Genomic DNA, 103,728 nt, shown 5'->3' with positions numbered 1-103,728 from the left:
ATTCATCTATTACGCGTCAGCCCGCACCGTTACTGATAGTACCGGTGGTAATAATAATGGTGGTGGTAACCAGGCTGATGTAATGCATTGCGTAACGTTCTCGTAAACCGAAAAATTATCTGCCCTATTAGTTAGGGCAATCGCCTTGCTAAGTCAACGGATTTCTTCATTTCACTGCTCGCGCCGCACCAATCGCGCCGGACAAAATCTCTACATAAAAAACAAAAAACCGGACAATAATTCAGAAAACTCAGCACACCAAAATGTTTCGCCGCATTGGCTTCATTCTTCCTTATCTTCTGCCGACAACGTTTTTTCCACATCATGCAATAGCCTATGCAGCATGGCGTTATCCCGCTGCTCCAGCAAACCAAGACGCTGCTGTAACCAGTCGCGCAGTTTTTCATCCTGCTGCGCACCGACCCGAACCAGCAAACGCGCAAACCGATCGCGCAATGCAGACAGTTGCCCAGACTCAGCCGGTGTCGGCTCGGCCGCGGCAACCTGCATCAACGACGCTAGTTGATAGCAATACACCATCACCGCCTGACCCAGATTCAATGAAGGATAATCCGCCGCCATCGGCACGCCGGTCAGAATGTCCGCCAGCGCCAACTCCTCGTTGGTCAACCCAGAGTCTTCACGGCCAAACACTAGCGCAGCAGACTTCACCCATTGCCGTTTTTCCTCCAGCACCCCCAACAGTTGCGCCGGCGAGCAATAGTAATGAAAACGCGCCCGGCTACGGGCGGTAGTCGCCACGGTGAACTCAACATCCGCCAGAGCGTCGGCCAGCGTCGGGAAAACCGCTGCACCGTCAAGAATATCGCCGGAGCCATGCGCCACCCAACGCGCCGCAGGTTCAAGATGCGCGGTGCTATCCACAATCCGCAACCGGCCAAATCCCATGGTTTTCATAGCTCGCGCCGCCGCACCCACGTTCTCGGCCCGGGCAGGCGCCACCAAAATGATATAAAACTGCACACAACCTCCCAGCCGGCACCTGGCAGGTGCGCTGACGATTCAAAATGTAGCGATGATTTACGCTGGAACATAAGTCCATACCGGGATTTGACGCCTCCGGCCGATGACCTGAAACGCCGTCCTGGCACACGGCTGCCGTCGAATGACACAGCGAAAATGGAAACGCTTCAGCTATCAGCATTTATTATGCCGTAGTGAATATAAAAATGTTAAATTGTGATAGATAGCGGCATTCGCAGCGCGTTTTCCACAAATTACTAACGTGCTACAATGAAGTTTGATATATGTCAATGGAACCGTAGATTTGCCAGTCGGTGAAATCAGTGCTCACTGTTATGTTGCTGTTAATAAGGTTAAACTGTGCGCCACAATAGGCTCTGTTGAAAAGCTTCATCGCCACCTGTTATCAGGCCGCGCGTCAGGTGGAAACAAGTGCATCAAAACGTATTTACGTACTTGAGTCAGTCGGCGAAAAAACGGTGAACATGATTTCCCAAAGCGCCCGAGAGAACCAGGACTTCTGTACTTTCGAATCTCTATATTAGTTGGCAATTTTAGGTAGCAAACATGCAGACCCCCCACATTCTTATTGTCGAAGACGAGTTGGTAACTCGTAACACTCTCAAAAGCATTTTTGAGGCTGAGGGATATGTTGTTCACGAGGCCACCGACGGCGCCGAGATGCATAACATCTTATCCGAGCATGATATCAATCTGGTCATTATGGATATCAACCTGCCGGGCAAGAATGGCTTGTTGCTGGCACGTGAACTGCGCGAGCAGGCAAGCGTCGCGCTGATGTTCCTAACCGGGCGCGATAACGAAGTCGACAAGATTCTGGGCCTGGAAATCGGCGCAGATGACTATATCACCAAGCCGTTCAACCCGCGTGAACTGACCATCCGCGCGCGCAATTTGCTGTCCCGCACCATGAATCTGGGCGGTGGCACGGAAGAGCGCCGTCTGGTAGAAAGCTACCGCTTCAACGGCTGGGAACTGGATATCAACAGCCGCTCGCTGGTCAGCCCGAACGGCGAACAGTACAAGCTGCCGCGTAGCGAGTTCCGCGCCATGCTGCACTTCTGCGAAAATCCGGGGAAAATTCAGTCGCGTGCCGAGCTGCTGAAGAAAATGACCGGTCGTGAGCTGAAACCGCACGATCGTACGGTAGACGTGACCATCCGTCGTATCCGTAAACATTTCGAGTCTACCGCCGATACGCCGGAAATCATCGCCACCATTCATGGTGAAGGTTATCGCTTCTGCGGCGATCTGGAAGACTGATTACTCGCACCTTACAGCACATGTCATAGCCGGGATACCCTCCCGGCTTTTTTATGCACGTTAAGAGCGCCTGTTACTTGCTCCAGGGCAGAATCGGCACCGCGCTGAGCGCGTTTTTTGGCGAGCCCTCTACCAAGCGATCGGAATAAGTCAGATAAACCAGCGCGTTGCGTTTAGCATCGTAAAAACGTACTACCTGCAATTTTTTGAAAATCAGCGAGGTACGCTGCTGAAACACCACGTTGCCTTTTCCCTTACTGCCGGTGATCTTATCGCTCAGGGTAATGGGCCCCACCTGCTGACAGGAAATCGCCGCATCCGATGTATCCTCCGCCAGACCAAGCCCCCCTTTGATTCCCCCCGTTTTCGCCCTGCTCAGATAGCAGGTCACGTTCGCCACATCGGGATCGTCAAACGCTTCTACGATAATTTTATGGTCCGGCCCTAGCAATTTGAAAGCCGTATCCACTGAGCCTATCTCCTCAGCCCAGGCTGACGTCACGCCGCAGAGCAAGGCCGCAAACGTCAACACAACTCGCTTTTTCATCATTATTGCCTTTCCCTCACTTTGTTGCCCATGGTGTAGTTTCTGTGGTCCAAAGACCGTTTGTCGGATAGAGTTCTTTAGCGGCCTATGTTAATCAAATTCTTTATGCATAAGGCACAAAAACTTGGTAAGTGCCACAGGAAAAAAGTTGCTATCATGCCGGGCTTATACGCTTAGCTCTCGGTGTGTTCTATGAGGACGATCTATGGATCAAGCCAGTATCATACGTGACCTGCTCAACTGGCTGGAGGGTCATCTGGACCAGCCTTTATCGCTGGATAATGTCGCAGCCAAGGCTGGCTATTCCAAATGGCATTTGCAGAGAATGTTCAAGGACGTAACGGGTCATGCCATCGGCTCCTATATTCGTGCCCGTCGGCTCACCAAAGCGGCTGTTGCGCTATGTCTGACCAGCCGCCCTATTCTTGATATCGCCTTACAGTACCGTTTTGACTCGCAACAGACGTTTACCCGGGCGTTCAAAAAACAATTTGCACAGACACCAGCCTCCTACCGCCGCGCGGATGACTGGAATACCTTTGGTATCCACCCACCGATTCGGCTGGGGGCGTTTACCATGCCGCAACCGCAATTCATCACCATGCCAGAAACACAGTTAGTTGGCCTGACGCAGAGCTATACCTGTAATCTGGAGGAAATTACCTGTTTTCGCACTGAAATACGTATTCATTTCTGGCGCCAGTATTTGGGAGAAGTGAAACAGGTGCCGCCAGTACTGTACGGGTTGCATCATTCTCGCCCAAGTAATGAGAAGGATGATGAACATGAAGTGCTGTATACCACCGCGCTGGAGCCTCATCATGTACCGGAAGGCGTACACCCCGGCGAGCCAGTAACATTTCCTGGCGGCGATTACGCGTTGTTTATCTACGAAGGCCCGACAGACGATTTGCAGGATTTCATCATCACGCTGTACGACACCTGCCTGCCGACCTATAAACTGACCCGGCGCAAAGGGTTCGATGCCGAACGTTTTTATCCCAAAGGGGACGCCGACGCCGAGCCCCCTAAAATCATACGCTGTGAATATCTGATTCCCATCCAACGTTAACGTTGCAGTTCATCCAACGCCGGAGCATCAAGATGAGAAACATCTCCGGCCGTTTCCACTATCCATCCCGGCGCCAGCCAGGGGCTTTGCTGATAATCAACGCGAGACAGCGAACAGTTGCGTAGCCGCAGACGACGCTCCGCCCAGGCAGGCAATCCCAGCAACGTACTTAACAGACAGCCCAGCGCAATACCATGGCTCACTAACAGTGGTCGACTACCTTCCGGCAAAGCCAGACATCTTTCCAGCACAAGATGCATACGACGGGCCAGCTCCGACATCGACTCTCCACCCGGAATACGGCCATCTTGCGTACCGTCCACCAATTGCTTACGCCAGCATTCCTCTTCCGGGCTCAGCGAATCAATCAGCCGTTCTTCCAGCACCCCCATGTTAAGCTCTCTCAGACCGGGCTCCAGAATGACCGAACAACCGACGCAAGCCTGCGAGATAATGTCGGCTGTATGTCTGGTACGTCCGAGATCGCTGGTAAAAATATGGGTAATGCCCAATCTTTTAACCCGGTCTGCCACCAACCGAGCCTGATGTTCACCACCGGGGGTTAACGGACTGTCCGATTGCCCCTGAATGCGTCGCGCCGCATTCCACTCAGTTTCACCGTGGCGAACAAGATATACCTGTAACATGATCTTTTTCCGTTATACTGCGTCAAACTAACTACAAGGTAGGGAAACACTATGTACCATGTTGTCGCATCTACGACCAACCCGGCCAAGATTAGTGCTATCACTTTAGCATTTGCCGACGTCTTTGGTGCAGATAATTGCCGTATAGAAGGGGTTGATGTAGACAGTGGCGTCCCCAGTCAACCACTCGGATCGGTTGAAACCCGAACAGGTGCAAGGAATCGCGTAATGAGAGCTCGCCAGGTTCGCCCGGAAGCCGACTTCTGGGTTGGAGTGGAAGCCGGTATCGAGGAGAGCATGACGTTCGCCTGGATGGTGATTGAAAACGCCACTATTCGCGGTGAATCACGCTCAGCCAGTTTGGTATTACCTGAAAGTATTCTGCGGGGTATTGGCGAAGGCCGTGAATTAGGTGATGAAATGGCACGCATCACCGGCATTCAGGATATCAAGCGTCAGGGAGGGGCGATCGGGGTATTCACAGATGGCAAGCTCTCCAGAACCAGCGTGTATTATCAGGCGCTGTTACTGGCTCTGGTACCTTTTCATAACCCGGTTTATCAACACCCCATTCACACGGCATCCGTGTGATAGCGCCCCAAACGCTACGCCTTATTCTCTGGCAACAATTGTTCCTCCAGCCATATTTTTAGTCTGGCTGGAGCAGATTTGAGGCTATTGGAGCCTCGGGTGATGGTGGCGATACCCGCGCCCAGCTCATTTTTCAATTCACGCTGACTCATTTCACCTCGCATCAGTTCCTGAATAATGCGTACCCGCGTTCCCAGAGAGGCTCGCTCATCCGGTGTTAACAATAACAGCAGCAGTGGCTGCTCCAACCCTTCTGCTATCGCCTGCTGCAACAGGCTGACAAAAGCTTGCCAGTGCGCATCATCTTGTTCGGAAAAGCCGGGGTCATGCGATGAAGGTAATGTCATAAAGCCACCATACTATTAAACTAGTACAAGCAGCATAACATACTCTTCGTGAAGAAAAAAAGCATATAAAACAGGATAACCTCCGCCTCGGTCAGGCGGGGGCTCAGAGAATCACGCTCGGTACGACGACTCTCATCGCCATTAAAACGTTTCTGGTCGCTGCTGTCGATCAATAACCGCTCAGTAACGCCGCCGCCACTCGTTATCCATCAACAGGGCTGTCTGACGCTGCTGCATCAAACTACGATAAAAAACATCATACGCCAGCACGTTTTTAACATATCCGCGCGTCTCGGAAAACGGAATACTTTCCACAAACGCGATGGCATCAATCCGGCCGTTGCTGTCTTTCAGCCAACTACTCACTCGTGACGGCCCGGCGTTATAAGCGGCCGACGCCAGAATGCGGTTTTGACCAAATGCATTATAAACGTAGTCCAGATAACTGGTGCCAATCTGGATATTCATCTGCGGGTCCAGCAGTTGGCTGCTGTTGGTATAACTGGCGATGTTGAACATCTCAGCGGTATGCTGCGCGGTAGCCGGCATGAGTTGCATCAACCCTGACGCGCCCACAGTAGAACGCGCCTGTGGATTCCAGGCACTTTCCTGACGCGCAATCGCCATCGCATAACTTTGGCTGATTCCTTTACCTTGCGTTGCCTGACGGAAATCGTCATTCCATGCCAGTGGGAAACGCTCTTCGAGATTATCCCACAACTTCGCCACAATGGTGGCCTGCACACTCAAATCATACCAACGCTGTTCGAAGGCAAAACGCGCCAGTGCTTCCTGTTGCGGCCGTTCCCGGCTGGCGACCAAGCCAGACCATTCAGAGCGAGCCAAACTTTCCAAGCCCCAGAACATCAGTTCGCGTACCCGCGCCACCTCAGGTAACTGCCCAATCGTTCGCTCTGGTTTAGCGGCAATAACAACCGTCAATGGATAATTGACATTCAGCTTCTGCGCCGCCGCCATCGGATAAAAACCGCGGATTTTCATCAGCTCGCGCAATTGGTTTTCACCTTCTTGCTGTTGCCCCTGATCGAGCAACAAGCTGGCTCGCCAGTAGCGCCACTCATCCTTTTGTTGCACATCGGCCGGCAGTCGGGCCATCCATTGCGCCAGGCCGACTTTATCTCCTTGCCCCAACGTCATACGAACACGCCGCTCCAGCAGTGGGGCGGAAGTACTACGCAAAATCACCGCATCGCGCCAGCGGGCCTGCTCATCGGTGACATCGCTCCCCATCATGCGCCAGGCGACATCCTCCTCCATACTCTGGCGCTCCTGCGGGCGCATTTTCTGCAGACGAACCAACTGCGGCAACAGCGCACGAGCCTCATCCGGATCCTGACGCGCAATACGGCCAAACGCCGACAATACCGCCCTGCGGGTAAAATCCGTCGGGCCGACCGACCGGGCAAAGCGCTCAATGGTTTTAGGGTTGCTTTGTAATTTCAGCAACGCATCGGTGATGGTTTTGTACTCTGCCGGCAGTTGTCTGGCGAGATGATTGACCAGACCTGCGCTGCCGGCATCCATCGCCAGCCTCATCCGCTCAAGCACCATAATTGATGTCTGCCCACCTTGTTGCTGCCAGCTGGAAAACAGCTTGTCGCAGGTAGGCGGCAAAGAGCGACCGGTCAACCAGATATCACGCGTCTGCTCCCAGACGCCTTGCGACTGTTCGACCATAACTTTGGCGTACAAGTAATTACAGAGTGAAGCGACCGGTTTTGGCTGGTTCGGACTGAAGGCCAGCAAGCCATTCCAATCCTGACGGCGGGCCAGCTCATTGATAAAGCTGTTATTGAGCGTACGCACAGCAGGCAGCGTCGGGTGTGCGGCGATAAACTGCCTGACCTGAGCGGCGCTGAGCGTCGACAGATCCTGCGTCAACGCACGGTATTCCAGATAAGGATAAAGCGGGTAATCACGGAGTGTCGGCATCAATTGCGAAACCACGTCCATCTGATTGTTATCCCAGGCGGACTTGATTTGCTGGTAACGTTGCCGCTGCTCATCCAGCGAATCTGCCAACACCTGGCAGGAGGCCCCAACGAGACACAGCACGGCGGCCACATATCGCCAATACCCTATTTTGAACATACTGCCCAGACCTCACTCGTTATCGTTTCTGTTTTTCTGCCAAATCTGATGCCGTCATCAATGCTCTCAACCATCCATCTGGTCACTACGACCGCCGTACACCGACTACTTCAGGCTTTTTTCAATTAAATCAGTGTGGCATATCCGGCACGGCAACGATACGCCGAAAGCGCCTTAAAACAGAGCGAAATTCACCGTGTTTTTTCTTTTTATCAACAGAGCTCGACGTTTCTGTTGATACTCGTCGCGATTGTGCCAATAAAGGTGAAAGCCGCTTCGCAGAGTCGGCAACACAATAACCGGATAGCTGGGATCATGAGGCGAAAACAGCTAAACTCCGTCGACAATAATTTCCTTTTGTCGGTGGAGCATCAATACTCTTCCGGCATCATGCCCCTATAGGCGCCATGCTTTTAATGGCATAACGCTAAACTGGACAGAAAGAGGCTCAGAGCAACGTGGCTCAATACGTTTACACCATGCATCGCGTCGGTAAAGTTGTTCCGCCGAAGCGCCATATCCTGAAAAACATCTCCCTTAGTTTCTTCCCGGGGGCCAAAATCGGCGTACTGGGTTTAAACGGGGCGGGTAAATCCACTCTGCTGCGCATCATGGCGGGCATTGATAAAGACATCGAAGGCGAAGCGCGTCCGCAACCGGGGATTAAGATCGGCTATCTCCCCCAGGAACCCCAGTTAAATCTGGAACATACCGTCCGTGAAGCGATTGAAGAAGCCGTCAGCGAAGTAAAACGTGCTCTGACCCGTCTGGACGAAGTTTATGCGGCTTACGCCGATCCGGATGCCGACTTCGATAAGCTGGCGAAAGAGCAAGGCGAGCTGGAAGCCATTATTCAGGCGCACGACGGCCATAACCTTGATAACCAGTTGGAACGCGCTGCCGATGCGCTGCGCCTGCCGCCGTGGGATGCTAAAATCGCCAACCTCTCCGGTGGTGAACGCCGTCGTGTCGCTATCTGCCGCTTGCTGTTGGAAAAACCCGACATGCTGCTGCTCGACGAACCGACCAACCATCTGGATGCGGAATCCGTCGCCTGGCTGGAACGTTTCCTGCACGACTACGAAGGCACCGTCGTTGCTATCACCCATGACCGTTACTTCCTTGATAACGTCGCCGGCTGGATTCTGGAACTGGACCGTGGTGAAGGGATTCCATGGGAAGGTAACTATTCATCCTGGCTGGAACAGAAAGACCAGCGCCTGGCGCAAGAAGCCTCGACCGAAGCCGCCCGACGCAAGTCGATTGAAAAAGAGCTGGAGTGGGTACGCCAGAATCCGAAAGGGCGTCAGGCCAAAGGCAAAGCACGTCTGGCCCGCTTTGACGAGCTCAACAGCGTGGAATATCAGAAACGTAATGAAACCAGCGAGCTGTTTATTCCGCCGGGTCCGCGTCTTGGCGACAAGGTGCTGGATGTAGAGAACCTCACTAAATCCTACGGTGACCGGGTACTGATCGATAACCTGTCGTTCTCGATTCCGAAAGGCGCCATCGTCGGGATTATCGGCCCCAACGGCGCAGGTAAATCGACGCTGTTCCGCATGCTGTCTTCCCAAGAGCAGCCGGATTCCGGTGCTATCTCGCTGGGTGAAACCGTTCAACTGGCGTCAGTAGACCAGTTCCGTGACAAAATGGACAACAGCAAGACCGTATGGGAAGAAATCTCTGGCGGTCAGGACATTATGCGTATCGGCAATTTCGAGCTCCCAAGCCGCGCCTATGTCGGCCGCTTTAACTTCAAAGGCGTCGATCAGGGTAAGCGGATCGGGGAACTCTCCGGCGGTGAGCGCGGCCGCGTACATCTGGCCAAACTGCTGCAAGTCGGCGGCAACATGCTGCTGCTCGACGAACCGACCAACGATTTAGATATCGAAACCCTGCGTGCACTGGAAAACGCCCTGCTGGAGTTCCCCGGCTGCGCGATGGTGATTTCCCATGACCGCTGGTTCCTGGACCGTATCGCTACCCACATCATCGATTACCAGGATGAAGGTAAAGTGGAGTTCTTTGAAGGCAACTTCACGGAATACGAAGAATACAAAAAACGCACGCTGGGTGCCGAAGCGCTGGAACCGCATCGCATCAAGTATAAGAAAATGGCGTGACATGACGCCCTTGCTATTCTGTCACGACATTTCCACGTGATAGCAAAAACCCGCCAAATTTGGCGGGTTTTTCATTTGAAGATGTTCACGTCATCATCATGCGCGACGAATTGAGCCACACATGATAACCGTCAGAACGTTTCCCAATTCTGATCACTACGGCCGACCTTACCCACACCAATAGCCGCAACGGCAGGAATAGCCTGTACGACTGGTCGTGATGGCAACGAAGCGCGAACCGATTCATTTTCACGGCGATGACTCAGTTTGAATACGGCGACCGCCTGAGTCAGACGTTCCGCCTGAGATTCCAGTGAGGCCGCCGCTGCCGAAGCCTCTTGTACCAACGCCGCATTCTGCTGGGTCGTCCCTTCCATTTCCAGCACGGCTTGATTCACCTGACCAATACCCCGGCTTTGTTCATCAGATGCAGAGGCAATCTCACCCATGATATCCGTCACACTGACGACGGCTTTCACAATCTCATCCATCGTATCACCGGCTTTGGCTACCAGGACCGACCCGTTTTCCACCAATTTGCCGGACTCGCCAATCAGTGACTCGATTTCCTTCGCCGCCTGCGCACTGCGTTGCGCCAGGTTGCGCACTTCGCCGGCAACCACCGCAAAGCCACGCCCTTGCTCGCCGGCGCGGGCCGCTTCCACCGCGGCATTGAGCGCCAGGATATTGGTCTGGAAGGCGATGCTATTGATAACACTTGTTATCTCCGAAATCTTCTTCGAACTGGAAGAGATATCCCCCATGGTTTTCACCACGTCCTGAACGATAGATCCACCCTGTTCCGCTTTGCTGGAAGCATTACGCGCCAGTTGGCTGGCATGGTTGGCGTTATCCGAGTTCTGCTTCACGGTGGAGGTCAGCTCTTCCATGCTGGCTGCCGTCTGCTCCAACGCCGCTGCCTGCTGCTCAGTACGAGAAGACAGATCGACGTTACCCGCACTAATTTCAGACGCCCCCTGGTAAATCGAGTCGGCGCCCTCACGAACAACCGTTACCGTATTTGTCAGAGACGCCTGCATATGGTGTAGATTTTGCCCCAGAATACCGATCTCGTTACGCCCCAGATCCTCTGCCGGCTGCGTCAAATCGCCCTGCGCAATCCGTTGAATGCGAGCAATCAGGACATGGATCGGCACCAGAATCGCCCGGCGAATGATCAGATAGGTCAGTGCAGCCAGTATGATCGCCAAAATGAACGATACCCCCATCAGGATATTCCCCAGGCGTGCATTCCCGGCAGCTTGCGCATTGATGTTGTTTGCATGATCCGTCAGGTATTTCACTTCCTTACGCACCTGAACGGCGTAATTGGTATCTAACTGGCGCGCCAGCGTCGTCTCCAGCTCAATGGTGTTTTCGAATTCGCCATTACGCACAAAATCCACCATCGGCACCATCACTTTGTCCCGATAAGCGATATAGTGCGTGGTCAAATCAGAATCCAGCGATTTCTCTTCGCTCGATTTATCGGTACGCGCCATATAGTCGTCAAAACGCTTCTGCGAGCTTTTGATGCGCTCCGTCCCTTCAGCAAAGGCCTGCTTAAAGGAATCAGTATCACCGATACGCGACGACGCTACCGCCTGAATGAGTAACTGACGGGAAACACGAAAGTTATCCATACTGCTGCTGATCCCAGACCGGATCTCAGACACCAGATTAGCTCGCTCCAGAGAAGCATTACTCTGTTTGAGAAAATAGCTGGCAGTACCAATTGAGAGCGCAAACAGCGCCAGAATAATGGTTAACAGGGTGATAAACAGCGTCACAAGACGAATATTATTTATGGAGGAAATATTTCCTTTTTGTTCTGCCATTCCGATTTCTCACTTTCACTACAAGATGCCGATCACTTCCACGGTATAAACCGTAGAAGCACGTATAGCTTTGCGCCATTCACGATTCCCTGACAAACCACCGGCCACCATCACATCAATGCCCGGTAAAGCAGCGAACGTCACACAGGGCCAGTAAAAACAAAACAACATTTTATTTTAATTATATTGTTGTTTCTTTAAAAAAGAAAAACCGTGACGACTGTAGCATGCTCTACGGATAAGTGGTCAACAGAAACGATCAAGTTCCTTTTTATGGTGGGTTCGTCGATGTATTTGGCAGGGATATAAGCCGAAAAGATACGTTTATGCTCAAAACGCAGATCATGATAATTGATGAAAGAGTTATTGTTCTCAGCTAAAGAATCAGCATTGGAAACCACTGCATCCAACACTATAGGAAACGGTGTAGCGCCTAACGTGATGAATAATCGCACAGTGCATCAAACCCCACGGCAAAATCAATAAAGCAGTTGAGAGCGGGTGAGTTCAATTTTCGACCTGGGTAAATCAAATAGAGATCATTGGTATCCGCCTGCCATTCGGGCAACAGGCAAACCAACTCGCCCCGGTCCATCGGCTCGCGACACAAAAATGTCGGCAACAACGTAATACCGCCGTCAGCCAGCGCACAGGCTCGCGCATACAGCAGATTGTCGGTGATGTGTGATTGCGGCAACCGCCAGAGAAAATACTCCGTTTCATGATGAAATCCCCATTCCGGCCAGGCCCGGTGTGTAATACACCGATGCGACTGCAGGTCTTGCGGATGCATAATCGGCGCGAACCCGGCCAAATACGCTGCCGAAGCAACCAGATAATGCGGTACTTGTCCCAGAGAACGACCAATGAGGGAAGAATCTTGCGGCTTACCGGTACGCAGCGCAACGTCAAACCCCTCTTCCACTAAATCGATCACCCGATCGGCAACAACGATATCCAGCGAGACGGCCGGGAAACGTAGCTGAAACTCCGCAGTTAACCGGGCCAACAGTGTGGCGCCCAGGCCGGCGGGAGCGGTGATCCGCAAGCGTCCGCTAGGGTTATTGCGCAAATGCAGCATCGCCATCTCAGCACGCTCACTGGCCTGCCGCATTTCTCGGCAATGCACCAGATAACGTTCGCCGGCAAAAGTCAGATTGAGTTTGCGGGTTGTACGATTGAATAGCCTCAAGCCCAGAGCCTGCTCCAGTTGACTGATCCGCAGGCTAAGGCTCGACTTGGCCATACCGGCCTGTCTGGCCGCTTCGGTAAAACTGCCGCATTCCGCCACCAGAGCGAATAGCGCCATATCCTGTAATTGTTTGAACATAATTGTTCTTCTCAATCGAACACATCGTTAGTTATTGTCCATCTTATCAGCACTATCGACAGGTTCTACACTGTCACCCAAGCCAACCAGTAACGATGGAACAATAAATCATGACAGTAAAAGCAATCGCCGTTGACCCGAGAAAACCCGAGAACTTCGTAGAAATCACGGCAGAATTACCGCAACCCGGTGAACATGACCTGCTGGTAGCCGTAAAAGCCGTGTCGGTTAACCCGGTCGATACCAAAGTACATGCGCGCTTGTGCAAGGACGGTCTGGAACATCCACGCATTCTCGGCTGGGATGCCAGTGGGATAGTGGTAAAAACCGGCTCAGCCGTACAAGGTTTCAAAGCAGGAGACGAAGTCTGGTACGCCGGCGATATCACCCGCGCCGGCAGCAACAGTACGCATCAATTGGTTGATGCTCGCCTCGCGGCGCACAAACCGGCGTCGCTGGACTGGGCTGAAGCCGCCGCCCTGCCGTTAACTGCGCTGACGGCCTGGGAAGGACTATTCGAGCATCTGAATATTCAGACCGCGGCAAAAGGCAAAACGCTGCTGATTATCGGCGGAGCCGGCGGCGTCGGCTCGCTGGCCATTTCGCTGGCGGCTCAACGCAGTGAAGTGACGGTTATCGCAACGGCTTCTCGTCCAGACTCTGCGCAATGGTGCCGTGAACGGGGCGCGCATCGGGTCGTGGATTACCGCCATCTGGTCGATGAGTTGAAGAAACAGAATATTGAGCAGGTCGATTACATCTTCTGCCTGAATGACACCGACGGCCACTGGGACGCCATCAGCCAGTTAATCGCCCCGATGGGACACATTTGTACCATCGTCGAAAATACACAACCGCTGGACCAGAATCTGCTGAAGCTGAAAAGCGCTGCGCTTCATTGGGAGTTCATGTTTACCCGTAGTATGTTTTCTACGCCGGATATGGCACGTCAGGGAGAGATTCTGCATGAGGTGGCGCATTGGGTAGATAGCGGCACATTGCAGGGCACCCTCAGCCAGACTTTTAGCGGATTAACGACAGAGACGCTGAAGCAGGCGCACGAGGCGGTACTGGACGGCCATATGCGCGGTAAGGTGGTCATCACGCTGTAAATGAGAAAGACAGACGTAAAAAAGCCAGCCTGTCCGGGCTGGCTTCCTCATTAGACTGAATTGTCGGTTACACCCGGCAAGTCATCCGCGACTCAGTACAGCAGGCGGGCACGAATAGTGCCGGGGATGGCTTTCATCAGTTGCAACGCGGTATCAGCGCCGTCAGTTTCCACGTCGATAACCACATAACCGATGGTCGGGCTGGTCTGCAGATATTGCGCCGCAATGTTGATGCCCTGCTCGGCAAAGATGTTGTTAATCTGCGTCATGATGCCGGGACGGTTCTCATGAATGTGCAGCAGACGGCTGGCGCGATCACTGTGCGTCGGCAGCGAGACTTCCGGGAAATTAACGGCAGACAAGGTAGAACCGTTATCCGAGTATTTCACCAGTTTCCCGGCAACCTCTTCGCCAATATTCTCCTGCGCTTCTTCGGTGGAGCCGCCGATATGCGGCGTCAGAATCACGTTATCGAACTCACATAGCGGCGACAGGAACGGGTCGCTATTGGTCGCCGGCTCCTGCGGGAACACGTCGATAGCCGCACCGGAAAGATGCTTGCTGGCTAGCGCGTTGCTCAGCGCCGGAATATCGACCACCGTACCGCGTGATGCGTTGATCAAAATCGAACCCGGTTTCATCAGCGCCAGCTCGTCGGCGCCGATCATATTCTGGGTGCTGTCGGTTTCCGGCACATGCAGACTGACCACATCGCTCATGTTCAGCAGATCGGACAAATGACGCACCTGTTGGGCGTTACCCAACGGCAATTTGCTTTCGATATCGTAGAAATAGACGTGCATCCCCAGGCTTTCGGCCAAAATCCCCAGTTGGGTACCGATGTGACCATAGCCAATGATACCCAGCTTTTTGCCGCGGGCTTCAAAACAACCGACCGCCTGCTTGTGCCAGATACCGCGGTGAGCTTTAGCGTTAGCCATCGGAATGCCGCGCATCAGCAGCAGCAATTCACCGATCACCATTTCAGCCACGGAACGGGTATTGGAAAAAGGTGCGTTGAAGACCGGAATACCACGCTTGGTCGCCGCCGACAGCTCAACCTGATTAGTTCCGATGCAAAAACAACCTACCGCTACCAGTTTCTCAGCGGCGGCGAAAATCTCTTCCGTTAGGTGCGTGCGCGATCGAATCCCCACAAAGTGCGCATCACGAATCGATGCTTTCAACGCTTCCGGGTCAAGCGCCCCCTTATGGTATTCAATATTGGTGTAACCTGCAGCGCGCAGATTTTCCAGCGCGTTCGGGTGCACCCCTTCCAGCAGCAGAAACTTAATCTTGTCTTTTTCCAGTGATACCTTTGCCATTTCCCGACCTTATTTTCAGACTTCAGATATGACGGTTTGCAAACCGGTCTGTGCAAACATAACAAAAAATACGCAAGCGGCAATACAAACGATTGCCTGCCCCGTTTTTTATCATCCCCCTTCCCCGGCTGTTTCATGGCAAAAAATACTGCCAACCAGCAACTGAGCCACACAGGCATGATACGAAATAAGAAAAACTGATATTAAGTACCAAAAATGAGCCGTTAGAGGAAGCCGGATTTTTTAGATAAAAAAATCCGGCCCACCAACGTGACCGGATCCTTGAAAAAATAACGACCCCCTGTTTCAGGAACAGGTGATGTCAAGTCATCTTATTTCAGACGGACTGTTTTTTATTTCAGACGGACTGTTTTCACCCCATCGGCGGTACCCACCAGCGCGACATCCGCCCCGCGATTAGCGAACAACCCCACGGTTACCACGCCAGCCAGACCATTGATACGGTTCTCCATCGCCACGGCATCGGACAGATCCATGTTGTGTACATCCAGAATAATATTGCCGTTATCGGTGACGACACCGTCGCGATACACCGGCTGCCCGCCCAGTTTGACCAGTTCCCGGGCAACATACGCCCGCGCCATCGGGATCACCTCAACGGGCAACGGGAAACGCCCCAGCACATCCACCTGTTTGGATGCATCAACGATACACACGAACTGACGAGCGATCGCCGCGATGATTTTCTCCCGCGTCAACGCCGCACCGCCGCCTTTGATCATCTGCATGTGTGGGTTGATTTCATCCGCGCCATCGACATAAACGTCAAGCGCATCCACGTCATTACAATCAAAAACCGGGATCCCCAGACTTTTGAGTTTGGCGGTCGAGGCATCCGAGCTGGAGACGGCGCCTTCAATCTGATGTTTGATCGACCCCAATGCGTCGATAAAATGCGCGGCGGTAGAACCCGTCCCCACGCCGACAATAGTACCGGGGCGAACATAATCGAGTGCAGCCCAGCCAACGGCTTTTTTCAGTTCATCCTGTGTCATGATGTGCTTGTGCCTATAGCGACGAAAACGTGTGCGTATTATAGGGCATGGCATACTCAAAAGGAGAACTTTGCTCGCCCGGCACGGTAATATTTCAGCCTCACCGCAGCAGGTCGGGCGATTTTTTTCGGCGATACCTCACAAAAATGTGGCATATTGCCAAATATAGTTTTTACGCAAAGGAATCATCACCTTCATGAAACGCCCGGACTATCGCACGCTTCAGGCGCTGGACGCCGTGATCCGTGAGCGTGGCTTTGAACGCGCCGCACAAAAACTCTGTATTACGCAGTCCGCCGTCTCGCAACGTATTAAACAGTTGGAGAATCTGTTCGGCCAGCCGCTGCTGGTGAGAACGATTCCGCCGCGTCCGACCGAGCAGGGGCAGAAGTTGCTGGCGTTATTGCATCAGGTGGAGTTACTGGAAGAAGAGTGGCTGGGCAACGAAAACAGCAATGAAACGCCGTTGTTGCTGTCTCTGGCGGTCAACGCCGACAGTCTGGCGACCTGGCTATTGCCGGCCCTTCAACCGGTACTGGTGGATTCGCCGATCAGGTTGAATTTGCAGGTCGAAGACGAAACCCGTACCCAGGAGCGCTTACGGCGGGGGGAGGTGGTGGGTGCCGTCAGTATTCAGCCACAGCCGTTGCCGAGCTGTCTGGTGGATAAACTGGGTGCGCTGGATTATCTGTTCGTCGCTTCGCCGGGATTCGCCGACCGCTACTTTCCTAACGGTGTGACGCGCTCCGCACTGCTGCGCGCGCCGGTCGTGGCTTTCGATCACCTGGATGATATGCATCAGGCATTTTTGCAGCAGAATTTCGACCTGCCACCCGGTAGCGTGCCCTGCCACATTGTTAACTCATCAGAAGCCTTCGTACAGCTCGCCCGTCAGGGAACCACCTGCTGTATGATCCCCCACTTACAGATCGAACGTGAGCTGGCGAATGGCGAGCTGATCGATCTGACGCCGGGGCTGTTCCAGCGCCGTATGCTGTACTGGCATCGCTTCGCGCCGGAAAGCCGGATGATGCGGCAAGTCACCGACGCCCTGCTCACACACGGACGTCAGGTACTGCGTCAGTCCTGATGCAGAACAGCGCTGCGCCCGAATCAGGGCGCTCGCTGCAGTTCAAAAACCACATCCACCTGGTCGTCAAAGTGAATCGTCCGCTGTTCATAGGTTTGCGAGACCTCACTTTGCGCCACCATGTCAGCCGTTTTGAACATACGGGCAACCGGCACCGGTTGGTAATTAGCGACATGATAACGGATGCTGTAGACCGGCCCCAGCGAGGCATTAAACCCAGCAGCCAGCGACTGCGCCTGTAACGTCGCCTGCTCTATCGCCTTTTTACGTGCCTGCTCACGATAAACATCCGGATTAGCAACCCCCAGTTCCACCGACCGAATCTCATTGAGACCGGATTTGAGCGCACCATCCAGCAATTCATTGAGCTTGTCCAACTGACGCAACGTCACCTCTACCTGACGCACAGCCCGATAGCCTTTCAGGACCGAACCGCCATTTTTCAGGTAGTCGTACTCCGGTTGTGTGCGCAGGTTGGCGGCGTTAATGTCTTTCTTGTCGATACCGTTTTTATCCAGAAACGCGAAGTATTGCGCGACCCGCTCATCCACCTGTTTTTTGGCATCGGACACCTCCTTGGATGATACGTTGACTTCTATCGCCAGCCGGGCAATATCCGGCGTCGCATCAACGCTGGCGGTACCGGACGTCACAATGTGCGGGCCGCCGGGTAATTCATTACCGGCCTGGACCGTCATCGACGACAGACCGAGCAGCGCAGACAATGCCAGAACTTTCAGCTTCACGGTATCCCCTTTCTCTTTGTGAGTGAATGACAAAGCCTACTCTGAGCAGGCTGCATTCAATATAGGCGAATATCCGAATACCGGGTTAAGCATCGTATGGCCGGCTGAAAAATGGTGTCTATGTCGGCGGCGTAAACCCCAACTCGAGGGAGATGTTTCGGGCCGTCTCCCGTAATGGCGCAACCAACGTATCAATACCAATCTGCTGCAACCGCGCCTTCGACAAGGAAATGGAAACGGCATAAGGCACACGATGCTGAATATCAAACACCGGCGCGGAAATGCAGGAAACGCCCAGTTCATTCTCTTCCCTGTCCATCGCCAGCCCCTGCCGACGGATCTCCGCCAGTTCCTGTCGCATGGCCGACAACTCAACAATGGTATTGTCAGTCAGGGGACAAATACTGTTCTGATGGGTACGCCAGTATTCAGCCGGATAATCCTCCGTACCATAAGCCATGAAAATCTTGCCCATCGCCGAACTGTGCAAAGGCATGTGTTGGCCGATATAGGCGCGGGTGCGCATCATGCCGGTGGTCGGCTCCAGCTTATAAATCAAAATGGCGTGATCGTCTTCACGCGTTGAAAAATTGACGGTTTCTCCTACCGTCAGGTTCAGCGCTTCAAGGTGCGGCACCGCTACATGCAACACATTTAACGACGAAAGCGCCTTCTGGCCGATAGCGATAAACTTGGTAGTCAGGCGATAGCTGCCGGGCTGGCGGGCGGGCACGACGTAACCGCATCCGGCAAGCCCCTGCAACAACCGGTGGACGGTACTTTTATTCATCCCGGACAACTCGGCAATACGCGCCAGCGGGCACCCATTAGGATAGTCGCTGAGTATTTCGATCAACTGTAAACCACGAAACAGGCTTTGACTTCCCAACGGTTTTTCCGCTTTCACCTCGTCATCAATGCTATGTTCATTTATCACGTCTGAGCTTCCTCTCATTACGCCCGTCAGGACATCAACCTCTGCCGGGACGAAGACCATCATGAAACAGCATGTTATGCGATGCAATAGAGGAAACGGCCTACGTCCTGTTGCCGATACCGGCTGGAACGTTACAGCGTCGCCGTTTCTTGTGACCCCATCCGGTTGGCACAAGCATGGTGCAGATGCACATCCATCTGCGGGTAAGGAATACCGATACGGTGCTCATCCAACGCCCGTTTAAAGTTCTCCAGCAGATCCCAATACACTGCCGCCGCATCGCTATTACTGGTCCACACCCGCACCACAAAGTTAAGCGAAGACGGCCCCAGTTCATTGAGCCGAATGGTGACGTCTTTATCACGCAGAATGCGGTTATCCGCCGCGACGATATCGCCCAGCACGTTTTTCACCACGTCGATATCCGCGTCATATGCCACACCGACAATAATTTCGGTACGGCGATTCGGTTCACGGGAACTGTTGATAATATTCCCTGCGATAATTTTGCCATTCGGCACCACGATGACCTTGCCGTCGGCGGTCAGCAGCGTGGTGGAAAAAATTTGCACCTGAGTCACCGTGCCCGCAATGCCGCCCAAATCCACCGACTCGCCGGTACGGAACGGTCTAAACATGACCAGCAGCACGCCGGCGGCAAAGTTCGACAGTGAGCCCTGCAACGCCAGGCCAACCGCCAGGCCAGCGGCGCCCAATACGGCGATGACCGATGCCGTCTGCACGCCGACCCGGCTTAACGCCGCGATCAGCGTAAAAGCAATGATCCCGTAACGTACTAACGCCGATAGAAAATCCGCTACCGTGACGTCAATACCACGAGCAATCATCAGCCGATTCATCGTATTCGACATCATACGGGCGATAAGCATCCCGGCACACAGAATCATCAGCGATGCGACAACATTCACGCCATACTGCAACAAGATATGTTGATTATCCACCAGCCAGCTCTGCAGGCGACCTACGCTTTCGGCTACGTTGAGTTCTTCCATCTGTTCGCTCCTGTCAGCATGATTCGCGTTATCTGTGCGCAGATAAAATTAAGGCTCCCACAGGAGCCTTAGTCAAATTATCGATTAAACAATCACAACCGGTTCGATAATTACAGTACGTCGACCGCGTTCAGTTCTTTAAACGCTTGTTCCAGACGCGCCACCATGGTCACCTGACCGGCACGCAGCCAGACACGCGGGTCATAGTATTTCTTGTTCGGCTTGTCGTCGCCTTCCGGGTTACCCAGTTGGCCCTGCAGATAGCCTTCGTTTTTCTTGTAGTAATTCAGGATGCCTTCCCAGGTCGCCCACTGGGTGTCGGTGTCGATATTCATCTTCACCACACCGTAGCTGACTGCTTCGGCGATTTCTTCTGCAGAAGAACCGGAACCGCCGTGGAATACGAAGTCCAGGCTGTTGTGCGGCAGGTTGAATTTCTTGGAGACATACTCCTGAGAGTTACGCAGGATTTTCGGCGTCAGTTGCACGTTACCCGGCTTATACACGCCGTGTACGTTACCGAAAGAAGCCGCGATGGTGAAACGCGGGCTGATGGCGTTCAGTTTTTCGTAGGCATACGCCACATCTTCCGGCTGAGTATACAGCGCAGAGTTGTCCAGGTGGCTGTTGTCCACGCCGTCTTCTTCACCGCCGGTGCAACCCAGTTCGATTTCGAGAGTCATGCCCAGTTTGGCCATGCGAGCCAGATATTTGCTGCAAATCTCGATGTTTTCTTCCAGAGACTCTTCAGACAGGTCGATCATGTGGGAAGAGAACAGCGGTTTACCGGTAGCGGCATAATGCTTCTCGCCGGCATCCAGCAAGCCGTCCAACCACGGCAGCAGTTTCTTCGCGCAATGGTCGGTGTGCAAAATCACCGGAATGCCATAGTGCTCAGCCATCTGGTGTACATGATGAGCGCCAGAAATCGCACCCAAAATTGCCGCCTGCTGACCTTCAGCTTTCAGGCCTTTACCGGCAGTAAATGCAGCACCGCCGTTGGAGAACTGAACGATTACCGGCGCGCGCACTTTGGCTGCGGCTTCAAGAACGGCGTTAATAGAGTCGGTACCGACACAGTTAACGGCTGGCAGTGCAAAGTTATTTTCTTTGGCAATTGCGAATACTTTCTGAACGTCATCACCTGTGATGACACCAGGTTTTACGAAATCAAAGATTTTAGACATGTCACGTGTCCTGTTTCGTTGGCCGTGGAGGGTTAGAGATTTGTCTGTTACTACATTACCGACATAACCGCGATTGTGTCGGCATCATTCCGATTTACTGCATAACCACAATTTCCTGCATAACTACATGTCCTGCATAACTACAATATTGCGGCTATTTCTTGCTGCCGGTAACCCGGCCTTCGCCGGGCTACCAGGAGGCGAGATATACCCGCCTCCCATGACTGACCAAAACCGCTTACTGACGAGCGCGTTCTTCCAGCATGACGACCGCCGGCAGTTTTTTGCCTTCCACAAACTCCAGGAAAGCGCCGCCACCGGTAGAAATATAGGAGATCTTGTCGGCAATGCCGAACAGATCGATCGCCGCCAGCGTATCGCCGCCGCCCGCGATAGAAAACGCGTCGCTGTTAGCGATGGCATTAGCGATGATCTCCGTACCTTTACGGAAGTTCGGGAATTCGAATACGCCGACCGGGCCATTCCACAGAATGGTTTTGGCATTTTTCAGAATCTCGGCCAGACGCTCTGCGGACACATCGCCCAGGTCCAGAATCTGTTCATCATCTTTAATCGCGGCAACGGATTTCAATGTCGCGGTAGCAGTTTCGGAGAATTCCGTCGCCACGCGCACATCGCTCGGTACCGGAATATCGCAGGTTTCCAGCAGTTTTTTCGCTTCCGGAATCAGTTCCGCTTCGTACAGTGATTTGCCGACGTTATGGCCCTGAGCCGCCACGAAGGTATTGGCGATGCCGCCGCCGACGATCAACTGGTCAGCGATTTTGGACAGCGAGTCCAGCACGGTCAGTTTGGTTGAGACTTTAGAACCGCCAACGATAGCCACCATCGGACGGGCCGGGTTGCCTAATGCTTTGCCCAGCGCTTCCAGTTCGCCGGACAACAGCGGGCCGGCACAGGCGATCGGCGCGAACTTGCCCACACCGTGGGTTGAGGCCTGCGCACGGTGTGCAGTACCGAACGCATCCATAACGAATACGTCGCACAGCGCCGCGTATTTTTTGGACAGTACTTCGTCGTCTTTCTTCTCGCCTTTGTTGAAGCGGACGTTTTCCAGCACGACCAGCTCGCCTTCAGCTATGTCAACGCCGTCCAGATAATCTTTCGCCAGACGCACCGGTGAAGACAGGCGATCTTTCAGGTAGTTCACTACCGGCAGCAGGGAGAATTCTTCGTTGTACTCGCCTTCGGTCGGGCGGCCCAGATGGGATGTCACCATCACGCGGGCACCCTGCTTCAGGGCGATTTCAATGGTCGGCAGGGAAGCGCGGATGCGGGCGTCAGACGTCACTTTGCCATCTTTAACCGGCACGTTCAGATCCGCACGGATCAGCACGCGTTTGCCAGCCAGATCCAGATCGGTCATCTTAATTACAGCCATGGTGAATCCTCTCGTTGATTCTCTTTAAAGTTGCTTGAGTGAGGTGCCGTTTACCGACACCGCCTATCAGAAACCGCAGGCTGCCATCGCCCGTGTTGTGTCCAACATCCGGTTGGCAAAGCCCCATTCGTTATCGCACCAGACCAGCGTCTTGATCAGATGCCCTCCGCTGACCCGGGTTTGCGTCCCATCCACTATCGCACTATGCGGATCGTGGTTGAAATCCACTGAGACCAACGGCAAATCGGTATAGTCAACTATACCACGAAATGTATTCTGCGCTGATTGACGAAACAGCGTATTGATTTCACTTACGTTTACCGCATTTTTCACGCTGACGCTGAGATCGATGGCCGTGACATTGATGGTCGGAACCCGCACCGAAATCGCCTCGAAACGGTCTTCGAATTTCGGAAAGAAACGGGTAATGCCTACCGCCAGTTTAGTATCCACCGGGATGATCGACTGACTGGCGGCACGGGTGCGCCGCAGATCATGGTGATAAGCGTCGATCACCGGCTGGTCGTTCATCGACGCGTGGATCGTAGTCACGGTACCGCTCTCGATGCCATATGCATCATCCAGCAGTTTGATAATCGGAATAATACAGTTGGTGGTGCAGGAGGCGTTGGATACCACACGGTGCGTTGGCCGCAAATCCTGATGATTAACGCCGTACACAATGGTGGCGTCAAGATCCGGCGCACCGGGGTGAGAAAACAGCACTTTCTTCGCGCCCGCCGTCAGATGGGCTTCACCATCGGCGCGGCTGCCGTACGCACCGCTGCAATCCAGCACGATATCGATACCGAGTTCTCCCCACGGCAGGGAACGGAGATCCGACTCGTGCAGCAGGCGGATAGTATCATCCCCTACCGATAAGCGATCGCACTCCTGACGGATATCCCACGAAAAACGGCCGTGACTGCTGTCGTACTTGAGCAGGTGGGCAATCCCTTCGGCGTTGGCCAGCTCATTAATCGCCACCACCGTAATTTCGGCTCGCCTGCCGGACTCATACAACGCGCGCAAAACGCTGCGACCTATGCGCCCAAAGCCATTTATCGCAATACGGATTGTCATGAAATTCCCTGTGTAGTGATAAAAGCATTGCACATCATAGAATAATCAGTACGTCGTCAGGAATAAACCGCTTGTTGCACAAGGTACGTCGCTACTCGGAACTACGGTGTAAGCATACCGCCAAACGCCGTCACACCAACAACTGAAACGCTTCAGCTAGCATAAACGAATTGCCTGGCAAAAGAAATATGGCGGCGGGGAGGATGCCAGAAGGGTGATCTGCGTCAAAAAATTATCGCACAGTTTGTTCAGCTAATTCAGGCAGGATCAAAAAAGGCCGGGAAACGATCCCGGCCTTACAAGAACAGTTAACGACGCGATGTGCTTATTTCAGCAGCGCTTTCGCCTTCGCCACCACGTTGTCGGTGGTGAAGCCAAATACGTCGAACAGTTTTTCCGCCGGTGCGGATTCGCCAAAGCTTTCCATACCCACAATCGCACCATTCAGGCCGACGTACTTGTACCAGTAATCTGCAATACCGGCTTCTATTGCCACACGGGCAGCCACCGCAGACGGCAGCACCGCTTCACGGTAGGCTGCATCCTGTTTGTCGAACGCATCGGTAGACGGCATAGATACCACGCGCGCCTTGATCCCTTCGTCAGTCAGCTTCTGCCAGGCCGCAACCGCCAGTTCCACTTCAGAACCGGTCGCGATAAGAATCAGTTGCGGCTGGCCGCCGCTGTCTTTCAGCACATAAGCGCCTTTAGCGACATCGGCCAACTGTTGTGCAGTACGCTCCTGCTGCGCCAGGTTCTGACGAGACAGAATCAGTGCAGTCGGGCCGTCTTTACGCTCGATAGCGTATTTCCAGGCTACCGCGGTTTCTACCTGATCAGCCGGGCGCCAGGTGCTCATGTTCGGCGTAACGCGCAGGCTGGCCAATTGCTCCACCGGCTGGTGGGTCGGGCCATCTTCGCCCAGACCGATGGAGTCATGGGTGTAGACATAAATGCTGCGCACTTTCATCAGCGCCGCCATACGCACCGCGTTACGAGCATATTCGACGAACATCAGGAACGTCGCGGTGTACGGCACGAAGCCGCCGTGCAGCGCGATACCGTTGGCGATGGCGGTCATGCCGAATTCGCGCACCCCGTAGTGGATGTAGTTGCCTGCCGGGTCTTCGTTCAGCGCCTTGGAACCGGACCAAATCGTCAGGTTACTCGGTGCCAGGTCGGCGGAGCCGCCCAGGAATTCCGGCAGCAGCTTGCCATAAACTTCCAGCGCATTTTGCGAAGCTTTACGGCTGGCGATCTTGGCCGGGTTAGCCTGCAGTTGTTCGATAACCTTCGTCGACTCTGCCTGCCAGTTAGCCGGCAATTCACCGCTCACGCGACGGGTGAATTCAGCAGCCAGTTCCGGATAAGCGCTGGCGTAAGCATTGAACGCCTGTTGCCAGGCCGCTTCTTTGCTCTCACCGGCTTTGCGGGCATCCCAGGCGGCGTAGATATCGGCCGGGATTTCAAACGGACCGTATTTCCAGCCCAGTTGTTCGCGGGTAGCGGCCACTTCGGCATCGCCCAGCGGCGCGCCGTGAGAATCATGAGTACCGGCTTTGTTCGGCGAACCGAAACCAATCACGGTTTTGCACAACAGCAGCGACGGTTTGTCAGTCACGCTCTGTGCTTCGTTGATCGCGCGTTGAATAGCGTCGGCGTCATGACCGTCAATACCACGCACCACATGCCAGCCGTAGGATTCAAAACGCGCGGCGGTGTCATCGGTAAACCAGCCTTCGATGTGGCCGTCGATGGAAATGCCGTTATCGTCGTAGAACGCGATCAGTTTACCCAGCTTCAGGGTACCTGCCAGCGAGCAGGCTTCATGGGAAATCCCTTCCATCATGCAACCATCACCCAGGAAGACATAGGTGTGGTGGTCAACGATGTCATGGCCCGGACGGTTGAACTGCGCCGCCAGCGTGCGTTCGGCAATCGCCATACCCACCGCGTTGGCGATCCCCTGCCCCAACGGACCGGTGGTGGTTTCCACGCCCGGTGTATAGCCCACTTCCGGGTGGCCCGGCGTTCTGGAATGCAACTGGCGGAAGTTTTTCAGTTCTTCAATCGGCAGAGAGTAACCCGTCAGGTGCAGCAGGCTGTAGATCAGCATGGAGGCATGACCGTTGGACAGCACGAAGCGATCGCGGTTAGCCCAGTGCGGGTTGGCCGGGTTGTGGTTCAGGTGGTCGCGCCACAATACTTCAGCGATATCCGCCATACCCATGGGTGCGCCGGGATGACCAGATTTGGCCTTCTGCACGCCATCCATACTCAACGCACGGATAGCATTGGCAAGTTCTTTACGAGAGGACATGCTTTACTCCAGATCGGATTGAACAGTTACCTGTCGAACATAAAACATATTAATCAATGTGTTAGCTCAAAAAGGCAAAGAAAAGATATTCACAAATGTACATGAAAACCCGGCCGATTGCACATGGAACAGCAAGCGGAAAAAACGCACGAATCTGCTGACATACAGGTCGGATAACAGGCATTCCTTTTCATCAGGGCGGTTTTATCCGCCTCAACTCACACGATGCAGCAGCTTTACCTGTTTACACCCCTCTTTTTCCATCACGATAAAGCGACGGGAGTCATGCGGACGCGTCGTCTTCGGATAATTAAAGACGTAAAAAAGGGGCGCCCCACAGGGCACCCCTTCAAGATTATTGATGAATCGGTCTTGGATTAGTGTGCAGCCGCTTCATGCCCGTGCAGGCGATGACGGGTAACGAACCCCAGCAGTAAGCACATGACGAATACCACAAAGTACAAGCCGTTTGCCGTCACCAGCGCCGCATGCACGCCAAAATGCTCGACGATCGGCCCGGTAACGATAAAGGTCAACATGGTCCCCACCGTCCCGCACGTCAGAATGAAGTTCACCAGTTTTGGCGACGGCACTTTGGTTTGCTGAGACCCCAGGGTAATCAGCGTGGTGTAGATAGCGCTGGAAATAAAACCCAGACCGAAGATGAAGTATTTCAGTAATTGCGGTTGATCACTGCTCACAAACAGGTACATCGCCCCGGTGGCCAGAATAGCCAGTACCGCCACGACACGCTGCAAATCGAAAAACTTGAGCACAACGCTGAACACCCACATACCAATCATATATGACGTCCAGAAGCTGCTGACCAGTTCGCCGGCATCGCCGATGCTCAAACCGAAGGATTTGGTCACGTATTCCGGCACCCACTGAATAAACGCCAGTTGCCCCAAGATGTAGCACAACGCGGCGATGGACAGAAATACCACGCCCAGGCCCCATTTTTCTGTCTCTGCCGCTACATTCCGCACGCTGGCTTTATCCGCACCAATGGCGGGAAAGTCAGACAACAGCGTCAGTACCAGAATCGCCACATACAACAGCCCGATACAGGCGTAAATCCAGTACCAGCCGAAATGACGAGACAATAACGCCGCCGCCACCATCGGGAAAATCATACCGGCCATACTGAAAAAGGAATCGGTAAACAACAGCCGGGCGCCGCGCTGACGGCCGGAATAAAGTTGTGTAATCAGGAAAGTACCGATCGACATGGTAATACCGCTGACTACGCCCAGCGTAAACATACAAGCGGAAAACACCGCCAGCGATTTACCCACAAACAGCCCGATAATCGACAGGACGATCAGAATGAAACCGAAAACCAGCTGCTTTTTCAGCGGGAAGATATCCATCAACCACACATTCAAAAAGATAGACAGCAAAATACCGGCATTCAGAAACGTAAAGGTATTGCTCATATTGGCTATCGGGACATTGAAATACTGGGCGATATCGCCCATGACCATGCCGGTCACGATAACCAGCGCACCGGTCAACGCATAGGAAAAGCAGCTGGTGAAAAATAGCCGCTGACGATTGAGATCAGACATATACCCTTTCCTGTCATAAATAATGAAAAACGCAACCCCATACCGGACTCAGTATCGACACTGCGCTGCAACGTTATAATCAATGTGTTTATGGGTCGCACATAGGCAACGGCATACTAACCGGATCCCCAAATTCCGCAGAACAATTCAGGCCGGCTATTCCGCCACTGCTGGAAAAGAAAAAGGTTGAGCGCTTCATCAGCCCTCAACCTTTCCGTACGAAATATTATTCGTCTTCCAGATAAGTATAACCGTATAAGCCGGTTTCAAATTCTTCAAGGAATTGCGCTTGCAGTTCAGGCGCGAGGTCGGTTCCTTTTACCTGATCGCGGAAACGGGACATCAGCACATTCGGGTCAAGTTGCACATATTCGAGCATATCGGCCACCGTGTTGCCTTCATCCGACTCTTCCAGCTCAACGGTACCGTCCTGGAACACGAACACATCCACCGTCGAGGTATCGCCGAATAGATTGTGCATATTGCCGAGAATTTCCTGATACGCTCCCACCATGAAGAACCCGAGCAACGGCGGGTTTTCAGGGTCGTACGGCGGCATCGGCATCGTCGTGGCCACACCATCGCCATCCACATAGTGATCGATGGTGCCGTCGGAATCACAGGTGATATCCAGCAGTACCGCACGGCGCTGCGGCGGCTTATCCAACCCTTCCAGCGGCAACACCGGGAACAACTGATCGATCCCCCAGGCATCCGGCATCGACTGGAACAGCGAGAAGTTGACGTACAACTTATCCGCCATACGTTCCTGCAATTCATCGATAATCGGCCGATGGGCGCGGTTACTCGGGTCGAGCTGCTGCTGAAGACGCTGGCAGATATTCAGGTAGAGTTGTTCCGCCTGCGCGCGCTGGGTCAAATCCAACATGCCGTGGGTATATTGCGTATGGACGTCGTTCAGGTCCATCTGGCTGTCGTGTAGCCATTCACGCAGCGAACGACGGTTACCCGGCTCCTGGATTTCCTGCCAGGTGCTCCATAAGCTTTCCAGCGCACGCGGCGCGTCTTCATCCGGCGCCACCGGTTCGCTGAACTCGTTGCGTTCCACCCCGATAATATTGGACACCAGTACGGTGTGATGCGCCGTTACCGCACGCCCGGATTCGGTGATCACCATCGGATGCGGCAAACCATACTCATTACAAGCGTCGCCGATACCCCAGATGACGTTGTTGGCGTATTCGTTCAGGCCATAGTTGACCGAACAGTCGGACTGGGAACGGGTTCCTTCATAATCCACGCCGAGCCCACCACCTACGTCAAAACACTGGATATTCACGCCCAGTTTGTGCAGTTCGACGTAAAAACGCGCCGATTCACGTACGCCGGTCGCGATATCACGGATATTCGCCAACTGCGATCCCAGATGGAAATGCAGCAGTTGCAGACTATCGAGACGGTTGGCATTGCGTAGCAATTCCACCAGTTGCAGTACCTGCGTCGCCGCCAGGCCAAACTTGGATTTCTCGCCGCCGCTGGACTGCCATTTGCCGGACCCCTGCGACGCCAGACGCGCACGCACGCCCAAGCGCGGCACCACGTTCAGGCGTTCGGCTTCTTCCAACACCAGCTTGATTTCCGACATCTTTTCGATGACCAGATACACCTTGTGGCCCAGCTTTTCACCGATCAGCGCCAGGCGAATATACTCGCGATCTTTATAGCCGTTGCAGACTATCACGGTGCGGGTCATGCCCGCATGACCGAGTACCGCCATCAGCTCGGCTTTGGAACCGGCTTCCAACCCCAGCGGCTCGCCGGAATTGATCAGCGACTCAATAACACGGCGATGTTGGTTAACTTTGATGGGATAAACCAGGAAATAACCGCCTTCATAGCCGAAGGATTCGCGCGCGCGTTTGAACGCCGCATTGATGGAGCGCAAGCGGTGCTGCAAAATCTGTGGGAAGCAAAACAGCGCAGGCAGGCGCTGATTGTCCTGCTGACGGGTTTTCACCAGCTTGGCCAGGTCGACGCGGGCTTCCGGCACGTCAGGGTCCGGACACACGCTAATATGTCCTAACTCATTGACGTCGTAATAATTATTACCCCACCAGGCAATGTTATAGGTTCTCAGCATCTCGCTGGCGTCGCGGTCATTCATGGCTACCTCCTGCATGGAGCGCAGATGATCGTGTTTACCCGCCGCTGACGAGTACGGTTGAATCATATCGTCAGACATGGCGATCCCCTTCTTCCACTTCTAGATGAATAATCACATTTTTTCCCGCAACAAATACCGGCGGCACGGCAAAAGCGTGCGACGCTGGCAGTGAAAAACCCGACGGGCAGTAGTATGCCGCCGTTTTATGACTCTTATTAGTGTAAAACACGATGTCAGACTCCGAGGTTCGGGTCGGTAAAAACCAGGGAAAACATCGCCAGGAAGAACGCAAACGCATTCACTGGCGCGGAGAAAAAAGCAGGTTAGCCAGCTCGGGAGTCCTGCGTTGCGCTGCGGGACAGGCAACTTCGGGCAAATGGCAGAAAGGATTGAGTCAGTGACGCAATGGCGTCAGAAGAAAAGCGCAGCGGGCGCAACTCACTCAATAAACAACGGATCATTAATCCTATCACCTCCACGCTCGCCGCATGATGTGCGGTCAGGCTATCACGAAAAACCATCAGGAAAACGGTCAGATAATCTCGGTCAGCCCGCTGTAGCCAGTACTCGCCTATGATTAACAATACGCTGATTAACAATACGCGCTGATTAACAATACGCGATGATTAACAATACGCGAGGCGCCGACTGTTGGAACCGCCCGAATAACGGGCAAAAAAACCGCCTGCCGTTTATACCTATCCGTACCCGGAAAAGCAAAATGAAAATGGTAAAAAAACCTATCATGTCGGCAAAAACTGCCGATGAACACGTTTGACCACTTTACGCGGCATAAAAACTGCTGGTATGGGGTTACACTGTGACCTAGAATAGACGTCCAGATGTTAATCCATCTATACCCGTCATACTTCAAGTTGCAGGTGCGTTGGCTTTCCTCGCTCACCCCGGTCACTTACTTGTGTAAGCTCCCAGGGATTCGCTGCGTCGCCGCGTTACAAGGCTCAATGAGCCTTGCCCTGCCGGGCCAACGCGTTGCGTTGTTCAACACGCGAGCGTGTTGTCCCGCAACTCGAATTATTTAGGCTATATACTGATTAACTGAATTATTGATTAACGGCTTTAGCTTATAAGGTAAAGAAACTCATGGCTAAACACCTTTTTACGTCCGAGTCGGTCTCCGAAGGACATCCTGATAAAATCGCTGACCAGATTTCCGACGCCGTCCTTGACGCGATTCTGGAGCAGGACCCCAAAGCGCGAGTCGCCTGCGAAACTTACGTAAAAACCGGTATGGTGTTAGTGGGTGGCGAAATCACCACCAGCGCCTGGGTGGATATCGAAGAGATCACTCGCCGTACCGTTCGCGACATTGGCTACGTCAACTCCGAGATGGGTTTTGACGCCAACTCTTGTGCGGTGCTGAGCGCCATCGGCAAACAGTCTCCAGACATTAATCAGGGCGTCGATCGTAAAGATCCGCTGGAGCAAGGTGCGGGCGACCAGGGCCTGATGTTCGGTTACGCCACCAACGAAACCGACGTGCTGATGCCGGCACCGATCACCTACGCACACCGTCTGGTACAGCGCCAGTCCGAAGTACGCAAAAACGGCACGCTGCCGTGGCTGCGCCCGGATGCCAAGAGCCAGGTGACCTTCGCCTACGACAACGGCAAAATCGTCGGCATCGACGCCGTGGTGCTGTCTACCCAGCATTCAGAATCCATCGGCCAGAAAGACCTGCAGGAAGCGGTGATGGAAGAGATCATCAAGCCGGTTCTGCCGTCTGAATGGCTCTCTGCCAATACCAAATACTTCATCAACCCGACCGGCCGTTTTGTTATCGGCGGACCGATGGGCGACTGCGGCCTGACCGGTCGTAAAATCATTGTTGATACCTACGGCGGCGCGGCGCGTCACGGCGGTGGCGCCTTCTCCGGCAAGGACCCATCCAAAGTGGACCGTTCCGCCGCCTACGCCGCACGTTATGTGGCGAAAAACATTGTGGCCGCCGGTCTGGCGGATCGCTGTGAAATTCAGGTGTCCTACGCTATCGGCGTGGCAGAACCGACTTCCATCATGGTGGAAACCTTCGGTACTGAGAAAATCGCCAGCGACCGTCTGGTCGAACTGGTGCGCCAGTTCTTCGATCTGCGCCCGTACGGCTTGATCCAGATGTTGGATCTGCTGCACCCGATTTACCAGCAGACCGCGGCTTACGGTCACTTTGGCCGTGCCGAATTCCCGTGGGAAAAAACCGACGTGGCGGAAAAACTGCGTGATGCCGCCGGCCTGAAATAATCGGCTCGTGGTATGACCGGCTCAACGGCGAAGCTTTGGCTTCGCCGTTTTTTATTGTTGAGCGATGGTAGGCAGGATTGCATCCGGCTCGCCCAGTCCGTAAGCTGCCAGCATGAACACACCACGACTCCCTATCGCCCTGCAACAGGCAGTGATGCGTTGCCTGCGGGAAAAACTTCAGCAGGCCAATACCGCATTAGGTAGCGATTATCCTGAGCCGGTCATCAACTACCAGCAACGCGGTTCCACGGCGGGCAGCGCCTGGCTCAAAGAGTGGGAAATCCGCCTTAATCCGGTACTGCTGCAGGAAAACCAACAGCCGTTTATCGATGAAGTCGTGCCGCATGAACTGGCGCACTTGTTGGTCTATGCCCGTTTTGGTAAAACCGCACCGCATGGCCGCGAATGGCGCTGGATGATGGAAAGCGTGTTGAACGTACCTGCCCGCCGGACTCACCAGTACGCGCTGGCGTCAGTGCAAGGCAAAACCTTCCCTTACCAGTGTGCCTGCCGCCGGCACGAACTCACCTTGCGCCGCCACAACCGGGTGGTTCGCGGCGAATCGGAATACCGCTGCCGCGCTTGTGGTGAACAGTTACACCCTCTCGTAACTCACTCTGTTTAAACCATAATTTTAGCGTTTCATGCTATTTTTTTTGCGTTTGCCTGCATGGTATTCTTCAGGTACGCTGCCCACTTTTAACCCTGCTGGTGATTCTGGAATATGCTTCGCAATCTTGTCGTTTTCGCAGTGTTGGGCGCAGGCCTGACGATACCGGCCCTTTGCGCCGCTCAGGACATCAATAACTTTACACAGGCTAAAGCCGCTGCGGTGAAAATCCATCAGGATGCGCCCGGCTCCTTTTATTGTGGCTGCAAGATCAACTGGCAGGGCAAAAAAGGGACGCCGGACCTGGCCTCCTGCGGCTATCAGGTGCGCAAAGACGCCAACCGCGCCAGCCGCATTGAATGGGAACATGTGGTACCGGCATGGCAATTCGGCCACCAACGGCAGTGCTGGCAGGATGGCGGGCGCAAAAATTGCACCAAAGACGATGTCTATCGTCAGATGGAAACCGACCTGCACAATCTGCAACCCTCGATTGGCGAAGTGAACGGCGATCGCGGCAACTTTATGTACAGCCAGTGGAATGGCGGCGAGCGTCAGTACGGCCAGTGCGAGATGAAGATTGATTTTAAAAATCAACTGGCAGAGCCGCCCGAACGTGCCCGCGGCGCTATCGCCCGCACCTACCTCTACATGCGCGATCGTTACAGCCTGAACCTGTCTCGCCAGCAAACCCAATTGTTCGATGCCTGGAATAAACAGTACCCGGTCACCGCCTGGGAATGCACCCGGGAAAAACGTATCGCCGCCGTACAGGGCAACCGCAACCCGTATGTGCAACAGGCTTGCCAGCCCTGATGCCGCTCCCTACTATAACGGCTTGTCTCTTAATCACCACCGTCGCCGGCGGTGGCTGACGCCTGCCGGGCTTTCGCCCCTTCGATTAACACCACCTAACTAAGGCCAGATTATTCATGCGAATACCGCGCATTTTTCATCCCGATACGCTTGCCCTGCTGGGGGGAGAGACGGATCTAAGCGAAGACGCCGCCAACCATGTTGGCCGGGTGCGTCGAATGAGCGCCGGGCAGGCATTGCAACTGTTCGACGGCAGCAACCAGGTATTTGACGCCGAGATTATCCAGGCCGGGAAAAAAAGCGTGCGGGTCCGTTACGCTGCCGGGCAGACCGAAAACCGGGAGTCACCGTTACACCTGCACCTGGGCCAGGTGATGTCTCGTGGTGAAAAGATGGAATTCACCATCCAAAAATCCATCGAACTGGGGGTGAATATTATTACCCCACTGCTATCCGAACGCTGCGGCATCAAACTGGACGGCGAACGACTGGAAAAGAAAATTTCACAATGGCAGAAAATCGCCATCGCCGCCTGTGAACAATGCGGCAGAAATCGCGTGCCGGAAATTCGTCCCGTACAAACGCTGGAAAGCTGGTGCGCGGAATCGGACAATGAGTTAAAACTGAACCTGCATCCACGAGCAACGCAAAGCATCAACACGCTGCCGTTGCCGGTATCACGCATCCGGTTGTTGATTGGCCCGGAAGGCGGGCTGTCGGCAGATGAAATCGCCATGACCGCAACCCAGGGGTTTACTGATATCCTGCTGGGGCCTCGCGTTCTGCGCACAGAAACCACCGCGCTCACCGCCATCACCGCGTTACAGGTACGGTTCGGCGATTTGGGGTAAAGGAGATAACAATGATTAAACTCGGTATCGTGATGGACCCGATTTCGTCCATCAATATCAAGAAAGACACCAGCTTTGCGATGTTGCAGGAAGCCCAACGTCGTGGCTGGGAAGTGCATTACATGGAAATGGGCGATCTCTACCTGCATGCAGGCGAAGCACGGGCTACCACCCGTATGCTGAGCGTCCAATACGACTACGACCATTGGTACGACTTCGGCGCGACTCAGGACATCGCCCTGCATGAGCTGGATGTGGTGCTGATGCGCAAAGACCCGCCGTTCGACACCGAATTCATCTACGCCACCTATATTCTGGAGCGGGCGGAAGAGAAAGGAACGCTCATCGTTAACAAACCGCAAAGCCTGCGTGACTGCAACGAGAAACTGTTCACCGCCTGGTTCCCGCAGTTAACGCCGGATACGCTGGTCACCCGCAATGCCGATCGGCTGCGCGCATTCCATCAGCGGCACAGCGACGTGATCCTCAAGCCGCTCGACGGCATGGGCGGGGCGTCGATTTTCCGTCTGAAACCGGAAGACGCCAATGTGTCGGTCATCATCGAAACACTCACTGAGCACGGCAACCGCTACTGCATGGCGCAAAACTATCTGCCCGCCATCAAAGACGGTGATAAGCGCGTGCTGGTAGTGGATGGCGAACCGGTGCCCTATTGTCTGGCGCGTATCCCGAAAAGCGGTGAAACCCGCGGGAATCTGGCGGCCGGCGGCCGTGGCGAAGCCCGTCCGCTCAGTGAAAGCGACTGGCAGATTGCCCGCACCATCGCACCGGTGCTAAAACAGAAAGGCCTGATCTTCGTCGGTCTGGACATCATTGGCGACCGTCTGACCGAAATCAACGTCACCAGCCCGACCTGCGTGCGTGAAATTGAAGCCGCTTATCCGGACGTTTCCATTACCGGCATGCTGATGGATGCCATTGAGCGCAGGCTAGCTCAGCGTTAACGATACACGGACCGTATCCCGGTCGGTGATGTAGCTCTACCCGGCTCGCAGTCTGACTGCGAGCCGGAAACATTCACTCCGACAGAGAAGCGATAATAAAGACGATGAATTTACAGCACCATTTTCTGATTGCGATGCCCTCTCTGCAGGACTCCGTGTTCAGGCGGACGGTAATTTACCTCTGCGAACACAATGAAGACGGCGCGATGGGACTTATCATCAACAAACCGATGGAACAGTTCACCGTCGAAAATATCCTCAAAAAACTCAAAATTACGCCCACTCCACGGGATATGGCGATTCGCCTCGATAAGCCGGTTTTTTCTGGTGGCCCGTTAGCGGACGATCGCGGCTTTATCCTGCACTCGCCGTGCCCGGGTTTTGCCTCCAGCATCAGCATCTCCGACGAAACCATGATAACGACGTCAAAAGATGTGCTGGAAACGCTGGGTACGCCGGAACAGCCGCGTAATACTCTGGTTGCCTTGGGTTATTCCGCCTGGGAAAGCGGCCAGTTGGAAAATGAACTGCTGGAAAACGCCTGGCTGACCGTACCGGCCGACCATCATCTGCTGTTCAATACACCGATTGCCGACCGCTGGCGCGCTGCCGCCAGAAAATTGGGCGTAGACATCCATAATATCGCCGCCGAAGCGGGGCATGCCTGATGGGAAATCGTACGTTGCTGGCCTTTGACTTCGGCACCCGTAGTATCGGCGTCGCCATCGGACAAGAGATTACCGGCACCGCCCGCCCGTTGACGTCGCTAAAAGCGCAGGACGGCATACCCGACTGGCAGAAAGTGGAGAAACTGCTCAACGAGTGGCAGCCGGCGCTGGTGATTGTCGGTCTACCGCTGAACATGGACGGCACCGAGCAACCGCTGACTGCCCGGGCACGCAAATTTTCCCAGCGTTTGCATGGCCGCTTCGGCGTCAATGTTGAACTGCACGACGAACGCCTCAGCACGGTGGAAGCACGAGCAGGCCTGTTTGAACGCGGCGGATTCAGAGCGCTGGACAAAGGCAGCGTCGATGCGGCTTCAGCCGTGATCATCCTGGAAAGCTGGTTCGAACAACAGCTCGCCCGGCCGCAGTAAATCCAACGTTTTGATTATCAACGCCACAAAGACTCAGGCCCGCATGAGCGGGCCTGAGTATGGCTTGCCGGCATGAATTTACGCGTCTGGATAGTCGCGCAGGAACCCTTCCAGATCTTCGACCATTGACGTGTTGCCGACAAAGAACGGCGCACGCTGATGCAATTTCTGCGGCACGATGTCCAGAATACGGTTTTTGCCGTCGCTGGCTTTACCGCCCGCTTGTTCAGCCAGAAACGCCATCGGGTTACATTCGTACAGCAAACGCAGTTTCCCTTCCGGGTAGCTGGCTGTGCTCGGATAGAGGTAAATCCCACCTTTCAACAGGTTACGGTGAAAATCCGCCACCAGAGAGCCGATATAGCGGGTGGTATACGGACGCTGCGTCGCTTCATCCTGTTCCTGACAATATTTGATGTACTTCTTCACGCCCAGCGGGAATTTAATGTAATTCCCTTCGTTGATGGAGTACATATTGCCTTTTTCCGGGAAGCGCACACGCTCGTGGGACAGGCAGAACACCCCCAGCGACGGATCATACGTGAAGGCATGCACGCCATGACCGGTAGTATATACCAGCATGGTGGACGATCCATACACAATGTAACCCGCAGCCACCTGCTTGTGGCCAGGCTGGAGGAAATCCTCTTCGCGTACCGGCATCCCCAGCGGAGTAATACGGCGGTAAATAGAGAAAATGGTTCCTACAGAGACGTTAACGTCGATATTGGAGGAACCGTCCAGCGGGTCCATCAATACCACGTATTTAGCATTTTCGGCGCGCTCACCATCGAAGATAACGATCTCGTCTTCTTCTTCGGAAGCAATCCCTGCTACCTCGCCTCGCGCTTTCAGCGCCGCTTTCAGCTTTTCATTGGCATACAGATCGAGTTTCATCTGCACTTCGCCCTGAACGTTGGAAACGCCGCTGGTGCCCAGAATATCCACCAGACCAGCCTTGTTGATGTCACGGTGGATAATCTTCGCGCCCAGCTTGATGGCCGACAGCAGTGCGGTCAGTTCACCAGTGGCGTGAGAGAAATCGTGCTGTTTTTCGACGATAAATTCGCCTAACGTTTTCATAACACTATTCCAGAATCTACGAATGAAAAGCGGTTTCATTTTTGTACCGCCAGCGTTTGCGTCTGCAGTGTAGCCCAAAGAGAAAGCGAGTACCTAGCAAATCCATTTCTTATGACGTATTCCAAGCGTTAGAATGGACGGCAGACTCTCTGAATATAGATGGAAAACGTATGCGTATTCATATTTTAGGAATCTGTGGCACCTTCATGGGAGGACTGGCGTTGCTGGCCCGATCGCAAGGACATCAGGTAACCGGTTCGGATGCTAACGTCTATCCGCCAATGAGTACCTTACTGGAAGAACAAGGAATTATCCTGATCCAGGGGTACGACCCCGCACAGTTGGATCCCGCTCCGGATCTGGTCATCATTGGCAATGCCATGACTCGCGGCAACCCTTGCGTTGAGGCGGTGCTGGAACAAAATATCCCGTATATGTCCGGCCCGCAATGGCTTCATGACCATGTGCTGCGCGAGCGCTGGGTCATCGCCGTCGCCGGCACCCACGGCAAAACCACGACGGCGGGCATGGTCACCTGGATTCTGGAAGATTGCGGCTACCAGCCGGGATTCGTCATTGGCGGCGTACCGGGCAACTTCACGGTTTCCGCACGTCTGGGCGACAGCCCGTTCTTCGTGGTGGAAGCAGACGAGTACGACTGCGCCTTCTTCGACAAGCGCTCCAAGTTCGTGCACTACAGCCCGCGCACGCTCATTCTGAATAATCTGGAATTTGACCACGCCGATATCTTTGACGATCTCAAAGCTATCCAGAAACAGTTCCATCATCTGGTGCGTCTGGTGCCGGGCAAAGGCCGCATTATCGTCCCGACTCACGACCTGCATTTGAAACAGGTGATGGGCATGGGATGCTGGAGCGAGCAGGAACTGGTGGGTGAAGAAGGTATCTGGAAAGCGAAAAAAGTCACCACCGACGCCAGTGTGTTTCAGGTGTACCTCAACGACCAGATAGTGGGGGAAGTCGCCTGGAATCTGGTGGGCGAACACAACATGCACAACGGCCTGATGGCAATCGCTGCGGCACGTCATGTCGGCGTCACACCGGCAGAAGCCTGTCGTGCGCTCGGCGGTTTCATTAACGCCCGTCGTCGGCTGGAACTACGCGGCACCGCACATGGTGTGTCTGTGTATGATGATTTTGCCCATCACCCAACCGCGATTCTCGCCACGCTGGCTGCCCTGCGCAGCAAAGTAGGAGGCACCGCACGGATTCTCGCAGTACTGGAGCCTCGTTCCAACACCATGAAAATGGGTCATTGCAAAAACGAGTTAGCACCGGCGTTGGGACGCGCTGACGGGGTGTTCCTGTTCCAGCCGCAGCACATTCCCTGGCAGGTCGCTGAAGTGGCCGACGCGTGTGTTCAACCCGCCTGGTGGAGCGCAGATATCGATACACTGGTGGAGATGATCAGCAAAACTGCGCAACCGGGCGATCATATTCTGGTCATGAGCAACGGCGGCTTCGGCAATATCCACAACAAACTGCTGGATGCGCTGAACGCCAAAGCACAAGCTGCCAGCAACGAAGACTGACGGAGTTATGGTTATGTGCGTCGCCGGCAACCGGCTTGCCGGCGAACAGATAGCAAAAAGGACGGGCCTGCCCGTCCTTTTTTCATACAGCAACCATGGTGATTAGGCGTCGAAAGGATCACGCAGGATCATGGTTTCTTCACGATCAGGGCCTGTGGAAATGATATCCACCGGCACACCGGTCACTTCTTCGATGCGTTTAATGTAGTTCAGCGCAGCCTGCGGCAACTTGCTGTACTCTTTCACACCAAAGGTGCTTTCAGACCAGCCCGGCAGCGTTTCATAAATCGGTTCGATACCTTCCCAGCCATCAGCCGCCAGTGGGGTCACATCCACATTGCGGCCATCCGGCATACGGTAACCAACGCAGATTTTCACTTCGTTCAGCCCATCCAGCACGTCGAGTTTGGTCAGGCAAAAACCGGACAGAGAGTTAATCTGCACCGCACGGCGCACGGCAACCGCATCCAGCCAGCCAGTACGGCGACGGCGGCCCGTGGTCGCGCCAAACTCGTTACCTTTCTGCGACAGATGTTCGCCAACCTCGTCAAACAGCTCGGTCGGGAACGGACCGGCACCAACACGCGTGGAGTAAGCTTTGACGATACCCAATACGTAATCTACGTAACGCGGGCCCAGACCGGAACCGGTCGCCACACCACCTGCGGTGGTATTGGAAGACGTCACGTACGGATAAGTACCGTGATCGATATCCAGCAGCGTACCCTGCGCCCCTTCAAACATGACGTAATCGCCACGTTGATGTGCTTTGTACAGCAAATCGGAAACATCCACTACCATGCCGGTCAGGATATCCGCGACAGCCAGCACGTCGTTCAATGTTTTCTGGTAATCCACCGCATCGGCTTTGTAGTAATGCACCAGCTGGAAATTATGGTATTCCATGATTTCTTTCAGCTTAATGGCAAAGCTTTCACGGTCGAATAGATCGCCGACACGCAGGCCACGGCGCGCCACTTTATCTTCATACGCTGGCCCGATACCACGGCCCGTCGTACCGATCGCCTTCGCGCCGCGCGCTTTTTCGCGGGCATTATCCAGCGCCACATGGTACGGCAGAATCAGCGGGCAGGCTTCGGAAAGCAACATACGCTCACGCACCGGCACGCCACGCGCTTCAAGTGCGGTCATTTCTTTCAGAAGCGCATCCGGCGCCAGCACAACACCGTTACCGATGATGCTGATGACATTCTCGCGCAGAATACCGGAGGGAATTAAATGGAGAACGGTTTTTTCACCGTTGATAACCAGCGTGTGACCAGCATTGTGACCGCCCTGGTAGCGCACAACATATTTGGCCCGTTCAGTCAGCAGGTCTACGACCTTGCCTTTACCTTCGTCACCCCATTGGGTGCCCAGTACGACAACGTTCTTACCCATCTCAAGAATCACCAGATTGGTTAAAAATGGATTCTAGCATCTCATCTTGCGGCTTTCAGTAGTTTTAGCACACGTTTGCGCACATTTTTAGCGGAAATTTCAACCGCCCGTCCGGCTACGCAACATGTAGTAGATCACGCATCCTGCAACCACAATACCACCGCCAAACCGGCGTAAAATATTGTCGGGTAACTTCGCCATGGTCAGGATCATCCGCCGCCAGATTCGAGGAAACAGCAACGGCCCCAAACCTTCCATGATCAACACTAACCCCAGCGCCAGCCAGATGCTCACATTCATAAAAAAACTCCAGACAGAAAAAAGCCCGTAAACACGGGCTTGATAGAGTAGCGATAAACAGCCTTAACGTGTAGAGAGGCTCTTTTCGGGCGATTTCATATAGCGGAAGAAATCACTGTCGGGGCTCAGCACCAGCACATCCTGATTGGTGCTGTTAAAGCTATTCTCATAAGCTCGTAAGCTACGAATAAAGCCATAGAAAGCCGGATCCTGACTGAATGCAACCGCAAACAGTTTGGCTGCTTCGCCATCGCCTTCGCCACGCATGATACGCCCCTGCCGCTCGGCTTCTGCCAGCGTACGGGTCACTTCATAGTCGGCCGCAGCCTTGATCTTCTCTGCCTGCTCTTGCCCCTGAGAACGATGACGACGCGCAACCGCTTCACGTTCGGCACGCATACGCTGGAAGATCGCATCCGATACTTCCGTCGGCAGGTTGATCTGTTTGATACGTACATCGATCACTTCGATCCCGAGCGCCGCCATGCTGTTAGGGTTAACCCGCGGCATATCGCCACTGGTTTCACGCTCTACCCGCGCTGCCGCAGAAGCGATGGCGTTATCCGCTTCGGTGGTTTCACCGGTACCGGCATTCAGTGCTTCACGAACATCGGACATCAACTGACCACGGGAGTCGGTCACGATACCCTTCACATCCAGACGACCGATCTCGGAACGCAAGCGGTCGCTGAACTTGCGTTTTAGCAACACTTCCGCCTGAGAGACATCGCCGCCGCCGGTAGCCAAATAGTAACGGCTGAAATCGCTGATACGCCATTTGATATAGGAATCGACGATCAGGTCTTTCTGCTCTTTGGTAATAAAGCGGTCAGCCTGGTTTTCCATCGTCTGGATGCGGGCATCCAGCATTTTTACCGATTCCAGAAAAGGGATCTTCACATGCAAACCGGGCAGATACACCAGCGGTTTGTTTTCGTTATCACGCAAGACCTTACCAAAGCGCATGACGATGCCGCGCTGACCTTCCTGTACCACAAACAGCGAGGCATAGACCACCAGCAGTAACAGGGCAAGAATAAAGAGGACTGACTTACGCATTGATTATTCTCTCCCTACGCGAATGATCTCGTCACGCTGCGCGTTGGCACGGCGCTGATCCATAATATTACCGTTGTTAACGGAAGAACGCGGCGCGTAGCCAACACCGCTATTGCCTGATGAAGTTGACGGCAAACGTAACGGCGCCGGATTCATCGCATTACCGCCTGTCGGCGCGTTAGTTGATACGCCGCCCTGACCACGCATCAGTTGATCAAGCGGCAGCACCATCAGGTTGTTGCTCTTGTCGCTTACCAGCACCTTGTTGGTGTGACTCAGTACGCGCTCCATCGTCTCGATATAGAGACGCTCGCGGGTAATTTCCGGCGCGGCCTTATATTCCGGCAACAGGCGCGAGAAACGGGACACTTCACCCTGCGCTTCCAGCACTGTACGATCTTTATAAGCGCGAGACTCTTCCAGAATTCGCTGCGCCTGACCATTAGCGCGCGGTTGAACTTCGTTCGCGTAAGCTTCTGCCTCACGGATATATTGCTGTTCGTTTTCACGCGCGGCAATGGCATCATCGAACGCCGCTTTGACTTCCTCCGGCGGACGCGCGGTCTGGAAGTTTACGTCCAGCAGGGTAATCCCCATATCATACGGACGCACGGTTTCTTCCAACACGCGTTGGGTATCGGTACGCACGATGGTACGTCCTTCGGTCAGGATTTTATCCATGGTGTACTTACCGATCACCCCGCGCAGCGCGCTATCGGTGGCCTGACGCAGGCTGTCGTCGGCATTCGTAACGCTAAACAGGTATTTATCCGGCTGAGTCACACGGTACTGGACGTTCATTTCCACGCGTACCACATTTTCGTCGGATGTCAGCATCACGCCAGATGTCGCCAGCTCACGGACGGACTCAACGTTGACGGCGCGCACCGAATCGACAAAGGTCGGTTTCCAGTTCAGGCCAGGCCCCACCAAGTGGCTGAATTTACCAAAACGGGTAACGACACCACGCTCGGCTTCTTTGATGGTATAGAAGCCACTGACTCCCCACACCACCAGAGCTGCGGCCACGACCAACCCCAGAATACGGCTACCATTGCCGTTACCCTGCGAGCCTGTACCGGCGCCAGACGGTTTGCCACCCAGTTCGCCGAGTTTCTTACTCAGCTTACGGAATATATCGTCGAGGTCAGGCGGCCCCTGATCACGTCCACCTTTATTATTTCCGCCAGAGTTGCCGCTATTGTTATTGCTGCTCCCCCACGGGTCGCGGTCCTGTCCGTTGTTACCGGGCTGATTCCACGCCATGTTTAGCTCCATTCATTATGATAGGTATTTTTCGGGGTCAATGTCCCAGAGTTATGAGACTGTCTGTGTTGATGAGACAATATAATCCTGCAATTTTTGCTCCTGTTTGCACAGGCGCCGCCAGTCGATAATGGGCATTCTGACCACCAACCCTACGCTGCCGTCTTCTTCAATCCACTCTTTTTCTATTGCCTGAAGCTGATAAAAACGACTTCTCAGACGCCCGGCATGCGGAGGAAGATGCAGAGAATAATGCGCAATCTCTCCGGACAATCGTTCGGTCAACGCCTGAAGTAATAATGGGATTCCTTCCCCGGTTTGAGCAGAAAGCCAGACCCTGACAGGGCGGTTTTCTTCATCACGGTCGATACGCGGCGCAATATTTTCCAGTTGGTCAATCTTATTCATGACCAACAAAAATGGAATGTCGTCCGCTTCGATTTCAGCCAACACCTCGTTCACGGCATCGATATTTTCATCGACGCGCGCATCGGAGGCATCGACAACATGCAGTAATAACGTGGCTTCGCGGGTTTCCTGTAGCGTCGCCTTGAACGCCGCCACCAGGTCATGCGGCAAGTCGCGGATAAATCCAACCGTATCGGCCAGTACAGTATCGCCGACATCATCAACATCAATGCGGCGTAACGTCGGATCCAGCGTGGCAAAAAGCTGGTCTGCGGCATAGACATCCGCGGATGTCATACGATTGAACAACGTCGATTTACCGGCGTTAGTGTACCCTACCAGCGAAACAGTGGGGACTTCGGCACGCGTGCGGGCGCGACGGCCTTGTTCACGTTGTTTTTCCACCCGCTCAAGACGCGACAAAATCTGACTAATACGGTTGCGCAGCAAACGCCGGTCGGTTTCCAACTGGGTTTCGCCCGGCCCACGCAGACCGATACCGCCTTTTTGGCGCTCAAGGTGGGTCCAGCCGCGCACCAGACGGGTCGCCAGATGACGCAATTGCGCCAGTTCAACCTGCAGTTTCCCCTCATGGGTACGGGCGCGCTGGGCAAAGATATCCAGAATCAACCCGGTGCGGTCGATCACCCGGCATTCACACAACCGCTCAAGATTACGCTCTTGCGCCGGCGTCAACGCATGATTGAACAATACGACAAAGGCACCGGTCTCTTTCACCGCCTGGGCGATCTCTTCCGCCTTGCCCTCGCCGACAAAATATTTGGAGTGCGGCGCTTTACGGCTGCCGGTAACCACCTGCAACGCGTCTATTCCGGCTGAAGACACCAGCGACTCGAACTCCAGCAGGTCTTCAGTATCTTTCTCTTGCGAAAAATAAATATGAACTAGTATGGCCTGTTCACCGGCTTCATAACGGTCAAACAACCGGGCACCCTCTTAGAAAAAAGCGACCACGGCAGTGAAAGCGACTGAAATCAGCACTTTTCCTGCCGTGGTAAACGGGTAAGGACGCGTTATTCAGCGTCATCACTTTCCTGCTGCGGCTGCTGCGCAGCCTGATTGTTGGCATGGTAGTTATTTGAGCCAGGATTATTACTATGATGCGACACCGGGCGAGAAGGAACTACCGTTGAAATGGCGTGTTTGTACACCATCTGACTAACCGTGTTTTTCAGCAGAATCACAAACTGATCGAAAGACTCAATCTGGCCTTGCAGTTTGATGCCGTTAACCAAATAAATCGAAACCGGAACACGTTCACGACGCAAAGCGTTCAAGAACGGATCTTGCAAAGATTGCCCCTTAGCCATTCTATATTTTCCTTATTTGCTTGTTGTTTGTAACAAAGAACCCTGCGGCCCTAAAATAACGTTATAAAAATTTGTGCCGAGAATCAGTCAATTGTAGACACAGGCAATTGTACACAATCGCCTAACCTATGCACTAACAACCTGAATCACCGTGCGTAACGCTTCTACAGGCTGGTCGCTGTCAAGCCAGCGAACCTCTTCCCAACCGCGCAACCAGGTCATCTGGCGCTTTGCCAGTTGCCGGGTGGCGCAGATGCCACGATACACCATCTCATCGTAATCTATCTCGCCTGATAAATATGACCACATCTGGCGATATCCAACACAACGAATCGACGGCAACGCAGGATTCAGATCCGGTCGGGCAAACAACGCCCGGGCCTCTGCTTCAAAACCTGATTCCAACATCTGCCTGAAACGCAACGCTATCCGCTCATGCAACAATTCACGCGTTGCCGGAGCAATCGCAAACTGATGAACACGGTAGGGCAACGCTTCCCCGGATGTCTTTGTCAACTCAGTTAAAGTGTTACCTGAAACGAAAAAAACTTCCAGTGCCCGAGACAGTCTCTGCGGATCATTTGGATGAATCCGAGCCGCCGCCACCGGATCGATGACACTTAACTGGCGATGTAACGCTTCCCATCCCTCGTTACGCGCACGCTGTTCGATTTCCTGCCGTACCCGCGCATCCGCCGACGGCAGTGGCGACAACCCTTCCAGCAGCGCTTTGAAATACAACATCGTCCCGCCCACCAGCAACGGAATACGCCCGGCTGCGGTGACCTCCGCCATCGCCTGCAACGCATCACGTCGAAAATCGGCTGCAGAATAGGCCTCTGCCGGGTCAAGGATATCAAGCAGGCGATGCGGGGCTCGCACCAGCTCTTCCTGACTGGGTTTCGCCGTACCGATATCCATACCACGATAAATCAGCGCCGAATCTACGCTAATCAACTCAACGGGAAGATGCTCGCGCAACGCCATCGCCAGCGCGGTTTTCCCGGACGCTGTCGGCCCCATGATAAAAATGGCCGGCGGATGTTGCGCCGTTTCAAACTCATTCATGCTTTAACGCCCTGACGGCAGATTCAATATCCATCACATATAACAATTCTGACGGCGGCGTTTTCACCAACAACGGACATAAACGTTCCACATCGGATAGCAACTGTACCGCCTGAGCCAGCGTCCAGTTTTCACGTTCGCTACCGAGTTGCCCGGCTATCCACGCCGCCACTGCATCAGGCTTCACGTCATGGGAATCAGCGAGATAGCCTAGCAGGTCAGAAATCAAGTTTTGTAAATTTTGTTGTCTCAATGGTAAAGGTACCGCCCGCAACGTAGCGCGCGGCGGCGATAGCTCCACCTCGATGCCCATAAGCGTCAACAACGGCAATTGTTGCTGCATAACCACCATTTCGGATGCGTCAAGCATCAGCCGTTGCGGGATCAACAGCGGTTGGGGCCGCAATCCTTCACCACTCGCCGATGGCGTCAATTGCGCCTGACGAAGGTAACGCTCCGCCACGGTCAACGACAATAACGCCAGCCCCTGACGATACTCCACCAACGCATAAGCCGGCGGATACACCGCCAGCACCCGCCCCAGCCCCAATGCATGGCTCTCCAACGGGAGAGATTCGGCGGCGACCGCCGTTTTTTCCGGCGTCTCGCGCCGTACCGCCGGCGAATCTTTTGCGGGTGAATCTTTTGCGGGCGAAGTATCGCGGGCGACGCTGTGTGGTCGTGAAGATTCAGTATGCAGCAACTGTTGGTACAGTTCGCCCTGTTTCTTTTGGTAGCCGGTCGTTTGCGTTCTCGGCGGCGGCGGCTCACGCGCCTGTCGCCCGGCTGCCCCCGCCGTCTTCGCCGGAGGCGCCGCTTCAGGCATGTCCTGCCTCTGGACAGCCGGTCGGGCAAAATGGTTTTCACCTGCGGCGATGCGGTTTTCCTGCTGCCATGTCGCCGCCGCCGCTTGAGCATCGCCGACGCCACTCAGGCGCGGCGACGCCGCCTGCTGCAGCACCGTCATTACCGCCTGATAGATAAAGTCATGCACCAGCCGGGCTTGATGGAAGCGCACCTCATGCTTGGCAGGATGCACGTTGACATCCACCTGGTGAGGGTCGACCTCCAGATACAACACATAAGCCGGCTGTTGCTCATCACGTAACTGATCCTGATACGCCTGACGAATCGCATGATTAATCAAACGATCACGCATCATGCGTTGGTTGACATAGCAGTACTGCATTTCAGGTAACTGGCGCGATCCGACCGGGTCGGCCACCCAGCCATGAATATTCAGATCGCCATGCTGCCAGGAAACCGCCAGCGCATGCTGCAAAAACGCCGCGCCGCAGATGCTGCCGAGCCGCCGCTCACGCTGAGCAGGTTCCGACACCGCACGATATTGCCGAATCAGCTTACCGTTGTGATGCAAGGTGATCGCCACATCGAAGCGCGCCAGCGCAATACGCCGCACCACCTCATCGATATGCATGAACTCTGTTTTTTCAGTGCGCAGAAATTTGCGTCTGGCCGGCGTGTTGTAAAACAGATCGAGCACTTCCAACGTCGTCCCAACCGGATGTGCCGCCGGTTTAACGGTCACCGCCATCTCGCGCCCTTCCGCATAGGCCTGCCACGCTTCTGCCTGCGCTTCTGTACGGGAAGTGAGCGTCAGACGCGAGACCGAACTGATACTGGCCAAGGCTTCTCCGCGAAACCCCAGACTGACAATCGCTTCCAGATCATCAAGCGTCGCGATCTTACTGGTGGCATGTCGTGCCAGCGCCAGCGCCAGATCGGCCTTCCCAATACCACAACCGTTGTCCCGAATACGAATCAGCTTCGCGCCGCCACGTTCGATGTCGATATCGATTCGCGTCGCACCGGCATCCAGACTATTTTCCACCAGCTCTTTGACGACGGAAGCGGGCCGCTCTACCACCTCGCCGGCAGCGATTTGGTTCGCCAACTGGGGTGGCAATACCTGAATCGGCATGGATTCTCCTCGTTTCCTCAGGCTCAGGCCGAAGGGATAATCAACATTTGCCCCAACTGCACCGTCCCGGAAGACATGTTGTTCGCCTGCTGGATCGCTTTCATGCTTACGCCGTATCGGGCGGCAATATCACTCAGCGTATCGCCCCGTACGACTTTGTGTTTTATCACAGTTGCGCTTTTCTTCGCCTGTGGTGCCGGCGCGGTTGCAGCGCTTTTCCCCTTCGCCGTGGCCACCGATGACGCGCCGGCAGGAATCTTCAGCCGCTGCCCCACCCAGACCACGTCTTTTTTCAGGCGGTTAATTTCACGGATGGCGTCCATAGTGACGCCATAACGCGTAGCGATTCCCGACAGGGTTTCTCCGGTCGCCACGGTATGGCGCAGCGTGGTCCCCGTTGCGATTTGCGCCGGCTCAGCGGTTATTGTCTGTTTCACCGTCTGCGGGGCGAGCGGACGGTTTTCCTGCTTTGGGACGTTTTGTAACGGATGAGTCTGGAAATAGCTACGCAACCCTTGATAGACGGCGTTGGCGACTTTTTCCTGATACTCGTTGCTGCCCAGCAGCCGTTCCTCGCTCGGATTAGAAATAAACCCGGTTTCCACCAGTAACGACGGAATATCCGGTGAACGCAACACCCCCAGGCTGGCGTGCTCCGGCCGGCGCTTATGCAGACTGCCGACCCGTTGCAGCTCACGCAGCACTTTTACCGCCACATCGTAGCCCACCCGCTGAGAATGCCCGAATTGCAGATCCAGCACCGCCTGGCTCAGGTAGGGATCGGCAGCGCTGTTGGCCAGCAAATCGCCCGCCCCGCCCAACAACTCGGACTGTTTTTCGTGTTGTTCCAGCCAGTTGGCCATTTCACTGTTGGCACGCCGATTGGATAGTACCCACACAGAGGCGCCGGTCGCACCGCGATTGGGCGCGGCATCGGCATGAATAGAGACCAGCAGATTAGCGCCTTGTTTACGCGCTACGTCGGAACGCCCCATCACCGAAATAAAGTAGTCGCCATCGCGGGTCAACACCGGTTTGAACGCCGGATCGGCGCTCATAATGGCCCGCAGCTTACGCGCTATCGAGATAGTGACGTTTTTTTCATGCAGCCCCCCGGGGCCGGAAGCCCCCCGGATCCTGACCTCCGTGACCGGCATCAATCGCCACAATGATTTTCTCGCCGTTGCCTGCCCGCCCCGAAACACGGGTCGGTGCGGCGGCAACCGCTGCCGAGGATGACTGAGGAACGAAAGGATTACGCCCGGCCTGTGCCGATGGTTGCGCAGATTGCACGGCTGGCTTGCGAGCCGTGGGTTTGCGTTCACCCGTCAGCGTGAAAACGGCGCCATTGCCTTCTTTCGCCGATTTAACCTGCACCTTTTGCGTCAGGTCCAACACCAGACGCAGGCTTTTCGGATCCTTAGCATTACTGGAACGGATACGAGAAATCAGGTTTTGGCCGTTAAACACCAGCGGCAGCCCTTTTATCACACCAGACTGGCTGATATCGATAACAACCCGGCTGGGGTTATCCAACGAAAAGTATTCATATACCGGCTGACCGCTGAAACTCAGCGTCACAACCGCTTCGCCGGCGGCGTTATTCACCCGGATATCAGTCAGACTGCTCGCCCACAACGGCCAGGACAACATCAGCAAGAGCCCGGCCAGAGCGTTGATTAACCGCACAGTCATGACGCGTCTTGCTCCGATTGCGCAATCAGCGTCGCCATCATGCGCTCGCCCTGCGGTGTACGCGCCGTGATCTCCGCCTGGCGCCCCGCCCCCTGATAACTGAGCAACAACTCGACATCCGCATCCGGCAGGATACCCGCGCCTTGCTGCGGCCACTCAATCAGGCAGAGCGCATCCTGCGACAAATAGTCGCGAATCCCCATGAACTCGAGTTCTTCCGGGTCAGCCAGCCGATAAAGATCGAAGTGATATACCGGACGCGGCAGCAGCGCATAAGGCTCCACCAGTGTATACGTCGGGCTTTTCACATTGCCCTGATGACCCAATGCCTGCAGGAACCCACGGCTCAGCGTAGTTTTTCCTGCCCCCAGATCACCCAGTAGGTAAATAATGGTAGCGCGCTCGCAGGCTTTGGCTAACGCCGCCCCCAGCGCAATCGTGGCTGCCTCATCCGGCAAAGGTAACAAAAGCGTTTTCATTCTGTATTTTCTAAGGATATCCGCTCAGGATTTACATACTGCGGCAATACCGCCATCAAATCGGTTGCCAACATCCCGCGTGTGCCCTGCCGCTGCGCCAGCCAATCGGCCGCCGCACCGTGGGCCACACAACCGGCGCAGGCCGCATCGTACAACGACAACCCTTGCGCCAGCATCGCCCCAATCATCCCCGCCAGCACGTCGCCCATGCCGCCGGTCGCCATACCGGGATTCCCCACATCGGCGATGGATAAAGCCCCTTGCTCGCTCGCCAGCACCGTCCCGGCGCCTTTTAGCACTACCACGCCGCCATAGCGTTTAACCAGACGCTGTGCAGCAAGTAAGCGATCACTTTCAATATCGGCAATCCGACAATTCAACAGACGGGCCGCTTCACCGGGATGTGGCGTCAAAACGCGATTCTGACGTTTATACGGGCTGATTGCCAGCAGGTTGAGCGCATCAGCATCCCATAACATGGATTTGTTACAATTTTCCACGATTCGCAGTGCGTTTTTGCCCCACTCACGCTGGCCTAAACCGGGACCGATAACCACCACATCCGCCCAGGCTATTCCTGCTTTTACCGAATCCGTAGTCAGCTCCTGCGCCATCAATTCCGGGCGAGACACCAGTAACGCGGCCAGATAATTTTTGTGAGTAAGCACTCGCACCAAACCTGCGCCACTACGTAATGCCGCCTCACCCGCCATAAAAACTGCGCCACCGGTACCGTCGTCGCCGCCGATAATCAATAATCGACCGTGCTCGCCTTTGTGCGCGCCCGGACGTCGCGGCTTCAGCCATTGCGTCAGTGAGGCCGCGCTTAAACGAGTAATCGGCGCCGTTTGTTGCGCCAGCCAATCGCTCAGTCCTAAATCATGGAAATGGAGCCGACCGACAACATCCCGCGCCTGACCGGTTAATAAACCGGGTTTCAGCGCGATAAAGGTCACCGTATGCGCGGCATGAATCACGGCACCGGCATAAACGCCGGTTTGTGCATTCAATCCAGAGGGGATATCCAGCGCGACGATCGGCGCCGGATGGCGATTAGCCTGAACGATCAGTGCGTCATAAGGCGCCCGCGGGGCAGATGTCAGCCCGGTTCCCAGCAGACCGTCGATGATCAAATCCACGCCATCCGGCCAGGGCGCATCGCCAGACTGTTCGCTACCGTTGGCATCGCGCCATGCCTGACGCGCCAGATGCGCTTGCGGCGGCAGAGGCCGTTCGCCGCTCCCCGCAATCACCGTTACCGCTATACCTGCAGCGCGCGCCAGCGTGGCCACCACATACCCATCACCGCCATTGTTGCCATGCCCGCACAGAATCAGCCAATGCCGGGCTGCAGGATACTGCCGCCGGGCGATGCGAAAGGCCGCGTCCCCCGCACGTTGCATTAACCTATGTAGTGAGACGCCGACGGACTCCGCCGCCTGCGGCTCCTCGCGGCGCAACCAGTCAGGCAAAAAGACAGTATGAGGCAGGTCGGGTGATGATCCGCCGGGCTGATACACGCGTTGCTCCTGATGCATGCCATCCCTCCGTCGGGAGTAGAATTGTGCGCCTCAACTTAGCAAGGTCTGCCGGCAAGCGCCATAAGCAGAGATAAGGAAAGATAACGATTCGCCGAATAAGATTCAGCACGAGCCCTATTCGGGCAACCAATGGTAAAATCAGCCCTCGGTCTTTTCCCTAATGGTTACGCATGGCATACCCCTACGATCTCAACGAACTCGCACAACTCATCAAACAATGGGGGCTGGAATTGGGTTTCCAGCATGTAGGGATTTGCGACACCTATTTGTCTCATGAAGAACCTCGGCTACAGGCGTGGCTTGATAAACAATACCACGGTGAAATGGAATGGATGGCACGCCACGGCATGATGCGGGCACGCCCGCATGAACTGTTGCCCGGCACGTTACGCGTCATCAGCGTGCGCATGAACTACCTGCCGGCCAAAGCGGCGTTTGCCAGTACGCTGAAAAATCCGCGCCTCGGTTATGTCAGCCGTTATGCATTGGGGCGCGACTATCATAAGTTACTGCGCCAGCGGCTGAAAAAACTGGGCGACCGGATTCAGGCGCACTGCGGCGACTTGCAATTTCGCCCCTTCGTCGACTCAGCGCCGATCATGGAACGGCCGCTAGCCGCCAAGGCCGGGCTTGGCTGGGTTGGCAAGCACTCACTGGTGCTAAACCGGGAAGCCGGCTCCTGGTTCTTTCTGGGAGAACTGCTGATTGACTTGCCGTTACCGGTAGACCAGCCGGTTGAAGAACAGTGCGGTAAATGCGTCGCCTGCATGACGACGTGCCCCACCGGCGCGATTGTCGAGCCTTATACCATTGACGCCCGACGTTGCATTTCCTACCTGACGATTGAACTGGAAGGCGCGATTCCTGAGGGACTGCGCCCTTTAATGGGAAACCGCATTTACGGCTGCGACGATTGCCAGTTGATTTGCCCCTGGAACCGCTTTTCACAACTCACCGACGAACCCGATTTCAGCCCACGTGCCGCGTTGCACGCACCGGAGTTACTGGAACTGTTTAGCTGGGATGAAGCCCGTTTCCTGCGGGTCACGGAAGGTTCCGCTATTCGACGCATCGGCCACGAACGCTGGCTGCGAAACATCGCCGTCGCACTGGGCAACGCACCTTATGAAGACAAGATTGTACTGGCGCTGCAAAACCGACTGGGAGAAAGTGTATTGCTGGATGAGCATATTCAATGGGCCATCCGTCAACAACTGGCCCGGCGCAAACAGCATACCGTTGATGTCCAGTTGCCGCAGAAGAAGCGACTTATCCGCGCAGTCGAAAAAGGTTTGCCGCGAGATGCCTGAGATTTCCCGCCGTAATGCTTTGACGATATGAACCATTTTCCTGTGGATAATTTTAAAAAAACGTTGTCAATCAATCATCACAAAAAGTACAAGTGATCTGCACAGTGTTTTTTATTATAAATTTTTCTTTTTATTTCAATGATTTGAATTAATGCGTTTTTCATGATGTTTCTATACCGACGCACAAGACCTGTTTTCAGGCTGTGGATAAGTCTGTTCAGAAAAGTATGAACATATGCAGAAAAACGATATGACGATAATCAGAAAAAGAAGGGATGAGAAATTGGAGCGGGAAACGAGACTCGAACTCGCGACCCCGACCTTGGCAAGGTCGTGCTCTACCAACTGAGCTATTCCCGCAAACGCGACGCTTAAGTATTGACGCTTTTTCGACAAACGCAAACCGGCGTAGGCATATTTTGCATCGCTTTTATGATGTTACAATTAACTTATTGATTTAATTGCATTTAAAAAGACGAATCGCAAAGAGGGCAGCATTATGAACCAATCTATTCATTCTGACAAGAGGGAAAATACAATTTTATCCCTCCCCCGGTAATCGGCGCCCAGTCATCAGTAAGAACGTGAAAAATCCACTTCCCCCGCCAGCGCCAGCCCTTGCTGAAAACGCGGTAGATTATCCAGAAATAATGCTCCCAGTCTGGCCGGCATCAGCGGACCGGCAACATGTGGGGTGATGGTGAGATTCGGCGTGCGCCAGAACGGATGTGCAGCAGGCAGAGGTTCTTGCCGAAACACATCCAGCACCGCGCCCGCTATCTGCCCCTCATGCAAGGCCGTGCACAAATCGGCATCCACCACCGCCGTACCACGGCCAACATTGATAAAGAGTACCGAGGGTTTCATCGCAGCGAATATCCCGGCATGGTAGATGTCCTTCGTCGCCGGCGTATCCGGTAAAATGTTGACGACATAATCCGCAGACGCCACCCTCTGCTCAAGCGCCGGCAATCCTTCCACGCGTTCAAACATCGGCAACGCACGCGGTGAATGAGCTATCCCCTGCAGCACAACGCCAAAGGGCTGCAAAAAAGTTGCGACTTCCCGGCCGATATCGCCCGCGCCGACAATCAGCACCCGGCGGCCGGACAACGAACCCGGCAAGAGCTTTTTCCACTCTCCGCGCTGCTGGCTTCGTTCACGTTGCGACAAATGCAACTCATGCTGCAACAAATAAGCAATGACATATTCGGCAATAGGTTGACCAAACACACCGACGGCCCGGCTTAACCGATAATCACGCGGTAGCTCGGTTGCCAGCAACGGCCGATACCCGGCCCAGGTGGATTGCAGCCAGCGCGGTTTCACGCCCTGAGCCAGTAACCGTGCGGCTTTATCCGGCTCACCGACCCAAATGTCGCACGCAGCGGCCTGAGCAGGTTCGCCTGAACCTATGAAAAGCGTCAGCTCCGGGGCGGCGTCATGCAGCACATCCCGCAGTTCATCCGCACGGGAATCCAGCAGCAAAATGGGTGTCATCGTGGTGTCGTTATCAGTGGAAAAACGTGCTGCCGATGATATATCAAATCACAGTAACGCCAAATAACAGTCACTTATGGCTTATACAGTATAGATAAAAGAAAAGATATCGATAAGAATTTGGAGCGGGAAACGAGACTCGAACTCGCGACCCCGACCTTGGCAAGGTCGTGCTCTACCAACTGAGCTATTCCCGCTTAGGATGGTCATTCAAACAGCCTTAATGTACCTAATTCTTTGTAATCCACTGATTATAAAGGCTTTAACACGTTAAGGCGTTTGGAATGGCGCTGATTATGGACCTGTTCTCACCCGCTGGCAAGCCCTTTTTCACACGCTCGGCTTTGTTTGCTTACAATATCGCCAGCCGGACAATGCTTCACAGACAATGCTTCATCTCGTTGCCGGCCCCCAGCAATCATGAGAGAGACAAAGATTGCCCAGCCATTATTCGGCATATATTCCGTTAATGAAATAAATAAGAGGTTTTATACCCAAAATAATTCGAGTTGCAGGAAGGCGGCAAGAGAGTGACAAATTCGTCGGGAACGAATTTGACCAGCCAACGGCTGGCCTCCGGTGAGAGACAGGATGTCTCTCATTTCATCCCGATGAGCTTACTCAGGTAAGTGATTCGGGTGAACGAACGCAGCCAACACACCTGCAACTTGAAGTATGATGGGTATAGACATAAAATTTGATTGAGCGCGACCCTTCATTCTGGCAAATTAAGCCGACATTGAATAAAACATCAATGGCTGACACCCGATACTAAAAATAATACAGTCAGTTTCAAATAGCGTTATACCCGAAATAATTCGAGTTGCAGGATAAACAGTGTTGTGTTTTGAACAACGCTATGGATTGGCGCTGTAGGGCTAATCATCGGTAACCTGAAAAATGAAAGGTATATTACTCGACAACACCACAACCACCCTTTCATTTTTACGCAGGCTTTTGAGAAGCAGGTTGCTGGTTCATTTCTGGAGAGTACGCTGATGCCAGATAGTAATATATTCTTATCTTCCCTGCTCGAACGGCAATTACATGCCGCCGCCGGACGCGCCTGCGCCCGGGAGGCGGCATTGAGCCGACAGGAATTGCACCAAAAAGCCCGTGCGTTGCTCGATCAACTCACTGGCATAGAAGATGATAGTTATCAGTATGATCATACGGAATTGCCCACAGATGATGTCCGCGAGCGTTTGGCTCGCACCCGTCAGGCTACCGCCTTTGTCAACGGTGCGGGCACCAATCCGTTCAGCGGGCTGACTTATCACCAATTATCTCTGATTGTCTACGATGACAGCGGCGAATTTACCCTGAATGAACGTCGGGCCGCGTGGAGCGAAGCCTATACGCAGGACCAGGCCTGGCGCCGGCATATTGTCACGCAGGCTCGGCTCGGCTATGGCCATCCGCACTGGCAAATACACTTTTTCACCGCCGTACTGAAAAATTACCGCTCGCTGCCCGCCATTGAAAAAGCCCAATACCCGCGCCACTACGAGCGGGAATTGCAATGCCATATTTTGCCCAGCGGCGACAGAGCGCATCCGCTCGATTTTTCCGGCTTGTTTAATTACCCCAGTCTGCTGGAAATGCTGCTGGCTATCAGGCAGGACGGCGCCAGACAGGAAACCCTCTCACCCGAAGTGAACCCTATCCCCTAAGCCCGGCCGCCAGACCACGGATCGAGGTCAGGCGTGCGGTCGGGTCGTCGATAGGGGTATGGATGATGAACTCGTCGATGCCGAAACGTTGATGGTAATACTGCAACTGGTGATGGACCTCCTGCGTGGTGCCGTACAGAATATTTTGTGCCTGCTTTTCAATACGGAACAGCGTACTGCCGGATTGTTGCACCAGCCTGTCCGCCTGTTCCTGCGTCAGCACATTGAGTGGCGCACGATCACCGATGTACACCTTGTAGTTATAACGCTCACCCGCCAATGCTTTGGCTTCATCGTGACTGCCTGCCACGACAACTGACAGTGACAACAGCGCCTGCGCGTGTTCGGGCCGATACTCGCGCCAGGCAAGTAACGCCTCGGTCAGCACACGCTCACTGGGCTGGATAAAACCGGCGAACACAAAATGCCATCCCAGTGATGCCGCCAGACGCGCACTGTCTGCACTGGCTCCCAGCAAAAAGCGCGTCGGCGGTGCCGGCGGTAATGGCGTAGCAGACAAGCCGTCATGATCTGAGGGCAGCGCCTCCAGCAGTGCGTTCAGTTGTCGCAGTTTATCGTCAAACGCTACCTGACGCGTCGGGTCGACGTCTTGTTGCAGCGCTCGGGTCGACAGCGGAAAACCGCCGGGGGCTTTACCCACGCCAAGATCGACGCGCTCCGGCGCCAGCGACGACAGCACATGAAAATTCTCCGCCACTTTATAAGGGCTGTAATGTTGCAGCATCACCCCGCCGGACCCAATGCGGATGTGCCGGGTATGGGCCAGCAGCCAGGCTATCAACACTTCCGGCGACGCCCCCGCCAGAACATCCGAATTGTGATGCTCAGATACCCAGAAACGGGAGTATCCCAACGTTTCGGCGACACCGGCCAAGGCCGTAGTCTGCGCCAGCGCGTCGGTAGCCGTCATCCCCTGCGCAATCGGGCTTTGATCTAATAAGCCAAGACGATAATCCATATATTTCCCTTTTTTGATCCGGGCCTGAATTTTTTGCATATTTTCATACGCGATAAAAATCCATAAATAACAAAATAGTGTTTATTTAGTACAAATCTCACTACCCAACAGTGAGATAAAAAATAATCAAAAAAGTAAATCACCTATTCTTCACGGCATGAAACTATTCAACAGACATTTCTATTTCTCTTCCTTATCGCTTTAACTTCAATTGTTGAATAAACAAATCACAAAACCCTCTGAGATATTTTTTTGCTTTGGCATATTCAGATTTGTTGTTTTACATCCCGGATCCGCTCGTCAATAGTACTTTCCAGTTTTCTTAACTCGCCATTAACCACCTGAATATAGGGTTTCTCCCGCACCTTATCCGTGCCGGAGACGGATTTCCTTTCGCCAAATTTCGCTGTAGGGAGCATGCTGATGAGTAAAAAAACCATTCCCGGAAACAACACGAACCCTGACCGGCGTCAGTTGAGGCTGGGGGTCATCTTGCAGGGCGCGGCCGGAAATATGTCGGCCTGGCGGCACAGCAACGTAGTGCCGGACGCCAGCATCAATTTCGGCTTCGTACTGGATTCGGTGAAAAAAGCCGAGCAGGGCAAATTCGACTTCGCCTTTGTGGCTGACGGTTTGTATATCAACGAAAAATCCATCCCCCATTTTTTGAACCGCTTTGAGCCGCTGACGTTGCTGTCGGCGCTGGCGGCATCAACCCATCACATCGGGCTGGTCGGCACGCTGTCCACTTCCTACAGCGAGCCGTTCACCACGGCGCGCCAATTCGCCAGCCTCGACCATCTTAGCCACGGCCGCGCCGGCTGGAATGTGGTGACCTCGCCGCTGGAAGGGTCGGCCAAAAACTTTTCCCGCCCCCGACACCCGGAACACGCCCTGCGCTACCGCATCGCCGATGAGTTTCTACAGGTGGTCAAAGGATTGTGGGATTCCTGGGAAGACGATGCGTTTATCCGTGACAAGGCCAGCGGCCGCTTCTTCGACCCGCAAAAACTGCATCCATTGAATCATCAGGGTGAATTCTTCTCCGTCGCCGGGCCGCTCAATATCGGGCGTACACCGCAGGGCCGCCCGATTATCTTTCAGGCCGGGGCGTCGGATGACGGCAAGAAACTGGCCGCCAGCCACGCCGATGCCATCTTCACCCACCAGCACACGCTGACGGAAGCGCAGGCGTTTTACCGCGACGTCAAACAACAGCTTGCAGAACACGGGCGACGTGACGATCAGTTGCACATTTTTCAGGGCGTCAGCGTACTGGTGGGCGACGACGCAGAAGACGTGGAGCGCCAGTATCAGAACACCGCCGCACTGGTCACTATTGAAGATGCACTGAATTACCTCGGCCGCTACTTCGAACACTACGACTTCTCGCAGCACCCGCTGGATGAGCCGTTTCCGGATATCGGCGCGCTGGGTCAGAACAGCTTTCGCAGCACCACCGATGAAATCAAACGCAACGCCCGCGAACGCGGATTAACCCTGCGTCAGGTGGCGCTGGAAGCCACTACGCCACGCCCGCTGTTCGGCGGTACGCCGCAACAAGTGGCGGATGGGTTGCAACTGTGGTTCGAACAGCGCGCCGCCGACGGCTTCATCATCCAGAGCGCCACGCCGGACAACTTCACCCGGTTTGTCGATCAGGTGGTGCCGTTACTGCAACAGCGCGGTGTATTCCGCCGTGACTATCCCGGCTACACGCTGCGGGAAAGTCTGGCGCTGGAGTATCCGGTTAACCGTTACGCCGCTGCCCGCCGGCCAACAGAGGAAACGGCACCGTGAACGCGCGCCACGCTACTGCTTGCCGCACTGCTGTTCAGCGCAAGCGGGCAGTACGCACAGGTGCTGGATCGCTGGGGCGAGAATGACGAAAAAGTCACGCGCTCCGACATTAATCCACGCGGTCTGGACGAGTAACGCGGTTCGTCCTTCCGCTGAGGTTTTATTTTTAAGGAAATACGCTATGCAGACTCTCGCTGTTCATTCGTTTTACCGCCTGGTCGCCACGCTGTTTGGCGGCTGGCTATTGCTCAGCAGCGCACAGGCCGCCGGCATTGATCTCAACGCTAACCGACAACCGATCCATGCGCCCAAGAACCCGCAGGCCATCGCGCAGATCCCGCCGGGGTTCAGGTTTGTCGCACCGGGTAAACTCACCGTCGCCGTAGCGGCATTAGGTTCCTCGCCGCCGCTGGCTTTTCTGGCCGATGACAACAAAAGCCTCATCGGCAGCGAACCGGACATCGCCCGGCTGGTGGCCGACAGCCTCGGGCTGGAATTGAATCTGGTGGCGACCTCATGGGAAGACTGGCCGTTGGGCGTCGCCTCCGGCAAGTACGATGTCGCCATCACCAACGTGACCGTCACCAAAGCGCGTAAAGAACGTTTTGACTTTGCCACCTACCGCGCCGACACATTGGGCTTCTACGTGAAGTCCAACAGCAAGATAAGCGCGATCCAAACCGCCAGGGATATCGCCGGGCTGCGAATTATCGTCGGTTCCGGCACCAATCAGGAAGCCATCCTGCTCGACTGGGATAAGCAAAATCGCGCCGCCGGCTTACCGCCTTTTCAACCGGTTTACGTCACCGATGCCGCCGCCGCCAACCTGAGTATTCAGTCCGGCCGCGCCGACGCCACGTTCGGCCCGAACGTCACCGGCGCCTATGCGGCAGCGCTGCACGAGCAAACCCGACTGGTGGGCACCGTCAACGGCGGCTGGCCGCAGGTGGCGCACATCGCGGTCACCACCCGCAAAGGCAACGGCCTGGTGACCGCGCTCAATACCGCGCTCAACGGCGTGATTCAGAGCGGTGAATACGACCGGGTGCTGAACCGCTGGGGGGAAAGCGTGGAGCGCATCGATCGCTCGGCAATCAACCCGCCGGGTCTGGGCGACACGCCGCTGTAATCCGCATCCGGCCGTACAGGGAGAACACCATGTCTGACGAACGTTTCATGATTACTGACCCGGAAGACCCGCGCATTACCCCGGTTCTGGACGGGTTATTTGCCGAATACCGCCAACGCTATGGCGACTACTTCGCCCATCAGGATTCGGAAGATCACGGGCTGTATTTACCGCCCGACGGTATTTTTATCGTATTGCTGCGCGACGAACGCCCCATCGCCACCGGCGCGTTCAAACGCTACGACGTCGCCACCGCCGAGCTCAAAAGGATCTGGACCGACAAAACCCTGCGCCGTCAGGGGCTGGCCAGGCGGGTGCTGCGTGAACTGGAACACCATGCCCGTCGGTTGGGTTATCAGGCGCTGTTCCTGACCACCGGTTTCCGTCAGCCGGAAGCGGTTGGGTTGTACCTGAGCGAAGGCTATCTGCCGCAGTTCGATACTCAACTCGATCCGGAATATTACAGCCTGCCGCCGCACGATGGCCGGTTGCCGTTTCGTAAGCCGCTGTATGAGCCGTCGGCTAGCCGGGCAGCGCAACATGAACGGGCCGTCGGGTAATAAGGATACGCTTATGACGTCATCAATCCCCTTTGCACGGCATCCGGCGGATGCCCCTTCTCCAGCGTTACGCGTGGTACCGGCCCGCTATCCGTTGCGTATCGCCGGCACCTTGTTTTCGCTGTTTATTTTCGCCGGCGTTGCCGAGTCGGTGGCGCTCAACGGCCGCTGGGAATGGCCGGTGTTCGCCAGCTATTTCTTTAACCCGGTGATTCTGGAAGGGTTAGGGCGCACCCTGATGCTGACGCTGCTGGGCACCCTGTTCAGCATTATCGCCGGCACCGGGCTGGCGCTGGCGCGGTTGTCGTCGTCCACCTTACTCAGCACGCTGGCCTGGTTGTATATCTGGCTGTTTCGATCGCTGCCGCTGATTCTGGTGCTGATTATCCTCTACAACTTTTCGTACCTGTACGACGCGCTGGCACTGGGCATCCCCTTCACGTCCATCGAGTTTTTCCGCTACCCGACCATTGACGTGCTCGGCCCGTTCGCCGTGGCGGTGCTGGGGCTGACGCTGGTGCAATCGGCCTACACCGCCGAAATCATCCGCGGCGGCATTCTCGGCGTCGACGCCGGGCAGTTCGAAGCCGCCGCCGCACTGGGCTTGCCGGGTTATCGCCGCACCTGGCGGATTATTCTGCCGCAAGCGTTACGCTCGATTTTGCCGACCGGTTTCAACGAAATCATCAGCCTGGCTAAGGGCACTTCGGTGGTGTACGTGCTGGCGCTACCGGAGCTGTTTTACACCGTGCAGGTGATTTACAACCGCACTCAGCAGGTGATTCCGCTGCTGATGGTCGCCACCGTTTGGTATCTGGTGATCACCAGCGTGCTGTCGGTGTTGCAGTATTTTGTCGAACGCTATGTCGCCCGCGGCGCGGTGCGGGAAACGCCGACGCATCCGCTGCGGCGGCTATTTCAGCGCCTGACCGCACATCGTCGTCGCTGATTTTCAGGGAGAAGCAACATGTCTGAAGCTATTGATCTCTATTCGATTGCGCGTACCGCACCCCGCGCCGTCACCCATCAAGGCCGGATCGACATTCAGGGGGTCGGTAAGTGGTTCGGCACACACCGGGCGCTGGATAACATCAACCTGACACTGCCGCCCGGCTCGGTCACGGTGATTATCGGGCCGTCGGGGTCCGGCAAATCTACCTTGCTGCGCACCATCAATCATCTGGAGCGGGTGGACGAAGGCACTATCCGTATCGACGGTGACTACATCGGCTATCGCCGCGCAGGTGATACGTTGTATGAGCTGAAAGAGCGGGAAATTCTGCGCCAGCGCCTCGGCGTCGGCTACGTCTTCCAGAACTTTAACCTGTTCCCGCACCTGACGGTGTTGGAAAACATTATTGAAGCGCCGCGAGTGCACCGCCTGTACCGTCGCGCTCAGGCACGGAGCGTGGCACTGGCATTGCTGGACCGGGTCGGATTACGCCACAAGGCGCATGCGTATCCGCGCCATCTGTCCGGCGGGCAGCAACAACGCATCGCCATCGCCCGTGCGCTGGCGCTCAACCCTAAAGTGATGCTGTTTGACGAACCCACCTCGGCGCTGGATCCGGAACTGGTCGGGGAGGTACTGGACGTGATCAAGGATCTGGCGCGATCGGGCGTCACGATGGTGATCGTCACCCATGAGATCGGTTTCGCGCGTGAAGTGGCGGATCAGGTGGTGTTTATGGTGGACGGCAAAATCGTGGAAAGCGGCGACGCGCATCAGGTGCTGAACCATCCGGCCCATCCGCGCACCGTCCGCTTTCTCAACAAAGTACTGTAGTTTGCCGGCGCCAGTTTACCGGTGTCCTGATTCCCCGGCTGACGCCGGGAGAGGAGAGATTATTTCAGTCGTTCACGCAGTTCGGTGGACGCCTGCAACGGTGAGGCCAGCACATCGCGGCGCTGCTTGCTGTCGGTGGTGTAGGCATCCCAGAACCATTCCATCATGCTGCGGCTCAGGAAATACCCTTTCTGGAACTGCCGGTAAGACGCCGTGTCGAAGTTGGCGTCGGTCACCGGCCAGCAAGACCGCGACAAGACATTTCTTCATGATGGCTTACCCTGGCGTTAAGTGAAAATATCTATTTTTTAATGAGTTATGTTTGCTTTTTATCTAACTCAGATGACGGTCAGTTTTACATCAATGTTGCCGCGCGTCGCGTTGGAGTACGGGCAGACAATGTGCGCTTTCTGTACCAGATCTTCCGCTACCGCACGGTCCAGACCCGGCAGAGCGATTTTCAGTTCAACTTCGATGCCGAAACCGTTCGGAATCGCGCCGATCCCCACGCTGCCATTAATGGTGGTGCCCGCCGGAATCGACACTTTGTCGCGTGCGCCGACGAACTTCAGCGCCCCCAGAAAACAGGCGGAGTAACCGGCTGCGAACAGTTGCTCCGGGTTGGTGCCTTCACCGCCGGCCCCACCCAGCTCGCGCGGGGTGGTCAATTTGACATCCAATTGCTGATCGGAAGAGACCGCGCGTCCGTCACGACCGCCGGTCGCCTGGGCATGCGCAACATAGAGAACTTTTTCAATAGACATGGTGTGACTCCTTTTGAGTGGATTGGGTTGGTAACTTTAATCGCTAAAAACTAAATCGCACACTACTTAATTGGATACAAAAAAGCATAGTCAACAAACACACGCTACATCCATCATCAAATATGCCTGATGAGGCTGGCGCGCAGCGTTTCCAGATCGTGCTTGATGGCACGCAACTGCTCGATATTACATTCCGATGCACAGAACACGCCTTCCGGCACCGCTTTCGCTTTATCCTGCAAACCACGCCCGTCATCGGTCAGCTCAATCAGTACCTGACGTTCATCTTCCGTGCCGCGACGACGCGTCACCAGCCCTGCGGTTTGCAGGCGCTTGAGCAGCGGCGTCAGGGTGGCGGAATCGAGAAACAGGCGCTCGCCCAGCTCAGATACCGTTATCCCGTCGCGTTCCCACAACACCAGCATCACCAGATACTGGGGATAAGTGAGGTTCAACTCAGTCAGCAAACGGCGATACAGTTTGTTCATCGCCAGATTCGCCGAGTAGAGTGCGAAACAGAGTTGACCATCCAGTTGGAAAGCGTCATCACTCAGTGTCGGTTGGGTGTTGGTATCTTTTCTGTTCATGGTCGCCAATCTACATCGCTCAAAATTAAATAGCAAGCGATTTAGATTAAAAAATAACAAAAAAAGAGCAGAAAAAACTAATGCATTGATAATATACCCAAAATAATTCGAGTTGCAGGACAACACGCTCGCGTGTTGAACAACGCAACGCGTTGGCCCGTCAGGGCAAGGCTCATTAAGAGCCTTGTAACGCGGCAAGTGAGTGACAAATTCGTCGGGAACGAATTTGACCAGCCAACGGCTGGCCTCTGGTGAGAGACAGGATGTCTCTCATTTCATCCCGATGAGCTTACTCAGGTAAGTGATTCGGGTGAACGACAAATCGGCATACGCCGATTTGAACGCTGCTTGCAGCGGCCCGAAGGGCGAGGCCCATTGATGGGCCGAGTCACGCAGCCAACGCACCTGCAACTTGAAGTAGACGGGTATAAATAAAAACCGGCGATTAACACCGCCGGTTTTCAATCAACGTCATGCCGTATGACGACTATAAATGCGGATAAACCCCCGGCCCGATTGGCAGCCCCAGCAGATACCACGCCAGCAGCAATACCAGCCAGACGGTAAAAAACACCAGCGGATACGGCAGTACCAGCGAGTAATACGTACCCAGTTGCGCCTCTTTGTGATAACGCTGCAAAAAGCCAAGAAATAGTGGAACGAACGGCGATACCGGCGCCAGCGGGATCACCGAGGAATCCGCCACCCGAAACACAATCTGAGCAAACGCCGGATGAAAGCCCAGCAACATAAACATCGGCACGAAGATCGGCGCCAGAATCGACCAGATAGCCGAACCGCTGGCAATGAACATACACAGAAACGCCGACAGGAAGATCAGCCCGACAAACGCCGGAATGCCCGTCATCCCCAGCGACTCCAGCAAGTCGGTCAGCCCGATGGCGATAAACTTGCCCATGTTGCTCCAGTTGAAGAACGCCACGAACTGCGACAGCGGAAATACCATGACGATAAAACCGGCCATGCCTTTCATCGGGTCCACCATCAGCTGCGGCAGGTCATTCTGGGACTTAATCTGACCGGTAACCATGCCGTAAGGAATCGACACCACAAAGAAAAACGCAATGATCAGCGGTACGATGCCCTGAATGAACGGCGACGGCATGACGGTATGCTTGACCGGATCGCGCAGCGGCCCCCACTCCGGCACCACCAGCAGCGCCACGATAGCAATGAATACCAGCGCGGCGATGCCGCTGGCGCGCAGGCCGCGGTTCTGTTCCGGCGTCAACCGGGACAGGTTTTCGTTACGCTCGCCCTGATACGGCGGCAGGCGCGGCTCGATGAATTTGTCCGTCAGCAACGCGCCGGCGATGGTCAGCACAACTACCGAGGCCGCCATAAAAAACCAGTTATCAATGACGCTGACATGTACCGCCGGGTTAATCACCTTGGCCGATTCGGTACTCAACCCCGACAACAGCACATCGGTGGTGACGATCAGCAGATTAGCGGTAAAACCGGAGCCGACGCCGGCAATCGCCGCCAGCAGACCGGCCACCGGATGACGGCCGACCGCCAGAAAAATCAGCGCGCCCAGCGGCGGCATCACCACCAGCGCGGCATCCGACGAAATGTGGCTGAAAAAGGCGATAAACAGCACCATGTAGCTGGCATAACGGGCGCTGACCCGCGAGGCCATTTTGTACATCAGCGTTTGCAGCAGGCCGACGCGCTCCGCCAGCCCGGCGCCCAGCACCAGCGCCAGAATGGCGCCCAGCGGAGTAAAGGCACTGAAGTTCTTGATGACGTTGGGCAACATCCATTGCAGCCCTTCCACGCTGAGCAGGTTTTTTACCCGCACCACTTCACCGTTGGCCGGGTTGGTGGCGGTAATGCCAAACCAGGAAAACAGCGCGCTGGCCACCATCAGCGCGGCAATCAGGTAGACAAACAACAGAAACGGATTGGGAATTTTGTTCCCCACCCGCTCTACCCACTGAAATAGCCCGCCCGGCTGCGGCTGACGGCTTTCCGCTGTCACACTCATGTTTTTCCCCTCTGTACTGAATTTTTATCTGGTTGTGTTGTTGTGATTGATGTGGTTGTGGTTGTTGTGATCGGTACTGCTGTAACGGGTGTCATCGCTTTTCGGGCAGCCGCGCGACTCGGCTTATCCGGCCCAGAGCTGCGTTGCGGGAACGGCGCAACGCAGCGCCCCCCTTGGCAAAACTTCAATAAAAACCGTCAAATCAATGTGATAAGGGTGATGGCCGGATACCGGCCGGGATCGGGCAGCGGTAAGGCGTTTCCTGACGTTGCTGTTGCCATTCCTGTCGGCAGGCCTGCAACAACGTGCTATCGGTAAACAGCGCCAGCGCGGTGGCCGACATCACTTTCGCCGCCAGCAGCATCCCCTTATGCGCCAGCGAGGTACGCCCCTGCGCCACCGCTTGCCAGGTATGCAACGGCGTACCCAGCGCATAGCAGGGACTGAAGCACTGGGCGGTCGGCACCAGCCAGCTCACATCCCCGACGTCGGTGGAGCCGGAAAGCACAGCCTCGGTCGGGGCATAGGGCGCGACCTGAGTAGTCAGCGCATGGCCGCTGAGCGAACGGCTGAACGCCTGACCGGCCGTGCCGCCGGTACGGGCGAGGGTCGCCAGATTGCTGGCGATGTCTTCGGCGCTCAGCGTCCGCACGATGTCGGCGGCATACGTTTGCTCCTGTTCGCTATACACCGGTACGCCGAACGCCTGTAAAAAACCGTACATCGCCTGTTCCAGCGTCCGGTTGGGGACATAGTTGGAACAAGCCTTGTCGAAACGCACCGTCAGGGTGGTGTCGGTCATCAGCGCCGCGCCGCGGGCGATATTCACCACCCGCTCATAGATGGCCTGCGCCTGATCGATCTGCGGCGCGCGCACCAGATACAACACTTCGGCGTCCGCCTGCACCACGTTGGGCGAATGACCGCCGGTGTCGGTCACGGCGTAATGCAGCCGGGCTTCAGGAATGATGTGTTCACGCAGGAAATTCGCACCGGTGTTCATCAGCGTTACCGCATCCAGCGCGCTGCGCCCCAGATGCGGTGCCGCCGCCGCATGTGCCGCCACTCCTTTGAAACGGAATGCGGCCTGAATGTTGGCCAGCGTCGGCGTGCAGAACATGCCGCTGAAGGTTTCCGGATGCCAGGCCAGCGCCGCGTCCACGTCGTCAAACACGCCTTCACGCGCCATGAAGGTTTTGCCGGAACCGCCCTCTTCCCCCGGACAGCCATAAAAGCGAAGGGTGCCGACCTGCGGATGTTGTTCCAGCCAGGCTTTCACTGCCAGTACACCGCCCAGGCCAGCGGTGCCGAGCAGATTATGACCGCAGCCGTGACCGTTGCCGCCCGCCGCCAGCGGCGCCGGTACTGCGCAACCGGCCTGCTGGCTCAACCCAGCCAGCGCGTCAAACTCGCCCAACAGCGCCACCACCGGCTGGCCGCTGCCGAAGCTGGCGACAAACGCGGTATCGATGCCGGCAACGCCGCGCTGCACGCTGAAGCCTTCCGCTTCCAGCGCGCCGGCCAGCCGTTCGGCCGAGTAGTGCTCGGTAAACCGGGTTTCCGGGTGGTCCCAGATATCATCGGCGATGGCGACCAACTGTTGCGCGCGGGCGGCCAGCGTGTCGTTAACAAATTCGACGATCGTCTGGGTCATTACGCCTCCCCAAACGCGTGGATATTGAGCGCCAGCAGCGCCAGCGTTTTCACCGCCACCGCCATCACGCTTTCGTCAAAATCGAATTTCTCGTTGTGATGACCAGCGCTGAGTTCGGTGCCGAACACGGCGTAAGAGGCCAGGCCGCCGTGCGCTTTTACCCGCTCCATCAGGTAGGTGGCATCTTCCGAGCCCGCCGCGCCGTCTTTACGGTCGATAATGTGGGTTAGCTCGCCGACCAACCCGGCCTGACGGTGAATAAACTCCACCCATTCAGGGCTGGGCTGGCTACACTGGGCGGCCCCCATCAGCGCCACATCCACCTCGACGCCGTGCATCAGAGCAGCCCCCTCGATCACCTTCAACGCCTGCTGATAGATAAATTCGTTAACCTCGTTGGTGGCGCCGCGGGTTTCCACTTTCAGGGTGGCGTGCGACGGCACCACATTGCGCCCGGTGCCGGCCTGCAGCACACCCACGTTGATGCGTGAACTACCGCCGCTGTGGCGTGGAATGGCGTGCAGCCCCAGCGTAGCCTGCGCCGCCGCCAGCAGGGCGTTGCGCCCCTCTTCCGGTCGGCCGCCGGCGTGAGACGCCACGCCGCGGTAGCTGACGTCCAGCTTGGTGGTCGCCATAAACGTGTCGTTGCCGCACACCAAATGGCCGTTCGGAATGCCGGTGCCGATGTGAATGGCGGTGAAATAATCCACGTCATCCACCACGCCTGCTTCCGCCATCGACTTACCGCCGCGGGTGCCCTCTTCCGCCGGCTGGAACAAAATCTTGATGGTGCCGCACAGACGATCGCGCATCGCCATCAATACCTGTGCCAGCCCCAACCCGATGGTGGTGTGACCGTCATGGCCGCAGGCATGCATCATGCCGTTATTGCAGGACGCAAACCCTTCGCGGAAGGGGCGGTGATCGTCCGCCAGTTGTTCGTTCAGATCGAGCGCGTCCATATCAACGCGATAGCCGATAACCGGGCCGGGACGCCCGGTGTCCAGCGTCGCCACGATGCCGGTAAAACCGCCGGAGAAATAGGGCAACCACTGCGGCAGCGCGCCCTGCGCCAGCGCTCGCTGTTCCTGCGCCTGCAATACCTCGTCCGGCGGCAACCCCATGCGAGCGTCGGCGTTGATCACCTCGCGCCCGAGCTGCAACCGATACCCCATCTGATGCAGCGCCTCGGCAACCCGTGTCGCCGTGCGGAATTCCAGCCAACCGGATTCCGCATATTTATGCAAATCGCGGCGGGTTTCCCGCAACCACGGGATAAGGTGTTCTACGCGTTGTGATAAATCGGAATAAAGATCATCTGAGTGCATAAGCCTGTTTTCTCTGGTGGTGTCCTGAACGATGACGCTCGCATCACGCGCCGTCATGCAACTGAAAAAAATGTACACAAACCCACCAGAGTGAATAAGATGTCAGGATCTTTGGCGTGATAAATCGTGGTTATCACCAAAACAGAGCCAGGAGAACGCGATGAGCCAGAACGTGAAGCTACATCAGTTGCAATCATTCGTCGAAGTGGCGCGCCACGGCAGTATCCGGGCCGCATCACGCCAGCTCAACCTGTCGCAGCCGGCGCTGACCAAATCCATTCAGGAACTGGAAGCCTATCTGGGCGCACGCCTGTTCCTGCGCCACCGTCAGGGCATGGTGTTGACCGACTGCGGCGAAGCCTATTTCCGCCACGCCAGTCTGATCATGGAAGAGTTGCGCGTCGCCCGCGAAGATATTCAGCAACGGCTCGGACAAGCCAGCGGGCGGGTTAATATCGGTGTCGGCGCCAGCGTCGCCCACACGGTAATGCCGGAGGTGGTCAGCCGCTTTCACCGGCTGTACCCGCAAGTCAAACTGCGGATCACCGAAGGACAACTGGTGGCGATGATCCACGAGTTGCGGCAAGGAGAGCTGGATTTTACCGTTAATACCTATTCCGGTTCAGCTTATGATAACGAACTGTTATATGAAAAACTGATGGAAAAGGAGTACTGCGTGGTGGTACGGCGCGATCACCCGATTCAGCAAGCGCGTTCGTTGGAGGATTTACTGGACTACGAGTGGACCATGCCCACGCCACGTGGCAGTTACTATAAGCAACTGTTTGATCTCTTTGCCACGTTACCGATGACACCGCGTATCAGCGTCACCTGCGAAACGCTGATGTCGAGCGTCAGTCTGGTCGCCAAAACCGACTTCATCAGCATTCTGTCACGGGATGTCATCCGCGACCCGATTCTCGGTGAACGCCTGCGGGTACTGGAACTGGAGCAGCCGCTGCCCAAAGCCACCTTCTATCTGATTCAACGCAAAGACACCATGCTGTCGCCGATGGGTACTCAACTCGCCAAGCTGTTTCGCATGTATTGCCAGTAGTACGGCTGTACTGTCAGTAGTACGGCTGTATCGTCAGTAGTACGGCTGTATCGTCAGTAGTACGGCGACGTGTGATATGACCGTCATCGCCGTTCATACGCGATACGCTCGGTTTCGGTTGCACGGCCTATTAATGCGATAAAAAACATGCCGATAAAAAACGGGCGCGGCCACCCATTCGTCGCCGCGCCCGTCAGGTCGATCCCGATTCGTCTCGCGTCACGTCCGACGCGGCAGGGATCAGAACGATGTCCAGTCGTCGCCGGATTTCTGCGGTGCTGATGCCGTGTTCAGATTCGTTAGTGCCGCCACCTTGCCGGCCGGTTTATGTACCCGACGCGCCGCCGATGCATCGGCTACGCCGGGCAGTCTGAACACCGCGACAATCTCGTTCAGGTGGTGAACCTGCTCTTCCAACGAGGCGGACGTCGCCGAAGACTGTTCAACCAACGCCGCGTTCTGCTGCGTTACGCTGTCCATTTGCGTGATGGCCGTTCCCACCTGAGAAATCCCTTTGCTTTGCTCGCTGGATGCCGACGCGATTTCCCCCATGATATCCGTCACATTGGTGACCGATTTCAGGATGTCTTCCATCGACTTGCTGGCCAGCGACACCTGCTCGTAACCATTTTTGACATTGTCTACCGATTCGTCGATCAGGGTTTTGATTTCTTTCGCCGCCTGCGCGCTACGCTGCGCCAGACTTCTGACCTCGCTCGCCACCACCGCAAACCCTCGCCCGGCTTCGCCGGCACGCGCCGCTTCCACCGCCGCATTCAACGCCAGAATATTGGTCTGGAAGGCAATACCGTCGATCACGTTGATGATGTCGGCGATTTTCTGCGAGCTTTGGGTAATATTTTGCATGCTGTGACTGACCGCCTGCACCACGCCGCCGCCGTTGTTGGCGGCGGTGGAGGCATCCCTGGCCAACACGCTGGCCTGTTGAGCGTTATCGGCGTTTTGTTTCACCACCGCGCTCAATTGTTCCATGCTGGCGGCGGTTTCACTCAACGCGGCGGCCTGCTCTTCGGTGCGTGAGGATAAGTCGCTATTTCCCGCAGCGATTTCGCTGCTGCCATGATAAATCTCACTGGCGCTTCGGCGAATCTCGGCGACTGTTTTTATCCAGTTATTCTGCATGGTGTGAACGAATGGAATGAGTTGCCCCACTTCATTGCGCCCCATTTCATCGACAGTGGTGTCCAATTGCCCATTCGACAGAATTTGCAAGTGCGCTTTCACTTGCTCCAGCGGACGACCCATATGAATAGCCAGATAACGGTCGGTTAATAACACCACACCTAAGCCGATAATCATGGCGACGATCAGCGTCACCTTACACCAGTACACCCAGGCTGAAATACGCCCCTGCGCTTCGGTTTTCAGATTTTTAATAATCTGATTGTATTCATTGATGGCAGTAGTGAATTTTACCCGTAACGGGTTATATTTTTCCGACATGAGTTTTGCATAGGCATCGTGATTATTCTGCCTGGCCGCGTCCAGCATCGGCACAATGGCTTCGCTGAATAGCTGGTAAGAGCTGTTATAAATATCATCAATGGATTTCGTGCTGATATTGGCATGGTCAGTCACTTTAAATTGCGCCAACCCACCCTTTAAAAACTCCACATCGCCTGCGGCCTCGTTAAGCAATGAGCGCTCGCGGCTACTGTTATCTCCGGCAGCCAGCGCTTCATCCATCGTCAATTTAACTTTGTAGTAACGATCACTGGCGCCATTGATAATATCGCCGTTAATTTGCTGCACATTCGTCAGGCCGATTTCGTCCGTCAGGCTGTTGAGCGAATACAAAGAGAAGAAAGAGACGCCGCCCCATAACAAAGTAAATATAATCAGGATAGCCAGCATCATAATCCTAATCCTGATGTTACGAATAATACTCATTTGACACCTCTAAAATGAAAAAATACATCGTTTGTTTTTATAGATTTGTATTGAATAACCATTTTATTTAACACTCCTTGTTTCGAATAGATATCATTCCTCAAACAATTCGAACTACCGAATAACACGTTTCTAACACATACGTGTTACCTCTTCAGGATGAAATCAATGAAATAAGCCAGAAAGGCAGCTAACTCACCGTCAGCATGAAGTGTATCAGGCATACCACACGAGTTATTTAGGATACAGGTCTCTATATCGGCTGTACTTTTCTTTTATTTAATTAATTACCTTAAAATAGCCAAAAGATATATTCATAATAAAAACGGCAAGTAAAGTAATAAGAAATATAACCAAAATAATTCGGGTTGCAGGAAGGCGGCAAGAGAGTGACAAATTCGTCGGGACCGAATTTGACCTGCCAACGGCTGGCCTCCGGTGAGAGACAGGATGTCTCTCATTTCATCCCGTTGGGCTGACTCAGGTAAGGGATAATTAGACTACTGCGCCCCTTCCGGCGCAAAGCACAATGACCATTCGCAACAGTCATCGCAACTGGGGGATCGGCACACCAGTTCACCGTCCTGCTGCAGGCAGCGCTGGCGGTAGAAGAACTTTTTCCAGCGCATGTTTTGATGATTCAGCGCGACCAACTCGGGGAAACAATCCGCCATGAGCAACCGCAATTCGGCGCGGGAATCCAGCCCCAGATCCTGCCACAGATGGTTGAAACCCAACGAGGCGCTGGCGATAAGCTGATGCATCGGCGCGCCGTCCGCCACCTGATAGCCATACAGCCAGTCGGCCAGTTGCGCCCGCTCCTCCCGCCGATGTTGCTGCAGTTCACTCATCAGCGACTGGCGCTGATCCCGCGTAGCGTTCGTTCCCGGCGCGGGCTGGTTCAGCCGTTGCCGCAAAGCCAGCCAGGCCGTCTCATCCAGCCCCATTTGCCGGGGGAAACAGCCCGTACCGGCGTCATGTAGCGTCAGCAGCCGTCGCAGCCAGTACTCCGCCCCGGTCATCAGGCCGCCCCCTGTGCGCGTTCTCCAGCCTGCCGCGCCTGCCGGCGTTGCCGCCACCAGCGGCCCAGCACCTCGGCGATATTCTGCCAGGCCCCTTCCACACAGGGTTGGATCCCCTGCTGCTCCAGCTTTTGCCACGGCGCGTAGCCGATGCGGGCGCAAAACACCGCTTCTACATCCGCCAACAACGCCAGCATCGCCGTCATGCGTTCCTCGCTGTCGGCAGGTTCGCAGTCATCGGCGCCGCGACAGTATTTAGGTGCAAAACGTTCGTTGACCAGCACCACGCCCGCCGCCGACAGGCTGTAAATTTGAAAGCGATCGGCATGGCCGAAATGGCAGTCGATCACTTCACCGCCGGATGACGCCACCGCCACCAGACAAGCGCCCGGCTCCTCCGACTCGCCGCGAGACGCGATGCTGGCGTGCACCTGCGCACGCTGGTGCAACAGCGGCAGGTAGGGTTGCGGCTCGGCGGGCAACGACGACAACCGGAATTGCTGGCTGCGGTCTTCCCCCAGCATACCGATGGCGTCTGCCCGACACTGCTGACAATGCGCCATTTGCGGCATCGCCGCGCCGCACGTCGCCCGCACCGCCGCCAGTGCCTCAGCATCCGGCTCCGGCTGGCCGTTAAGGCCGAACACCGTGCCGTGTTCCGGCCGGGCGATCAACGGCATGATGTTGTGCAAAAATGCGCCCCAGCGCCGCGCCTGCCGACTAACCTCGAACAAATGCCGATCGTTGATGCCGGGGATCAGCACCGAGTTGATCTTCACCAGCACGCCGTTTTCCGTCAGCCGCCGGATCCCCTCCTGCTGGCGTTCCAGCAGGATCGCGCCCGCCTCGCGCCCGGTATAACGATCGCCGTCCAGCCACAGCCAGGCATAGATCCGCGCTGCAATATCCGCATCGACTGTGTTGACCGTTACCGTGACGTGATCGACGCCGACATCCAGCAGCCTGTCCACCGCCTCCGGCAACATCAGGCCGTTGGTGGACAAGCATAGCTTGAGGTCCGGCAACTGCTCGCGCAGCAGCGTCAGGGTGCGAAAGGTGCGGGCGATATTCGCCAGCGGGTCGCCCGGCCCGGCAATGCCGACTACCGACAACTGCGGGATGGCCGCCGCCACCTGATGCGCTTTCGCCACCGCTTGTTCCGGCGTCAACAGTTCGGACACCACGCCGGGGCGAGATTCGTTGCTGCAATCGTATTTGCGATTGCAGTAGTTGCACTGCAGGTTACAGGCAGGCGCCACCGCCAGATGCATACGGGCGTAGTGGTGGTGCCCGCTCACCGAGTAGCAGGGGTGATGCGCCACTTTGCTGGCTTGCAACGGAGTAAAACGGTCGGTCTGGTCGGAACGGCAACCGGATGCGGAAGGGCAGGATGTCATGGTCATGGCCTATATGAAAAAAGGAATCATACCCGGAGAGTGCAAGAGCCATACCGTACGATGTAAAAATTTATTACTTTAAAAACAATATGATAAAAATGAAACCGCCAGGCGGTTTTGTCGGGATTGTGGCATTCGGCCGACAATGTGCCACATGCCACAATCGGCCACACACCACAATCGTGCCACACACTCTAATCCCGACGGCCGCTTACAAACGGTGCATATTGATGTCCATAATCTGGATGCGATAGGCCACCTGCCGCGGCGTCATCCCCAGCAACCGCGCCGCCTTGGCCTGTACCCAGCCGGTTTTCTCCAGCGCGGCGATCAACCGCTGGCGTTCATCCAGATTCTGGTCGCGCCAGCCCTCTTCGGCAGCGGCCGGCGACGTTGGTTTGTTCACCATCGGTACTGCGTCGTGGTGGTTAAACAGAATCACGTCACGGTCGATCAACCCGGTATCGGTCATCACCGCCGCCCGTTCCAGACAGTTTTCCAGTTCGCGTACGTTGCCCGGCCAGTTGTACCCCATCAGCAGGCGGATGGCGCCGTCGCTGATGCGTAGCGTCCGCCCCTGATGCGCGGCGATCTTCTTCACCAGAAACTGCGCCAGTTCGACGATGTCCTCCTGCCGCTCGCGCAGCGGCGGCAGCGACACCGGCATCACGTTCAGCCGGTAATAGAGATCTTCACGGAAATGGCCGGCGCGCACCTCTTCCTCCAGATGACGGTTGGTGGCGGCGATAATCCGCACATTAACGCGCAGGGTTTCGTCGCCGCCTACCCGCTCCATCTCCCCTTCCTGCAGGATGCGCAGCAGTTTGGCCTGAAACGAGGCGCTGCTTTCACCGATTTCATCCAGAAACAGCGTGCCGCCGTCCGCCAGTTCAAAGCGCCCTTTACGCTGACGCACCGCACCGGTGAAAGCGCCTTTTTCATGGCCGAACAGCTCGCTTTCCAGCAGGTTATCCGGCAACGCGGCACAGTTGAATTTCACGAACGGCGCCGCCGCTCGCGGTGAATTGTAGTGAATGGCGTTCGCCACCAGCTCTTTACCGGTGCCGCTCTCGCCGCGCACCAGCACCGTGGTGTCCCAGCGCGATACCTGACGGATAATCTCCAACGTCTGGCGCATCGCCGCGCTGGTTCCCACCATGTTGTCAAAACCGAACGGCCGGGGCGTCTTGCAGGCAGCCGGGCGATTCACCACCGACGGCGGCTCGCCGTCACGCTGGGGCGCACGCATCAACCGCACCGTCTGCACGACCAGGCTGGCGACCGTTTCCAGAAAACGGGTACAGGCCGGCAGACGCTCCTCATAACGCGCCATCGGCTGCGCCGCCAGCACGCCGATCGGCTGTTGTTCAATGCCCAACAACGGCACGCCGATAAATGGCAGCTCGTAGTCGTACAGGTTAAGCCGGTCGAGAAAACGCTGGTCATCCGCCACGCGCGGCAATACCAACGGCTGACGCTGAGCCATCACCGCGCCCACCAGCCCTTCGCCCGGCCGGTAACACACCTGGCTGCTGCTGGAGGCAACCCGTTGATCCTCGCAGTACAGCGCCTCTACCCTCAGCGCGCCACGTTGCGGGTCATACAGGCAGATCATGCTGTGCTGCATAAAGGCATCATCGTGCAGCACCCGCAGCACCGCCTGCAGCGCTTGCCCCACCTCGGTCGCCCGGCTCAACGCCGCACTGATGCGTTGCACCGCCGTAAACTGTTGAGACAAATCAAAACGCCATACCACGTGTCCCGTATTGGGTGCCTGGGTCATTTTGAGCCTCCTGTGAGTGAAGTCGTGTGTCCTGTGAGTGAAGTGGAAAAACCGGTGAGTGAGGCTGATAGCGGGAAACGCAGAGTCAGACAGGTGCCGCCGCCTGGGCGGGAAGTCAGGTCTATCGTGCCCTGATGATGCGCCACCAGCGTTTGAATCAGGCGTAGTTCCATGCCTTTGCCCGGCGAGGTGAGTGCGGTCTGGGGGGTGATGTAACGCACCTGTTCCAGCGGCACGTTGTCCTCCAGATACAACGCCAGCCAGTCGCCGTCCTGCCGGGCGAACACATGTACTGCCAGTGCGAAGGGGCGGATTTCTCCCGCCAGCGCCAGCGTACGGTCCAGCCACAGGCTGAGGCAGGCCAGAATCTGGGTGCGCTGGCCAAATCCGGCCAGTTGCGGCGTTTCCAGTTCACAGCTCAGTTGGTCGCCGCCGGTAAAGCGAGTGTGATACAGCGCGGCCAGATCGTCGGCCAGCGTACCGACCGGCCAGTCCGCCGCCGGTTCGAAATCCAGCGACGGGCGACAGGCTTGCAGCCGCGCCACCGCCTCTTCGCCTTCGCGCCAGGCGGATTCAAGCGCTACATTGCTGCGGTCTTCGCCGTTAAGCCGACGGGCGGCTGCCAGCATATTGAGTGGGCAATTGAGCTGAATCAGCGCCGCATCCAGCGATTCGCGGATCGCCGCCAGCAGTTTGCCGTTGGTCATCTGCTGTTTGAGGCGGTCGAGCCGCCCTTGCTGGTGTTGCTGCTGCTGTTCGGTACAGTCGCTGATGACGATCAGCGTACGCGGCAGCGCGGTATCGGTGAAATAGCGGCTGGCTTCTTCATTGACGCCGGGCAGCGCCCAGCAGCCGAGCGTCAACCAGCGCACCATGCCGCGGATGGTGACCGGCAGCGCCGCGCCTTGCAACAGCGCCGACTTATTGGCCGGATAATCCAGCACCGCCAGCAGCTCACGGCCGCCACAATCGGCGCACAGCGTCTTGTAGGCCAGATTATCCATGATCACCCGGTCTTGCTCGTCTACCACCACCACCGCCGCCGGAATATTATTCAGCACCGCGGTGATGAGCGTCATGTGGTTGCGCAGCCGTTGCTCCAGCGCATAGCCGGCGCTGATGTCCTTGTGCATACCGAGATAGTGTTCGATCTCGCCGCGGGAATTGAAAATCGGCGTGATATCGATTTCGGCCAGATACAGGCTGCCGTCGCAGCGGCGGTTGATCAATTGACCGCGCCAGGCACGCCCCTGCAATAGCGTTTGCCACAGCGCCTGATACAGCTCGGCCGGGGTTTGCCGGCTGGCGAGAATACGGTGATTCTGTCCGAGCAGTTGCGGCAGGCTGTAACCGGTCAGGCGGCAAAACGCCGGGTTGGTGTACACGATGTGGGCCTGCGGGTCGGTCAGGGAGATTGCCACCGACGACTGTTCCACCACCGTCGAAAACAGCGACGGATGCTGCCGGGACAAGTGGCTGGCGATTTCGCCCAGCGGAAAAGATTCCGCCATCACATGCATAGACATAGGGTGCTCCCTTACGGTTTGGTGGCGAAGATGTCGGCTTTTCGACAATTTGTCGCAGGCTGCGACACCCCGCCAAACGGGCGACTAACGCAGAATAACCATGCAAACACTGCACCCTTTATTGATTAAGCCGACTAAACATTGATCCGGATCCCTGTTTTGCCGCCAAAAACCACCAAACCCCGTTGCCGTGTAGCTTTATCAAGGAAAAAGCCACGCTGCCAGTACAAAAAAAGCACAAAAAAAGTGCGATCGTGCGCCATTAATGTGCAGAAAAATCCATGTGGCGCGTCAGCCAAAACTGGCACGGGATTCGCAAAACCGTATGTGTAACCACAGGGTTCGCAGCAGGATTCACAGCATGAATGAACGGCCTGACGTCACCTTCCGGGAGGGCTGCTTCACTTCATCGCCCTGCATTTTCTTTTCATCACGTAATCAGGAGCACCGCTATGGCGAACATTGGCATTTTCTTTGGCACCGATACCGGCAAAACCCGCAAAATCGCCAAACTGATTCATCAGAAACTGGGCGAGACGGCAGACGCGCCGGTCAACATTAACCGCACCTCGCTGGAGACTTTTCTGTCCTATCCGGTACTGCTGCTGGGCACCCCGACGCTGGGCGACGGGCAGTTGCCCGGCATCGAAGCCGGTTGCGAGGCGCCGTCCTGGCTGGAATTCGCTGATGAACTGGCGGGTGCCGACCTGAAAGGGAAAATCGTCGCACTGTTCGGGCTGGGGGATCAACAAGGCTACCCGGACAACTTCGCCAGCGGCCTGAAACCGCTCTACGACGTCATGACCGATCTGGGCGCGCGCGTAGTGGGCGACTGGCCGAGCGACGGCTACGAGTTCAACGCCTCCGCCGCATTGCAGGAAGACCGGTTTGTCGGCCTGGTGCTGGATCAGGACAACCAGCACGACCTGACGGAGCAGCGCCTCGACAACTGGCTGGCGCAAATCAAGTCCGCTATCCTGTAATGCTGCGCGGCTGCCCCGGTGCCGTCAGCTCTTTCATCTCACATCATCGCTCCCGGCTGTTGCTCTGTCAGGCAACAGACCGGGTCGCCCGCGCCGGGCGGGTGTCGGCTCTTGCTTGAAAGTTTACTCACTGAGTCGCGTGTCCACTAATGGTGGGTAGGATCAGTTCATGGTGAAAGCCCTGAACCGGATGACGTTATAGGGTATGTCGCAGAGCATCCACATCACGTAACAGGAGCCTGACAGGGAGACCCTTGTCGGCTGATTCTGATTTATTCAAAAGCCATCAGTCGTCGTTATCCATCGGGGATCAATATACGGTCGGCATAACTCAATGCTGTTACTGGATCGCACAATTCGGACTGAATTCCCTTCAGGAGATAGATTATTTATCAAAGTTATTAGGATTAATATAATAATTATATTAACAAATAATATTCATGAAAATAAAAAGCTGGCCTTGAATAACAATCGAAGTGACAGTAATCGATTGATAAAAATGCATTAAATTGAGAGCACTTAACAGTGCCTACTGATTCAACGCACTCAGGGAAACATCTAACAAAAATCCTTGGACTAATTTTTTCATGCTATGAGGACGGAAACGATATGTATCAAATGGATTCATTAGATAAAAAGCCTCATTAGCAAAGTTAAATGTGCTCATAGATCCTGACAAATCAGAATAAAATCATTAAGATTATTATTTATTTAGACTAAATTATAGAATCAGGTAGGTTTTTAGCATTATGCGTTGATAACATAAAAAATAATAAAATGGGATGCTTACATTAATTGACATAAAAAGTTTAAGCAGATAGGTTAATGAGACTAAATTTCTCAAGTTTAAACGCCTTATGTTTCATTTCGATGACATGGCGGGAATTTGATTAGGATTACCGCTATGGAAGAACGGACACTGCAAACGTACTCATCTGTATGGATAAGCCGATTAATTTGGGCAGTTAACCTCTGCTCAATAAGTGCTTCAACTTTATGTTATATATACCTTTCATGGTATATTTATCATGCAACCGGGAACATTATACTTTCACAGGCAGTGCTTTATGCACCGATGATTTTACCCGTAATTTTTGTAAATCAAGTACAAGGTATTGCGGAAAAAACCTCTCCTCGTAAACTGCTTATGATGAGTAATCTTGTTGCTGCTATTTGTACACTCGTTATATTCAGTTTGATTCACCGAATACCAACCTTCGCGCTGCTTGGTGGGCTAGTAATTGGTTCAATTGACGCACTTCAACGAGTCGGCCGTATAGTTGCCATTAAGCATTATTTTAGTGGAGACAAAATTGAAACCACAGTACCACTCACCCTCACAGCACAGTTTATCGCTGGTGGATTGGCAGGAATGCTGATGGGAAGTATTAAAGGCGAAATGTCGCCACAATTAGCAATGTCGATGATTTCAGTATTGTTCATCGCTTCGGTACTGGCATCGTTCCTTTTACCTAAACTCAACTTACATCAGGAAGGAAAAGCGCAAACACGGTCACTAAAATCGTTTGTTGCTCTACTCTCAGATAATGCACCTTTAAAGAAAGCATTCCTTAATTTCATCGTTTTTATTACTTTCTTTCAGGGGTTTTTTAATGTATCCCGCGTTACATTACCATCGCATGTTTTGAATTTGCCTGAAAATTTTGTTGGATATCTTCAGTTAGTCAATAGTGGCGCAGCCCTAACCGGTGCGATATTTTACTTCATTTATAATCGAAAGGGAGTGAAATTTAATCCGTTATACATGGCAATCATCAGTGCCCTATTCATGATTTTCACATCGCTCGGTATTAATGTTTTCATCAGCTATCTAACCTATTTCCTCTATATATTCTTTTTTGAACTTGCTTTTTTCAAATTGCAGTCAGATATCGTTTTAAAGAGTGATGTCAAAGACATGCCAATGATTGCCGCTATGCAATATGCTGGTGTCTATATTGGAATGATCACTTCAATATTCATTGGGTCAGTACTGACACAATATTCACACCTTTATGTAGTAGCCGTATTTTTTGCGATAGCATATTTCTTATGCTACGTATCACTCAGCAAAGAAAGAAAATAAATCAATGCCTGTTTTTCGAAGCAGGCAAAACTACTATAAGCTATAAAGGGTAAAATATATGGGCGCAATAACGTCAGCATTTCCGTTTGTGAAATTTATGGATTTGGCGAATTTACTGACCACGATTAATGTGGGATTGTCACTTTCATCAATCTATCTTGCATATACAGATAATATTTATCTTTCGGCTATTGCATTATGTTCAGCAGCTGTATTAGATTTTCTAGACGGTTATATTGCTCGCACATGGTTAACTGAAAAAAACAAAACAGGGAATTTGGTAAGCAACTCGACAGTCTTGCTGATCTTTTAAATTTTAGTGTGGCTCCCGCTTTAATTATTTTCCACATTATTCCAGGTTGGGCATCATTTGCTTCAGGAATGATGTTATTGCTGTCAGGTTGCCTCAGGCTCTCATTATTTAGTGTGATCAGTGGCAGTCATCCAGGTAGCTATCGTGGTTTGCCAACAACCTATGCAGGTGTTATTTATTCATTATTTTTCCAGCTAGTTGCATACGATAAAGTAGCTTTGCCTTATCTTATTTGGCTTAACCTGTTTATTTCTTTGGTTCAGATAATTAATGTAAGAATACCCAAATATGCAGCCTTACCAACAATTTCAGTGTTTCTGATTCTTTTTGTCGCAGTAAGAATTTTTATTTCTCAATAAGGAAACGTTTAAATGAAGCATGTTATTTTTGTGGATAGCACTGTAAGCGGCTTATTGGCTTTTCAGGCAGCAAAAAGAATGGGCTGTTATGTCACATTCATCAGACAGAAAGATGCCTCTTTTTTAACTATTTCAATCGGTAATGATGAAAGTAAGCTCAAACCACACTTAGAATTCGTCGACCAATTTTTGGAAGTTGAATCTCTGGATGGCGAAGAGTTTCATGATCTGCTGGTTCGCCTCAATGAGAAACGCCCAATCGACGCATTACTCAGCACCTCTGAGGCTGGAATTGTTCCTGTAGCCAGAGAAGCAGAGCGCTTTAATCTACGCTATCCCAGCCTTTCTGCATTAAACAATGCGGTGCAAAAAAATCAGCTACGAGAAACGCTGAAAAAAAATGGTATCCGTTCACCTGAATATCAGGTTTTGAGTGAAGAACAACTAGTGTCGGGCGTTACCCCACACATTGAACTCCCGTTCGTGGTTAAACCTACGAGAGGTTTTGCAAAACAATTTTCTGCCATCTGCGATACCAGCGAAGATTTTGAGACTTTCATTAAGACATTACGCGAGGGCCGTGCAGAGTCTGATCGTATGATCGATACCCTGGTAAGCCGCGACTATTTGGTTGAAGAGTATATTGATGGAAGCTTACATTCCGCTGAAGTAATAGTACAAAATGGCATCGTGCAGGTTTACGCCACCACGGTACGCTTCCGTTCAGTTTATAGTGAAATGCTAGAAATGACCGCCACGATGCCGTCAGGTCTCAATACTGATGAACGTAATGAAATAAAAGAGTATGTACAGTCAATTTTTTCCGCTTTAAAACTGGATGTGGGTCTTTATCACGTTGAGCTTTTACGAGATGAAAAAGGTCCATGCCTCGTTGAAATTAATGCGCGCATGATGGGTAGTGTTGCACCTCAAATGTATCGCATGATTACAGATATCGATCCCTTCGAGTTATTGATCCGTCTTCATCTGGATGAACCTATCAGTATTAATGATAGCGTGCTTACGCGAGCAGGTACGGTTGTTACTATAGCTTCACGTCATGGTGGCGCAATCAGTAACGATTATAACCAAGCTCGTTTTGAAAAACTGTTGAAATCTTACAATATTGATTTCTGCTCGGCATGGGTAAAACCCGGCCAAAAGGTCAATGTATATACTGGAAATATTGGCACTATTGGTCATGTTATTGTTCTTGGTGATGCCCCTTATGAAGTTGCACGTAAAGGACACCGTTTCTTGTGTGAGTTAGATGAAATTTATGGCCTTGAACTCGCAAAATATTTTGAATAATTAGCCAAACAATTATTCCTCCGTCACCTGACGTTCACAATGAGATTAAAAGGAAAGTAGAAATGGAGTCCACCCGTTTAACCACCTTCTCTTTTGATGGTAAAGCTGGGACGTTGGCAAAACTCACGCCAATTCTCAGTAGCGCAACAATAATGCCGTTGTACCGTTTTACTGTCAGAAAATGGCAAGAAAACTCAGCACTGGTCATTGAAAATATCATCAATAGCTTGGGGGCTGATAATCTGATTGTTCGTTCAAGTTGCCGAAATGAAGATCGGTCTGGACAGTCAGGAGCGGGGGAATATGACTCTATTACAAATGTTAATGGTGAGACAGAATTATGCTCAGCGATATCTCACGTTATCGCCTCATATAATGGTGCCCTTGCAGAGGACGAAGTATTAGTACAGAAAATGGCTCAGGATGTTTTAGCTTGTGGCGTAGCAATGACGCGCGATCCCGAAACCGGCTTGCCCTATTATGTCATAAACTACACTGTTGACGGGCAGACTGACGGTGTAACTTCAGGTAGCGAAAACGTACTGTCATGGATTGCATTGAAAGATGAAGTGGCAAATGAACCCCCTGTATTGAAAGGCATGATAGCGCTGTTACAGGAGGTACAACTGATTACGGCCCAGACCGCACTGGACATTGAATTCGCGATAACGAAAGAAGGTCCGGTGCTGTTTCAGGTACGCCCAATGACAGCGCTTAACACTCCTGGCTCAGACCATGAATTTCTCAAACTCATTAGAAAAGAGACGAAGTCGCTAAAAGAGGCATGTGATCGCTTACAAGCTGGACACACGGAAAAAATCGCGTTGTTTGGCATAATGCCTGACTGGAATCCGGCAGAAATCATTGGCGTCAAACCACGTACACTGGCGTTTGATCTTTATAAATACTTAATAACCGACCTAAATTGGGCTTCCGCTCGTTTCCGCTATGGTTACCGTGATATGCGGGGTCACAAGCTGATGTCATCATTTGCGGGTACACCCTATATCGTCATTCCCTATAGTATTGAGTCATTCATTCCGGCATCAATGCCACACGACATCGTTTCTTCTGTAGTAAATACTAGCTGTCATCATCTTGCTCAGCATCCAGCTTTGCACGACAAAATTGAGTTTGCCATTGTACCAACTTGCTTTACACCTTCTCTCACATTGAAGAGTGCGTCGTCACAACCAGCGTTAAAAAATTTAAATAAAGCAGAGATCTCACTATATCTGGATGAATTACTGAAGTTGACGGAACACATTATTTCAGACAATGGTCCATTCGCTAACGATCTTCGGTTGCTCCCCAGAATTGAGCAGAATTTAAATGAGTTAAAAGGAAAAGGATTGCGTGATACAGACCCGTTACAGCATTTCCGTATCGCACTCAGTAATGCCAGTGTTATAGGCGAAATATTTGCTGGCTCAGCACGAGCTGCCTTTATTGCTACTAGCATATTAAAATCTTTAGAGCAGGAAAATATTGTTCCTCAGGGATATACCGATAATTTCTTATCGCGCGCCCGCACGGTTGGACAGGAATTATCCGATGACTTCTGCCTTTTAGATAAAAAACTGTTTTTGAGAAAACATGGTCATATTCGTCCGGGTACTTATGATATACACGTGGCTCGCTATGATGAAAGTCCAGATTCATATTTTGACTGGCTATCGCCACCTGTCAGACCGGTGAGAACAGCGGAAAATACTTCTGATTCTCGTGAGTTGTTACTCAGCATCCAAAAGGCTTTTCATCATTGTGGAATGGACATACATGTAAAACAATTCTTCACCTTCGCGCTCAATGCAGTAGAGGCACGAGAAAAGGTCAAATATCTTTATGGTGCTTTCGTCTCTGAAGCTCTGAGCGCGCTTACTGCATGGGGAGCACTACATCGCATTGATCGGGATACATTAAGTCACAGCCCGCTAAATTACTTCATCAATGAAAAATACTGTGATATCGATGGTATCGATGCAGTTGCAAAGGAAAATAAACGTATTTGGCAGTCAAAGAGTCGCTTACGATCTCCCTCAATTATTGACTCAGCTAATGCACTGTACGCCCATGAAATTAATGTTGCCAAACCTAATTTCATCACTAAAGAAAGGGCCGAAGCATCTGTGCGAGTTCTAACAGCAGGAAATACACATTCTGACGATATAGAGGGGACTATTGTTTTAATTGAAAATGCTGATCCCGGCTTTGACTGGATTTTCACCCGTCGCATCAGTGGATTCATTACGGCTTACGGCGGAGAAAATTCACATATGTCTATCCGAGCCAGAGAATTCGGCATTCCCGCCGTTATCGGTATAGGTGAAAGGGCGCTAAACCGCCTTGCAGGCGCGCAACGGTTGCTGATGGACTGTGCGGCCAGCCGAGTAGAGATACTCTCATGAAACATGTCGCTATTACGATGATGCGATTGTATGAGCCTTCACGTCACGAATGGCGAGATACCCTCGACCAACGTTGGTTGTCGCTCATGCAGGCATGTGGACTGATACCTCTCTATCTACCAAACGATGCTGATTTAGCAGAAAAAATATTACTGCTATCTCATCCTGAAGGCGTGATTTTCAGCGGTGGCGGTGATTGTTACGCAATAAGCGGCGAGCAGGATGCAAGAGATTTGACTGAGGTTCGTGCCCTGGAGTGGGCTCTTAAATATTCCAAACCAATATATGGCGTTTGCCGGGGTATGCAAGCTGTACTAAGCCATTTTGGTGGTTCCATCATCCCTGTTACTGGACACGTAGCTACCCGGCATAAGATTTCAATTCACGATACAGAAATAGATACAGAAATAGAAGTAAACTCTTTTCATAATTATGGGTTTAGACATATTCCTGAAGGATTCACTGTTACAAGCAAGACCGCAGAAGGTTTTATTGAATCTGTAAGTGATAGAAAAAGAAAGATACATCTGATTATGTGGCACCCTGAGAGAGAAAACATAGCCATGCCTCATGATGTTAAAACAATCAAGGATATATTTGGAGCGGAATAGCATGAAAGGTATTTTATTAGTGGCTGGCCGTGGAAGCCGCCTTGGTGATATTACAAATGAAAAACCTAAGTCGCTGGTTGAACTAAATGGTCAATCATTGCTACAACGCGCGATCGATTCTTTAAGGAAAGGTGGAGTTAATAAGATTGCAGCCGTAGGTGGTTATCGCAGTGAGATGATTAAACCTTACGTAAACCAGCTATTTATCAATAAAAACTGGGAAAGAACAAGTATTTTCAGCTCATTACTATGTGCCCGTGAGTGGCTTAAGACAGAAACCTGTCTTGTAAGCTACGGCGATATTTTTTATTCTCACCATTTGGTTGAATCCCTAATAAAAAGCACTGGTGATATTAACCTAACCTATGATCCAAATGCGGTGGAATTATGGAAGAAGCGAAACGAAGATCCTCTATCCGATCTCGAAAGTTTCAAAATAGATAATGGAAGAATCGTGGGTATTGGAGGGCGAATTAAAAGTCTTGATGAAGTTCAAGGTCAATACATGGGGCTTTTTAAAATCACTCCGCAAGCATGGAGTTGGATTGAAAATTTCATTTCATCGCTGAGTCAAAATGAAATAGATAACATCGACATGACAAATCTATTTTCTAAGCTCCTCAATAGTGGTCATCATGTGTTTGGAACTAAGAATGAATATCCCTGGGGAGAAGTTGACACTCCATCGGATATCAGCCTTTACCATAAAATTTATCCTAATGTATAATTTAATTAACTCCGGAAAGACTCCGGAGTTATTTTTCGATCACGATTATAGGCAGTACAGATTTAAGAGAAACTGTAATTAAAATTGTACCTTACGTTGACATTTTGATTTTATAGCTAGAGGCAAGCCTATACAAATAACGTATTAATATTCAGTCCGTATATAAAAATTTTCTACTATCTAATTTGTGTGATTCATAGACATCGTTTCACTATAATGGCTCGCTATGGACAGAGAAATTCAACAGCGATTGGGTTTTGTTGAATAAATCGAACTTTCAGGTGATTGGCGGATCTGATCGTTACCTTCGTTTTAACAATCAGCTCCCATGTCAAAGCAAAAGTTTAAAATCCCCCACTGGCCCGCATACAACCCGGGCCTCTTGCGGGTTAATACCGGTTTTGCCATGTGTGTCGCCTTTTGCTTGAGAGTTTATTCACTTGGTCGCGTGTCCACTAAGGGTTTGCCAGCGGTCTTCTACAACGTCCGCAACCATTGGCGCTGACGCTGCTGTCGGCGTTGCGACCGCAGATAATCACCCGCTTTAACCAGTGCTTCCGCTTCCGGCAACGGTGCCGCCGGGCGAATCGCCTCACAGCGCAGCAGATGCAAACCCAGTTCGGTCTCCACCGGTGCGCTTAACTCTCCTGCCGCCAGCGCAAACAGACAATGCTCCAGCGCCGAAAACAATAGGCCGCGGCTGACCCACCCCAGCAGGCCGCCGTCCAGCGCAGTCGGGCAGTGAGAATGGCGCTGCGCCAGCGACGCGAAGCCGTCCGGATCGGCACGCAACTGACGCAGTACCCCGGCCATCTGGTGATCAACCGCCAGGCGGTTATCATCGACGGTCAGCAACAGATGGCGGGTCAAGCGCTGTTCCGGTCGGCAAAACCGGTCTGCGTGCTGTCGATACCAACCCCGAATTTCAGCCGGTTGCGGTTCATCAGCCTGTGCGCCGACGCTCGCCAGTTGCAGTTCCATTAACGCGTGATGCCATACAATGGCCTGCTGTTCGTCGGCGGAAAACCCGGCACAGGTCAGTTCCTCCGCCAGTTGTTGCGCCACCTGCTGCAACTGCGCGCTGGTCGCCGTCAGCGACTGTTGACGAGCCGCCGCCGTCACCGCCTGCTCCAGTGCCAGCTGACGCTGCAACTGATGCTCAAAGCGCGGTCTTTCCGGCGCGGGTAGCTGCTCCGGCAAACAATGCCAGTGGGCCTTCGCCAGCCGCAGACGGCTAAAGCGCTGCCAGGCCGGCGTCGCCATGCTGTCTCGCCCGGTCATTCCTCCACCTCCAGGTTGTATAGCGCCGATACCGGCACCTGAAACTGCCGCTCGCCGAACAGCACGATGCAACTGTCGCCCCGCTCCCCCTGCGCGGTCGCCAGCACTTCGCCCTGCTGGCCCATCGTCACCACGATATCGCCCTTGATCGCCAGCGGCTGCGTGCTGCACACCCGATCGCCGTACTGGAAATCTCCCGCCAGCCAGGGGCGATCGGCGTCGATCAGCTCTGACTCACGGCAACCGACCACCCGATCCCGATCGAGAAAATGCACCTGGTAGACTATCTGATCCTGCAAAAATACCCCCCACTCGCGTACATAACCGACACTGCCGCGGCGCACCAGCAACTCACCGCGCGCCCGCCCGACGAACGTGCCGTCGTTACGCAGTGCGCGCACCACCCGCACGGCATCGCCGCACTCAAATTTCGGCGTCATCGCGACGTCTCCCCACCGATTGCTGATAACTCTCCGCCAGCAGCCGACGCGCCAATTGCCAGTCGGCGTTTTGCACATCATCCAGCGCATTACGCAGCGGCACCGCCGCCATCAGCCGACGGCGAAACTCGCGCAGCACCGGCACCTGACACCGGTTTAGCTGGTCGATGTCGTACGGCACCTCGAAAAAGGCAAAAAAGGCGTCGGCACCCTGCAACGCCTGTACTCCCGGCAAACGGTAGAACCATTCCATCGCCTCACCCTCCCAGACGGCACAACGCCAAACTGTCGCCAAACAGATCCTGATAAATCGCTCGCAGTTCGTTATCCCGTGGGTTGCGTTTTTCGTTTTCCGCAAACATGCGTACTACGTCGAGCAACGCGTCGACCTGCTGCGCATCAAGCCCGTAGCCCAGGCGGGCGAACACGCCGCCCACCGCCTGACGGCCGGAATGCTTGCCCAGCACCAGCCGGAATTCCCGCCCCATCAGGTGCGGATCGATACCCTGATAGCTTTCCCGGTCATGCAATAGCGCCGCCACATGCACCCCGGACTCATGGGTGAACACCTGCTCCCCCACCAGCGGTTGTTGCCTATCGATCGGGCGCTGCGCTGCGTTAGCCACCTGTTGACACAACGCAGGCAAACGCTCGAAACAAATGCCGCTTGCGCGCCCGAGGCAGCGCTGCAACCCGAGCGCCACCGACTCCAGCGCCGCGTTGCCCGCCCGTTCGCCCAATCCCAGCACGGTGGTGTTGACGTGAGTCGCCCCCGCGCGCACCGCCGCCAGCGTGTTGGCGGTCGCCAGCCCCAAATCGTTATGGGCATGCATCTCGATCTCGCCGGGCCAGCACTGGCGCAGCGCCTGAATCCGCTCGTAAGTGGCGAACGGGTCCAACACGCCCAGCGTATCGGCGAAGCGCAGCCGTTGTGCGCCCGCCGCCTGCGCCGTCTGCGCCAGTTGACGCAGCGTGTCGTCGCCGGCGCGCGAGGCATCTTCACAACCGACGCTCACCCGCAGCCCGCACTGACGCGCCAGCACAATCAACGCCGACAATCGGGACAGCAGCGTGGAAAGTGGTTGACGCAGTTTCTGTTGCCGCAACCGGTCGGACGACGGCACCGAAATATCGACCCAGTCCATACCCAGATCGGCGCTCTGACGGATTTCATCTTCATTCATCCGGCACCAGGCCATCATCACGATGCCCGGCAGCCGCCGTCTCACCAGCGCCATGCGCGAGCGCTCTTCTGCCCCCATCGCCGGCGTGCCGATCTCCAGCGCCGGTACGCCCGCCTCCGCCAGCGACTCGGCAATCGCCAGCTTTTCGCAGGCTCGAAACGCCACCCCCGGGCTTTGCTCGCCATCGCGCAGGGTGGTGTCGTTGATGATCACCTGTTCCATCACTCGTCCCCCTTAGCCGTAGGTCGGCGCGAATGTCGTCCCGGCCAACGCCGCCGGTTTGTCCTGCTGCCAGTAAGGCGACAGTGTTCTCAGCCGGGCGATAATCGGCGGCAGTTGCTCAATCACATAGTCGATCTCTTTTTCGCGGGTATAGCGCGACAGCGAGAAACGGATACTGCCGTGGGCGGCGGTGTAGGGAATGTCCATCGCCCGCATCACGTGCGACGGCTCCAGCGAGCCGGACGTGCAGGCGCTGCCGCTGGAAGCGGCGATGCCGACATGGTTCATCAGCAGCAGAATCGCTTCCCCTTCGATAAATTCGAACGCCATATTGAGGGTGTTGGGAGTACGCGGCTGCCCGTCGCCCATCACCATTACGCTGGGAATGCGCCGCACCAGTTCGCTCTGCAAGGTATCGCGCAGCGGCGCCACCGCCGCCGTCATCATCGGCAAGTGCACTTCCGCCAGTTCGCAGGCGCTGCCCATGCCGACAATTCCGGCGATATTTTCCGTGCCGGCGCGTCGGCCGCGCTCCTGATGCCCGCCGCGCAGCAGTGGACGAAAACGCGTGTTACGGCGCAGATACAGGCAACCCACGCCTTTCGGGCCGTGGATCTTGTGCGCCGAGCAGGAAAGCATGTCGATATCGGTAGCGGACAGTACCATCGGGATCTTGCCCACCGCCTGTACCGCGTCGCAGTGAAACAATACGCCGTGTTCATGCGCCAGCGCCGCCATCTCCGGCACCGGGAATACCACCCCGGTTTCATTGTTGGCCCACATCACGCTGACCAGCGCGACGCGATCGCTCAGCAGGCGGCGGTATTGTGCCAGATCCAGCTCACCCTGCGGCGACACCGCCAGCCGGTGAATGGTATAGCCCTGCCGCGCCAGATGCTCGCACACCTCCAGCGTGGCCGGGTGCTCCACCGCGGTGGTGATGATTTCACGCCGTTCCGGCGCCAGATTCACCGCGGAGTAAATGGCGGTGGACGTCGCTTCGGTGGCACAGGAGGTAAACAGGATCTCGCTGTCATAACGCGCCCCCAGCAAGCTGGCGACCTGCTGGCGCGCCCGTTCCAGCGCACCGCGGCACGGCGTGCCGAAATCGTGGATCGACGACGGGTTGCCGTAGTGTTCGGTCAGAAACGGCAGCATCGCTTCCAGCACCATCGGGTCAAGCCGGGTGGTGGCGTTGTTGTCCAGATAGATTTTCTTGTCTGGACCGTTTTTTTTGTCCGGATACACGTTATTCATGGTTTTTTCCTCATGCCTGTCATGCCTGACGGCCATTTACGCCGCTACCACGTCCATATACTGCCCGGTACGCTCCACCAGCTTCTGTTGCAGCCAGGCCAGCGTCATATCGGTCATCATGCAACCGCTGCAACTGCCGGACAGGCTCACCGTGACCTGACGCTCGCTGACGTTCACCAGCGACATATCGCCGCCGTCGGCCTGAATGTGCGGCCGGAGTTCCGCCACCGCCTCCGCCACCTGTTGCCAGCGCGCATCCCTCACCACGATTGCCGCCGCAGCCGGCGTCGTCTGGTGCTCGCTCAGGATCTGCGCCAGCGCCAGTTCGATCTTTTCATGACAGGCGCTGCAACCGCCGCCCGCTTTGGTGTAATGGATTACCTCCTGCAACGTCGTCAGGCCGTTTGCCACCACCGCGCGGCGGATCTGCCCTTCATCCACCGCAAAACATTTACAGATCAGCGCGCCTTCCTCGTGATCGTCCTCCAGCGTTTCGCCACGGTAGTTGGCGATCGCCACCCGCAACGCTTCCTGTCCCATCACCGAACAATGCATTTTTTCCGGCGGCAGACCGTCGAGATAATCGGCAATCTGCTGGTTGGTGACCTGTTCCGCTTCCCGCAGGGTGCGGCCGATAATCAGCTCCGTCAGCGCCGAAGACGACGCGATGGCGCTGCCGCAGCCGAACGTCTGAAACCCGGCGTCGAGGATGGTTTCGCTGTCTGGATCGACGCGCAACATCAGCCGCAGGGCATCGCCGCAACTGAGCGAACCGACATCGCCCACGGCGTTGGCTTCCGCCACCACCCGGGCGTTGCGGGGATTAAAAAAATGGTCTTTCACTTTTTCGGAATAGTTCCACATCTGCTCTGCTCCCTACTGAATGGGTGAAAACGCCGGGCACCCAACCGCCCGGCGCTCACACGCGTTGCATGGTCTGAGTAAACAGAGTCAGAGCAAATGTGATGCCAGTCACAAAAATAAATGCAGATCAACGAGATAGCCGCGATGGCCGATAAAAAAACCGCAACGAATGTCGCGGTTTATGTCGGGTTTGTCAGAGAGGTGACACTAATCAAGACGATCCTTGCGGTGCGAAAGTTTGACAGCAGGGAAATAGATTTTCACTTGAGGTGCTATTAGATAGCTTTTCCGCTTTTAGTTGGATCATAAAGAGAGTTTGCACAACACTTAACGCATACTGCATCAATGTGTATTCGATCTGAAAAATTATTTAACCATTTTAATTTTCAAATATCTTATTTATGATATAAAATCATAAGGTTATAGGGAAGAAGGAAAATGATTTTTTTCATAAGGAGATGATATGAATGCTATTGAGTCATCCGTTGGCCTTGGCGGTATAAATAGGAAAAACGATGTTACTATCGTGCAACAGTTATTGAAGAACAATGGCTTCCCATATTTACGCGTGGATGGAATTTGCGGGAGAAACACAAAAAGAGCCATTATCGCTTATCAAAAGCACTTTCACTTCTCTCCTTATGGCATTATAGAACCCGGCGGAAAAACCATTGAAAACCTTACATCAACTTCGCATACAGATTCTTTGCCTAATCCTCATGGAGCGACAGGAATAAACCCCAGAGGTGAAAGAAAAAGAGCATCCCTCATGTCCCCCAGCTCTCAATGCATTTATTTAATGAAGCAATATGAAAAACTGAAAACCAAGCCTTATGATGATCAGACTGGAAGGGAAATAACATTTTGGAAAGTAGGCGCCACAATAGGTTATGGGCATTTAATTAGTGAGAATGAATTTGAACGATATAAGCAAGGAATAGCTCTTTCTGAAGCAGATACGTTATTCTCACAAGATATTAGCAGATTCATCCTCGCGGTTAGAAACTTTGTTAAAGTGGATATCACTCAAAATGAATTTGATGCACTCGTCATGCTATCTTTTAATATTGGAATAAAGGATAGACAGAGACACAGAGGATTATATTACTCAACCGTCTTAAAAATCATAAATGGTGAATCGTCAGAAAACATAGATAACGCATGGATGAGATATACAATATCTCAGGGTCACCAAATGCGGGGGTTAGTTAACAGAAGAAGAAGTGAACTAAATGTATATCACAAAGGTATTTATATAAAATTATGAAGAAAATAATCACATCTATAATTGCAATTATGATTATTTCATTCAATGCATTCTCTAAAGAAGAGAATCCTCCCCTCCCTTTTTTCGAAGGAGAAACATATAATATTTATTTATCCTATGGTAAGTGTTCTCGACATGACATCGAATGCAGCGATATAACATATCATTCAATTAATAAAAAAATAAAAGCGAGTTAAATATAAAAGGAAAAACATTAAATGTAGGGTCATCAAAAGACTTCAGAGGGTATATATTTAAAAATGGCTCATACATTTATACACTCACCCCTTCTCCAGAAGCAGATAATTATGATGATAGCATCTGGTTTCTGGATGTCTATAAAGCAACAGACAATGGTGACAAATCTATTTTCAGAGAAAAAGGAAGGGTATCTGATTAGTAAAATAAAAAGAATAATTAGTCTACTGTAAAAGCCTGTAACAACAGGCTTTTACAAGATTAAATATTAATTTAAAATTGATTATCATTCCATATACTATATCCTGATGTGCCAGCGGTTTTATGGGTCCATTCTATAGTGTTATACCTGAGCATGATAACTTCATATGGTAGAGAATCACTATCATTTAACGAATGCGGATAAGTCGCTGATACCTCAACAATTCTGGCATCAGTAAGTTTTAATTCATAAAAAATCTCTAGTTGTCCAGCCAGGTTTGTCCGATAAAAGAAAAAATTAGCAGTAAGTGACTCATTTGATGTAACAGAAACACCAAGCAAAGGAGATGATTTATCTATTGGTTTAATCAACTGTATCGGGTGATGAGCTACATTTTCCTCTCGGGTTATCGTATGATTTAACCCCAATACCTGTATTTGATTTTCATGCCCTTTCTGATAACGATTACCAATAGAATCAAATGTTGAGCACCCCGAAGAAATTAGCCCCTGCTGATTACCTTCCAGAGTAAGATAAATAATATGTGACATTGATTACCATCCTTGTGAAAATAATATAATCGCACCACACTAATAGTGTTCATGAATAGTACATCAAAAAATATTCAAAAAATAAATTAAATTTGCAAATAAGTATATTATCTCTTGGATAGTTCCCTATGGGTATACTGCATTCATTAAATAACAGTGATTAATTATATCAAGTGAGATTATAACAGCTGGCATCGTCATAGGACTTGCTGTTGCCCTAACCCGGGACAATTTTAAAACCAGAGCCTCGATTAAGGATGCGCCTATTTTCGTGGGTAAAATCAAATTCACCGGCTAACGACGACAAGAAAAACTATGCTTTCTTTTTCAAAAACACGCCAAGCAGATATGTCATGGCAAAAGATAAAACGGACGATATCAGTACCTTGATAACCAATACTGAAAAATAGAAATCATCCATCGCTTCTTCGCCATCGCCGCTGATAGTCAGGTGGCTCACAACAAAATCCCTTAATGCCTGTTCAGGCAGGATAGATGCGAACAAGAAGAGCAAAATAAGAAAATAAATTATATTCTTCATAAATTTACGCAAAAATTCCAACATACCGGCAGTCGGTCGCGTTTCGAACAACGCAACGCCCTGGCCCTTCAGAGACAAGGCTCATAACGAGCCCTGTCATGTGGCAAGCCCCGGACGCTTTGAACCCACTCACAACACATCATCCTCCTCGCTCCACTGTTGTTCGGCGATCAGCCGATGGAAACGGTCAGGGTCGCGCTGACGGCGGGCAACGCGCTGCTCGTCGTCGTGCCAGCACTGTTGGATCTGTTGTAGCAGTTGGGCGATCGGCGTATCGGCCGGGACCCGCACCGCCCGCACGCCCACCTGCAGCAACTGGCGGAACACGGTGTCGCCAATCGCCACGCAATACAGCGTGACGCAATCCTCCAGCGCGTCGATACGGCAGGTGAGTTTGTCTTCCTGATGACCGTAACACACGTTGAAATCCACCACTTTCAGCAACGTGACCTGATCTTCCTTTACGCCGTAAACCACCAGCCGGGGCGTGGCGCCAAAGTGTTGATCGACATGGTGATAGTCAGAACTGGCGAACGCCACCTTCATGGACCACACGCCGGTACTGATGGCGCTGAGATGCCGGTTAACAGGCTGCATGATCCGCCTCCTGACGTCGCGGCGGCGCAAACTGCTGCTTGAGCGGCGAGTGGTACACCGGCTGGTGATGATGACGCGCCAGCATCAGGTTCGCCAGTTCAAACAGGGTATCGCGCATACCGGCGTAACCCTGACGCGGGCGGCGAAATTCGCCGATCTTATCGAAGACAGGAAATCCGGCGCGGATCAGCGGGATGCCAAACTGCTCCGCCAGATCGGCGGCATGGGAATTGGACACCAGCATATCGGCCGGGTTGTCGCACAGTTGATCCTGTAAATCTTCCAGATCGCCGATCAGCACCTGCTCCACCGGCAACGCCGCCAGGCTCGGCTGGTTAACCGGCGCCACCACCGGCCCCGGCGTTATCCCCTGGCTGAGCGCGAAGTCGCACCAGCCCGCCAGCAGATCGCCTTCCGCCGCCAGCGCCATGCGCTGCCCTTGCAGCCACATATGACAGTCGATCATCGCGTCCTGCAACTGGCCGCGCTGGCGATCGATCCACGCCGGGACGTCGCGTCCGGCCAGTTGTTGCAGATGCTGGATGAAGCAGTCCATGTTCTCCAGCGTCATCAGATGCGGCAGGCTGAGCGACTGGCCGCGGCTGCGCATCGCCAGCAGACTGGCAGCGCGGCTCAGCGATACGCCGATAGCGACGGTACTCAGGCTTTGCCCCATCTGCTCGATGCCGCGTAACGGCGTGCCGCCCTGCGTTACCGCCTGAAAATCGCCGTCGGCGAGGTGCCCGTCCAGCGACTGCGAGAGATCCGGCAGGATCACCGGTTGCAGCCCAAACGCGTCGACGTAACTGCGGATCAGTTCGACATCGCCAGGATTGAGCAGATGACTCAGCAGCAGATTGACGCGCCGGTTGCGCGTCCCCACCGGCGGTTTATCCGGCACCCACTGCTGGATCACGCTTTCCACCACCGCGCTGAAGCCATTCTCCAGCGATCCGTAAAAATCCGGCGTATTGACCGTCAGGATCGCCACCGACTTAAAACGCGGATAGTCGTCGCGGAATTGCCGCACCGCCCGCGCCATATCGCTGCCTTGCGCTTCGGACAATCCGGTACTGACCAGGATGATCGCTTTTGGCGTATTGCGCTGGCACAACGTGGCAAGCGCGGTGAAGATGTTGTCGTCCGCCCCCATGATGGTGGTGGTCGGGTCCATCGCGGTGGACTGCAACGGGATCGGCTCATGAAAATGCTGGATGAAAAACACCTTGGCGAAGGCGCTACAGCCCTGCGCGCCATGTACCAGCGGAATACTGTGCTCGATACCCTGCGCGGCCAGAATCGCCCCCAGCGGCTGCCCGCTTTTAATCGGGCTGGTCGCCAGCGGTTTTTTATTACGAATCACCTGTGCCATCGGTTGCTCCTTAGTGCCACGGGGCCCGTTGATGAGTTTGCCGCCAGATGGGGCTGTCCAGCGTCAGGCACAGTTGCTGCGCCAGCGTCACCAGCCCGCGATACCCGGCGAACGCGTGCTCGCGCTCCTGATTGATGTCCAGAAACGGCAGCCGCGCCTTGTACGCGGTATACATGTTGCGCCCGCCGGCGATCATCATGTCCGCGCCGTAGCGGTAGACCACATCCAGCAGCGTGCGGGCGTTGCCCTCTTCCAGCATCAGCGCATCGTCGCCCATCAGCTCGCGGATGCGCTGTTTGTCCTCTTCGGTGGATTTGCGGGTGCCGGTGGCGACCACCGTGATGCCCAGATCCTGCAACGCCGACACCACCGACCAGGACTTGACGCCGCCGGTATACAGCAACACCTTGCGTCCCTGTAAACGTTCGCGGTACGGTGCCAGCGCCTGCGCGGTAGCGGCCTCTTCGCGAGCGATCAGCGCGTCGGTGCGGGTCATCAGATCGGTATCGCCGGTCATCGCCGCCAGTTGCCGTAGCGCATCGGACATCGCCCGCACGCCGTAAAAGCTGCCTTCGAACCACGGAATGGCGTAGCGCTGCTCCAGTTGCCGGGCGACGTTGATCAGCGCCCGCGAACACACCAGCATATTCACCTTGGCCCGGTGCAACGTCTGGATTTCGGCGAAGCGGGCATCGCCGGACAGGCTGCCCAGCACCCGAATGCCCAGTTCATCCAGCAGCGGCAGCACATTCCAGAACTCGCCGGCGATATTGAATTCGCCAATCAGGCCGATATCGTGCCGGTGTTCCGGGGCGAATGGCGTGTCCTGCGGCCAGGGCGCCGGCTCCCGTTGGCCGATCACCTGTTTCACCATCACCTCGCCCGCCAGCCGGTTGCCGAAATTCTTGCTGCCGTAAAACCCGGCGGCATCGATGGCTACCACCGGCACGCCCACCGCTGTCGATGCGGCGCGGCACACCGCCTCGATGTCGTCGCCCTCCATCGCCGGCACACAGGTGTTGTAGATAAATACCGCCGCCGGGTGATAACGGCTGACGATATGCCGCACCGCGTGGAATAACCGCCGTTCGCCGCGCCCCATGATCACATCCTGCTCGTTAAGATCGGTGGTGAAGCCGAGCCGGTTGAGCGTCGGGCCGGAACTCTGGCTGCCGCGGTTATCCCAGGAACTGCCGGTGCAGCCAATCGGCCCGTGTACCAGATGGGCAACATCCGCCAGCGGCAGCAGCGTGATCTGCGCGCCGTCAAAGGCACAGCCGCCCGCGGTGGCGCCGGGTTTGGGTGCGCTGCACCCCGACTTTTGCTTGTGGTTGTGTTCACAAGCCGGCTCGTCGAACAATGCCAGAATCTCACTTCCCTTCATCTCAGCCTCGCCACGTTTGTTGATATCACCCGAGTACTGCAAAACGCAGGCCAGCGCTGATGTTTTGATTTATAAGGAAAAAGCGATGTGAGGTTTACGACAAAGCAGACAATTGGCGCAGATGAGCGGTAACGCAGGGCGCAAACATGGCGGGACGACAAACGCCCGATGCAGGGCAACGAGCGTCAAACGCCGCAAGCAAACATACCAACCAACGCGCGGTATGCTTGCCGGGCATTAAAATACCCTATCCTCCAATGGGTTGCCTTTCTCCAGCCGTTTGGCGAGCCACGGCGGCAGCGTGCTGGCCAGCAGGGTTTGCAGCGCGTCGCGCTGGGATTGAATCAGGATGCCGGGCACCACCTTTACCGGGTGGATGTTATGGCGAATGATGCGTGCCGCCGCTGGGCCGCCAATCGCCTCGCAGAACAACAGGTGACAGTCGTTCAGCAGCGCCGCACGTACCTCATTACCTTCCTGCTCGCCCCCGGCGGGCTGATAGCGGCGCAGGTCATGCAGCCAGGAACCGTCCTGATCGAACGCATAGATAAAAAACAGCCGACACTGACCGAAGTGGCCGTTAATGGTCAGCCCGTCCTGCGACGCGAACGCCGCCAGCAGTTGCGGCTGGCGGCGGGCAGACGCCGCAACCGCCAGGTGCGCCGGCAGCACGCCGCGCAGGCAATCCATCACCGTGCGCCAGCGTGCCGGAGTCATGGCGTCGGCATCGACCGGGAAGCGCGCCGCCAGTTCCGCCTGCGTCAGCGACGCCAGTCGGTCGGCATCCAGCGCCGTCTCATCGCCATCGCCAAGCCAGCCTAACAGCTGGGGCGGCGGCAGTTCCGGCAGGCACTGGATCAGCGCGAACAGACGCCAGAACAACACATCATCAGCAGACATGCTCCTTTCTCCTTATCCAAGCTCGGCGCGGCTGGCGCGCAAGCTGACCGGGAACACGGGTTTCGTGTCCTGAGGATTAACGTAATAGGCTTTACCGCCTTCCAGCTCGATGCGTCCGCCCCAATAATCGTGCCTTTCAAACTCCATGCCCGTTACTTTGGCTTCCAGGTCCAGCTTGGCGATGTAGCAATACAGTTGCGCGTTGCGCTCACGAAAAATCACCACCGGCATCGGTTTCTCCTTCGAGGAACAGGACCGCCCGGACAACGCCGGGCGCCTGATTGTGGCAAAAGGCCGCGCGACCTCCCCGCCGCGGGGAGACGCCGCCACATCAACGGATCAGATCGAAGTTGTAGTCGGTCTGGCCGAGCTTCATGGTGTCGTGATCCAGTTTCTCCAGCACCGCATTCACCAGCGTGGTCAGGATTGACATCGCGCCTTCGTAACCCCAGGTGGTCTGCCGGTGCAGGTGGTGGCGATCGAACAGCGGGAAGCCGAGCCGGATCAGCGGCACTTCAAACTGCTCGCCCTTCGCCAGCGTGTCGCGCTGGATGAACTTGCCGTAGGAGTTGCCGATCATGAAATCCGGTTTGTTGGTGAACATCAGCGAGCGGAAGTGCCACAGATCGCAGTTGATGTACACCTCGCTGTCCTGGCCGTAGGGCGACGCTTCCAGTAATTTCTTCATCGCCTTTTGCCAGCGCTTGCTGCCGTTGTGGCACAGGATCACCGTCGGTTCACAGCCCAGTTCCAGCAGAAACTGGGTTAGCCCCATCACAAAATCCGGATCGCCGTACAGGCCGAAGCGTTTGCCGTGCAACCAGGTGTGGGAGTCGAGCATCATATCTACCAGTCGGCCGCGCTCCAGCGTCAGCGCCTCGCCAATCGGTTTGCCGGTCAGTTCGCTGACGGTCATCAGCAGCTTGTCGGTGGCCGCCAGACCGATCGGCACCGGCACCTCGGTGGCGGGCTGGCTCCATTCCTCCTGCACCATCTTTTTGGTCTTCACCAGATGCCACGGCTGCAACAACAGCGTATCAATGGCGTTCGGCGCTTCGCGCATCTCCTGCTGGCTGGTGCCGCCGGCGTACATACGGTAGTGGCCGTCGGCCGGGGTATCCAGCACCTCGGACGGGTCCGACAGCAGGCTTGCCGGCACACCCATCTGCGCCATCATCCGTTTGATCACCCGGTAGTTGCCGAGGTAGGTTTCAAACCCGGTAACCAGATTCAGCCGCGGCTGGCTGCCGGGTTGGTAGTTTTTCCCTTCGCCGGTGGTAAAGGTGCGGGCAAACCCTTCGAACATGTTGTCCCAGCCGGTGATGTGGCTGCCGATAAAACTCGGGGTATGGGCGTAAGGGATAGGCATGTCTGCCGCGACAAACCCGTCTTTCTTGGCGTTGGCGATGAAAGCCTGCAAGTCATCGCCGATCACCTCCGCCATGCAGGTGGTGGATACGGCGATCACCTCCGGCTGGTAGAGCGCGCTGGCGTTTTGCAAGCCGCTGTTCATATTGTTATTGCCGCCGAATACCGCGGCATCTTCGGTCATCGAGTCGGAAACGCAGGCGATCGGCTCTTTGAAGTGACGATTAAAATAGGTGCGGAAATAGGCGACGCACCCTTGTGAACCGTGTACGTAAGGCAGGGTATTGGCAAACCCGAGCGCGCACAGCACCGCGCCCAGCGGCTGGCAGGCTTTCGCCGGGTCGATGGTCAGCGCTTCGCGTTTGAAATTCAGCGCTTTGTACTCTTCGGTGGTAGTCCACTCGAACACGTCGCGTACGCGCTGTTCGTCGTGGGCTTCTTCCATACCGCGCTTGTTGCGAAACAACGTCTGGTACTCTTCCTGCTCGAACAACGGGTAGCAGGAATGGGTTTTTTCGGCAGTTTGACTCATGGTGTTCTCCTCCCGCGTCACTAATCGGTGAACTGACGGGATATCAGGCTGGTTTTATTAACAATCATCGCTAAACAATCGTCACTAAACAGTCATCGCTACATCACCCTCATCAGGCGGACTTCAGCCACGGGGCGGTTAATTCGCTCCAACTGGGGTTATTGAGCGTCATGTCCATGTCGCGGGCGAAGATGGCGAAGCCGTCATAGCCGTGGTACGGACCGGAGTAGTCCCAGGAGTGCATCTGGCGGAACGGCACCCCCATTTTCTGAAAGATGTACTTTTCCTTGATGCCGGAGCCGATCAGGTCCGGTTTCAGCGCCTTGACGAAAGCTTCCAACTCGTAACTGCTGGCATCGTCAAACAGCAGCGTGCCTTCCTTCAGCTCCGGCAACGTGCGGTCATAATCGTCGTTGTGACCAAATTCATAACCGGTGCCGATGATCTCCATACCGAGGTCTTCATACGCGCCGATGATGTGGCGCGGCCGCAGCCCGCCGAGGTACAGCATTACCTTGCGCCCTTCCAGCCGCGGCCGGTATTTGGCGATCACCGCGTCGGTCTGGGCCTGATAACGGGCGATCACCGCTTCGGCGTTTTGCTGGATGCCGTCATCGAACTGCGCAGCGATTTTGCGCAGCGACTCGGCTATCTTGGTCGGCCCAAAGAAGTTGTACTCCATCCACGGAATGCCGTGTTTTTCCTCCATGTGACGCGAGATGTAGTTCATCGACCGGTAGCAATGCACCAGATTCAGCTTCACGTTCGGGGTGTTTTCCATCTCCACCAACGTACCGTCGCCGGACCACTGCGCCACCACCCGCAGCCCCATCTCCTCCAGCAGGATGCGCGAAGCCCAGGCGTCGCCGCCGATGTTGTAGTCGCCGATAATCGCCACGTCGTACGGCGTGGATTCGAACGGTTTACCGTCGCGGTTATCCAGCACCCAGTCGCGGATCACGTCGTTGGCGATGTGGTGCCCGAGCGATTGCGACACGCCGCGAAACCCTTCGCAGCGTACCGGCACCACCGGTTTGCCGATGGCTTTGCGGCTGGCGTTGGCGACGGCTTCGATATCGTCGCCGATTAACCCCACCGGGCACTCCGACTGAATGGAAATCCCCTTGGTCAGCGGGAACAGTTGCTCCAGTTCCTCGATCAGTTTGGTGAGCTTTTTATCGCCGCCGAACACGATGTCTTTTTCCTGAAAATCGGAGGTGAAATTCAGGGTGCCGAAACTGTTCACCCCGCTGACGCCGGTGTAATAGTTGCGGCGTCCGGCGCGGGAATACTGCCCGCAGCCGATCGGCCCGTGAGAAATATGGGCCATGTCCTTAATCGGGCCGAACACCACGCCTTTGGAGCCGGCATAGGCACAGCCGCGCACGGTCATCACCCCCGGCTGGGATTTGCGGTTGGACACGATGCATTTGCCCACGCTTTCCATCGCCGGGTCGGTCACCATCATGTGTTTTTTGCGATCTTTGCGCGCATTTTCAGGGAAAACCTCCAGCACTTCCTGGATGATCGCCTGATTACGTTCACTGGTTGCGTTTGTCATTCCGTCTTTCCTTCATGCTTCGCCAGGCGCCCGTCTCACGGCCGCCGGCGCGGGGGTCATCAGGCGGCATTCTCTTCGGCGGCGGTCTTGCCGATGATGCTGGTGTCTTCTTCTTCCATGATGCCGAACTCCATCAGCAATGCTTCCAGTTCGTCCATCGTTACCGGCGTGGGCACCACCATTTTGGTGTTGTTGACTATTTTGCCCGCCAGCGTGCGGTACTCATCGGCCTGATGGCATTTAGGGTCGTATTCGATCACCGTCATACGGCGAATTTCGGCGCGCTGCACGATGTTGTCGCGCGGCACGAAGTGAATCATCTGGGTGCCGAGTTTTTCCGCCAGCGCGATGATCAACTCATCTTCCCGATCGGTCTGACGGGAATTGCAGATCAACCCGCCGAGGCGCACCTTGCCGGATTTGGCGTACTTCACGATGCCTTTGGAAATGTTGTTGGCGGCGTACATCGCCATCATCTCGCCGGAGCAAACGATGTAGATTTCCTGCGCCTTGTTTTCACGGATAGGCATGGCGAAGCCGCCGCACACCACGTCGCCCAGCACGTCGTAGAACACGAAATCGATGTCCTCTTCATACGCGCCCTCTTCTTCGAGGAAGTTGATGGCGGTGATGACGCCGCGACCGGCGCAGCCGACGCCCGGCTCCGGACCGCCGGATTCAGCACAGCGCACGCCGCCGTAGCCGATTTGCAGCACGTCCTCCAGTTCCAGGTCTTCCACCGAGCCGACTTCCGCCGCCATCTCCATAATGGTGTTCTGCGCCTTGGCGTGCAGGATCAGACGGGTGGAATCCGCCTTCGGGTCGCAGCCGACGATCATCACTTTCTTGCCCATCTCCGCCAGCGCGGCGACCAGATTCTGGGTGGTGGTGGATTTACCGATACCGCCCTTGCCATAGATGGCGCATTGACGCATTGCCATGATTGCTTCTCCTGTTCGGGTTGAATGCTTGTTGCACACAGCTCAAGGAGTGCAGGGAACGTACCAGCCGTGCCAGTTCAATCAATGCATTGATTTATATTGTTTTTTAAAAATCGTCGATTGCCGTTCCGGCACAGGGACAAGACAATCGGCAGACCAATTGTTGGAAAAGGGACAATACGGCAGGATGGGTATGATGGTTCGCCGTCAGACGCTATCGTCAGGTTGCCCGCCCCGCTGACCCCGACACTTTGTTAGCAGGCCGACAGGATGTCGCAGTCCGTGTCTTGTTCCGCCCAATCACACCGGCGCAATGCCGCCTCAGCCGCCACGGCGGCTATCGCAACCCGTTCAATCTTCGGGCTTTCCTGTATCCGGCGCTAACTGGCATACGCCGTGCTAGGTCAGTTCATGACGGCGCGCCGACCGGCTACGCATGGCTGGCGGCCTTCACCACCACAGAGAGGAACCCGTACATGGCAAGAAAGATGAAAACAATGGATGGCAACGCGGCGGCAGCGTATATCTCGTACGCTTTTACCGAGGTGGCGGCCATCTATCCCATCACCCCTTCCACGCCGATGGCTGAAAACGTGGATGAATGGGCGGCGCAGGGTAAAAAGAACCTGTTCGGCCAGCCGGTCAGAATGGTGGAAATGCAGTCGGAAGCGGGAGCGGCGGCAGCGGTGCACGGTTCGCTACAGGCCGGCGCCCTCACCACCACCTATACCGCGTCGCAGGGATTGCTGCTGATGATCCCCAACCTCTACAAAATCGCCGGGGAGCTCTTGCCGGCGGTGTTTCATGTCAGCGCCCGCGCGCTGGCCACCAGCTCGCTGAATATCTTCGGCGACCATCAGGACGTGATGGCGGTGCGGCAAACCGGCTGCGCCATGCTGGCGGAGAGCAGCGTGCAACAGGTGATGGACCTGTCCGCCGTGGCGCATCTGGCGGCCATTAAAG

At 54.6% G+C, this 103,728-nt stretch carries 89 protein-coding genes, 2 tRNA genes and 2 pseudogenes (1 of these 93 cut by a window edge); 32 read left to right on the top strand and 61 right to left on the bottom strand.

Annotated elements, in window-relative coordinates:
- Window positions 1-282 precede the first annotated feature (282 nt).
- Window positions 283-984, bottom strand: coding sequence for a tRNA/rRNA methyltransferase (locus DCH402_RS02655; protein WP_039999524.1), 702 nt, complete (start codon window positions 982-984; stop codon window positions 283-285).
- A 567-nt stretch (window positions 985-1,551) separates the two neighbouring features.
- Between DCH402_RS02655 and arcA the strand changes: the two genes are divergently transcribed.
- The gene (gene arcA / locus DCH402_RS02650; RefSeq protein WP_012768295.1) at window positions 1,552-2,268 is read left to right on the top strand and encodes a two-component system response regulator ArcA; all 717 of its coding nucleotides are present in this window, start codon (window positions 1,552-1,554) and stop codon (window positions 2,266-2,268) included.
- 73 nt (window positions 2,269-2,341) lie between these two features.
- Here arcA and creA read toward each other — a convergent pair whose 3' ends face one another.
- The gene (creA, locus tag DCH402_RS02645; protein WP_081642120.1) at window positions 2,342-2,818 is read right to left on the bottom strand and encodes a protein CreA; all 477 of its coding nucleotides are present in this window, start codon (window positions 2,816-2,818) and stop codon (window positions 2,342-2,344) included.
- 202 nt (window positions 2,819-3,020) lie between these two features.
- On the opposite strand from creA, the gene robA reads away from it, so the two are divergent.
- A complete protein-coding gene (robA, locus tag DCH402_RS02640) occupies window positions 3,021-3,887 on the top strand; it encodes an MDR efflux pump AcrAB transcriptional activator RobA (RefSeq protein ID WP_039999519.1) in 867 nt (288 codons plus the stop codon).
- Here robA and gpmB read toward each other — a convergent pair.
- Entirely contained in the window at window positions 3,884-4,534 is a 651-nt protein-coding gene (gene gpmB / locus DCH402_RS02635; protein ID WP_039999517.1) for a 2,3-diphosphoglycerate-dependent phosphoglycerate mutase GpmB, read from the bottom strand. The genes robA and gpmB overlap by 4 nt on opposite strands.
- 51 nt (window positions 4,535-4,585) lie before the next feature.
- Here gpmB and yjjX point away from each other — a divergent pair, with 51 nt between their 5' ends.
- Window positions 4,586-5,125 (top strand): inosine/xanthosine triphosphatase, encoded by a 540-nt coding sequence (gene yjjX / locus DCH402_RS02630; RefSeq protein ID WP_012768291.1) that lies wholly within the window; start codon window positions 4,586-4,588, stop codon window positions 5,123-5,125.
- A 14-nt stretch (window positions 5,126-5,139) separates the two neighbouring features.
- On the opposite strand, the gene trpR is transcribed toward yjjX, so the two are convergent.
- The gene (gene trpR / locus DCH402_RS02625) at window positions 5,140-5,472 is read right to left on the bottom strand and encodes a trp operon repressor (protein WP_039999514.1); all 333 of its coding nucleotides are present in this window, start codon (window positions 5,470-5,472) and stop codon (window positions 5,140-5,142) included.
- Window positions 5,473-5,652: 180 nt separating this feature from the next.
- Entirely contained in the window at window positions 5,653-7,584 is a 1,932-nt protein-coding gene (sltY, locus tag DCH402_RS02620) for a murein transglycosylase (RefSeq protein WP_039999513.1), read from the bottom strand.
- Between the two features lie 458 nt (window positions 7,585-8,042).
- On the opposite strand from sltY, the gene ettA reads away from it, so the two are divergent.
- Entirely contained in the window at window positions 8,043-9,707 is a 1,665-nt protein-coding gene (gene ettA, locus DCH402_RS02615; protein ID WP_033575396.1) for an energy-dependent translational throttle protein EttA, read from the top strand.
- Between the two features lie 131 nt (window positions 9,708-9,838).
- Here the strand turns inward: ettA and DCH402_RS02610 are convergent, their stop codons facing one another.
- Window positions 9,839-11,545, bottom strand: coding sequence for a methyl-accepting chemotaxis protein (locus DCH402_RS02610; RefSeq protein WP_039999511.1), 1,707 nt, complete (start codon window positions 11,543-11,545; stop codon window positions 9,839-9,841).
- 433 nt (window positions 11,546-11,978) lie between these two features.
- Entirely contained in the window at window positions 11,979-12,875 is an 897-nt protein-coding gene (locus DCH402_RS02605; protein ID WP_039999509.1) for a LysR family transcriptional regulator, read from the bottom strand.
- A gap of 110 nt (window positions 12,876-12,985) precedes the next feature.
- Between DCH402_RS02605 and DCH402_RS02600 the strand changes: the two genes are divergently transcribed.
- Complete coding sequence (locus tag DCH402_RS02600; RefSeq protein WP_039999507.1) at window positions 12,986-13,987, top strand: zinc-binding alcohol dehydrogenase family protein; 1,002 nt, start codon at window positions 12,986-12,988, stop codon at window positions 13,985-13,987.
- A 92-nt stretch (window positions 13,988-14,079) separates the two neighbouring features.
- Here DCH402_RS02600 and serA read toward each other — a convergent pair whose 3' ends face one another.
- Window positions 14,080-15,312 (bottom strand): phosphoglycerate dehydrogenase, encoded by a 1,233-nt coding sequence (serA, locus tag DCH402_RS02595; RefSeq protein WP_039999505.1) that lies wholly within the window; start codon window positions 15,310-15,312, stop codon window positions 14,080-14,082.
- A gap of 353 nt (window positions 15,313-15,665) precedes the next feature.
- Window positions 15,666-16,328 carry a ribose-5-phosphate isomerase RpiA gene (gene rpiA, locus DCH402_RS02590; RefSeq protein ID WP_027710828.1) on the bottom strand — a complete coding sequence of 221 codons (663 nt, stop codon included), beginning with the start codon at window positions 16,326-16,328 and terminating at the stop codon, window positions 15,666-15,668.
- 196 nt (window positions 16,329-16,524) lie between these two features.
- Between rpiA and DCH402_RS02585 the strand changes: the two genes are divergently transcribed.
- Window positions 16,525-17,418, top strand: coding sequence for a LysR family transcriptional regulator ArgP (locus tag DCH402_RS02585; protein WP_012768282.1), 894 nt, complete (start codon window positions 16,525-16,527; stop codon window positions 17,416-17,418).
- A gap of 23 nt (window positions 17,419-17,441) precedes the next feature.
- Here DCH402_RS02585 and DCH402_RS02580 read toward each other — a convergent pair whose 3' ends face one another.
- The 9 genes from DCH402_RS02580 to speA all read right to left on the bottom strand — a co-directional run bounded on the left by DCH402_RS02580 (window position 17,442) and on the right by speA (window position 29,880).
- Window positions 17,442-18,164: an oxidative stress defense protein gene (locus tag DCH402_RS02580; RefSeq protein WP_039999503.1), complete on the bottom strand. Its 723-nt coding sequence runs from the start codon at window positions 18,162-18,164 to the stop codon at window positions 17,442-17,444.
- A gap of 118 nt (window positions 18,165-18,282) precedes the next feature.
- Window positions 18,283-19,119, bottom strand: a complete 837-nt coding sequence (locus DCH402_RS02575; protein ID WP_081642119.1) for an IclR family transcriptional regulator — start codon at window positions 19,117-19,119, stop codon at window positions 18,283-18,285.
- Window positions 19,120-19,232: 113 nt separating this feature from the next.
- Window positions 19,233-20,114 (bottom strand): small-conductance mechanosensitive channel MscS, encoded by an 882-nt coding sequence (mscS, locus tag DCH402_RS02570; RefSeq protein WP_039999502.1) that lies wholly within the window; start codon window positions 20,112-20,114, stop codon window positions 19,233-19,235.
- A gap of 110 nt (window positions 20,115-20,224) precedes the next feature.
- Complete coding sequence (gene fbaA, locus DCH402_RS02565; protein ID WP_039999501.1) at window positions 20,225-21,301, bottom strand: class II fructose-bisphosphate aldolase; 1,077 nt, start codon at window positions 21,299-21,301, stop codon at window positions 20,225-20,227.
- 238 nt (window positions 21,302-21,539) lie between these two features.
- A complete protein-coding gene (gene pgk / locus DCH402_RS02560; RefSeq protein ID WP_039999500.1) occupies window positions 21,540-22,703 on the bottom strand; it encodes a phosphoglycerate kinase in 1,164 nt (387 codons plus the stop codon).
- A gap of 66 nt (window positions 22,704-22,769) precedes the next feature.
- Complete coding sequence (epd, locus tag DCH402_RS02555; RefSeq protein WP_039999497.1) at window positions 22,770-23,786, bottom strand: erythrose-4-phosphate dehydrogenase; 1,017 nt, start codon at window positions 23,784-23,786, stop codon at window positions 22,770-22,772.
- Between the two features lie 325 nt (window positions 23,787-24,111).
- Complete coding sequence (tkt, locus tag DCH402_RS02550) at window positions 24,112-26,106, bottom strand: transketolase (RefSeq protein ID WP_039999495.1); 1,995 nt, start codon at window positions 26,104-26,106, stop codon at window positions 24,112-24,114.
- A 377-nt stretch (window positions 26,107-26,483) separates the two neighbouring features.
- Entirely contained in the window at window positions 26,484-27,677 is a 1,194-nt protein-coding gene (tsgA, locus tag DCH402_RS02545; protein ID WP_039999494.1) for an MFS transporter TsgA, read from the bottom strand.
- Window positions 27,678-27,903: 226 nt separating this feature from the next.
- Window positions 27,904-29,880 carry a biosynthetic arginine decarboxylase gene (speA, locus tag DCH402_RS02540; protein ID WP_039999493.1) on the bottom strand — a complete coding sequence of 659 codons (1,977 nt, stop codon included), beginning with the start codon at window positions 29,878-29,880 and terminating at the stop codon, window positions 27,904-27,906.
- A gap of 1,026 nt (window positions 29,881-30,906) precedes the next feature.
- On the opposite strand from speA, the gene metK reads away from it, so the two are divergent.
- From metK to ruvX, 7 genes are all read left to right on the top strand, one after another.
- On the top strand, window positions 30,907-32,061 hold the full coding sequence (gene metK / locus DCH402_RS02535) for a methionine adenosyltransferase (protein ID WP_039999491.1): 1,155 nt from the start codon (window positions 30,907-30,909) through the stop codon (window positions 32,059-32,061).
- 112 nt (window positions 32,062-32,173) lie between these two features.
- On the top strand, window positions 32,174-32,686 hold the full coding sequence (locus DCH402_RS02530; protein WP_039999489.1) for a SprT family zinc-dependent metalloprotease: 513 nt from the start codon (window positions 32,174-32,176) through the stop codon (window positions 32,684-32,686).
- 99 nt (window positions 32,687-32,785) lie between these two features.
- The gene (gene endA, locus DCH402_RS02525) at window positions 32,786-33,487 is read left to right on the top strand and encodes a deoxyribonuclease I (RefSeq protein ID WP_039999487.1); all 702 of its coding nucleotides are present in this window, start codon (window positions 32,786-32,788) and stop codon (window positions 33,485-33,487) included.
- Window positions 33,488-33,603: 116 nt separating this feature from the next.
- Window positions 33,604-34,338 carry a 16S rRNA (uracil(1498)-N(3))-methyltransferase gene (gene rsmE / locus DCH402_RS02520; protein WP_039999485.1) on the top strand — a complete coding sequence of 245 codons (735 nt, stop codon included), beginning with the start codon at window positions 33,604-33,606 and terminating at the stop codon, window positions 34,336-34,338.
- Window positions 34,339-34,349: 11 nt separating this feature from the next.
- Window positions 34,350-35,303, top strand: a complete 954-nt coding sequence (gene gshB, locus DCH402_RS02515) for a glutathione synthase (RefSeq protein ID WP_039999483.1) — start codon at window positions 34,350-34,352, stop codon at window positions 35,301-35,303.
- Between the two features lie 104 nt (window positions 35,304-35,407).
- Window positions 35,408-35,971 (top strand): YqgE/AlgH family protein, encoded by a 564-nt coding sequence (locus DCH402_RS02510; protein ID WP_012768266.1) that lies wholly within the window; start codon window positions 35,408-35,410, stop codon window positions 35,969-35,971.
- Window positions 35,971-36,402 (top strand): Holliday junction resolvase RuvX, encoded by a 432-nt coding sequence (gene ruvX / locus DCH402_RS02505; RefSeq protein ID WP_039999481.1) that lies wholly within the window; start codon window positions 35,971-35,973, stop codon window positions 36,400-36,402. Before DCH402_RS02510 ends, ruvX begins: the two co-directional genes overlap by 1 nt.
- A gap of 78 nt (window positions 36,403-36,480) precedes the next feature.
- Here ruvX and fbp read toward each other — a convergent pair whose 3' ends face one another.
- On the bottom strand, window positions 36,481-37,485 hold the full coding sequence (gene fbp / locus DCH402_RS02500; protein ID WP_039999479.1) for a class 1 fructose-bisphosphatase: 1,005 nt from the start codon (window positions 37,483-37,485) through the stop codon (window positions 36,481-36,483).
- A gap of 170 nt (window positions 37,486-37,655) precedes the next feature.
- On the opposite strand from fbp, the gene mpl reads away from it, so the two are divergent.
- Window positions 37,656-39,038, top strand: coding sequence for a UDP-N-acetylmuramate:L-alanyl-gamma-D-glutamyl-meso-diaminopimelate ligase (mpl, locus tag DCH402_RS02495; RefSeq protein ID WP_039999477.1), 1,383 nt, complete (start codon window positions 37,656-37,658; stop codon window positions 39,036-39,038).
- Between the two features lie 102 nt (window positions 39,039-39,140).
- Here mpl and DCH402_RS02490 read toward each other — a convergent pair whose 3' ends face one another.
- From DCH402_RS02490 to nnr, 11 genes and pseudogenes are all read right to left on the bottom strand, one after another.
- Entirely contained in the window at window positions 39,141-40,439 is a 1,299-nt protein-coding gene (locus DCH402_RS02490) for an adenylosuccinate synthase (RefSeq protein WP_039999475.1), read from the bottom strand.
- A gap of 99 nt (window positions 40,440-40,538) precedes the next feature.
- The gene (locus tag DCH402_RS02485) at window positions 40,539-40,739 is read right to left on the bottom strand and encodes a DUF2065 domain-containing protein (protein ID WP_012768261.1); all 201 of its coding nucleotides are present in this window, start codon (window positions 40,737-40,739) and stop codon (window positions 40,539-40,541) included.
- A 63-nt stretch (window positions 40,740-40,802) separates the two neighbouring features.
- Entirely contained in the window at window positions 40,803-41,798 is a 996-nt protein-coding gene (gene hflC, locus DCH402_RS02480) for a protease modulator HflC (RefSeq protein WP_039999473.1), read from the bottom strand.
- A 3-nt stretch (window positions 41,799-41,801) separates the two neighbouring features.
- Window positions 41,802-43,064, bottom strand: coding sequence for an FtsH protease activity modulator HflK (gene hflK, locus DCH402_RS02475; protein WP_039999472.1), 1,263 nt, complete (start codon window positions 43,062-43,064; stop codon window positions 41,802-41,804).
- Between the two features lie 51 nt (window positions 43,065-43,115).
- The gene (gene hflX, locus DCH402_RS02470; protein ID WP_039999471.1) at window positions 43,116-44,417 is read right to left on the bottom strand and encodes a ribosome rescue GTPase HflX; all 1,302 of its coding nucleotides are present in this window, start codon (window positions 44,415-44,417) and stop codon (window positions 43,116-43,118) included.
- Window positions 44,418-44,506: 89 nt separating this feature from the next.
- Complete coding sequence (gene hfq / locus DCH402_RS02465; RefSeq protein ID WP_039999470.1) at window positions 44,507-44,803, bottom strand: RNA chaperone Hfq; 297 nt, start codon at window positions 44,801-44,803, stop codon at window positions 44,507-44,509.
- A gap of 126 nt (window positions 44,804-44,929) precedes the next feature.
- Window positions 44,930-45,871: a tRNA (adenosine(37)-N6)-dimethylallyltransferase MiaA gene (gene miaA / locus DCH402_RS02460; RefSeq protein WP_039999469.1), complete on the bottom strand. Its 942-nt coding sequence runs from the start codon at window positions 45,869-45,871 to the stop codon at window positions 44,930-44,932.
- Window positions 45,864-47,813 carry a DNA mismatch repair endonuclease MutL gene (mutL, locus tag DCH402_RS02455; RefSeq protein ID WP_039999468.1) on the bottom strand — a complete coding sequence of 650 codons (1,950 nt, stop codon included), beginning with the start codon at window positions 47,811-47,813 and terminating at the stop codon, window positions 45,864-45,866. Before mutL ends, miaA begins: the two co-directional genes overlap by 8 nt.
- 23 nt (window positions 47,814-47,836) lie before the next feature.
- Window positions 47,837-49,508: pseudogene (gene amiB, locus DCH402_RS02450) on the bottom strand (N-acetylmuramoyl-L-alanine amidase AmiB).
- Entirely contained in the window at window positions 49,505-49,987 is a 483-nt protein-coding gene (gene tsaE / locus DCH402_RS02445) for a tRNA (adenosine(37)-N6)-threonylcarbamoyltransferase complex ATPase subunit type 1 TsaE (RefSeq protein ID WP_012768253.1), read from the bottom strand. Before tsaE ends, amiB begins: the two are co-directional and overlap by 4 nt.
- Window positions 49,984-51,525, bottom strand: coding sequence for a bifunctional ADP-dependent NAD(P)H-hydrate dehydratase/NAD(P)H-hydrate epimerase (gene nnr, locus DCH402_RS02440; RefSeq protein WP_039999467.1), 1,542 nt, complete (start codon window positions 51,523-51,525; stop codon window positions 49,984-49,986). Before nnr ends, tsaE begins: the two co-directional genes overlap by 4 nt.
- A 173-nt stretch (window positions 51,526-51,698) precedes the next feature.
- Here nnr and queG point away from each other — a divergent pair, with 173 nt between their 5' ends.
- A complete protein-coding gene (gene queG, locus DCH402_RS02435) occupies window positions 51,699-52,838 on the top strand; it encodes a tRNA epoxyqueuosine(34) reductase QueG (protein WP_039999466.1) in 1,140 nt (379 codons plus the stop codon).
- Window positions 52,839-53,122: 284 nt separating this feature from the next.
- On the opposite strand, the gene DCH402_RS02430 is transcribed toward queG, so the two are convergent.
- From DCH402_RS02430 to DCH402_RS02420, 3 genes are all read right to left on the bottom strand, one after another.
- Window positions 53,123-53,198 (bottom strand) — tRNA-Gly (locus tag DCH402_RS02430).
- Window positions 53,199-53,411: 213 nt separating this feature from the next.
- A complete protein-coding gene (locus DCH402_RS02425; protein ID WP_039999465.1) occupies window positions 53,412-54,338 on the bottom strand; it encodes a D-2-hydroxyacid dehydrogenase in 927 nt (308 codons plus the stop codon).
- A 121-nt stretch (window positions 54,339-54,459) separates the two neighbouring features.
- Window positions 54,460-54,535, bottom strand: a tRNA-Gly gene (locus tag DCH402_RS02420).
- An 801-nt stretch (window positions 54,536-55,336) separates the two neighbouring features.
- Between DCH402_RS02420 and DCH402_RS02415 the strand changes: the two genes are divergently transcribed.
- On the top strand, window positions 55,337-56,011 hold the full coding sequence (locus DCH402_RS02415; RefSeq protein ID WP_039999464.1) for a hypothetical protein: 675 nt from the start codon (window positions 55,337-55,339) through the stop codon (window positions 56,009-56,011).
- Here the strand turns inward: DCH402_RS02415 and DCH402_RS02410 are convergent.
- Window positions 56,001-56,990 carry an MsnO8 family LLM class oxidoreductase gene (locus tag DCH402_RS02410; RefSeq protein WP_040003317.1) on the bottom strand — a complete coding sequence of 330 codons (990 nt, stop codon included), beginning with the start codon at window positions 56,988-56,990 and terminating at the stop codon, window positions 56,001-56,003. The two genes, DCH402_RS02415 and DCH402_RS02410, sit on opposite strands and share 11 nt — an antisense overlap.
- 423 nt (window positions 56,991-57,413) lie before the next feature.
- Here DCH402_RS02410 and DCH402_RS02405 point away from each other — a divergent pair, with 423 nt between their 5' ends.
- The 5 genes from DCH402_RS02405 (at window position 57,414) to DCH402_RS02385 (ending at window position 62,265) form a co-directional block, all read left to right on the top strand.
- Complete coding sequence (locus DCH402_RS02405) at window positions 57,414-58,790, top strand: LLM class flavin-dependent oxidoreductase (protein WP_040003314.1); 1,377 nt, start codon at window positions 57,414-57,416, stop codon at window positions 58,788-58,790.
- 181 nt (window positions 58,791-58,971) lie between these two features.
- Complete coding sequence (locus DCH402_RS02400; protein WP_039999463.1) at window positions 58,972-59,919, top strand: ABC transporter substrate-binding protein; 948 nt, start codon at window positions 58,972-58,974, stop codon at window positions 59,917-59,919.
- A 29-nt stretch (window positions 59,920-59,948) separates the two neighbouring features.
- Window positions 59,949-60,479 carry a GNAT family N-acetyltransferase gene (locus tag DCH402_RS02395; protein WP_039999462.1) on the top strand — a complete coding sequence of 177 codons (531 nt, stop codon included), beginning with the start codon at window positions 59,949-59,951 and terminating at the stop codon, window positions 60,477-60,479.
- A gap of 13 nt (window positions 60,480-60,492) precedes the next feature.
- Window positions 60,493-61,428: an amino acid ABC transporter permease gene (locus DCH402_RS02390; RefSeq protein WP_039999461.1), complete on the top strand. Its 936-nt coding sequence runs from the start codon at window positions 60,493-60,495 to the stop codon at window positions 61,426-61,428.
- 18 nt (window positions 61,429-61,446) lie between these two features.
- Window positions 61,447-62,265 carry an amino acid ABC transporter ATP-binding protein gene (locus DCH402_RS02385; RefSeq protein WP_039999459.1) on the top strand — a complete coding sequence of 273 codons (819 nt, stop codon included), beginning with the start codon at window positions 61,447-61,449 and terminating at the stop codon, window positions 62,263-62,265.
- Between the two features lie 80 nt (window positions 62,266-62,345).
- On the opposite strand, the pseudogene DCH402_RS20985 reads toward DCH402_RS02385, so the two are convergent.
- The 6 genes and pseudogenes from DCH402_RS20985 to DCH402_RS02355 form a co-directional block, all read right to left on the bottom strand.
- Window positions 62,346-62,507, bottom strand: a pseudogene (locus tag DCH402_RS20985) (alpha/beta hydrolase fold domain-containing protein); the annotation flags it as partial.
- Window positions 62,508-62,603: 96 nt separating this feature from the next.
- Entirely contained in the window at window positions 62,604-63,029 is a 426-nt protein-coding gene (locus DCH402_RS02380) for an organic hydroperoxide resistance protein (protein ID WP_039999457.1), read from the bottom strand.
- Between the two features lie 116 nt (window positions 63,030-63,145).
- Window positions 63,146-63,616 carry a MarR family winged helix-turn-helix transcriptional regulator gene (locus tag DCH402_RS02375; protein WP_012768174.1) on the bottom strand — a complete coding sequence of 157 codons (471 nt, stop codon included), beginning with the start codon at window positions 63,614-63,616 and terminating at the stop codon, window positions 63,146-63,148.
- A gap of 487 nt (window positions 63,617-64,103) precedes the next feature.
- Window positions 64,104-65,627 (bottom strand): p-aminobenzoyl-glutamate transporter, encoded by a 1,524-nt coding sequence (abgT, locus tag DCH402_RS02365; protein WP_039999452.1) that lies wholly within the window; start codon window positions 65,625-65,627, stop codon window positions 64,104-64,106.
- A gap of 202 nt (window positions 65,628-65,829) precedes the next feature.
- Window positions 65,830-67,281 carry a M20 family metallopeptidase gene (locus DCH402_RS02360; protein ID WP_039999450.1) on the bottom strand — a complete coding sequence of 484 codons (1,452 nt, stop codon included), beginning with the start codon at window positions 67,279-67,281 and terminating at the stop codon, window positions 65,830-65,832.
- Complete coding sequence (locus DCH402_RS02355) at window positions 67,281-68,609, bottom strand: M20 family metallo-hydrolase (RefSeq protein WP_040003313.1); 1,329 nt, start codon at window positions 68,607-68,609, stop codon at window positions 67,281-67,283. Before DCH402_RS02355 ends, DCH402_RS02360 begins: the two co-directional genes overlap by 1 nt.
- 160 nt (window positions 68,610-68,769) lie before the next feature.
- Here DCH402_RS02355 and DCH402_RS02350 point away from each other — a divergent pair, with 160 nt between their 5' ends.
- Window positions 68,770-69,666, top strand: coding sequence for a LysR family transcriptional regulator (locus DCH402_RS02350; protein WP_039999448.1), 897 nt, complete (start codon window positions 68,770-68,772; stop codon window positions 69,664-69,666).
- 240 nt (window positions 69,667-69,906) lie between these two features.
- Here the strand turns inward: DCH402_RS02350 and DCH402_RS02345 are convergent, their stop codons facing one another.
- From DCH402_RS02345 to nifL, 5 genes are all read right to left on the bottom strand, one after another.
- Window positions 69,907-71,577 (bottom strand): methyl-accepting chemotaxis protein, encoded by a 1,671-nt coding sequence (locus DCH402_RS02345; protein ID WP_039999446.1) that lies wholly within the window; start codon window positions 71,575-71,577, stop codon window positions 69,907-69,909.
- A 500-nt stretch (window positions 71,578-72,077) separates the two neighbouring features.
- Complete coding sequence (locus DCH402_RS02340) at window positions 72,078-72,599, bottom strand: nitrogen fixation protein NifQ (RefSeq protein ID WP_039999444.1); 522 nt, start codon at window positions 72,597-72,599, stop codon at window positions 72,078-72,080.
- Complete coding sequence (gene nifB / locus DCH402_RS02335) at window positions 72,599-73,996, bottom strand: nitrogenase cofactor biosynthesis protein NifB (RefSeq protein WP_040003311.1); 1,398 nt, start codon at window positions 73,994-73,996, stop codon at window positions 72,599-72,601. The genes DCH402_RS02340 and nifB overlap by 1 nt, the downstream gene beginning before the upstream one ends.
- A gap of 211 nt (window positions 73,997-74,207) precedes the next feature.
- Window positions 74,208-75,779 carry a nif-specific transcriptional activator NifA gene (gene nifA / locus DCH402_RS02330; protein ID WP_039999442.1) on the bottom strand — a complete coding sequence of 524 codons (1,572 nt, stop codon included), beginning with the start codon at window positions 75,777-75,779 and terminating at the stop codon, window positions 74,208-74,210.
- Window positions 75,776-77,305 (bottom strand): nitrogen fixation negative regulator NifL, encoded by a 1,530-nt coding sequence (nifL, locus tag DCH402_RS02325; RefSeq protein ID WP_039999440.1) that lies wholly within the window; start codon window positions 77,303-77,305, stop codon window positions 75,776-75,778. The genes nifA and nifL overlap by 4 nt, the downstream gene beginning before the upstream one ends.
- A gap of 452 nt (window positions 77,306-77,757) precedes the next feature.
- On the opposite strand from nifL, the gene DCH402_RS02320 reads away from it, so the two are divergent.
- The 8 genes from DCH402_RS02320 (at window position 77,758) to DCH402_RS02295 (ending at window position 86,103) form a co-directional block, all read left to right on the top strand.
- On the top strand, window positions 77,758-78,288 hold the full coding sequence (locus DCH402_RS02320) for a flavodoxin (RefSeq protein ID WP_039999438.1): 531 nt from the start codon (window positions 77,758-77,760) through the stop codon (window positions 78,286-78,288).
- Window positions 78,289-79,192: 904 nt separating this feature from the next.
- Window positions 79,193-80,374 (top strand): MFS transporter, encoded by a 1,182-nt coding sequence (locus tag DCH402_RS02315; RefSeq protein ID WP_039999436.1) that lies wholly within the window; start codon window positions 79,193-79,195, stop codon window positions 80,372-80,374.
- Window positions 80,375-80,432: 58 nt separating this feature from the next.
- Window positions 80,433-80,687: a CDP-alcohol phosphatidyltransferase family protein gene (locus DCH402_RS21880; protein ID WP_081642117.1), complete on the top strand. Its 255-nt coding sequence runs from the start codon at window positions 80,433-80,435 to the stop codon at window positions 80,685-80,687.
- An 8-nt stretch (window positions 80,688-80,695) separates the two neighbouring features.
- Window positions 80,696-81,046, top strand: a complete 351-nt coding sequence (locus tag DCH402_RS22120; RefSeq protein WP_152486888.1) for a CDP-alcohol phosphatidyltransferase family protein — start codon at window positions 80,696-80,698, stop codon at window positions 81,044-81,046.
- 12 nt (window positions 81,047-81,058) lie between these two features.
- Entirely contained in the window at window positions 81,059-82,357 is a 1,299-nt protein-coding gene (locus tag DCH402_RS02310; RefSeq protein WP_039999434.1) for an ATP-grasp domain-containing protein, read from the top strand.
- A gap of 62 nt (window positions 82,358-82,419) precedes the next feature.
- Window positions 82,420-84,765: a PEP-utilizing enzyme gene (locus DCH402_RS02305; protein WP_039999433.1), complete on the top strand. Its 2,346-nt coding sequence runs from the start codon at window positions 82,420-82,422 to the stop codon at window positions 84,763-84,765.
- Complete coding sequence (locus tag DCH402_RS02300; RefSeq protein WP_039999431.1) at window positions 84,762-85,376, top strand: gamma-glutamyl-gamma-aminobutyrate hydrolase family protein; 615 nt, start codon at window positions 84,762-84,764, stop codon at window positions 85,374-85,376. The genes DCH402_RS02305 and DCH402_RS02300 overlap by 4 nt, the downstream gene beginning before the upstream one ends.
- Before the next feature lies 1 nt (window position 85,377).
- Window positions 85,378-86,103, top strand: a complete 726-nt coding sequence (locus DCH402_RS02295; RefSeq protein ID WP_039999429.1) for a phosphocholine cytidylyltransferase family protein — start codon at window positions 85,378-85,380, stop codon at window positions 86,101-86,103.
- 477 nt (window positions 86,104-86,580) lie between these two features.
- Here the strand turns inward: DCH402_RS02295 and nifM are convergent, their stop codons facing one another.
- Genes nifM through nifU form a run of 6 tightly spaced genes read right to left on the bottom strand, consistent with a single transcriptional unit; the run spans window position 86,581 to window position 91,351 of the window.
- Complete coding sequence (nifM, locus tag DCH402_RS02290; RefSeq protein ID WP_050583247.1) at window positions 86,581-87,384, bottom strand: nitrogen fixation protein NifM; 804 nt, start codon at window positions 87,382-87,384, stop codon at window positions 86,581-86,583.
- Window positions 87,381-87,824, bottom strand: a complete 444-nt coding sequence (locus DCH402_RS02285) for a nitrogen fixation protein NifZ (RefSeq protein ID WP_039999427.1) — start codon at window positions 87,822-87,824, stop codon at window positions 87,381-87,383. Before DCH402_RS02285 ends, nifM begins: the two co-directional genes overlap by 4 nt.
- Window positions 87,808-88,077 carry a nitrogenase-stabilizing/protective protein NifW gene (locus DCH402_RS02280; protein ID WP_050583246.1) on the bottom strand — a complete coding sequence of 90 codons (270 nt, stop codon included), beginning with the start codon at window positions 88,075-88,077 and terminating at the stop codon, window positions 87,808-87,810. Before DCH402_RS02280 ends, DCH402_RS02285 begins: the two co-directional genes overlap by 17 nt.
- Window positions 88,078-88,081: 4 nt before the next feature.
- Complete coding sequence (nifV, locus tag DCH402_RS02275; protein WP_039999425.1) at window positions 88,082-89,230, bottom strand: homocitrate synthase; 1,149 nt, start codon at window positions 89,228-89,230, stop codon at window positions 88,082-88,084.
- A 12-nt stretch (window positions 89,231-89,242) separates the two neighbouring features.
- Window positions 89,243-90,487 (bottom strand): cysteine desulfurase NifS, encoded by a 1,245-nt coding sequence (nifS, locus tag DCH402_RS02270; RefSeq protein WP_050583245.1) that lies wholly within the window; start codon window positions 90,485-90,487, stop codon window positions 89,243-89,245.
- A gap of 36 nt (window positions 90,488-90,523) precedes the next feature.
- A complete protein-coding gene (gene nifU / locus DCH402_RS02265; protein ID WP_039999423.1) occupies window positions 90,524-91,351 on the bottom strand; it encodes a Fe-S cluster assembly protein NifU in 828 nt (275 codons plus the stop codon).
- A 463-nt stretch (window positions 91,352-91,814) separates the two neighbouring features.
- Here nifU and DCH402_RS02260 point away from each other — a divergent pair, with 463 nt between their 5' ends.
- On the top strand, window positions 91,815-92,618 hold the full coding sequence (locus tag DCH402_RS02260; RefSeq protein WP_039999421.1) for a glycoside hydrolase family protein: 804 nt from the start codon (window positions 91,815-91,817) through the stop codon (window positions 92,616-92,618).
- A gap of 471 nt (window positions 92,619-93,089) precedes the next feature.
- On the opposite strand, the gene DCH402_RS20970 is transcribed toward DCH402_RS02260, so the two are convergent.
- From DCH402_RS20970 to nifH, 10 genes are all read right to left on the bottom strand, one after another.
- A complete protein-coding gene (locus DCH402_RS20970) occupies window positions 93,090-93,569 on the bottom strand; it encodes an Hcp family type VI secretion system effector (RefSeq protein ID WP_071604657.1) in 480 nt (159 codons plus the stop codon).
- Window positions 93,570-93,882: 313 nt separating this feature from the next.
- A complete protein-coding gene (locus DCH402_RS22715; protein WP_039999419.1) occupies window positions 93,883-94,188 on the bottom strand; it encodes a hypothetical protein in 306 nt (101 codons plus the stop codon).
- A gap of 51 nt (window positions 94,189-94,239) precedes the next feature.
- A complete protein-coding gene (locus DCH402_RS02250) occupies window positions 94,240-94,707 on the bottom strand; it encodes a NifB/NifX family molybdenum-iron cluster-binding protein (protein WP_039999416.1) in 468 nt (155 codons plus the stop codon).
- Window positions 94,694-96,079 carry a nitrogenase iron-molybdenum cofactor biosynthesis protein NifN gene (gene nifN / locus DCH402_RS02245; protein WP_039999413.1) on the bottom strand — a complete coding sequence of 462 codons (1,386 nt, stop codon included), beginning with the start codon at window positions 96,077-96,079 and terminating at the stop codon, window positions 94,694-94,696. The genes DCH402_RS02250 and nifN overlap by 14 nt, the downstream gene beginning before the upstream one ends.
- A 10-nt stretch (window positions 96,080-96,089) precedes the next feature.
- On the bottom strand, window positions 96,090-97,463 hold the full coding sequence (gene nifE / locus DCH402_RS02240; protein WP_039999412.1) for a nitrogenase iron-molybdenum cofactor biosynthesis protein NifE: 1,374 nt from the start codon (window positions 97,461-97,463) through the stop codon (window positions 96,090-96,092).
- Between the two features lie 237 nt (window positions 97,464-97,700).
- Window positions 97,701-98,363, bottom strand: a complete 663-nt coding sequence (locus tag DCH402_RS02235; protein ID WP_039999411.1) for a NifB/NifX family molybdenum-iron cluster-binding protein — start codon at window positions 98,361-98,363, stop codon at window positions 97,701-97,703.
- A gap of 12 nt (window positions 98,364-98,375) precedes the next feature.
- Window positions 98,376-98,594 (bottom strand): putative nitrogen fixation protein NifT, encoded by a 219-nt coding sequence (gene nifT, locus DCH402_RS02230; RefSeq protein WP_039999409.1) that lies wholly within the window; start codon window positions 98,592-98,594, stop codon window positions 98,376-98,378.
- Window positions 98,595-98,694: 100 nt separating this feature from the next.
- Window positions 98,695-100,263, bottom strand: coding sequence for a nitrogenase molybdenum-iron protein subunit beta (gene nifK / locus DCH402_RS02225; RefSeq protein WP_039999407.1), 1,569 nt, complete (start codon window positions 100,261-100,263; stop codon window positions 98,695-98,697).
- 112 nt (window positions 100,264-100,375) lie between these two features.
- On the bottom strand, window positions 100,376-101,824 hold the full coding sequence (gene nifD, locus DCH402_RS02220; RefSeq protein WP_039999405.1) for a nitrogenase molybdenum-iron protein alpha chain: 1,449 nt from the start codon (window positions 101,822-101,824) through the stop codon (window positions 100,376-100,378).
- 59 nt (window positions 101,825-101,883) lie between these two features.
- Window positions 101,884-102,765, bottom strand: coding sequence for a nitrogenase iron protein (gene nifH, locus DCH402_RS02215; RefSeq protein WP_039999404.1), 882 nt, complete (start codon window positions 102,763-102,765; stop codon window positions 101,884-101,886).
- Window positions 102,766-103,241: 476 nt separating this feature from the next.
- Here nifH and nifJ point away from each other — a divergent pair, with 476 nt between their 5' ends.
- Window positions 103,242-103,728 carry the beginning of a pyruvate:ferredoxin (flavodoxin) oxidoreductase gene (gene nifJ / locus DCH402_RS02210; RefSeq protein ID WP_039999402.1) on the top strand. It continues 3,023 nt past the right edge of the window, so only the first 487 of its 3,510 coding nucleotides appear in the window; the start codon lies at window positions 103,242-103,244; its stop codon lies off the right edge, out of view.

This window comes from Dickeya chrysanthemi NCPPB 402 (genome assembly GCF_000406105.1).
In the GTDB taxonomy this organism is placed as follows: domain Bacteria; phylum Pseudomonadota; class Gammaproteobacteria; order Enterobacterales; family Enterobacteriaceae; genus Dickeya; species Dickeya chrysanthemi.
The sequence above is the reverse complement of the archived record's forward strand: the minus strand, read 5'-3'. Positions and strand labels throughout refer to the sequence as shown.

Bases quoted from the DNA above. Each gene is read 5' to 3' on its own strand.
- arcA (WP_012768295.1), top strand. From the start codon at position 1,552: ATGCAGACCCCCCACATTCTTATTGTCGAAGACGAGTTGGTAACTCGT.
- creA (WP_081642120.1), bottom strand. From the start codon at position 2,818: ATGATGAAAAAGCGAGTTGTGTTGACGTTTGCGGCCTTGCTCTGCGGC.
- robA (WP_039999519.1), top strand. From the start codon at position 3,021: ATGGATCAAGCCAGTATCATACGTGACCTGCTCAACTGGCTGGAGGGT.
- gpmB (WP_039999517.1), bottom strand. From the start codon at position 4,534: ATGTTACAGGTATATCTTGTTCGCCACGGTGAAACTGAGTGGAATGCG.
- yjjX (WP_012768291.1), top strand. From the start codon at position 4,586: ATGTACCATGTTGTCGCATCTACGACCAACCCGGCCAAGATTAGTGCT.
- trpR (WP_039999514.1), bottom strand. From the start codon at position 5,472: ATGACATTACCTTCATCGCATGACCCCGGCTTTTCCGAACAAGATGAT.
- sltY (WP_039999513.1), bottom strand. From the start codon at position 7,584: ATGTTCAAAATAGGGTATTGGCGATATGTGGCCGCCGTGCTGTGTCTC.
- DCH402_RS02610 (WP_039999511.1), bottom strand. From the start codon at position 11,545: ATGGCAGAACAAAAAGGAAATATTTCCTCCATAAATAATATTCGTCTT.
- DCH402_RS02605 (WP_039999509.1), bottom strand. From the start codon at position 12,875: ATGTTCAAACAATTACAGGATATGGCGCTATTCGCTCTGGTGGCGGAA.
- DCH402_RS02600 (WP_039999507.1), top strand. From the start codon at position 12,986: ATGACAGTAAAAGCAATCGCCGTTGACCCGAGAAAACCCGAGAACTTC.
- serA (WP_039999505.1), bottom strand. From the start codon at position 15,312: ATGGCAAAGGTATCACTGGAAAAAGACAAGATTAAGTTTCTGCTGCTG.
- rpiA (WP_027710828.1), bottom strand. From the start codon at position 16,328: ATGACACAGGATGAACTGAAAAAAGCCGTTGGCTGGGCTGCACTCGAT.
- DCH402_RS02585 (WP_012768282.1), top strand. From the start codon at position 16,525: ATGAAACGCCCGGACTATCGCACGCTTCAGGCGCTGGACGCCGTGATC.
- DCH402_RS02575 (WP_081642119.1), bottom strand. From the start codon at position 19,119: ATGAGAGGAAGCTCAGACGTGATAAATGAACATAGCATTGATGACGAG.
- mscS (WP_039999502.1), bottom strand. From the start codon at position 20,114: ATGGAAGAACTCAACGTAGCCGAAAGCGTAGGTCGCCTGCAGAGCTGG.
- fbaA (WP_039999501.1), bottom strand. From the start codon at position 21,301: ATGTCTAAAATCTTTGATTTCGTAAAACCTGGTGTCATCACAGGTGAT.
- pgk (WP_039999500.1), bottom strand. From the start codon at position 22,703: ATGGCTGTAATTAAGATGACCGATCTGGATCTGGCTGGCAAACGCGTG.
- epd (WP_039999497.1), bottom strand. From the start codon at position 23,786: ATGACAATCCGTATTGCGATAAATGGCTTTGGGCGCATAGGTCGCAGC.
- tkt (WP_039999495.1), bottom strand. From the start codon at position 26,106: ATGTCCTCTCGTAAAGAACTTGCCAATGCTATCCGTGCGTTGAGTATG.
- tsgA (WP_039999494.1), bottom strand. From the start codon at position 27,677: ATGTCTGATCTCAATCGTCAGCGGCTATTTTTCACCAGCTGCTTTTCC.
- speA (WP_039999493.1), bottom strand. From the start codon at position 29,880: ATGTCTGACGATATGATTCAACCGTACTCGTCAGCGGCGGGTAAACAC.
- metK (WP_039999491.1), top strand. From the start codon at position 30,907: ATGGCTAAACACCTTTTTACGTCCGAGTCGGTCTCCGAAGGACATCCT.
- DCH402_RS02530 (WP_039999489.1), top strand. From the start codon at position 32,174: ATGAACACACCACGACTCCCTATCGCCCTGCAACAGGCAGTGATGCGT.
- endA (WP_039999487.1), top strand. From the start codon at position 32,786: ATGCTTCGCAATCTTGTCGTTTTCGCAGTGTTGGGCGCAGGCCTGACG.
- rsmE (WP_039999485.1), top strand. From the start codon at position 33,604: ATGCGAATACCGCGCATTTTTCATCCCGATACGCTTGCCCTGCTGGGG.
- gshB (WP_039999483.1), top strand. From the start codon at position 34,350: ATGATTAAACTCGGTATCGTGATGGACCCGATTTCGTCCATCAATATC.
- DCH402_RS02510 (WP_012768266.1), top strand. From the start codon at position 35,408: ATGAATTTACAGCACCATTTTCTGATTGCGATGCCCTCTCTGCAGGAC.
- ruvX (WP_039999481.1), top strand. From the start codon at position 35,971: ATGGGAAATCGTACGTTGCTGGCCTTTGACTTCGGCACCCGTAGTATC.
- fbp (WP_039999479.1), bottom strand. From the start codon at position 37,485: ATGAAAACGTTAGGCGAATTTATCGTCGAAAAACAGCACGATTTCTCT.
- mpl (WP_039999477.1), top strand. From the start codon at position 37,656: ATGCGTATTCATATTTTAGGAATCTGTGGCACCTTCATGGGAGGACTG.
- DCH402_RS02490 (WP_039999475.1), bottom strand. From the start codon at position 40,439: ATGGGTAAGAACGTTGTCGTACTGGGCACCCAATGGGGTGACGAAGGT.
- DCH402_RS02485 (WP_012768261.1), bottom strand. From the start codon at position 40,739: ATGAATGTGAGCATCTGGCTGGCGCTGGGGTTAGTGTTGATCATGGAA.
- hflC (WP_039999473.1), bottom strand. From the start codon at position 41,798: ATGCGTAAGTCAGTCCTCTTTATTCTTGCCCTGTTACTGCTGGTGGTC.
- hflK (WP_039999472.1), bottom strand. From the start codon at position 43,064: ATGGCGTGGAATCAGCCCGGTAACAACGGACAGGACCGCGACCCGTGG.
- hfq (WP_039999470.1), bottom strand. From the start codon at position 44,803: ATGGCTAAGGGGCAATCTTTGCAAGATCCGTTCTTGAACGCTTTGCGT.
- miaA (WP_039999469.1), bottom strand. From the start codon at position 45,871: ATGAATGAGTTTGAAACGGCGCAACATCCGCCGGCCATTTTTATCATG.
- mutL (WP_039999468.1), bottom strand. From the start codon at position 47,813: ATGCCGATTCAGGTATTGCCACCCCAGTTGGCGAACCAAATCGCTGCC.
- tsaE (WP_012768253.1), bottom strand. From the start codon at position 49,987: ATGAAAACGCTTTTGTTACCTTTGCCGGATGAGGCAGCCACGATTGCG.
- nnr (WP_039999467.1), bottom strand. From the start codon at position 51,525: ATGCATCAGGAGCAACGCGTGTATCAGCCCGGCGGATCATCACCCGAC.
- queG (WP_039999466.1), top strand. From the start codon at position 51,699: ATGGCATACCCCTACGATCTCAACGAACTCGCACAACTCATCAAACAA.
- DCH402_RS02425 (WP_039999465.1), bottom strand. From the start codon at position 54,338: ATGACACCCATTTTGCTGCTGGATTCCCGTGCGGATGAACTGCGGGAT.
- DCH402_RS02415 (WP_039999464.1), top strand. From the start codon at position 55,337: ATGCCAGATAGTAATATATTCTTATCTTCCCTGCTCGAACGGCAATTA.
- DCH402_RS02410 (WP_040003317.1), bottom strand. From the start codon at position 56,990: ATGGATTATCGTCTTGGCTTATTAGATCAAAGCCCGATTGCGCAGGGG.
- DCH402_RS02405 (WP_040003314.1), top strand. From the start codon at position 57,414: ATGAGTAAAAAAACCATTCCCGGAAACAACACGAACCCTGACCGGCGT.
- DCH402_RS02400 (WP_039999463.1), top strand. From the start codon at position 58,972: ATGCAGACTCTCGCTGTTCATTCGTTTTACCGCCTGGTCGCCACGCTG.
- DCH402_RS02395 (WP_039999462.1), top strand. From the start codon at position 59,949: ATGTCTGACGAACGTTTCATGATTACTGACCCGGAAGACCCGCGCATT.
- DCH402_RS02390 (WP_039999461.1), top strand. From the start codon at position 60,493: ATGACGTCATCAATCCCCTTTGCACGGCATCCGGCGGATGCCCCTTCT.
- DCH402_RS02385 (WP_039999459.1), top strand. From the start codon at position 61,447: ATGTCTGAAGCTATTGATCTCTATTCGATTGCGCGTACCGCACCCCGC.
- DCH402_RS02380 (WP_039999457.1), bottom strand. From the start codon at position 63,029: ATGTCTATTGAAAAAGTTCTCTATGTTGCGCATGCCCAGGCGACCGGC.
- DCH402_RS02375 (WP_012768174.1), bottom strand. From the start codon at position 63,616: ATGAACAGAAAAGATACCAACACCCAACCGACACTGAGTGATGACGCT.
- abgT (WP_039999452.1), bottom strand. From the start codon at position 65,627: ATGAGTGTGACAGCGGAAAGCCGTCAGCCGCAGCCGGGCGGGCTATTT.
- DCH402_RS02360 (WP_039999450.1), bottom strand. From the start codon at position 67,281: ATGACCCAGACGATCGTCGAATTTGTTAACGACACGCTGGCCGCCCGC.
- DCH402_RS02355 (WP_040003313.1), bottom strand. From the start codon at position 68,609: ATGCACTCAGATGATCTTTATTCCGATTTATCACAACGCGTAGAACAC.
- DCH402_RS02350 (WP_039999448.1), top strand. From the start codon at position 68,770: ATGAGCCAGAACGTGAAGCTACATCAGTTGCAATCATTCGTCGAAGTG.
- DCH402_RS02345 (WP_039999446.1), bottom strand. From the start codon at position 71,577: ATGAGTATTATTCGTAACATCAGGATTAGGATTATGATGCTGGCTATC.
- DCH402_RS02340 (WP_039999444.1), bottom strand. From the start codon at position 72,599: ATGACCGGGGCGGAGTACTGGCTGCGACGGCTGCTGACGCTACATGAC.
- nifB (WP_040003311.1), bottom strand. From the start codon at position 73,996: ATGACATCCTGCCCTTCCGCATCCGGTTGCCGTTCCGACCAGACCGAC.
- nifA (WP_039999442.1), bottom strand. From the start codon at position 75,779: ATGACCCAGGCACCCAATACGGGACACGTGGTATGGCGTTTTGATTTG.
- nifL (WP_039999440.1), bottom strand. From the start codon at position 77,305: ATGTCTATGCATGTGATGGCGGAATCTTTTCCGCTGGGCGAAATCGCC.
- DCH402_RS02320 (WP_039999438.1), top strand. From the start codon at position 77,758: ATGGCGAACATTGGCATTTTCTTTGGCACCGATACCGGCAAAACCCGC.
- DCH402_RS02315 (WP_039999436.1), top strand. From the start codon at position 79,193: ATGGAAGAACGGACACTGCAAACGTACTCATCTGTATGGATAAGCCGA.
- DCH402_RS21880 (WP_081642117.1), top strand. From the start codon at position 80,433: ATGGGCGCAATAACGTCAGCATTTCCGTTTGTGAAATTTATGGATTTG.
- DCH402_RS02310 (WP_039999434.1), top strand. From the start codon at position 81,059: ATGAAGCATGTTATTTTTGTGGATAGCACTGTAAGCGGCTTATTGGCT.
- DCH402_RS02305 (WP_039999433.1), top strand. From the start codon at position 82,420: ATGGAGTCCACCCGTTTAACCACCTTCTCTTTTGATGGTAAAGCTGGG.
- DCH402_RS02300 (WP_039999431.1), top strand. From the start codon at position 84,762: ATGAAACATGTCGCTATTACGATGATGCGATTGTATGAGCCTTCACGT.
- DCH402_RS02295 (WP_039999429.1), top strand. From the start codon at position 85,378: ATGAAAGGTATTTTATTAGTGGCTGGCCGTGGAAGCCGCCTTGGTGAT.
- nifM (WP_050583247.1), bottom strand. From the start codon at position 87,384: ATGACCGGGCGAGACAGCATGGCGACGCCGGCCTGGCAGCGCTTTAGC.
- DCH402_RS02285 (WP_039999427.1), bottom strand. From the start codon at position 87,824: ATGACGCCGAAATTTGAGTGCGGCGATGCCGTGCGGGTGGTGCGCGCA.
- DCH402_RS02280 (WP_050583246.1), bottom strand. From the start codon at position 88,077: ATGGAATGGTTCTACCGTTTGCCGGGAGTACAGGCGTTGCAGGGTGCC.
- nifV (WP_039999425.1), bottom strand. From the start codon at position 89,230: ATGGAACAGGTGATCATCAACGACACCACCCTGCGCGATGGCGAGCAA.
- nifS (WP_050583245.1), bottom strand. From the start codon at position 90,487: ATGAATAACGTGTATCCGGACAAAAAAAACGGTCCAGACAAGAAAATC.
- nifU (WP_039999423.1), bottom strand. From the start codon at position 91,351: ATGTGGAACTATTCCGAAAAAGTGAAAGACCATTTTTTTAATCCCCGC.
- DCH402_RS02260 (WP_039999421.1), top strand. From the start codon at position 91,815: ATGAATGCTATTGAGTCATCCGTTGGCCTTGGCGGTATAAATAGGAAA.
- DCH402_RS20970 (WP_071604657.1), bottom strand. From the start codon at position 93,569: ATGTCACATATTATTTATCTTACTCTGGAAGGTAATCAGCAGGGGCTA.
- DCH402_RS02250 (WP_039999416.1), bottom strand. From the start codon at position 94,707: ATGCAGCCTGTTAACCGGCATCTCAGCGCCATCAGTACCGGCGTGTGG.
- nifN (WP_039999413.1), bottom strand. From the start codon at position 96,079: ATGGCACAGGTGATTCGTAATAAAAAACCGCTGGCGACCAGCCCGATT.
- nifE (WP_039999412.1), bottom strand. From the start codon at position 97,463: ATGAAGGGAAGTGAGATTCTGGCATTGTTCGACGAGCCGGCTTGTGAA.
- DCH402_RS02235 (WP_039999411.1), bottom strand. From the start codon at position 98,363: ATGTCTGCTGATGATGTGTTGTTCTGGCGTCTGTTCGCGCTGATCCAG.
- nifT (WP_039999409.1), bottom strand. From the start codon at position 98,594: ATGCCGGTGGTGATTTTTCGTGAGCGCAACGCGCAACTGTATTGCTAC.
- nifK (WP_039999407.1), bottom strand. From the start codon at position 100,263: ATGAGTCAAACTGCCGAAAAAACCCATTCCTGCTACCCGTTGTTCGAG.
- nifD (WP_039999405.1), bottom strand. From the start codon at position 101,824: ATGACAAACGCAACCAGTGAACGTAATCAGGCGATCATCCAGGAAGTG.
- nifH (WP_039999404.1), bottom strand. From the start codon at position 102,765: ATGGCAATGCGTCAATGCGCCATCTATGGCAAGGGCGGTATCGGTAAA.